Here is a 115,343-nt window from a genome sequence, read left to right on the forward strand (position 1 = left end):
CGCGCGGCGGCGGGGGTGGTGTTTGTGTTGTTTCTTCTGTTCTTCCGTCTGTGTTTTTTTGTTGTGGTCGTGGGGGGCCCCCCGCCCCCCGGGGGGGGCCGGGGGGGGGGGGGGCGCCCCCCCCCCCCCCCCCCCCCCCCGCCCCCTATCCATTCCCCCGCTCCCCCCTACTTGTCGGCGGTCAGCTTCCCCGCGCTTCCCCAACTGTCCGCCGGCACCTCGTGGATCCACACCTGCACGGTGTCGGCCGGGATCTTGTACGCGTCGACGAAGGCGTCGGTGACCCGCTTGACGAGATCCCGCTTGAGCTCGACGTCGCGCGGACCCTGCTGAACGGTGACGATGGGCATGGCTGAACTCCCTTGTGTACGGCGGCCCTTGCCGCTCGGTGAGTACGGGAACAGTCCATCGCGCGGGGCGTCACCGACCAAGAAGCAGCCCAAGACGGCAGCGATCAGTTCTCGTGATCACCACAGGCCGCGAGCAGACCGTCCAGATACGGCGTCGGCTCCGAGCCGTGCACGGCAAGCCCTGTTCCGAGCGCCAGCCCCGGCGCCCGGAACGGCACATAGGCGACCCGGGGCGTGTGCAGAACGCGCGCGTGGGACGCGTAGACCACGGTCCACAGCGGCCGGGCACCGATGGTCGCGAGGGTGTCCTGCAAGGAGCCGCTCGTCGGCCCGGGCAGCGGTTCGAACCCGGCGTCGTGACAGGCCCCGACGACCAGGTCGACCAGCGCGGGATTGATACGGCGGGCAGTGATGCTCAGCGGAAGCCCGGCCAGCTCGTCCAGGGCCACCTCGTCCCGCGCCGCCAGGGGGTGCCCGGCGGGGAGCGCGGCCACCAGGGGGTCGGGCCACAGCGGCAGCACCCGCACGCCCGGTGGGTGCTCCCGTGGTGCGGCGCCCCGTACGAACGCCGCGTCGAGCCGCCCGTCCGCGACCCGGGCGAGCCGCTCCTCCGCCGGTAGCGCGACCAGCTCGACCTGGACGCCCGGCTCCCGCTCGGCGAAGGCCGCGAGCACCCGGTCGAGATGCTCGCCGAGGCCGGTACTGGTACCGAGCCGCAGCGCCGCGACGGGGGCGACGGCCGCCCGGGCCCGGTCCGCCGCCACCAGCACCGCCCGCGCCTCGGGCAGCAGTCGTTCCCCCGCGCCGGTGAGCCGCACATGCCGAGGTGAACGGTCGAAGAGCTCCGCGCCCAACTCCCGCTCCAGCCGCCGGATCTGCTGGCTGACGGCCGACTGCACGATGTGCAGCCGTGCGGCCGCCCGGCCGAAGTGCAGCTCCTCGGCGACCGTCACGAAGTAGCTGAGCTGCCGCAATTCCATGGCATGGACTGTAGAGCGCCTTGCGGACCTGCTGTTTCAATGGGCCCTTGTGGGAGGTGATGGACATGGTGTCCACCGACCGTTTCCTCGCCTTCGCGGCGATGTCGTTGCTCGTGATCGTGATCCCGGGCCCGAGCGTGCTGTTCGTCATCGGGCGGGCGCTCGCGCATGGCCGCCGCACCGCCGTGGCGACCGCGCTCGGCAATGTCGTGGGCTCGTACCTGCTGGTCGTTGCGGTCGCCTTCGGGATCGGTTCGCTGGTCGAGCGGTCGGTGACGGTCTACCTGGCGGTGAAGCTGGCCGGTGCGGCGTATCTCGTCTTCCTCGGTGTGCAGGCCTTCCGGCACCGCAAGGAGATGAAGGCCGCCTCGATCCGGGCGGACTCCGCGGCGCCGGCCCGCGGCGATCTCCGTACCGTCCTGGACGGCGCCCTCGTCGGCGTCACCAATCCCAAGGGCGTCGTCTTCTTCGCCGCGGTGCTCCCCCAGTTCGTCGACCACTCCGCCGGTCGACTCCCGCTCCAGATGCTGCTGTTGGGCCTGGTCCCGATCTCCATCGGCCTGGTCACGGACACCCTGTGGGGTCTGACCGCGTCCGCGGCCCGCGCCTGGTTCGCGCGCTCCGACCGACGTCTGTCGCTGATCGGCGGCGCCGGCGGCTTCACGATGATCGGGCTGGGGCTGACGGTGGCGGTGACAGGGCGGGCGGAATGAGGTCTACCTGGAGAGGGCGCCGAAGCGGATGTCGTACGACGACGAGCCCGCCATCACCGTGAGCATCCGTTCGGCCTCCTGAACGACCTCGTCGCGCTGGGCCTTGGCGAGCTTGCCGAACGGCCCGATGGTGAGGACCTCGCCCTCCTGCCGCCATATGCCCGCGAGGAAGCCGTCCACGAGCAGCGTGCAGTACGCGTGGTTGCCCTGCCAGGTGTGCCCCTTGAGGTCGGCCGGAACCACCCGGGAGCGGTCGGCATGGGACAGCAGCAGGTTGTCGAACTCGGGCAGGAAGCGTGGCGGGGCCGGGGTGTCCGCGTCCGGACGGGGCGCGTCTGGGAGGTCGAAGAGCTCGACACCGTTCTCGTCACGGAATGTGATCAGCCGGGGCCGAAGGCGCTCGAAGACCTCACGCAGCCGGGTCAGCCCCGCCCAGGTCTGCATGTCCTTGACGGAGGCGGGCCCGAAGGCGGCGAGGTAACGCAGGACGGTCGCGTCGGGCGCGGGAGCCGGCTCGGCGGGGCGGCCCAGCCAGTGCTCGGCAGTGGTGAGCGCGACCTGGCCGCTGCGCCCCCACAGGCCGCGCGGGGTGACCTGGACGAGCGGCAGCTTGCAGCGGGCCGCGACGGAGAGGGCGAACGGGTCGGCGTCGGGCCACTCGGCGAGCAGCGCCTCGCGCAGCTGCTTCATGGTGCGCGGCTCGGCCTCCACCAGCTCACGGCTGAGCGCGGCGAGCCGGTCCAGGTCGACGCCGGTCAGCCCGTTGCGGAAATTGCCCAGCTCCCGGTCGCGGGCGGCCTGTACGAGCGGGCGCAGGATGAGGGCGTCGTCGGCGGTGTGCGTGTGGATGGTGGAGCGCATGGTGACGATGCGGACGACCTCCCGGTCGGCCATGAGCTGCGACAACGCCTGAGGCGTGAAGCCGTCGAGGCGGGCGGCGAGGGCGTAGTACGGCGGCTTCACGTTCTGCGCCTGCAGACCGAGGAGATGCTCGACGGCGGCCTTCGCGGACAGCGGCGAGCGGCGCAGCAGGAGCTGTCGGGCGAGGGTCGCGCGGTTGAGGGCACTGGTGCCGAGTACGGGGCCGGCGGTCGTGGTCCTCGCGGTCGTCCTGGCGGTCGCGGGCGTCCTGGTCGTCTTTGTCATGCTCCGCACGCTAGCGCCGCTTGCGGACACGTTCTGTCCGCGACTCTCACCGGATCCCGAGGTGACTGGGCACGCTCAGGTCGTTTGCCCCGTATATCCTGCTCCGTGATCAGACAGACGTACGTTCGACATGGGAGGCAGCTGCGATGTCCGAGCGACGCGCCCGCTCAGCCTCGAAGAACACGGGAAACGCGAAGAACACGGGAAACGCGAAGGACGTCAGGAAGCCCGTCTGGCGGCGCGCCCTGAATCCTCCGGCCGCGCCGCCCGCGCAGCCCCCCTCGCCCCGCCCCGACGCACAGGCACCGGAATCCACCGACGTCGCCAGCGTCGTACAGGCGGCCCTGTACCGCGACGGGGTACGCGTCGCGACGCCTTCCTCCCTCTCCGAGACCTTCCGTGAACTGCGCGAGCAGCCGGCCGGTATGGCATGGATCGGTCTGGCCCGTCCGACGGAGGCCGAACTCCTTTCCCTGGCCGCCGAGTTCGACCTGCACCCGCTCGCCGTCGAGGACGCGATGGAGGCGCACCAGCGCCCGAAGCTGGAGCGCTACGGCGACACGCTCTTCGTCGTCCTGAGCGCCGCCCGCTATCTGGACGCGGCCGAGGAGGTCGACTTCGGCGAGCTGCACGTGTTCGTGGGGCCCGACTTCGTGATCACGGTCCGCCACGGGGCGGCACCGGATCTCTCGGCGGTGCGCCGTCGCATGGAGGACACCCCGGAGCTGCTGAAGCTCGGTCCGGAGGCCGTTCTCTACGCGATCCTCGACTCCGTCGTCGACGGCTACGTCCCCGTCGTCTCCGGCGTCCAGAACGACATCGACGAGATCGAGACCGAGGTCTTCCGCGGCGATCCCAAGGTCTCCCGCCGCATCTACGAACTCTCCCGGGAGATGGTCGAGTTCCAGCGGGCCACCCGCCCCCTGGTCGGCATGCTGCACGGCCTGATGGCCGGTTTCGCCAAGTACGGCACCGACGAGGAACTCCAGCGCTATCTCCGCGACGTCGCCGACCACGTCACCCACACCAGCGAACGCGTGGACGGCTTCCGCCAGGCCCTCACCGACATCCTCACCGTCAACGCGACCCTGGTGACCCAGCAACAGAACGCCGAGATGCGCGCGTTGGCGGAGGCGGGCTTCGAACAGAACGAGGAGATCAAGAAGATTTCGAGCTGGGCGGCAATCCTCTTTGCTCCCACACTCGTGGGAACTATTTATGGCATGAACTTTGAGAACATGCCGGAGCTGGGCTGGAGCTTCGGATACCCCTTCGCGATCGGCTTGATGGGGGTAGTTTGTGCCAGTTTGTACGTGATTTTTAAGCGGCGGGACTGGCTCTGAAGGCAAGCGATCGCACTTCCGGTCACTCACCCTGCTCGCTTTCGCATCTTCCGAAAACGGAGCCATGACGCGCTCTGGGGAGTCCCTGGGGAGAAGTGATGCGAGTAATCTCGTCTACCGACCCTCGCCAAGGCTCTGACCAGGCATTTCTCCCTTCAGTGACCGCTGGGGAGAATCCGGGGAGAAATGACTGGCGTTCCCGGGCGCGAACCCGGGGGCAGCCCCTCTCTGCTCCACCTGTTCACCCAGTCCGACTTGGGCGTGGTCACCGCCGCCGCCGTCCGCCTGCTGCCCGTCCCGAGACCCAGCGGATGATTCGCCCCCAGCTTCACCTGGGACCGGCTCCCCGACACCGTCGAGGTGCTGCGGCGCTTTGCGGCGTAGGGCCCGGTCGACGGGGTGATCAAGGTGTAGGACTTGGTGCCCGCGGCCTTCCACGGCGGACTCGCCGGCGAGTTCCTGGCTCACGTGCGCGTGAGCGGCGCCGCCGCGACCAGGCGCCTACGCACAGGGGCCGTGGTCGATCCGGCCTTCGCGGTGCTCTGACTGGCGGATAGAAGCACACGGCAGCGCATATCGAAGCGTCGCCCCAGCCGCACCGTTGCCCCGGCTGAGTCCTGTCGCGTCTCCGATGCGGTGATGCGAGGCACCGGCCGCCCCACACCTGCGGACGGTGGCGGCAGCGGGCGGGCGCCCCCGACTGGCCCGATCACCCAAGGTGGCCTGGATATACGGCACTTCCACGACCCCTCGACTCGTCGGTCCCTCACTGTGGAAGCCGACCGGTCGCTCGTCGGGACACGCCGCCCAACCGGGGCTGAATCCCGTCGGTACCCGGGCAAACATTGCGCGGGCGCGATCATCGCATCGAGTTAATGTCGCGCACTTTCCTTGGTCCACGGGGCGAAGCGGCCATTAGTGTTCACCTGGATCTGGACTGATTTCCCTTCATATACCCCGTTTCCCCCTGTTGTCCGATGACACCCGCATACGTGCCATCACCGCCCTGAACAAGGAGAGCTCGCCCGATGACTGTTGACTCGAGCCCGGAGACGCGACTGGAGCCGCCCCGGCAATCCAGCCTCGGCACGGCGGCCGCCCGCAACCTCGCCACCACCACCAAGTCCGCCCCGCAGATGCAGGAGATCACCTCTCGCTGGCTGCTGCGGATGCTCCCCTGGGTGGAGACCAAGGGCGGGGTCTACCGGGTGAACCGTCGTCTGACCTACACCGTCGGCGACGGGCGCGTGGAGTTCGTCCAGGACGGCGCCGACGTCCGGGTGATCCCCCGTGAGCTCGGTGAACTGGCCCTGCTGCGCGGCTTCGACGACGTGGAGGTACTTACGGCCCTCGCCGATCGGTGCGTCCAACGCGACTTCCGGGCCGGCGAGACGCTGGTGGAACGCGGTGCGCCCGCGGATCGGCTCCACCTGATCGCCCACGGCCGCATCAGCCGGGCCTCCGTCGGCGAGTACGGCGACGAGGTCGCGCTGGACGTACTTGCCGATGGCGACCGGTTCGGGGACAACGCCCTGCTGGACGGGAACGCCCCTTGGGAGCACACCGCCACCGCCGAGACCTCGGGCACCCTGCTCACCCTGTCTCGCGCCGACTTCGAGGCCGTGCTGTCCACGGCGCCGGGCCTGCGGGACCACATCGAACGGTTCACGTCGCTTCCCCGCCAACGGCAGAACCACCGCGGCGAGGCGGAGATCGCGATGTCGGCCGGCCACACCGGCGAGCATGAGCTGCCCGGCGCGTTCGTCGACTACGAACTGAATCCGCGCGAGTACGAACTCTCGGTCGCGCAGACCATTCTGCGGATCCATACAAGGGTCGCGGACCTCTACAACGTGCCGATGAACCAGACCAAGGAGCAACTCAGGCTCACCATCGAGGCGTTGCGCGAGCGCCAGGAGCACGAGCTGGTCAACAACAGGGAGTTCGGCCTGCTCCACAACGCCGACTTCAAGCAGCGCTTCCAGACGCATTCCGGCCCGCCGACCCCGGACGACATGGACGAGCTGCTCTGCCGCCGTCGCGGGTCCAAGTTCTTCCTCGCGCACCCGAAGACCATCGCGGCGATCGGGCGTGGGTTCAACGCCCGCGGGCTCTATCCGGACCACGTCGACCTGGGTGGTCAGCAGGTCCCGGCCTGGCGCGGGGTTCCGATCCTTCCCTGCAACAAGATCCCCATCACGAAGGAGAAGACCAGCTCGATCCTCTGCATGCGTACCGGCGAGGACAACCAGGGTGTCATCGGTCTTCATCAGACAGGCCTGCCGGACGAGTACGAACCGGGCCTGTCGGTTCGCTTCATGGGCGTCAACGAGCAGGCCATCACCTCTTACCTCGTCAGCACCTATTACTCCGCCGCCATCCTCGTGCCGGACGCGGTCGGCGTGCTGGAGAACGTACAGATCGCCCGATGGCCCAGGTAGCGGGCTCGGCCTGCGCGGCATGGTGCGACACCCCGGACCATCCGGGTCGGTCGCGCACACCTGAAAGGCCCCGGGACGGCCGCCCACCCCACGAAGGAGCCATCGATGCCCGCGCCTGACCCGACACCTCCGCAGTCGAGCCTGCCGGCGGCCGCTGCCCACTTCGGGGCGCACGTCCTCGCTGGAGCCGCGGCCCGTGCCTGCGATATCAAAGCCGTCACCGGCGGCCCACCCGGTGCGCCGTCCGTGCCCGCACAGCCTGCGGTTTCCGTGCCCGCACAGCGGTCCCCCGATGCCCCGACAGGCGTGCTGCCCACACCGATCCCCGACCTGGAGCGGATCCTGCGCGGCCCCAGCGGCCTGGGCACGGCGGGCCTGCGCCTGTTCCCGCGGGAGGAGCCGCCGACGCCTTCGGAACCGTCGGCAGCCACGGCGGAAGGCAGAACGATCCCGGGCCTCTACTACCACCAGGTGGCAGAGCCCGACCCGGTGCGGGTCGAAGAGGTCAGCCGGAGGATCAAGTCCTGGGCGCTGGACGAGGTCTCCCTGTATCCCGAGGACTGGGAGGAGCAGTTCGACGGCTTCTCCGTGGGCCGCTACATGGTCGGCTGCCATCCGGACGCACCCACCGTCGACCACCTGATGATCGCCACCCGTCTGATGGTGGCCGAGAACGCGGTGGACGACTGCTACTGCGAGGACCACGGGGGCTCGCCCGACGGCCTCGGCGAACGCCTTCTGCTGGCGCACACCGCACTCGACCCCGTGTACACGACAGACGAGTACCAGGCGCCATGGGCGAAGTCGCTCCATGCGGACGCGCCTCGGCGCGCCTACCGCTCCGCCATGGGCTACTTCAACCAAGCAGCCAGCCCCTCCCAGACCGATCGATTCCGGCACGACATGGCCCGGCTTCACCTGGGGTACCTCGCCGAAGCCGCCTGGGCCCAGATGGACCACGTACCCGAGGTGTGGGAGTACCTGGCGATGCGCCAGTTCAACAACTTCCGCCCCTGTCCGACCATCACCGACACCGTCGGCGGCTACGAGCTGCCGTCGGACCTGCATGCCCAGACCGCCATGCAGAAGGTCATCGCGCTCGCGGGGAACGCGACGACCATCGTGAACGACCTGTACTCGTACACCAAGGAGCTCGACGCTCCCGGGCGGCACCTGAACCTGCCCGTCGTGATCGCCGAACGTGAGGGCCTCTCCGACCGGGACGCCTATCTGAAGTCGGTCGAGGTCCACAACGACCTCATGCACGACTTCGAGAGCAACGCGGCGGCCCTGGCCGTCGATTGCCCCGTCCCGACCGTGCAGCGCTTCCTGCGAGGCGTGGCCGCCTGGGTCGACGGAAACCACCACTGGCACCAGACCAACACCTATCGCTACGGCCTGCCCGACTTCTGGTAGGAAGAATGGACTCATCTGTGACCAGCACGACCAGCACCGAACTCACCGCCACCGGCCACCCTCTGCGCATCCCCGGCCCGTCGACCCCCTACCAGGGAGACATCGCCCGCTACTGGGACGCGGAGGCCAGGCCCGTGAACCTGCGTCTCGGCGATGTCGACGGTCTCTACCACCACCACTACGGCATCGGTGAAGTCGACCACTCCGCACTCGGCGACGCCGAGGACAGCGAGTGCGAGAAGAAGCTGATCGCCGAGCTCCACCGACTGGAGTCGGCGCAGGCCGATTTCCTCCTGGGGCACCTCGGCGACATCGGGCGTGACGACACCCTGGTGGACGCCGGCTGCGGGCGCGGCGGGTCGATGGTGATGGCGCACCAACGCTTCGGATGCAAGGTCGAAGGTGTAACGCTCTCGGCCAAACAGGCCGACTTCGCCAACCGGCGGGCCCACGAACTCCGCATCCAGGACCACGTACACGCCCGCGTCTGCAACATGCTCTCCACGCCCTTCGAGACCGGGCAGGCCGCGGCCTCGTGGAACAACGAGTCGAGCATGTACGTCGACCTGCAGGACCTCTTCGCGGAACACTCCCGCATCCTCGAGGTCGGCGGTCGCTACGTGACCATCACCGGCTGCTGGAACCCGCGGTACGGCCAGCCTTCGAAGTGGGTCTCCCAGATCAACGCGCACTTCGAGTGCAACATCCACTCGCGCCGGGAGTACCTGCGTGCCATGGCCGACAATCGCCTCGTGCCACAGGCCGTCGTCGACCTCACCCCCGCCACTCTGCCCTACTGGGAGCTGCGGGCAACGTCTTCGCTGGTCACGGGAATTGAGGACGCGTTCATCAACTCGTACAAGGATGGGTCCTTCCAGTACCTCCTCATCGCCGCCGACCGAGTCTGACCCTCTGCTGCCGGGGAGGGCCCGTCCCTGACGGAACGGGCCCTCCCCGGTCAGTAACCACATAGATCGTGCACCACCAGCAGACGAGGAACGTTCTTTGTTCGTACAGTCCGAAGCAAACAGGGTGTGGCGGGCAGTGGGCCACATGCGCCAGGCGAGGTCGGCCAGGGTGTCGCCGATCCGCTCGGCGAGCACGCCGTCGTCAGGGGCCAAGTGGCGCGGGGTGACCCAGTACACCGGCTCCGGCGAATCGGGACGGGAAGGATCGCTGGGATGGTGCGAGTACCGAGGCGCCTCTGTGCGCTCGGGATCGGTTACTGACCGTCGTTGACCTGGGGTTTCGGGAGGTCGTCCACCGCCTGGGACGGCGCCTCTTCTCCCGGCTCAAGGAAGGGCGGACAGCCTTCGAATCAGGCCATCCCTGAGTGCTGCGGCCGGTCCGCTCTTCGTCGCTCCGTCCCGGCGGCGTAAGGCCAACTTCCGTACGCCTGGCACGTTTCGGCAAGTTCCTCGCTTCACGGCACAGCCGCGGGCAAGCTCTGACACAGCAGGGCCGGCCGGACGCGGACAGCACGGCGCTGAACTCCTTCCGGTGCCTGGGCCGGCGCCGGACCGTGTTGCCTGCGCCCGGTACGCGGCCCGGGCCGGTCGTCTTCCTCGCCGAGTGGCATCCGGCCCTCGTCGACGTGCGCGTACTGTCGTAGTACGTGACCTGCGCGGACTTCAAGGCCGAACGAGGGCCAGGTCACATCCTCGGAGAGGGCAAGGTCACAGCCCTGCCCTCTGCTGCTCCTTTGCGCCTCTGGCCTAGCATCTGAGCATGACGGTCCTGCCTGACGACGGGCTTGAACTGGCCGGCGAGTTCCCTGATGTGACCCACGAGCAGTGGCAGCGCCTTGTTGCGGGCGTGCTGCGCAAGTCGGGCAAGGACGTCGAGGGTGCTCAGGCCGAGGAAGCCCTGTCCACCGCGCTGGAGGACGGGCTGCGCACCCGCCCCCTGTACACCGCGCACGACAGCGCGCCCGAGCCGGGCTTCCCGGGGCTCGCGCCCTTCGTGCGCGGCAGCCGAGCCGAGGGGAACACTGTCGGCGGCTGGGACGTGCGCCAACGGCACACGACGGCCGATGGCGCCGGGGTGCTCGCGGACCTGGAGAACGGGGTCACCTCCCTGTGGCTCGTCGTCGGCGAGGCGGGCATTCCTGTGTCGTCGCTCGGCCAGGCCCTCGACGGCGTCCATCTCGACCTGGCCCCCGTCGTCCTCGACGCCGGGCATGAAGTGGAGCCTTCGGCTCGCGAGCTGCTGCGGCTGTACGAGGAGCGGGGCGTCGCCCAGGACGCGGCGCGCGGCAACCTGGGCGCGGATCCGCTCGGTCACGAGGCCCGTACCGGACAGGCCCTCGACTTCGCGTCGGCGGCCGGCCTCGCGCGGCTGTGCGCCGAGGAGTACCCCGGACTGCGGGCGCTGACGGTGGACGCGCTGTCGTACCACGAGGCCGGCGGCTCGGCCGCCCAGGAACTGGGCTGCTCGCTGGCGACCGGGGTCGCGTATCTGCGGGAGCTGACCGAGGCCGGGCTGAGCGTCGGACAGGCGTGTGCGCAGCTGGAGTTCCGGTATGCGGCGACCGCCGACCAGTTCTTGACGATCGCCAAGCTGCGGGCCGCGCGCCGGCTGTGGGCCCGGGTGGCCGAGGTCTGCGGAGCGCCGGGCGCGGGGGCACAGCTCCAGCACGTCGTGACCTCGCCGGTGATGATGTCGCGGCGCGACCCGTGGGTGAACATGCTGCGCACGACCATCGCCGCACTGGCCGCCGGGGCGGGCGGAGCCGACTCGGTCACCGTGCTGCCCTTCGACCACACGCTCGGGCTGCCGGACGCGTTCGCGCGGCGCATCGCCCGCAACACCTCGACGATCCTCATCGAGGAGTCGCACCTGTCCCGGGTGATCGACCCGGCGGGCGGTGCCTGGTACGTGGAACGGCTGACGGACGAACTCGCCCACTCGGGCTGGGAGTTCTTCCAGCGGATCGAGCGGCTCGGCGGGCAGGCGGCCGCTCTGCGCTCGGGACAGCTCGGGGAGGACCTGGCCGGCACCTGGCAGGCACGCAGCAGCAAGCTCGCCAAGCGGCGCGAACCCGTCACCGGCGTCAGCGAGTTCCCGCACCTGGCGGAGAAGCCGGTGGTCCGCGAGAGCGCGCCCGAGCCGCCGTCCGGCGGGCTGCCGCGTGTGCGGCGCGACGAGGCGTTCGAGGCGCTGCGCGCCCGCTCCGACGCCCACCTCGCGGCGACCGGCTCCCGGCCGCGCGTCCTGCTTGCCACGATCGGTCCGGCCGCCGCCCACACCGCGCGGGCGACCTTCGCCTCGAACCTCTTCCAGGCGGGCGGCATCGAGCCGGTCACCGCGGGCACGTTCGAGGAGAGCGGTGCCACGGAGGTCTGCCTGTGCTCCAGCGACGCGCTGTACGAGGAGCAGGCGGAGACCGTGGCCGCCGATCTGAGGTCGGCGGGTGCCTCGCATGTGTTCCTCGCGGGTCGTCCCGGTCAGTACGCCGGTGTCGACTCGTACGTCTTCGCGGGCTGCGACGCCGTGGCCGTGTTGTCCGCCGCCCTTGACCGCATGGGAGTGTCCTGATGAAAATCCCCGACTTCTCCGGGATCGAGCTGGGGACCCCGAGCGTCGGCGGCGGCGCCGACGAGTGGCGGACGGCCGTGAAGAAGGCGGCGGGCGGGGACGACCTGCTCTGGGAGACCCCGGAGGGCATCCCGGTCAAGCCGCTCTACACCGGGCAGGACCTGGAGGGCCTGGACTTCCTGGGCACCTACCCGGGCGTCGCCCCGTATCTGCGCGGTCCCTACCCGACGATGTACGTCAACCAGCCCTGGACGATCCGCCAGTACGCGGGCTTCTCGACCGCCGAGGAGTCCAACGCGTTCTACCGACGCAATCTCGCGGCCGGCCAGAAGGGCCTGTCGGTCGCCTTCGACCTGCCCACCCACCGTGGCTACGACAGCGACCACCCGCGCGTGACCGGTGACGTCGGCATGGCGGGCGTGGCGATCGACTCGATTCTGGACATGCGGCAGCTGTTCGACGGCATCCCGCTGGACAGGATGACCGTGTCGATGACGATGAACGGCGCCGTGCTGCCGGTGCTCGCGCTCTACATCGTCGCCGCCGAGGAACAGGGCGTACCGCCCGAGAAGTTGGCCGGGACCATCCAGAACGACATCCTCAAGGAGTTCATGGTCCGCAACACCTATATCTATCCGCCGAAGCCGTCGATGCGGATCATCTCCGACATCTTCGCCTTCACCTCGCAGCGGATGCCCCGCTACAACTCCATCTCCATCTCCGGCTACCACATCCAGGAGGCGGGCGCGACCGCCGACCTGGAGCTGGCCTACACCCTCGCGGACGGGGTGGAGTACATCCGGGCGGGCCGTGAAGCCGGTCTGGACGTGGACGCGTTCGCACCCCGGCTCTCCTTCTTCTGGGCGATCGGCATGAACTTCTTCATGGAGATCGCCAAGCTGCGGGCGGCCCGGCTGCTGTGGGCGAAGCTCGTGAAGCAGTTCGACCCCAAGAACGCCAAGTCCCTCTCCCTGCGCACCCATTCGCAGACCTCCGGCTGGTCGCTGACGGCGCAGGACGTGTTCAACAACGTGACCCGTACGTGCGTGGAGGCCATGGCGGCCACCCAGGGCCACACCCAGTCGCTGCACACCAACGCGCTGGACGAGGCGCTCGCCCTGCCCACCGACTTCTCGGCGCGCATCGCCCGCAACACGCAGCTGCTGATCCAGCAGGAGTCCGGCACCACCCGGGTCATCGACCCGTGGGGCGGCAGCGCCTACGTCGAGAAGCTGACCTACGACCTCGCCCGCCGGGCCTGGCAGCACATCCAGGAGGTCGAGGCTGCGGGCGGCATGGCCAAGGCCATCGACGCGGGCATCCCCAAGCTGCGCATCGAGGAGGCCGCGGCCCGTACCCAGGCGCGCATCGACTCCGGGCGCCAGCCGGTCATCGGCGTCAACAAGTACCGCGTCGACAGCGACGAGCAGATCGAGGTCCTCAAGGTCGACAACTCCTCCGTACGCGCCCAGCAGATCGAGAAGCTGCGGCGGCTGCGCGAGGAACGGGACGAGCGGGCGTGCCAGGACTCGCTCGACGCGCTCACCCGGGCGGCCGGAGGCGACGGCAACCTGCTGGAACTGGCGGTGAACGCCGCTCGCGCCAAGGCCACCGTCGGCGAGATCTCCGACGCCCTGGAGAAGGTCTACGGCCGGCACGCGAGCCAGATCCGTACGATCTCCGGCGTGTACCGCAACGAAGCAGGCGAGTCCCCGTCCGTGGCGCGCACCCGCACCCTGGTGTCCGCTTTCGCGGAGGCCGAGGGCCGCCGCCCCCGCATCCTGGTCGCCAAGATGGGCCAGGACGGCCACGACCGCGGCCAGAAGGTCATCGCCACCGCCTTCGCGGACCTCGGCTTCGACGTGGACGTCGGCCCGCTGTTCCAGACCCCGGCCGAGGTGGCACGTCAGGCCGTCGAGGCGGATGTGCACATCGTCGGGGTCTCCTCGCTGGCCGCCGGGCATCTCACCCTCGTACCGGCGCTGCGCGAGCAGCTCGCGGAGGAGGGACGCGAGGACATCATGATCGTGGTCGGTGGGGTGATTCCGCCGCAGGACGTGCCCACGCTCCTGGACATGGGTGCGGCGGCCGTCTTCCCGCCCGGGACGGTGATCCCGGACGCCGCCCACGATCTGGTGGCACGGCTGTCGGCCGGCCTCGGGCACGACCTGTGATCGATGTCGACGTCTATGTGAAGGGCGTCCTTGACGGGAAGCGGGCCCTCATCGCCCGCGCCATCACCCTCGTCGAGTCCACCCGTCCCCAACACCGGGCGCTCGCACAGGAGTTGCTGACCGAGCTGCTTCCGCACAGCGGCCGGGCGCGGCGGATCGGTGTCAGCGGGGTGCCCGGCGTGGGCAAGTCGACGTTCATCGACGCGTTCGGCACCCTGCTGACCGAGCTCGGACACCGGGTCGCGGTGCTCGCCGTCGACCCCTCCTCCAGCCGCACAGGCGGATCGATCCTCGGTGACAAGACCCGCATGGAACGCCTGGCCGTCGACCCGGCGGCCTTCGTCCGCCCCTCTCCCACCGCGGGCACGCTGGGCGGGGTCGCCAAGGCGACCCGCGAGTCGATCGTGGTGATGGAGGCGGCCGGCTACGACGTCGTCCTCGTGGAGACCGTCGGCGTCGGCCAGTCCGAGACCGCGGTCGCGAACATGGTCGACTCCTTTCTGCTCCTCACCCTCGCCCGCACCGGCGACCAGTTGCAGGGCATCAAGAAGGGTGTCCTGGAGCTGGCGGACGTGATCGCCGTCAACAAGGCGGACGGCCCGCACGAGCGCGACGCCCGCGCGGCGGCACGGGAGTTGGCGGGCGCGCTGCGGCTGATGCACGGCAGGGACGCGGTCTGGACCCCGCCCGTGCTGAGCTGCAGTGCGCGAGAGTCGACCGGCCTGGACACCGTCTGGGAACGTCTGGAACAGCACCGTACGCTGCTGGATTCGACCGGGCGCCTTGCTGCCAAGCGCCGTGACCAGCAGGTCGACTGGACCTGGAGCATGGTCCGTGACGAACTCCTGGGGCGCCTGCACGCCGACCCGGCGGTGCGGGCCCTCGCGCCCGCCCTCGAACAGCAGGTCAGGGACGGCGGCTTGACGGCCACACTGGCCGCCGAGCGCATTCTGGGGGTGCTCGGAAGCCGCGACGCGGACCCTTCCTGAGCAGACCGCCACGCACCTGGTCACGGGGCGGGTTCCGCTGGTCACGGGGCGGGTTCCGCCGTCGGCATCCCCACCGGCACCGTCGGCCTGGTCTCCACCCAACTCGGCCTGGAGTGGGGTCCGCGACATAAGCCGCAGCGCCACCGCCATCGCCGACCTCACGGCACCCCGGTCCCCCCACCACCTACGGCCGCGGGATCTCCTCCGCGAGGGACACCCGTCGACGGGCCCACAGCAGCCCGGCTGCCGTCAGGGCCGAGGCGAGGCCCAGCAGACCGACGGCGCCGGACAGGCTCCCGACCGCCGACTCGGCGGCGATCAGCACGAGCGGGCAGACGAACTCGCCCGCGAAGAACGCCGCCGTCCACAGACCGGTGCCGCGCCCGCGGTCGGCGTACTCCAGCCGGGACAGCGCGACGGTGAGCAGGGAGGGCAACAGGACGCCGCAGCCCAGGCAGTTGAGCACCGCGCCGACGACCAGGAGTACGGGGTCGCCGGACAGGCCCATCACCACGAATCCGGCCCCGCACAGAGCGAAGACCGCGGGCAGTCGGCCCCCGGATTCGCCGCGCAGCCTGGTGAAGGTGACCGAGCCGGCCACGGTGGCAGCGCTGGCGAGGGCCGTAGCCAGGCCGATGACACCGGTCGACGTGACGCCCAAGTCGTCCAGCAGGTAGGACATTTCAACCGGTACGGCGTAGAAGACGGTGCCGCCGAACATGGTCAGCGCGCACAGCCCTGCCAGGCGTCGCACGGGGAACGGCCGTGCCTCGGCGGCGGATACGGAGTCCACAGGTGCGCCACCGGACCGGGGCTTGGGCAGCGCGGCGGCCATCGCCGGGGCCAGCAGCAGGCCGACGGCGTAGATCCAGAAGGGCGCGCGCCAGCCCGCCGAGCCGAGCGCGCCGCCGAGCACGAAGAACGCGGTGGCGGCGGCGGAGGCGCACATCGTCTGCAGGGCGAGATAGCGATCCCGTACCCGGCCCGTGTAGTAGTCGCCGATCAGCGTGGTGCAGCAGGTCATGATGGCGGCCTCGCTGATGCCGACCAGCACCCGGCTGGCCACGATCGCGCCGAGCGAGTCGAGCCAGAGCGGCGCGGTGCCGAACACCGCGTACAGCACGGTCGCGACGATCAACAGGCGTGTGCGTCCCAGGCGGTCGACTATGACGCCGGCGAACGGGGCCAGCAGGGCGAGTGCGAGCGCGGGGATGGTCAGGACGACGGGGACGAGGGTCTTGGCACCGGGGACCGAGTCGAAGTGGTCCTGCATCTTGGGCAGTACGGGGGCGATGAGGACGGCACCGAGGACGGGCAGACAACTGCCGGCCATGAGGAGCGTGGCAGGCAGGCGGCCCCCGTCGGGAACGGTGTCGGGGTCGAGCGCGGGCAGGGGAACGGATCCGGGCATACGGAGCTCCACGAGCGGTGGCAGAGGGTGCCGAGCCGTACCTGCCGTGGCCGTGCCACGCCGTGGGGACCCGCACACCCGAGGGGACTGCGCCCGGAACAGCGGGCGTCAGGAACTGACCCGACTATGAGCGAGCCCGCACCCGGCGCCTAGCCCTCACGCGATCGATCTCCCGGATCACCTTCATCCGCCCCGTGGATGACCTGCCCGTTCACCGAAGCGGCGACTCGCGCGGCCGTCTCCCGCAACCAGATGTGCGCGGCGTCGTGGGTGTGGACCGGATGCCACCACAGCGCCTCCCGGAGCGGTACGGCGTCGTAGGGGGCCTTCATGATCCGTACGGGGGCGAGGCCGCGCAGCCGCTCGGCGAGCAGTTCCTGGATGAGAGCGATGCGCCGCGTGCCGGCCACCATGAACGGCAGCACCTGGAAGCTGTCGACGGATACCTCGACCCTCGGCTCGATGCCGAGCATGCCCAGTTGGCGCACGGCCGGGGAATCGTACGTGCGCAGGTAGGTCACCCACGGCAGCCGTGCCAGGTCGTCCCGGGTGAGGTGGTCGCCCACCTCGGGGTTGTCGTCGGCCACCAGGAAGACCCACTGGTCCTGATAGAGCTCGGTGGCGGGGAAGTCGCTGATGATGCCGTGCGGCATGAGCAGGCCGTCGCTCGTGCTGAGCACTGTGCCGGTCGCCTCGATGATGCCGGTCGGGGTCTGGGTGAAGCGCAGCCGGATGCCCGGTGCCTCCCGGTGGAGGGTGCGGGCGAGTTGGGCGCCGAAGACGGCGACCGCGTAGTCGGAGGCCATGATCGTGAACTCGCGGGACTCCGTGGCGGGGTCGAAGTCGGCCTGGCTGGTGAAGAGGCGTTCCAGCAGGTCGCAGGCGGTCGAGGTGCGGTCGAGGAGGACCTGGCCGAGGGCGGTCAGCTCGTAGTGGCCGCCGATGCGGGAGAGCAGGTCGTCATCGAAGTGGCGCCGGAGCCGGGCGAGGGCGGCGCTCATCGCCGGCTGGCTGAGGCCGATCCGCCTGCCCGCGCGGGTGACGTTGCGCTCCTCCAGGAGCGCGCGCAGGGCGACGACGAGGTTGAGGTCGAGGCTGGCCAGGTTCACGGCGTGCTCCCAGGGCACAGAGGCGGGCATCAACGGGCTGGATGATCCGCATCCACAGAATCGATTTCCCGGATTACGAGGTGCGGGGCCAGATTAGTCACACCGCAATCAGGAGGACATCCCCCGTGAAACCCGCAGCCCCTTCCGCGTCCTTCTCCGGACCCTTCGCCCTCGGCACCGTCTCCGTCCCCGGCCAGGAGCCCTTCCCTGGTCTCGTGGTCCCGGAGGGCAGCGTGCTGAACCTTCGTACGGCTATCGGCGAGCCCGCTCTGACCGCGCGTGCGATCTTCGAGCGCTGGGAGGAACTGCTTCCCCGCCTGCACGCACTGGCAACCGTCACGACCGGCGACCGGCTCCCGCTCGACGGCCTGCACATCCACGCACCCGTCGAGCCCCGCCAGGTCTTCCAGTCCGGCGCCAACTACCGGCAGCACGTGATCGACCTGGAGGTCGCCCACCGCTCCCCCGACGACCCTCGCACGGTCGAAGAGGCGCGCGCGGAGATCGCCGAGATCATGGACCGGCGGGCGGCCGAGGACCTGCCCTACGTCTTCATCGGTCTGCCGAGCGCGATCGCGGGCCCGTACGACGACGTCGTACTCCCCGACTGGGCCGAAAAGCCCGATTGGGAACTGGAGTTGGCGGCTGTCATCGCGGCACCCGCCTACCGGGTCTCTGTGGCGGAAGCGCTGAACTACGTGGCCGGCTACACGATCGCCAACGACCTCACCGACCGCGCCACCGTCTTCCGCCGGGACATGCCGGCCATCGGCACCGACTGGCTGCGCAGCAAGAACGCACCCGGCTTCACCCCGCTCGGCCCGTGGATCGTTCCGGCGGAGTCGATCGCGGACCCGGGCGACCTGCGGGTCACGCTGAAGCTGAACGGCGAGACCATGCAGGACGAGTCCACCAAGGACATGATCTTCAGCGTCGCGCGAATGGTGTCGTACGCCTCACAGACCGCGCAACTCCTGCCCGGCGACCTGGTGTTGACGGGCTCCCCGGCCGGCAACGGCATGCACTGGGGGCGGCTGCTGCGCGACGGTGACGTGATGGACGGCTCGATCACGGGACTGGGCGCACAGCGCACGCGATGTGTCGGGGAGGACGCGTGAACCGCGAGGACCCCGAGGCCGCGATCGCCGATGCCGCCAAGTCCTTTTCCAACTGGGGGCGTTGGGGAGCCGACGACGTGCTCGGCACACTCAACTTCCTCGACGAGGGCAAGCGCCGCGAGGGCGCGGCCCTCGTCCGGCGGGGCGTGAGCTTCTCGCTCTCCCAGCGGTTCGACATGAACGGACCGCAGAAGGGCTGGCGGCGCCGCACCAACCCCGTGCACACCATGCTCGACACCGGCACCGACGCGGCCCTCGGAAACCAGGGCTTCCCGCACGGCATCGGCGGCGCCGACGACGTGATCAGCATGCCGCTGCAGTGCTCCACCCAGTGGGACGGGCTCGGGCACATCTTCGACCACGGCAAGGCCTGGAACGGACGTGACGCCGCGAGGACCGTCACCTCCGACGGCGACCTGGTCACGGGCATCGAACACATGGCGTCGTACGTCGCCGGGCGGGGCGTACTCCTCGACGTAGGCCAAGTCATCGGCGATGAAGGTGAGTTGCCCGACGGATTCGCCGTCAGCGAGGAGCACCTGACCACGACCGCCGAAGCCCACGGGGTGGCCGTGGGCCGGGGCGACATCGTCGTCGTACGCACCGGGCGGCTGGCCCGGGCCCGTCGCGAGGGCTGGGGCGACTACGCGGGCGGCGACTCGCCCGGACTGTCCTTCACCACGGCCGGCTGGCTGCACCGCACCGAGATCGCCGCGATCGCCACCGACACCTGGGGCTTCGAGGTACGGCCGAACGAGTTCGAGCACGCCTTCCAGCCGCTGCACCAGGTCGCCATCCCCCACATCGGCCTCCTCATCGGCGAGATGTGGGACCTGGACGCGCTCGCCGCCGACTGCGCGCGGGACGGCGTGTACGAGTTCTGGCTCACCGCCGCACCTCTGCCCATCACCGGAGCCGTCGGCTCCCCGGTCAATCCGATTGCCGTCAAGTGACCGGCGGAACAAGGGAGTTCCCCATGACCAACCCCCGTACCGTCCTCGTCGTCGGCGGCGGCGCCTCGGGCAACGCCATGACCATCCTGCTGCGCCGTGCCGGCCTCGCCGTGGACCTGATCGAGGCCAGGGCCGACTGGAACGCCACCACCGGCTCCGGTATCACCCTGCAGGGCAACGCCCTGCGTGTGCTGCGCGAACTCGGCGTGTGGGACCAGGTGAGCACCTACGGGTTCGCCTTCGGTTCGCTGGGCGTGACCGCCCCCGACGGAACCCTGCTCCACGTGGCCGAGGACCTGCAGACGGGCGGCGAGGACCTGCCCGCCACCCTCGGCATGCAGCGGCCCCGGCTGCAGCAGATCCTCATGAACGCCGTCCGCGCGTCCGGTGCCACCGTACGCCTCGGCACCACCGCCGAGAGCCTGGAGCAGGACGCCGAGGGCGTCTCGGTGCGCTTCAGCGACGGCGTGGCCGGCCGCTACGACCTGGTGATCGGCGCCGACGGCCTCGGCTCCGCCACCCGCGCCGCGATCGGCATCACCACGAAACCCGAGCCGACCGGCATGGCCATCTGGCGCGCCCCCGCCCCGCGCCCTCAGGGCGTCACGCGCACGGACCTGACGTACGGCGGCCCGGCCTACATCGCGGGCTACTGCCCCACCAGTGAGGACACGATCTACGCGTACGTCGTCGAGGCGTGCCGCGACCGCGCCTCGATCCCTCCGCAGGCGTACGCGGACGAGATGCGCCGGCTCGCGCAGAGTTACGGCGGTGTCTGGTCGGAGATCGTCCAGCACCTCGACGACCCAGCACAGGTCAACTACACCTGGTTCGACCGGCTGTTGGTCGAGGGCTCCTGGCACCGCGGCCGGGTCGTCCTCGTCGGTGACGCCGCCCACTGCTGCCCGCCCACCCTCGCCCAGGGCGCCGCCATGTCCCTGGAGGACGCCGCCGTCCTGGCCGAGCTGCTCACCAGCGGGCGGGCCTGGGACGACGAGCTGTTCCGCGCGTACTACGAGCGCCGCATCCCGCGCGTGCGGACCGTCGTCGAGGCGTCCGTGCAGCTCGGACAGTGGCAACTGGACGGCGTGCGCGGCGACGCGCCCGGCCTGATCGGCCGCACGATGGCCTTCCTGAAGGAGCTGCCGTGACGGCGCCCACCATCGACGTGCACGCCCACGTCCTGCTGCCCGAGGTCGAGGCGCTGGTGGCCGGCCTGCCCGGTTCGGCCGAGGCGAAGGCACTGGACGCCCGGCGCAACGGCCCCGCGGCCCTGGCCGTCAGCGGCGCCATGGTCCGCGAGAGCGTTCCCAAGGCGACCGAGGTCGCTCTGCGGCTGGCCGCGATGGACGCCCAGGGCGTGGACGTGCAGCTGGTCAGTCCGTCCCCGTCGCACTACCACTACTGGGCGGACGAGGAGACGGCCGAGAAGGCGTACCGGCTGGCCAACGAGGCCACCGCAGCCCACTGCGCCCAGGCGCCGCACCGGCTCAAGGGGCTCGGGCTCGCCCCCCTCCAGCACCCGGACCAGGCGGTGCGCGCCCTGGAACACGCCCTGGACCAAGGCCTGTCGGGAGTCGAGATCTCCAGTCACGCGCCGGGCCGGGAGCTGTCCGATCCGGCGTACGAACCCTTCTGGTCGCGGGCCGAGGAGGCCGGAGCGCTCCTCTTCCTGCATCCCTTCGGGTGCACGCTCGACGAGCGACTGGACCGGTGGTACCTGTCCAACGTCGTCGGGCAGCCCACCGAGAACGCCGTCGCGCTGTCCCATCTCATCTTCTCCGGAGTCCTGGACCGGCATCCGGATCTGAAGCTGATCGTGGCGCACGGCGGCGGCTACCTGCCCACCCACATCGGCCGCTCCGACCACGCCTGGTCCGCCCGCTCGGACGCGGGCGCGGGCTGCGCCCACCTGCCCAGCAGCTATCTGCGGCGCCTGTACTTCGACTCCCTGGTCCACGACCCGTACGTCCTGCGGGAGTTGATCCGCGCCGTCGGCGCCGACCGGGTCCTGCTCGGCTCCGACTTCCCCTTCGACATGGGCACCGAGGACCCGGTCGGCGCCCTGCGCGCCGCGCGGCTGCCCGACGCCGAGTTCCACGCCGTACGGGGCGGCAACGCCGCCGCCCTCCTCCGGAAGGACTGACCACCATGCGCCTGCTCACCCACCTCCGCCACGTCGACCTCGCCGTGCCCGACTACGACAAGCAGCTCGACTTCTACGCCGGCGTCTGGGGCCTGACCAAGGTGGCCGAGGACTCCGGGATCTCCTTCCTGGCGGCCGAGGGCTCGCCCGAGCAGTACGTCGTACGGCTGCGCAAGGCCGACGAGAAGCGGCTGGACCTCGTCTCGTACGGGGCCGTATCGGCGGCCGGCGTCGACACGCTCGCGGAGCAACTGTCCTCGTCCGGCGTACAGTTGATCTCCCAGCCGGGCAAGGTCGACACCCCCGGCGGCGGCTACGGCTTCCGCTTCTTCGACGTCGACGGGCGCACCATCGAGGTGTCGGCCGACGTGGACGTCCGGCGGCACCGCAGGATCGAGGAGAAGGAGTCGATCCCGGTCAAGCTGTCGCACGTGGTCCTCAACTCCCCCGACCTGAACCGGACTCGGGAGTGGTACGAGCGCCACCTGGGCTTCCGCCTCTCCGACACCCTCATGCACCCGAGGATGGGCGAGGCGATGCACTTCATGCGCATCAGCAGCCGGCACCACTCCATGGCCATCGCCCAGGGTCCGCACACCGCCCTGCACCACGTCTCCTTCGAGATGCGCGGCCTCGACGAGTACATGCGCGGCTCCGGGCGCGTCATCCGGGCCGGCCACCGGAAGATCTGGGGCCCGGGGCGGCATCTTGCGGGCGACAACACCTTCACGTACTTCCTCGACCCGCACGGCAACACCATCGAGTACACGACGGAGTTGGAGGTCCTCGACGAGGACACCTGGCACCCGCACGTCTACGACTTCTCCCAGCCCGAAGTCGCCGACCAGTGGGGCACCGCCAACCCCATGAACGAGCTGGTCGCGAAGGAGTCGTTCAACGACGTCGACCGCGGCGTGTTCGTCGCCCCGCCGGTATGAGGGACACATGCGCATAGCCACTTACGTCCACGAGGGCCGTCGTCTGCGTGGCGTCGTCGAGGACGGCGTCGTACGCGCGCTGCCGGACGGCACCTCACCGGTCGAGGCCGTCGGGGTGCGCCCGGTGGGCCCCGCGGTCCCCCTCGCCGAGGTGCGCCTGCTGCCGCCGCTGGAGCCCCGGACCGTCCGCGACTTCGTCACCTTCGAGGAGCACATCGAAGGTGTACGCCGGTCCGTGGACGGCGCCGCCGGGGTGCCCGACGCCTGGTACGACGCCCCGACCTTCTACTTCACCAATCCGTACGCGGTTCTCGGGCCGTACGACGACGTGCCCGTGCCGCCCGGGGCGCAGGTCCTCGACTTCGAACTCGAAGTCGCGGCCGTCATCGGCCGCGAGGGCCGCGACCTCACCCCGGAACAGGCCCGTGACCACATCGTCGGTTACACGGTCTTCAACGACTGGTCCGCGCGTGATCTCCAGTCCCGTGAGATGCGGGTGGGCCTCGGCCCGTGCAAGGGCAAGGACACGGCGGCCACCCTCGGCCCGTATCTGGTCACCGCCGAGGAGTTGGACGCGTACCGCGACGCCGAGGGCTTCCTGCGTCTGGCTCTCACCGCCGAGGTCAATGGCGAGGTCGTCGGCGAGGATCTGTTGTCCAACATGAGCTGGACCTTCGAGGAGATGGTCGCCTATGCCTCCCGGGGCACCGCCGTCCGCCCCGGCGACGTCCTCGGCTCGGGCACCTGCGGCAACGGCGGCTGCCTGGCGGAGCTGTGGGGCGTACGGGGGCGGCAGGAACCGCCTCCGCTGAAGCCCGGTGACACGGTCACGCTCACCGTCGAGGGCATCGGCACCACGTCCAACACGGTGGTGCCCGGCACCGATCCGGTGCCGATCCCCGCGGCCCGCCGACGTACTCGGGAGCGGCCGTGAACGATCTGCACCCCAAGCGGCTGCTCGGCAAGGTCGTGGTCGTCACCGGGGCCGCCCGCGGTCAGGGCGCCGCCGAGGCCTTGGCCCTTGCCCGCGAGGGCGCCCGGGTCATCGCCACCGACGCCGAGCAGGCGGACGGATGCCGCCGGCTCGACGTCACCGACGAGCAGGATTGGGCCCGACTGACCGCTGAACTACGGGAGTCGTACGGCGCGGTGCACGGTCTGGTCAACAACGCGGGCATCACCTGGCGGGCCCGACTCGGCGACGTACGGCCCGAGGACTTCGCCCGCGTCCACGCCGTCAACGTCAGCGGACCGCTCCTGGGCCTCCAGCACCTCGTCCCGCTGATGCCTCCCGGCTCGTCCGTCGTCAACGTGGGCTCGTCCGCCGCGCTCACCGGCCACTACCCGGTCGCGTACACGTCCAGCAAGTGGGCCCTGCGCGGCCTGTCGAAGACCGCCGCCACGGAGCTGGGCCCGCGCGGTATCCGGGTGAACACCATCCACCCCGGCTTCATCGAAACGGAGATGACCGCCTCCGCCCACCCCGCCTTCCGCGCGGCGAACCTCCATGAGACCCCGCTCGGCCGCACCGGCACGGTCGACGAGGTCACCCCGCTCGTGATCTTCCTGCTGTCCGACGAGGCGTCGTTCATCACGGGCGCCGAGATCCCGGTCGACGGTGGGCTCACCGCGCACGGCGGCGTCAAGTCCGTCTCCGACGCGCTGCGCGGGGAGGCGCCATGAAGCGCCTCGAAGGCAAGGTGGCCCTCGGCCTGCCCACCCTCGTCCCCGGCCACCTCCCCCTCGGTGTGCACGTCGTCCTGCACTCCGAGAACGGCATCCTCGGCACCGGCCCCTATCCGTACGAGGGCGAGGTGTACCCCGACCTGATCAACGCGGGCAAGGAGACGGTCACCGTCCTGCCCGGTGCCTCCTTCTTCGACTCCGCGCTCTCCTTCGGCATGATCCGGGGCGGCCACATCGACACCGCGGTCCTCGGCGCCATGCAGGTGTCGGAGAACGGCGACCTCGCCAACTGGATGATCCCCGGCAAGATGGTCAAGGGCATGGGCGGCGCCATGGACCTCGTCCACGGCGCCCGCCGCGTCTGGGCGAGGCTTCGCCTGGGGCGGGCGGCAGGGCTGCTGGGTATGTCAGGCCCGGCAAGGACGCCGCCCGCCCGAGGCGACGACGACCGCTCCGCGCCTGGTGCCGTAGCCGCAACGCGGGCCTGACATCACGTCAGCGGCAGTGCTCCCCAAGCGCCCTCACGCGTCCCGCGAGCTCAGTAGCCATCCGCCCGCTGCCATCGCCCCCGCCGCCCACGCGGTCATCACGCCGAGGCCCTGCCAGGGGCCGATGGGAAGGTCGTCGACACCGACCGTCGTCTGGACGGCGAGGCCCGCCGTCATCGGCGATATCTGCCGGAGGTGGCGCTGCCAGTCGGGGTCGGCGACCACCTGGGCGAGGATCGGGAAGACGAACAGCAGGGCGAGGACGATTCCGATGGCGGTCGCCGAGTTCCGTACGGCCAGCGCGATGCCGAGACTGAGCAGCCCGATCATTACGAGATAGAGGACCGAGCCCACGGCGGCCCGCAGCGTCGGCTCGTCGGCCAACGACAGGGCCGCGAAGCCGTGTTGCTCGGTGAAGCCGCGGCCCGGCTGCACGACGCGGCCGATCAGCAGGGACCCGAGTACGGAGACGGTCCCGGCCACCAGCGTCACCGCGCTGAGCACGGCCGACTTCGAGCACAGGACCGTCAGTCGTCGCGGCATCGCCGTGAGCGTGGTGTGCATCATGCCGGTGCTGTATTCGTTGCCGACCATCAGAACCGCCACGACGGCGACGACGACCTGTCCGACCATGACCCCGGTGAGACTGAGCCGCGGCGGGTCCCCGCCGCAGCCGGCCGCGTCGCATCTGGACGTCATGGCCACCGCCGCGCCGACGGCCACGGTCAGCACGATCACGCCGAGCGTCAGCCAGCCGTTGCTCGCGTCCGTCCGCAGCTTCGTCCACTCGGCGCGTCCCGCGCGCGTCATACGTCCCTGCGACGCAAGGGGAACTTTCATACGTCCCTCCTGCGCAGCAGGACCACGGCGGCGCCGAACGAGGCCGCGGTATAGGCGCACAGGACGGCGAAGCCCGCCCATGGGGCCAGCGGGAAGTAGCCGGACGACGGCGCGTAGACGGTGACGACCTGGTCGTAGCGCTCGACGCTCTGCTGGATGGCGAACCCGGCGGCCGGAGTGACCCGCAGCAGCCACTGCGAGGCCCCGTCGGGCAGCACGGACCCGGCCGCGAGCAGGTAGGGCAGGACCATGCCGACGACGACCAGGGTGATCGCCACGGCGCTGCGCCGCAGGAGGGTGCCGAGCGCGAGGGCGAACACGCTCGCAACGGCCAGAAGCAGGCCCGTGCCGACGATGACGCGCAGCTCTGTCGCGGAGGGCACCGTCAGCACCGGGAAGCCGTTCGCCTTCGACCTCGATCCCCCGAAGGGGACCATGACGGCGGCGGCGAGCAGCCCGACCGCGAAGGCGACCGACCCCATCACCAGTGCCTTCGCCACCAGGACGCGGCCCCTGCGTGGACTCGCCGCCAGGGTGACGCCGATCATCCCGCGCCGGTACTCGACGGTGATGTACCCCGCGCCGACTACGGCCATGATGATCAGCCCGGCGAACGCGCCGACGAGGAAGTTCTCGATGGGTCGTACGCCGCTCGTGGCGGGCCCGCCGACGACGGGGGCGATGTCGCCCGCCCCGGTCACCCGGAAGCCGCTGCCGGAGACGGTGGCCCCGCCCTTGATGTCCTGGAGGTAGCTGCCGGAGGTGCCGGCGTCCCCGCCCACCCGGCCGCTCTGCCAGGAGCCGTCGGTCCACCGGCCGCCGAGGGCGACCTCGTCGAAGGTGCCAGTGACGACGGCCGGGGCGAAGCCCGTGCCGGTTCCGGTCCCGTCCTGGATCGACGGGGAGGTCGCGAACAGCCCGACCTGCGGTGTCGCCGACAGTCCGGGTAGGTCCGCGCGACCCACCTCGGTCCACTGGGAGCCGTCCGTCGACTGGTAACCGGTGAGCGTGTCACCGGAGCGCCGCAGCCTCAGCCAGCGGGGCGAGTCCTGGGAGGCCGTGCCGGTCCTCCCGGCCCTGTCGTGCGTGTAGTTGTACTGCATCCGCACGCCATGGGCGCCTGTGACCATCATCGCCGCGTATGCCGATCCCTGGTCGAGGCTGTCCTTCACGATGATGCCGGCCTTCGCCCAGGGCGCGACCCCGGCCCTGTTGTCCGCCGGACCGGTCGAGACGACACCGGTCAACGAGGACACGGAGACGGTGAGGCTGCCGTCGCCCCGCACCTGCTGGTGCAGGAAGAAGAAGTCGTCGTTGACCGCTTCGCCGTCCGGGCCGGTGGGAAGCGCGGAGCTGCCGTTCGGATGGGACTCGCCGGCCGGGGCCGTGGCCAGCAGGCTCACCAGACAGATGATCAGGACCGCGCCGACCGTGCTCAGCGTCCAGCCGCGCACCGTGCGGAACTTGGTCCATTCCGCGTGCAGCAGCCGACCGAAGCCGGCCCGCCCCGGCCGGGCCGCGGCACGCGGCGGCATCGTCGTGGAGGTCATCGACCGACCTCCTCGGGAACGATGCCGCGGTACTGCACGGCATCCCGAGTGAGCTCCATGTAGGCCTCCTCCAGCGACGCGCGGTGCTCGGAGATCTCCGAGAAGGGCACCGAGTCCGCACCGAGCAGCGCCACCACGTCCTCGGCCGGCAGCCCGGTCACGCTGATCGTCTCGGCTTCCGCGGAGCTCACCGTGGCGCCCGCGCGCGCCAGGACCGTCATCGCCTGCGCGAGGGCCGTTGTCCGCAGGGTCACCCGCCCCCGGGACACCGACGCCAGCAGGTCCCGCACGCTCATGTCCGCGATGACCCTGCCGCGCCCGACGACCACCACGTGGTCCGCGCTGTCCTGCAGTTCGCTCATCAGGTGGCTGGAGACCAGCACGGCCCGGCCCTGTTCGGCCAGCGACGCCAGGAAGCCGCGTATCCACCGGAACCCTTCGGGGTCCAGGCCGTTGAAGGGTTCGTCGAGCATGATCACCGGCGGGTCGCCGAGCAGCGCCGCCGCGATACCCAGGCGCTGCCTCATGCCCAGGGAGAAGCCGCCCGCCTTGCGCCCGGCCACGCCCTGAAGGCCGACCTGCCGGATCACCTCGTCGACCCGCCCCGCGCTCAGCCCCTGGGAGTGGGCGAGCCACAGCAGATGGTGGCGGGCGGTACGGCTCGGCTGCACGGCCGCAGCATCGAGCAGGGCCCCGATGTGTGTCAGCGGGGTGCGCACCTCCTGGTAGGGGCGGCCGCCGACCAGCGCGGCCCCTTCGTCCGGCCGGTCCAGGCCGAGGATCACGCGCATCGTGGTGGACTTGCCCGCGCCGTTGGGACCCACGAAGCCGGTGACCTGCCCGGGGTTGACGTCGAACGTCATCCCGTCCAGCGCCAGGGTGCTCCCGAAGCGCTTGCGCACGTTCCTGACCTCGATCGTGGCACGCGAACCGTCGATCGTCTTCTCCATGCCGGCAGACTAGGAAGAAGGCGGTGCCCGGGTCGTCACGACGAAGAGCCAAGTCCGAGGACCCTCACAGGAGCCACGACGCGGACCGGCCGTCCCCCACGCGAGGGACGCGGGTTGCCCTACCTGAGGGTGACGGCGAGCCGCGTGACGGCTATGCGGACTTGCGGGAGCGGGGGACGACAAGTCCCGTCTCGTACGCCGCGATGACGGCCTGGGTACGGTCGCGCAGCGCCAACTTGCCGAGAATGCGGCTGACATGGGTCTTCACCGTCTCCTCGCTGACGACCAGCCGGGCGGCGATCTCCGGGTTGGACAGACCCTCGGCGACCAGCAGCAGGACTTCCGTCTCGCGCGCGGTGAGCGACTTCATCGCGGACGGCGGCGCGACATCGGGCTTGGCGGGCATCAGGGCGAACTCTGTGATGAGCCGTCGGGTGATCCCGGGCGCGAGCAGCGCGTCCCCGGCCGCGACGACGCGCACGGCGTCGAAGAGCCGTTCGGCGGTGGCCTCCTTGAGGAGGAAGCCGCTGGCTCCGGCGCGCAGCGCGTCGTAGACGTACTCGTCGAGGTCGAACGTCGTCAGGATGAGGATGCGTGGTGCGTCCGCGCCGTCGGGCGAGGAGCCGACGAGCTGTCGGGTGGCCTCGATGCCGTCCATCTCGGGCATGCGGATGTCCATGAGGACGACGTCGGGCAACACGTCGCGGCAGACGTGGACCGCTTCCAGTCCGGAAGAGGCGGTCCGCACGACGGTGAAGTCCGGCTGGCTGTCCAGCAGCGCGGAGAACCCGGTGCGGACGACCACGTGGTCGTCGGCGACGACGACCCGGATGGGCGAGGACGAGGCGCTCATGAGGTCCCTTCCGTCTTGGCGGGCAGGCGTGCCTCGACGACGAACCCGCCGCCGGTGAACGCCGAACCGGTCCGTACGTCTCCGCCGACCGCGGCCGCCCGTTCGCACATGCCGAGCAGGCCGTGTCCGTCCAGGGGGCGGTCGGGGGGCGGCCCCGGTCCGTTGTCGCGGACGCGTATGCGCAGCGCGTCGTCGGTGTAGGTGAGCTCCACGTCGACGGCGGCGCCGGTGGCGTGCTTGCGGGCGTTGGTGAGGGATTCCTGGACGATGCGGTAGGCGGCGAGTTCGATGCCGGGCTCCAGTTCGCGCGGGGGTCCGCTGAGGATGAGGCGGATGGTCGTGGCGGAGGCCTTGCGGGACTCGTCGAGCAGTGCGTGGAGCTGACGCAGGTCGGGCTGCGGCCGGCGGTCGCCGCCGGTGACGGACTCGGTGTCCTCGCGGAGCACGCCGAGCAGGCGGCGCATCTCGGCGAGGGCGGCGCGGGCGGTGTCCCCGATGCCGAGCAGCCGTTCGGCGCCCTCGGCGGGCATGCCAGCGGTGGCCACGCGGGCCGTCTCGGCCTGTACGGCGATCATGGAGATGTGGTGGCCGACGACATCGTGGAGCTCACGGACGATGCGTACGCGTTCTCCGCGTACGGCGAACTCCCACTGGGCGCCGTCCATGTCCTCGCGGATGGCGCTGTGTTGCCGGTGCTGTTCCTTCGACCGGCCGGCCAGTCCGGTGAAGGCCGCCAGCGGGGCCAGCGCCGAGATAAGGACGAGTCGTACGTGGTGGTCGGTGTCGTCAGACCCATCGAGCACCGTCAGGGCCAGGACGAGGAAGGGCGCGGCGAGCAGCGCGGCCGGCAGAACGGAGCCGCTGCGGCCGAGCCGGTACTGGGCGATGAGCTGCGCGGCCAGGCCCGCCAGCGTGAGCGTCTGGAAGATCACGAGCGAGCCGACGCTCGCCGCGGTGACGGCGATCCCTGCTGTCAGGGGGCGCAGAAAGGCCAGGGGCAAGGCGGTGGACAGGCACAACAGGCCGACCACCATGGCGAATTGCACACCGGCGGCGCTGCCGTGTGGACCGGTGTGCGTGGTGGCGTCGGCGAACATACGGGGAATCGACCCATGGACGGCGACGAATTCGCCGAGCGATTCCAGGACGGCGAGCAGCCCGAGCAGTGCCCCGAACACGGCACCCGTGTGCGGGAGTTCCGCCGCCCACCGCTGCGTTCCCCTCCAGGTGTCACGCCAAGCCGTCGCACGGTGCACACCGGTCATTATGGCAGTGGGTGCCGTTCGAGATCGTCCCTCCCGCGAGCCATGACGCCGTCCCCCGTGCGAGGGACGGCGCCGTCCTCGGCGCGGGGAAGCCTGATCGTGAAGGCCGTCGAGCCCGGGCTGCTGGTCACGTCGACGGTGCCGCCGTGCGCCCGGACCAGTGCGCGCGCGACCGCGAGACCGAGGCCGCTGCCTCCGCGGTCGCGGCTGCGGGCCTTGTCGACGCGGTAGAAGCGGTCGAAGACGCGTTCCCGCTCGGCGGCCGGGATGCCGGGTCCCGAGTCGGCGACCCGTACGACCGCCGCGCCGGGCGGGACGGACAGCTCCACGCTCACCTTCGTACCGGCCGGGGTGTGCACGGCGGCGTTGGTGAGCAGGTTGTCCAGCACCTGCCGGATGCGCAGGGAGTCCAGTGCGAGCCGCACGGGGTGCGGGCCGATGGTCGCCGTCAGCTCGCGGTCCGGGTGTCCCGCGCGGAAGGCGTCCGCCGCCTCCCGCGTCAGCTCCGCCAGATCCGCGTCCTCCAGCCGCAGCGGTGTCTCCACCTCGGCGGCATCCAGACGGGCGAGCAGCAGCAGGTCGTCGAGGAGTACGCCCATCCTGGCCGCCTCGGCGCGCAGCCGGGCCAGGTGCTTGTCCCGCTCCTCGGTTGCGTGGGCGGCAGCGTACTGGAAGAGGTCCGCATAGCCCCGGACGGACATCAGGGGCGTGCGGAGTTCGTGCGAGGCGTCCGCGACGAACCGCCGCAGCCGCTGCTCGGCCTCCGCGCGGACCGCGAGGGAGTCGTCGATGTGCTCCAGCATCATGTTGAAGGCGGTGCGCAGTTCCTCGACCTCCGGGCCGCCGCCCCGCTTGTCGGCGCGCAGCGGCAGCCGGGCCGCCGACTCGGTCAGATCGTGCGAGGTGATGCCGTGGGCGGTGTGCGCCATGTCGCTCAGCGGCTTGAGACCACGGCGCAGCAGTCTGCGGCCGAACACCACCAGCGCCAGGAGCGCGAGTCCGAAGGTGACCACCTGAATCGTGATCAACTGCCTTACCGTGTCGTCGATGTCGTCCATCGGCGCGCCACTGACCAGGAGCACACCGGGCTCGACCTCGCAGCCGCGCAGCCGGTACTCGCCCTCGCCCGTGAGGTGCTCGGTGCGCAGCACCTCGGTGCCCGCGGAGATCTGCGCCCTGGCCACGGAGGTGAGGTCGGCGATGTCCTCGGGCAGGTCGCCGGCCTCCTCGGGCTTGCGGAGCACGGGGGTGCCGTCCGACACGTCGTACACGGCGTAGTACCAGCGGTAGTACTTCTTGCCCTGGAGTGTGCCGTTCGCCGCGATGCTCTTGGACTGGGCGATCTGGGCGAGTCCCAGCTGGTCGTCGAGCTGGGCCGACAGATAGTCCTGCATGTAGGTCGTCAGGGCTGTGCCGACGACGGCGAACGCCACCAGGGCCAGCGCCCCGAGCCCCAGCGCCAGCCGGGTGCCGAGCCGCAGCCGCCGGTACGCCCGCCGCAGCCGCCCGATCACTCGGCCGCCTGCCGGATGACGTACCCGAAGCCTCGCACGGTGTGGATCAGCGGATCGCCCGTGTCGTCGAGCTTGCGGCGCAGGCGGCTGACGACCAGCTCGACGACGTTCGAGCGGCCCCCGAAGCCGTACGCCCACACATGGTCGAGGATCTGCGCCTTGGTCAGCACGGTCGGCAATTTGCGCATCAGGTAGCGCAGCACCTCGTATTCGGTGGGAGTGAGGGTGAGCAGCTTGTCGCCGCGGCGCACCTCACGGGTGTCCTCGTCCATCGTCAGGTCCGCGACCCGCAGCACCGAGCGCTGGAAGGTCGGCCCGGCGCTGCGCCGCAGCACCGTCCGCAGCCGGGCCATCAGCTCCTCGACCGCGAACGGCTTGACCAGGTAGTCGTCACCGCCCCGAGTGAGCCCGGCCACCCGGTCGGCGACCCCGTCGCGCGCCGTGAGGAACACCACGGGCACCATCGTCCTGGACTGACGCAGCCGGTCCAGGACGGCGAACCCGTCGAGGCCGGGCAGCATCAGGTCGAGCACCACGATGTCGGGATGGAATTCGACGGCCCGGCGCAGCGCATCCTCGCCGGAGTACGCGGTGACGGCCTCCCAGCCCTCGTAACGGGCGACCGTCGCCACGAGGTCCGCGATGGGAGGGTCGTCGTCCACGACCAGGAGGCGCACTTTTTCCACCCGCTCATACTGCTTCACGTGTCTCCGGACGCCATACCCGCGGTCGCTCCTGATCGACATCGATAAAAACTTGAAAGTTGACCGACAGGAAAACGACAGCTCCCACCGGGCAGGCTCGGTGTCCCCACACCCGAACGAGGAGCTGCCCTCCGTGACCACTGTCGAACGTGTCCAGCCGCCTCCCACGGCGGTACGTCCCAAGGTGGTGGCCCGCGCCGGCCTGTACGCCGTGCTGGCGGCGAACGCGGGCGTGGTGACCGCGTTCTTCTTCCAGGCCGGACTCGGCTCGAGCACCCTGATCGCGATCGGCCGACTGGCCGGGCTGTACGGCGCGTTGCTGATGGCCTTCCAGTTGCTGCTGGTCGCCCGGCTGCCGTGGCTCGACCACCGGATCGGCATGGACCGGCTGACGTCCTGGCACCGCTGGGTCGGCTTCGGCCTGCTGTGGACACTGCTGTCGCACGCGGTGTTCATCATTCTCGGCTATGCGCGGCCGGCGTCCATGTCCTTCATGGAGGAGTTGGTCGAACTGGCCACGACGGTCGAGGGAGTGCTGCGAGCCGTCGTCGCACTGGCCCTGATCATCGTGATCGGCGCGGTGTCGGCGCGCTTCGCCCGACGCCGACTGGCGTACGAGACCTGGCACTTCATCCACCTCTACACGTACGTGGCGGTGGTGCTGGCGTTCACGCACCAGGTCGCGGTGGGAACGACCTTCACCACGTCGTCCGCCGCCACCGCCTATTGGTGGGTTCTGTGGGGAGCGGCGCTGGGCTCGGTGTTCCTGGGGCGGCTGGTGCTCCCGGTGTGGCGGAATCTGCGCCACCAGCTACGGGTCTCGGCCGTGGTGCCGGAGTCCGACGACGTGGTGTCGATCCACATCACGGGACGGGACCTGGACCGGCTGCCCGCGCGGGCGGGCCAGTTCTTCCTGTGGCGGTTTCTCACCAAGGACCGCTGGTGGCAGGCCAATCCGTTCTCCCTGTCGGCCGCGCCGGACGGCCACACGCTGCGGCTGACCGCGAAGACCGCCGGGGACGGCACCGCGGCGTTGCGCCATCTCCGGGTGGGCACACGGGTGTTCGCCGAGGGACCGTACGGCGCGTTCACCACCTTGCACCGGACGCGCCCCGACACCCTGCTCGTCGCCGGCGGTGTGGGCATCACCCCGATCCGAGCCCTGCTGGAGGAGCTGTACGGCCATGGGGTCCTCATCTACCGGGTGGCGACGGACCGCGACGCCGTACTCCTGGACGAACTGCGGAAACTCGCCGCCGCCAAGGGCGCCGAGCTGCATGTCATCACCGGTCCCGCCACACCCGACAAGCTGGCGCCCCGGGAGCTCGCCCGGCTCGTACCCGACGTGGCGGACCGGGACGTCTTCGTCTGCGGGCCGCCCGGCATGACCGGAGCCGTCCTGCGCACCCTGCGCGACCTGGGCGTACCCAAGCAGCAGATACACGCCGAGCGCTTCAGCCTGGCGGGATGAGGGGGACGTCATGAAGCGTGCCATGACTGTTGTGGTGCTGACCGCGGCCGGGCTGATCCCGCTCTGGCGGTACGAGCCGTCGAGCGGTACGACGACGACCACCGAGGTCGCAGCGCCGACCCCGGCTCCCTCCTCGACGGCATCGTCCTCGTCCTCGCCGTCCGCGTCGGCCGCCTCACAGGTCGTCCAGGGCTCCACCGTCGACACCTCGAAGGGCGCCGTGCAGGTGGAGGTGACGTTCGCGGGCGACAGGATCAGCTCCGTGCGCATGCTCCAGCAGCCGAACCACCCGCAGACCACGGCCGCCGTGCCGGTGCTGATCAAGGAGACGCTGCGGGCGCAGAGCGCCGACATCGACACGGTGTCCGGCGCCACGGTCACCAGCGAGGGCTACGCCCAGTCGCTCCAGGCCGCCCTCGACGCGAAGGGTTCCTGAAGTGCGCCGCGTCGAACACGTCATGGGGTTCCCGGTCTCCCTGCGGATCGACGACGCGTGCGCCGACGAGGAGACCGCGGACCCGGTGTTCGCGTTGCTGCGCGAGGTCGACGCCCGGTTCAGCCCCTTCCTCGCGGACAGCGAGGTGTCCCGCCTCGACCGGGGCGAGCTGCGGCCCGACGAGCTCAGCCGCGATCTGGTCGAAGTCCTCGGCCTCTGCGAGGAGTACCGGGTCGCGAGCCGCGGCGCCTTCGACGTCCGGCTGCCCGGCCGCGGCCTCGACCCGTGCGCGGTGGTGAAGGGCTGGTCGGTGCAGCGGGCCGCGGAGTTGCCGGCGGCGCACGGGATGCGCAGGTTCTGCCTCAACGCCGGTGGTGATGTGGTGACGTACGGCGGTCCCTGGCGGGTGGGCGTACGCCACCCCGAGCTGGCGGACCGGCTGTGCGCGATGCTGGAGATCACCGACGGCGCGGTGGCGACCTCCGCGCGGTACGAGCGGGGCGACCACATCCTCGACGGGCGCACCGGCCGGCCCGCGACCGGGCTGCTCGGTGTCAAGGTCGTGGCGCCGTCACTGACCGAGGCGGACGCCATGGCGACGGCGGCGTTCGCCATGGGTACGGAGGGCGTCGCGCGGGAGGGCTGCGAGGTGTTCGCCGTCGACGCCGAGCGCGGGGTGCTGCGCACCGCGGGGTTCCCTGTCGCCGACTGACCTGCCGGCTGAACCCGCGGTTCTCAAGTGCCGTGCGTCGAAGCGGAATCGAAACCTGTCGGAAGCGTTGACGTGCGCCTGCCGGAAACCTATCTTCTGGTCGAAGTTCCGCACAGCATACGAGATTTCGAACATTCCGGGCCGTCAAAGAGGACTCGCCGTGTTCCGCACCCGCCATTGGTTCGTCCTGGGGGCAGCGCTGCTCGCCCTGCTCACGTCGCTCGTCAGCGGGCCCGCCTCGGCTGCCGATGGCCGGCCGTACACCAACCCCATCAAGTCCCAGAAGGGCGCCGACCCCTGGCTGGAGTACTACAACGGCAACTACTACCTGGTGACGACCTCGTTCACGAACGAGCTGACCATGCGCAAGTCGCCGACGCTCGCGGGACTTTCGACGGCCCCGAGCGTGCAGATCTGGACGGACACCACCTCCGGCCGCAACGCGAACTTCTGGGCCCCGGAGATCCACTTCTTCAACGGCCATTGGTACCTGTACTACTCCGGGGCGCAGAGCGGAGCCGCCTGCTGCGACACCCAGCGCACGCACGTCCTGGAGAGCGCGGGCTCCGACCCGATGGGGCCGTACACCTACAAGAACGGCCTGACCGGCTCCAACCTCGATCTCGGCGGCTGGCTCATCGACGCCACCGTGCTGCAGTACAACAGCAAGCTGTACCTGGTGGGCAGCGGCTCCGTGGGCGGCAGCAAGCAGAGCCTGGTCATCGCGCCGATGAGCAACCCGTACACGCTGAGCAGTTCCACCTTCACCGTCATCTCCAGCCCCACACTGAGCTGGGAGACCTCCGGCGCCCCGGTCAACGAGGGACCCGAGCCGCTGTATCACAACGGCAGGACGTTCCTGACGTTCTCCGCCAGCTACTGCCAGACCGCGGACTACAAGCTCGGCCAGCTGGAGTTGACCGGCAGCGACCCGCTTTCCGCCGCGTCCTGGACGAAGAAGCAGACCCCGGTCTTCCAGCGCAATGACGCCGCAGGGGTCTACGGACCCGGCCACAACGGCTTCTTCACCTCGCCGGACGGCACCGAGAACTGGATCGTCTACCACGCCAACAGCTCCTCGAGCGGCGGCTGCGGCAACGGTCGTACGACACGGGCCCAGAAGTTCACGTGGAACGCGGACGGCACACCGAACTTCGGCAGCCCGGTCGCGACCGGGACCACTCTCGCGGGCCCGTCCGGAGAGACCGCGGCGACCCCCACGGCGTACACCGTGGTGAACCGCAGCAGCGGCAAGTGCCTGGACGTGGAGGGCGGCAACACCGCGGACGGCACCAACATCTTCCAGTGGACCTGCACCGGCGGGGCCAACCAGAAGTGGCGGATCGAGGACCAGGGCAACGACACCAGCCGCCTGGTCAATATGGCCACCGGCAAGGTCATGGACACCGCGGACTGCTCCACGTCCGACGGGGCGGACCTACGACAGTGGTCGTGGCTGAACAACAACTGCCAGAAGTTCCGGTTCATTTACACCGGAAGCGACTACGTCCGGATCGTGAACGCCAACAGCGGCAAGGTCGCCGACGTGGCCAACTGCGCGACGGCCGACGGCACCGACATACGCCAGTGGACCTGGCTCAACAACACCTGCCAGCAGTGGCAGCTCAAGCCCACCGTCTGACACCCGGAGACCCAGGATCATGAGACGTCTCATCGGCCGCCTGCTGACCGCGGTCCTGGCCACGCTGGCCGTGCTGACCGCCGGTACGCCCGCCCAAGCCGTCGCCCCGGCCTCGCCGGCCGTGACCTTCACCAATCCGGTCGCCGAGAAGCGCGCCGACCCGCACATCTTCAAGCACACCGACGGCTACTACTACTTCACCGCGACCGTGCCGGAGTACGACCGGATCGTGCTGCGCCGGTCCACCACGCTCCAAGGCCTGGCCACGGCCCCGGAGACCACCATCTGGACCAAGCACGCCGACGGTGTGATGGGTGCTCACATCTGGGCGCCGGAGATCCACTTCATCGACGGCAAGTGGTACGTGTACTTCGCGGCGGGGTCGACCAGTGATGTATGGGCGATCCGGATGTACGTCCTGGAGAGCAGCGCCGCGAACCCGTTGACCGGCGCCTGGACCGAGAAGGGCCAGATCGCCACCCCGGTGTCCTCCTTCTCGCTCGACGCCACCACGTTCGTCGTGAACGGCGTCCGCTATCTCGCCTGGGCCCAGCGCAATCCCGCCGAGGACAACAACACCAGCCTGTTCCTCGCGAAGTTGGCCAACCCCTGGACCATCAGCGGCACGCCGGTCGAGATCTCCCAGCCCACGCTGTCCTGGGAGACCGTCGGTTACAAGGTCAACGAGGGCCCGGCGGTCATCCAGCACGGCGGCAAGGTCTTCCTCACCTATTCGGCCAGCGCCACCGACGCCAACTACTGCCTGGGCATGCTGACCGCGTCCGCCTCCGCCGACCTGCTGAACGCCGCCTCCTGGACCAAGAGTCAGCAGCCGGTCTTCAAGACCAACGCCGCGACCTCCCAGTACGGGCCCGGCCACAATTCGTTCACCGTGTCCGAGGACGGCAAGTCGGACATCCTCGTCTATCACGACCGCAGCTACAAGGACATCACCGGCGACCCGCTCAACGACCCGAACCGCCGCACCCGCCTGCAGAAGATCTACTGGAAGGCCGACGGCACCCCCGACTTCGGCATCCCGGTCGCCGACGGCGTCTCCCCGGTCCGCTTGTCCTCGTACAACTACCCGGACCGCTACATCCGCCACTGGGACTTCCGGGCCAAGATCGAACCGAACGTCTCCTCTCTCGCCGACTCGCAGTTCCGGGTGGTGATCGGTCTCGCGGGCACGGGCACCGTCTCCCTGGAGTCGACCAACTACCCCGGCTACTACCTCCACCAGAAGAACTACGAGGTGTGGGTGGAAAAGGACGACGGGACGGCCGCGTTCAAGAGCGACGCCAGTTTCTACCGGCGGGCGGGGCTCGCCGACACGGCGTCCGGCGTCTCCTTCGAGTCGTACAGCTCCCCCGGCCGCTACCTCCGGCACTACAACTACCTGCTCTACACACAGCCCGCCGACACGACGACCGCCAAGGCGGACGCGACGTTCTACGCCGAGTAGTTCGCCGTCGAGCAGCTCTCCCCTCCCGCACGAACACGAGACGAGGAACGCTCACCATGACACCGCCCCTGTCCAGACGTGCCGTGCTGCAGACCGCGATACTCGCCGCGGCGGCCCCGGGAGTCGCCTGCGCCGCCGCCGGCAGGGCCGGAGCGGCCACGCTCCCGGCGCCGTCCGCCTGGACGCTCCGGCCGTTCCAGCTCAAGGAAGTGGCGCTCAGTGAGGGCCTGTTCGCCGCGAAGCGTGCGCTGATGCTCGACCACGGCCGCGGCTACGACGTGAACCGGCTGCTCCAGGTCTTCCGCGCCAACGCCGGGCTCTCCACGCTCGGCGCGGTCGCCCCCGGCGGCTGGGAGGGGCTCGACGGCGAGGCGAACGGCAACCTCCGCGGGCATTACACCGGTCACTTCCTGACGATGCTCGCGCAGGCGTACGGCAGCACGGGCGAGCAGGCGTACGCCGACAAGATCGGCTCCATGGTCGGGGCGCTCACCGAGGTGCGCGAGGCGCTGCGGCACGATCCGGCGGTGCTGAGCGTGGCGGGCCGGTTCGGGACGGGCGCGGAGCAGGTCCGGGGCTCCTACCAGTACCTCGACCTGCCGACCGACGTGCTCGGCGGTGCCTCGGCGATCACCCTGTCGGCCTGGGTGAAGCCGGCCCATGACGCCAACTGGGGCCGGGTCTTCGACTTCGGCAACGACACCACGCGCTATCTCTACCTCGCCGCCCGCAACGCGAGCGGGGCCCCGCGCTTCGCCATCACGACCGGTGGGCCGGGCGGCGAGCAGGGTCTCGACGGCGCCGCCGCGCTGCCGCTGAACGCGTGGAGCCATCTGGCGGTGACGATCGCGGGCGGCACCGGCACCCTCTACGTCAACGGCACCGCCGTGGCGCGCAACACGGCGATGACCCTGACCCCGGCGGCCCTGGGCGCCCTGAAGAACAACTGGCTCGGTCGCTCCAACTACGCCACCGACCCGGTGTTCGCCGGGGCGTTCGACGAGTTCAACGTCTGGTCGCGGGCGCTGACCGCCGACGAGATCACGGCATTGCAGAGCGGCCGGGCCGCCGACGCGTCGACCGGCCGCGGCGACCTGGCCTCGTACGCATTCGACGAGACGACCGGTGACACCTTCGCGGACGCCTCCGGGCGCGGCCTGGACGCCGTCCTGCGCCGCACCTGGGGCGGGCCGAGCCACCCGGGGTTCCTCGCGGCGTACCCGGAGACGCAGTTCATCCTGCTGGAGTCCATGACGAGCGGTGACTACACCAAGGTGTGGGCGCCGTACTACACCGCTCACAAGATCCTGCGCGGACTGCTGGACGCCTACCTCTGCACCGACGACGCGCGGGCACTCGACCTCGCGTCGGGGATGTGCGACTGGATGTACTCGCGGCTGTCCCGGCTGCCCGGCACCACCCTGCAGCGGATGTGGGGCATCTTCTCCAGCGGCGAGTTCGGCGGCATCGTCGAGGCGATCTGCGATCTGCACGCCCTCACCGGCAAGGCCGAACACCTCGCGCTGGCCCGGCTGTTCGACCTGGACAAGCTCATCGACGCGTGCGCCGCGGGCGACGACACCCTCGACGGGCTGCACGCCAACCAGCACATCCCCATCTTCACCGGGCTGCTGCGGCTGTACGACTCGACGGGCGAACAGCGGTATCTGAGCGCCGCGCGCAACTTCTGGGACATGGTCGTGCCGGTGCGGATGTACGGGATCGGCGGGACCAGCACCGGCGAGTTCTGGAAGGCCCGCGGTGTCATCGCCGGGACGATCGGCGCCACCGACGCCGAGACCTGCTGCGCGTACAACATGCTCAAGCTCAGCCGGATGCTCTTCTTCCACACGCGGGACCCGAAGTACATGGGCTACTACGAGCGGGCGCTCTACAACCAGGTGCTCGGCTCGAAGCAGGACAAGGCCGACGCGGAGAAACCGCTCGTCACCTACTTCATCGGCCTGACGCCCGGTCATGTCCGTGACTACACACCCAAGCAGGGGACCACCTGCTGCGAGGGCACGGGCATGGAGAGCGCCACCAAGTACCAGGACTCGGTGTACTTCAAGGCGGCGGACGGCAGCGCGCTGTACGTCAATCTGTACAGCCCGACCACGCTGACCTGGGCCGAGAAAGGCGTCACCGTCACACAGACCACGGACTACCCCAGGCAGCAGGGGGCCACGCTCACCATCGGGGGTGGCAGCGCGGCCTTCGAGCTGCGGCTGCGGGTCCCGTCCTGGGCGACCGACGGCTTCCGGGTGACGGTCAACGGCCGAGCGGTGAGCGGGACTCCGGTCGCCGGCCGCTACTTCACCGTCTCCCGGACCTGGCGTCGCGGTGACGTCGTGCGGGTCGCCGTGCCGTTCCGGCTGCGGGTCGAGAAGGCCCTCGACGACCCGTCGCTACAGACCCTGTTCTACGGGCCGGTCAACCTGGTCGCCAGGAACACGAGCGCGAGTTTCCTGCCGTTCGGGCTCTACCGCAACGCGGCTCTCTCCGGCGACCTGCTGCCCACGCTCACCCCCGTGACGGGCAAGCCGCTCCACTACGTGCTCGACGGCACCGAGTTCGCCCCCTTCTTCGAGGGGACCGCGGACCCCACTCACGCCTACTTCCGGCGTGCCGAGCCGCTGGTGGTCTTCGGCGGCCACGACTCCGGTGTCGCCAACCCGGCCGGGGAGGACGGCACCACCCTCCTGGACGAGATCTGGGCAGGGGCCCCTTTCAGCGGCAAGGGCGCGCTGCTCTCCCGGGTGCGGGCCACGGTGGACGCCTGGGTGGCCGCGGGCCTGCTCGGTGAGGCCGACGGCGAGAAGGTGGTGGAGACGGCGCGGAACGCCTCGTACGCGTCCTGACACCGGCGGGCGGATCACCAGGCCCGCAGGGGCTCCCCCGTCACCTGCCGGGAGGTGAAGCCGTCGGGGCCCACGGGGGTGTCACCGAGGAGGGTGACACGGTGCATGACGCGGTCCGCCCGCAGCTGGGCGAAGTCCGTCGGGGCGAGGTGGCACGTGGTGCGGTTGTCCCAGAAGGCGATGGAGCCCGGCTCCCAGCGGAAGCGGACCGTGTACTCGGCACTGGTCAGGTGCTCGAAGAGGAGGTCGAGGAGACGGCGGCTCTCCAATTCGGTGAAGCCGACGATCCGGGTGGTGGAGCCGGGGCTCACGAACAGGGCCTTCTCCCCCGTCTCGGGGTGGACACGGACGACGGGGTGGACGGCGACCTGCGGATCCTCGCAGTAGAGCTTCAGGATCTCGCGGTCGCGTTCGTCGGAGTGGCGCAGATGGACACCGGTGAAGAAGGCGTGCTCGGCCCGGAGCGAGTCGAGCAGGTCGCGCAGGGGCCGTGACAGGCCCTCGTACGCGGCCACGGTGTTCGTCCACTGGGTGTCCCCGCCGAACAGGGGCGTCGTCTCCGCCCGCAGGATCGACGCGTCGGGCGGGTTGACGGCCTGCGTGAGGTCGCTGTGCCAACCGGCGAGGGGGGAGACCCATTTGCGGCGGTAGTGCTCCTCGAAGTCGGCGCCGTAACGCTCGACGTCCGCCTTCGGGTCCACCGTGAGGATCTCCGGGAAGCCGTCCGGAGCGACCCCGTGCTTCTTGCCGGGTCGCCGGGTCGGCTCGCCGAAACGCCGCCCGAACGCGACGTGCCGCGCATGGCCGATGTCCGGGCCCCGGAAGAAGACGACCCGGTGGGTGAGGACGGCCTGCCGGATCTCGGCCACCGTGGCGTCGTCGAGGTCCTTGCCGAGGTCGACTCCCGATATCTCGGCGCCGATGTGCCCGGCGACCCGCCGGACGGCGATGCCGGCACCGCGCGTGCTCGCTTCCATGGTCGTGGTCATGTTTTCGCCTCCATTGGAGATTTCGGGTCCGCTCAGCCGACGTGCACCGCCCACTGCATCCACAGCGGGAGCAGGAACAGGGCCGCGACCGAGCTCTTGATGACGAGCGACGCCGACATGTCGACGCCGACGTCGTAGCGCTGGGCGAAGATGAACAGGTTCTGCGGGGCCGGCATCGCGGCGATGAGCACGAGGTACTTCAGCCAGTCGCCGTCGACGCCGAAGACGGCGGCGCAGACCGCCCAGGTCATCAGCGGGAAGACCAGGCACTTGAAGGCGATGAGCCCGAGCTCCTCCCGGGTGGTGCCCCGCACGGTGAGTCCGCTGCCGCCCAGGTGCAGTCCGAGGGCGAACAGCGCCACCGGGGACGCGCTGTCGCCCACGAACGAGAAGCCGTCCAGGACCGCCTTCGGGACGTGCAGCGACAGCAGATTGAGCAGAATGCCGGCGTTGCAGGCGAGGACGACCGGGGTGACGAGGGAAGCCCCCACGGCGCGCAGCAGCAGCCGGGGCCCCGTCCCCGCGCCGGCGTCGCGCTCCGGACGCCCCAGCTCCATGATCGAGATGATGACGAGGGTCAGGACGCAGACCTGGAAGAGGAGCACCGGGAAGATCGGGGCCGCGTTCCCGAAGAGCGTGATGAACACCGGTACGGCGAAGTAGGCCGTGTTCACCTGGACCCCGGCCATGATGCGCAGCGCGATGCCCCGGGGATCGCGTACGCCGCCCAGAGTCGCGAGAACGCCGACCGTCAGCACCGCGAGGGCCGCCGTGGTCGCGTACGCCAGGATGGCGCGCCAGTCGAACAGGGCGCCCAGATCGCTGCGGTAGATGTTGCCGAAGAGATAGCAGGGGACCGCGAAGAGGAACGCGTAGTCGGCGAAGGCCCGCGAGCTGTCCGCGGGCACGACCTTGCGGCGCGCGAGCAGGACGCCGCAGCCGAAGGCCAGCACGACCGGTACGAGTTTCTCCAGCGCGTTCAGTGCCCCCATGGACGTATGGCCTCCCCGGCGTCGGTGAGGGCACGGTAACCGGTGATCAGCCTGCGGATCACGGCGTTCTCGCCCGGTGCGTACGCGTGGTCGTCGATCCGGGAGACCGGCAGCAGCTCGCACGCCGTACCGCAGATGAACGCGCCGTCCGCCTCGCGGACGAAGGCGGGGCTCAGATACTCCACCGAACAGGGGATGTTCTCGCGGCGCGCCAGTTCCAGCACCTGGGCGCGAGTGATGCCGTCGATCGTGCAGCGGGTGGTGGGCGTGTGCAGGACGCCCGCACGGGTGAAGAAGACATGGGCGCCGGTGGCCTCGGCGATCAGGCCCGCGTCGTCCAGCAGCAGCGCGTCGTCGTAGCCGGCCCGCAGCGCCTGGTTCTTGCTGACCGTGCCGATCATATAGTTGCCCGCCGCCTTGCTCTTGACCGGCGCGAACTGCGGCGAGGGCCTGCGGTACTCGGCGGTCCGCAGGCTGATGCCCTGGTCGAGGACGTCGGCCGCCGCGTAGTAGCCGGCCGGGATCTCCCAGGCGGCGACCGAGGTGTGCACGGAGGTGTGCAGCGCCGCCGTCTGGATGACCTCCGAGCCGCGCCAGGCGTTCATGCGTATGTACCCGTCGCGGATGCCCGCCGCGGCGACCACGTCGAGGGTCGCGGCGTGCAGTACCTCGTCGCCGTACTCCAGGTCGAAGTCGAGGAGGCGTGCGGAGGAGCGCAGCCGGGCGATGTGCTCCCGCAGCAGGAACGGGGCGCCGCCGTAGACGCGTACGCCCTCGAACACGCTGCTGGCGTAGTGCAGTCCGTGGCTGAGGACGTGCAGGCGCGCCTCGGCCCACCGGACGAGGGAGCCGTCGAGCCAGATCTCACCGGTGCGCTGATCGAAGGGAAGCACCTGGGTCACCTCAGAGCGCGAGATCGAAGAGCGGGTGCTGGAGGTCGCCGACGAGGGCGACGAAACGGCGCTCGTGCGGGGTGACGCTGCGCACCGAAACGCCGTGCAGGGCCAGGGGGTTGATCGGATACATCACCAGGACGTTGCTGTCGTAGGTGATGGTGCCGACCTCCTCGACGTACTTCGGGTCGATGTCGAAACGGTTGTCGCCGTACTCGGAGGCGCTCGTGGTGAACCGGTGTGCGCTGTCGCGGTATTTGTAGAGCTCCAGGTGGCCGCCGGTGGCGTCGTCCTCGGGTAGCTTCATGTAGAAGAGACCGCCGAAGAGCTTGTACGGCTTGTCGACGTGCGGGCCGCGGTAGGACGAAGGGCGGCCGGTGACCGCCGAGTTGATGACGGCCGTGCAGTCCATGAGGATGTCGTGGGTCGCGAAGGTGTCGTGGTTGCGGCGGCCGACGCGCAGCGAGCGCAGGGGGCCGCACTGCGCCTCGGCGTCCGGGAGAGCGGCGATCAGGTCGTCGTGGAAGAGGTCGAGGAACTCGCGGTAGAACGCGGGCGAGGCGTGGTAGGTCACGAAGTCCTTCCACACCTGGGCCATCTCCGCGTCGGCCAGGATGTGCTGGGACATGTAGTTGTAGCGCTCGTTCGAGGTGATCGGCTTGCCGATGCGGGTGCCGATGTACTCGGCGGTCGGCATGCTGGTGGCGAGGGCCTGGTAGAGGTCCGGGCTCAGCGGGTTGTGCAGCACGATGTGCGGGAACGGGTCGCGGCGGATGTCGGCCCGGGTCGCCTTGGCGAGGATGGACTCGACGGCGATGGTGGTCGGTCGGGCATCGGGCATGTCGGCTCCTTCGAACACTTCGGTTGTGCCGCGTCGGGCTACGGTCGGAGATTCCTGGTGGCGAACCAGGTTTCGAGGATCAGCAGCGACCACAGGACCTCGGCCGCGTGCGTGTCGGGCCGCTCGGTCTGCATCCGGAACAGTTCGCGTACGGTGTCGCGGCGGATGTAGGCCCCGCAACGGGTGCGGGAGCCCAGCAGGGTGTCGCCGATTAGGTCGTACAGCGCCTCGCCCGGCTTGATCATCGCCGTGACGGGCAGGGTGAACGGCTGCTTGGGCCGGTCGAGGACGCTGCGGGGAAGCCGGCGGCGGGCGGCCTCGGCGACCGGAGCCTTGACAGTCTCGCCGACGACCTTGAGCGCGGGCGGCACGGCGTGCGCGAGACGCATCACGGACGGCTGCAGGAACGGGATCCGCGCCTCCACCGCGTGCGCCATGCTGAGGTGGTCGACGCGGCGCAGGATGTAGTAGGGGAACCGCTCCGTCTGGTCGTAGCGCAGCAGCGTCTCCAGCTTCCCGTGTCGGCCGCCGCGCACCCGCCGCTGGAGGTCGTCGCCGTTGGCATCTCCGAAGTGGCCACCACTGGAGCGGAGTTGGGCCAGATACTCGGGGGTGTAGAGCCGGGCCAGGGTCGCGGGGCCCGCCGCCGCCATCGTGTCCTGATAGGCGCGATGCCAGTTCGCCCCGTCGTCGCGGGCCGCCTTGACGTAACGGGCGTAGCCGCCGAACAGTTCGTCGGCGCCGTCACCGGTGAGGGCGACCTTGAAGCCGGCGTCGTGCACTGCCTCGAACAGCGCGAAGGTGCTCAGGCCGTGGGGGGCGTTGTTCGGCTGGTCGAGATGGCGGACGAACCGGTCGATCAGATCGGGGAAGTCGGCCGGGTCGACGACCACTTCGTGGTGGCGGGTACCGCAGTGCGCGGCGACCTCGCGGGCGAAGCGCCGCTCGTCGCCGGGCCAGTCGCCGCGGTAGGCGATGGTGAAGGAGTGCGGTCGGGGCACGGTGGCTGCCGCCAGGGCGGTGAGATAGCTGGAGTCGAGGCCGCCGCTGGTGACGACACAGACCGGTACGTCGGCGTCGAGCATGCGGGTGAGTTCATGGCGCAGGGTGCGGTCGAGCAGGTCGGCGACCGAAACGCTCTCCTCGACGGCCAGTGCGTCCAACTGATGTTGCTCGAAGTCGAGCTGGGATCCGTCGAAGCGCAGGACGCTTCCCGGCGGCAAGGTCCGTACCCCGGTGTACACCGTGCCCGGCCCCCAGATCGCCCTGCCGCCGAAGTACCGGTCGACTGCCGACGGGTCGATGGCGTCCGGGAAGTCGGGGAAGCGCGCCAGAGCCGCCGGCTCGGAGGCGAAGCAGAGTCTGCGTCCGTCGGCGGAGACGTAGTAGTAGAGGGACTTCATCCCGGCGTGGTCGGTGAACAGCTTCAGACAGGGCTCGTCCCGCCGGTCCACGATCGCGAGGGCGAACATGCCCTCCAGCCGCCGGACGAAGTCGTCGCCGTATCGCTCGTACAGCGGCAGCAGGACATCGCCGTCGCAGTCACCCTTGAACCGATGGCCCTGGGCGGCGAGTTCGGTGCGCAGTTCCCGGTGGTTGTAGATCTCGCCGTTGAAGACGCAGGTCATGTCGCCGAGGACGTAGGGCTGTCGGCCATGGGCGATCCCTTGGACGGCGAGGCGGTTGTTGCCGAGCGCCCAGCCGTCGCCGGTCCGCAGAGTCCGGGCGTCGGGGCCACCGTGGCGCTGGGCCTCCCCTACCGTGTGCAGGACGTCGGGGGCGATGGGCTCCCCGCCGAAGCTGCCGTAGATGCGGCACATGCGTGAACCCCCCGGTCACCCGACGACGGGCGCGTGACGGCGCCCGGCCGGTGTCTGACGGATGGCAGGTGCCTGGCGGACGGCCGGAGTCGGGCACGTCGCCGGTGACTGGCGGGCCGTCGGCAGGTGGCGGTCCAGGAACTCGGTGACGATCTCGACCTGGCGCAGGATGTCCTCCAGCTGACACGGCGTCGGGCTCACGCCGTGGCCCTCCAGCGCACTGTTGCCGGTCTTGAGGTGGACGGGGGCGGCCGCGCGGACGAACTCGGGTGCCTCGTAGGTGCGCACGAAACCGCCCGACAGCCGCGGATTGTCGACGTGGCAGTCCAGCGGGATCGACACCGCCTCGCGGATGGCCGCGATCATCGGCAGCGGCAGATCGCGCACCGGATTGAAACTGTTGGCGCCGAGCATCTCCAGCATCTGCGCGGAGCTGGGGTTGCCGTGACCGCAGTGGGCGGAGACCTTCAGATGGATGTCGGCCGGCAGTTCGCCCGCGGTGCGCAGCCGGTGCAGGACCCACAGCAGGCCCTCGTCGTAGACGACGAAGCCGCGCACCCCGGCCTCGATACCCCGCTTCACGTCCTCGATCGCGCGAACGATCTGCTCCTGGCCGCGCAGCCGGTAGCCGATGCGCGCGCCCTCGGGGGTCTGGACGCCCGCCCCGATGTCGTACGCGGCCCGCGGTCCGACCGACATCAGGATCTGCGCGCCGTACTCCTCCCCCAGTTCGGCGTAGGCGCGCAGCTCCCGGGCCGTGTGGCGGTACATGCCGCGGGTCTCGGTGACGCGGTTGATGGTGAAGCCCCGCCGGCGGCTCTCCGACAGGAGCGTCTCGGCGGCCTGCGCGGAGTTGACGGTGGGGACCTCGATCCGGAAGTGGCAGCCGTCGTCGAAGGTGCGCGGCGACTCCTCGACGAGCGCGGTGTCCTGCACGGGCAGCCCGAGCCGGCCGAGCTGGGCCCGGGTCTCGTCGAACAGGGGACTCGCAGAACTCACCGCGCTCACCGCGTCACCTCGATACCGAGTTGTTCGGCCGCTCTGGCGACGATCTCCTCGGCGACGCCGATGGACGTGGCGTGGTCGGGGTGCACGACCTGCACCTCGCCGAAGTTGCCGAGGTTGCCCCGGCAGGGCGCGAGCACATCGCCGTCGGGGAGGTTCAGGGTCAGCGCGTGCAGGGCGTCGCCGTACTCGTCGGCCCAGTCGAGGCTCGGCGGTCCGGCGGGCCTGCGCACGCGGTCCGCCGCTCCGAACCAGCGGACCGTCGCGTAGCGGTTGAACGCGATCGCTCCCAGCTCCACCGCCTCCTCGAGGTGGATGCGCACGAGCAGCTCGAACGGGTCGCCGCCGCCGGCGAGCTGGAAGAGGTTGGGCAGGCAGGAGCCCATCAGGCGCGGGTTGAGCTCGATGAGGCGGGGACGGCCGTCGTCGCCCAGCATGATCTCGACATGGAAGATGCCCAGACGCAGCCCGACGGCGGACACGGCCGCCTCCGCGAACGCCATGACCCGCTCGTAGGAGTCGGCGTCGATGGCCGCCGGGATCGTCGTACCGACCTCCAGCGCCTCGTGCCGGTCCCATGTCTTGCGCTCACTGACGGCGAGCCGCAGGAAGCGCCCGTGGGACAGCCCCAGCTCGGCCGACAGGAACCGGCCGGTCAGGTACTGCTCGACCAGGACGCCGTCCTGATAGGGGGCGCGGCCGGGCTTCACCTGCCGCCACAGGTCCCACAGCCGGGCCCGGTCGGGGACGATGTGCGCGCCTTCGCTCGCCGAACCCCTGGCCGGCTTGAGGACGACGGGGTAGCCGACCTCCGCGGCGAACGCGGCGGCCTCGACGTAGCCGCCGACGACGGCATACCGCGTGTCGTCGACGCCGGCGGCCGCCAGGACCTCACGGCAGCGGTGCTTGAGCTTGGCCGTCGCAGCGCCGTGCGCGCTGGTGAACGGGATGCCGAGCTCCTCCGCGACACGGGCCACCGGGACGACGAGGGCGTCGACGGTCGCCACGAATCCGTCGATCGGCCGCTCCCGGTGGACGGCGAGGACGCGGGCGCGCAGCGCCTCGGCGTCGGTCGCGTCGTCGAGGACGTGCACCGTGTCGACGTACTCCTGGTAGGACGAAGTGGTGAAGTCGATGTGCTGGGCGCGCTCCATGCGCAGCGAGCGGATGAGCGTCACCTCGTGGCCGAGCCGCTTGGCCGCCCGGAACGCCGGGGCGTTGCCGGTCTTCCAGGTCACGAACACCACGTGTCGGCGTCCACTCGGCACGGGTGGGCGCCCACTGACTGGGTCTGTCATCGGACCTTCCTTGTGAATCGCTGGCCTATGCGGACGAAGCCCGGGGTGTTCGTTCCGGGCGTGGGGATGAAGGAGATGGATCCGGCGAGGATGTTGCGCTCCGACATGGAGGTGAAGCCGCCGGCTCCGGAGGAGACGAGATCGCCCTCGTCGAGGAGCAGCCAGTCGCCGTCGCGTTGTCGCTCGGCGTAGGCGTACCGGAGCCGTTCGGGCCCCGGCAGGACGTCCAGCCGGTAGCCGTCGGATTCGTAGCGGCCCACGCAGTCGTCGAGCGCCATGCCGAAGGCGCGCCCGGTGCGGATGAGGCCTTCGCCGGTGAAGGCGCGCAGCAGGTCCTCGTAGAGGCCGAAGGCGGGGTAGGCGTTGGTGAGCAGAAGGAGGAAGGCGCGCTGCTCGGGGAAGATCTGGATGAAGTTGTGATGGCCGCTGCCGTTGGAGTTGAAGCCGAAGGCGGTGGGCCCGAACATCAGCCAGCCAAGTCCCCACGCGTGCATGAAGTGGTGGCCCGGCACGTCGATCTGCGGGGTGCGCATCTGTGCAGCGAGTTCGGCGGACAGCAGGCGCTCACCGCTCGCGGTGACACCGTCGTCGAGGGCGAGCTGGGCGATGCGCGCGAGTTCGGGGAGGGTGAGGCAGATCGAGAAGGATCCGGCGGCGTCGTCGGCGATGGTCTGCGGCCCGGGTTCGTGCCGTATGTATCCCCGGCCCGCCTCGCTCCACAGATATCCGGTGGCCACGGCGCCGTAGTGGTCCTCCGCCGTCCCGCTCTCCGGGACGGGCGTTATGCCCAGTGGTGTCAGCAGCAGCTCGTTGAGGGCGCGCCGCCAGGGCATGCCGAGGAGCTTTTCGATGAGACCGGCGACGATCGAGGTGCCGCACGCGGAGTACGCGAAGACCTCGCCGGGTTCGAAGAGCTGCCCGTAGTCCCGGAACGAGTCGAGGTAGTGGTCGAGGTCCGGGTGATCGGTGTCGTGCCAGACCTCGTAGGAGTCGTCGATTCCGCTGGTATGGCAGAGGAGTTGACGCAGCGTCACAGCTCGGGTCCGCCCGTCCCGTCGTACGACGGCGTGCGGCAGAAGACCGTCGAGGGGCTCGTCGAGCCCGACGAGTCTCCGGTCGACCAGACGCAGCGCAACGAAGGCGAGGAGCGCCTTGGTGATGCAGGTGACGCGCTGCCGGGAGTCGGCGGTGCGTGCGGGACCAGTCTCCATGTCGTCCATGCCGTGGTACGTGAACTGCAGTGCGCCGTCGGCGTACACGGCGGCCGCGGCGGCGGGAACGCCGTGCCCGCGCGCGGATTCGTGCAGGGTCCTGGCGACCGCGCGCAGCCGCTCGACGGTGCCGATGGCAGTCGGCGCGGCGGGAGCGCGTCCGCGGGCCCGGCGCAGCAGCGCGGCCTGGGCGCCGAGGGTGCGGTTCTCGTGGATGTCGGCGACGCGAAGGGGGGCCGCGCTCTCCTCGCTCAGGCGGGCGGCGAGCAGCGTGGCGAGCAGGGAGTGCCCGCCGACGGAGAAGAAGTCGAGATCCGGGGAGAGCCGGGAGAGACCCAGCAGGTCGCTCCACACCCGGGCGACGGCGGCCTCGTCCGGGTCGTCGCCGAGGTGCTCCGCACCTCCCCCGGCCGGTCCCCAGTCGACCGTACGGGCGGCCAGGGCCTTGCGGTCGACCTTGCCGTTGGGCAGCCGGGGCAGCCGGTCCTCGACCACGATCTTCGCGGGCTGCATGTAGTGCGGCAGCTTCCGGCGCAGCCGCTCGCTCATCGCGTCCACGGCGACGGGGTCGCCCTCCAGACCGACGTAGCAGACCAGCAGGGTGTCGTCCGCGCGCTGGACCGCGAGAGCGGCCACATCGCGCAGGCCGACAGTCTCCCGCAGCACGGCCTCGATCTCGCCGAGTTCGATACGGAAGCCACGGACCTTGACCTGGGTGTCCTTGCGGCCCATGAAGCGCAGTTCGCCGGTCTCGGTCCACTGAACCAAGTCGCCCGTGCGGTAAAGGGTGTCGACCGGTGCGCCGGTCAGATGGGCCGGGGCCGGCACGAAGGCCGCGGCCGTGCGTTCCGGGTCGTTGAGGTATCCGCGGGACAATCCCGCACCACCCAGGTGCAGTTCGCCGATCGCTCCCCGGGGTACCAGCCGCCCCGACGGGTCCAGCACGTACGCGACGGTGTTGGGCAGGGGCACTCCGATGGTGGGCTGCTGGGCGAGCGGGCCGGTGAAGTCCTTCCACGTCGAGTACGTGGTGTCCTCCGAGGGCCCGTAGAGGTTGAGGACGCGTCGCACGGAGGTCTTCTCGAAGGCGGCGTTGACGAGCTCCTTGGCGAGCGGTTCGCCCGCGACGTTCAGGACGACGGTGGACGGCGGCACGGCGTCGCGCTGGAGGAGCACATTCAGTGCGCTGGGCACCGTGTTGACGAGGGAGGGTCGCAGCCCCGGTCCGGATGCGTCGTGCCTCGGCGCCTGCTCCGTCAGCGCGAGGACGTTGTCGACGACCACGACGCAGCCGCCCATCGTCAGAGGGCACCACAGCTCGAACACCGACAGATCGAAGTTGAGCGAGGTGGCGAACAGGACGCGGGAGACCTCCTGGCGGGAGTACGTGTCCCACGCCCAGGCCAGCAGGGCCACCACATTGCGATGGCTGATCACCACGCCCTTGGGCAGGCCGGTCGACCCGGAGGTGTAGATCAGATGGGTGGCGTCCGAAGAGCTCACCGCGACGTCCACGGGGTCGGGCCGCTCGCCCTGGGCCCTCTCCCACAGCTCGGCCCACGGCAGCGCGGTCACGCCGGCCGGGCCGAGCCGGTCCCTGACGCCCGGATCGTCGAAGACCACGGCGGCCATCTCTGCCGTGGCGGCGATGGCGGTCAGCCGGTCGGCGGGATACGCCGGGTCCAACGGCACATACGCGCAGCCCGCCTTGTGCAGGGCCAGCAGCAGGCAGACGGTGTGGTGGCTGCGGGCCGTCGAGACCCCGACCCGCGCTCCGGGGGCGACCCCGTGGGCGAGGAGCGCGCGGGCGATCCGGTTGGCCCGCGCGTCGAGTTCTCGGTACGTGAGCACGGTGCCCCGCCACTCCGCGGCGGGCGCGTCGGGTGTGCGGGCGGCCTGGGCCTCGACGAGGGCGTGCAACGGGGTGCCGTCCGGGAAGGGGCGCGCGGTGGCGTTGACCTCGTCCAGCAGGAAACGCGTCTCCCGCTCGGAGAGCTTGAGCTCGTGCAGCGGCGCGTGGGGGCGGCGGGCGCCGTCCAGGAGGAGGGCCTCGTGGTTGGCGGCCATGCGGGAGACGACCTCGCGCGGGAAGAGCCCGGTGTCGTAGTGCAGGGTACGGCGGGCGCCCGTCCCGACTTCGAGCAGCAAGTCGAAGTCGCCCGAGAATACGGGGGGGTGCCCGGCCTCCTCCGAGCCGGCCTCCTCCGATCCGGCCCCCGACCCGGCCTCCGAGCCGAAGAGGACACCGACACGCAGTCCGGTCCCGAGGCCGGCGGCGGCACCCGGCCCAGGGGCCCGGTGCTGCTCCGCGAGCGAGGCGCCCAGCCCGGCGAAGGTGGTGTCCGCTTCGGCCCGGGAACGGAGCGCCATCACCCCGCCCGGCCCGCAGACCCGGCCCAGCGCGATGTCGCCCTGCCCGCTGTAGCGGTGGATCAGTACGGCGAATGCGGCCAGGGACTGCTCGGCGGCCTCCTGACCGGCCTCCGAGGACCAGGAGTACGCGGCGTGGGGGTCACCGGTGCCGAGGTCGCCCCGGGCGACGGGCAGCCTGAGCGCGGGGGCGGCAGGGCCGGCGGGAGGCTCCTGCCGCCGAGCCGCGCGCACCTCGACCGGCGGCCGCGGTCCCGCGACGGCGAGTGTGTCATCCACGGACTGAACTCCCTTTCCTCATCAGGAACTTGTGCAGCGACTTGTTGCACCGCGCGGTGGACGTGTGGCGCGCACGAAGGCGGCTTGTTGCACCGCCGGCTGGACGTGTGACACGCACGGAACGCATGGCGTGTGCGCGGCTGCGCACGAGGGCCGGCCGACGGCTCTCCTCCAGGACCCCCGCCGCTCCCGGCGGCGCGCCGCGCAACCGGGACCGCCGACATCCAGGTACGGGGGCACGCACGTACGGAGGGCCCTGCGCACACGGAGGTCCCGGCCCTCACACCGTCACCGGCACCGGACTCTCCTTGCCGCGCCGCCGGGCCAGAGCCACCACCGCGGGCATGGCGGAGCCGAGCGCCGCGAACCCCGCGGCCATCACCACCCAGCCCACCGTGCCGTGCTCGACAGCCAGCCAGGTGAGCAGGGCGGGCGCGGCCATCTTGCCGATGTCGGCGCCCATCGCGTACGTGCCCTGGTACTGCCCCTGGGCGTCTTCCGGGGCGAGCCCGAAGGAGATGCCCCAGCTCCCCGCCGACTGCCTGACCTCGCCCAGGACATGGGCGAGCGCGCCCAGGACGAGCAGGGCCGAGGCCACCGGCGCGGCGGCACCCTCGCTCAGCGCGAAGATCAGGCAGGCGGCGCCCAGGCACCAGGATCCGGCACGGGAGGCGCGCGCGGCGCCCGCCGGTTCGTCCGTGCCGCGGGCGGCCCTGACCTGGAGCAGCACCACCGACACCGTGTTGGTCAGCAGAATGACGGCGATCATCCAGCGCGGGGCGTGGGTGTGGTGCAGGACCCACAGCGGGAGGACGACGTCCAGGAGGAGGTTGTGCATGGACAGCAGTCCGTCGAGGACCACGAACGTGAGGAAGGGGCCATCGCGCAGGACGGCGAGCGCGGGTCCCGGCCGGGCGGGCTGCGGCGGCACGGACGGCAGCAGCAGGGTGAGCAGGCCGGTGGCCAGATAGGTGAGCGCGTTGAGGACCACGGCCGCGCGGTATGCCGCCGGGGTGCCCACGGCGAGCACGGCTCCCGCGATGCCCGCACCGACCGAGACACTGATGTTGGCGGCGGCGCGCAGCTGGGCGCGGAGGGTCACCCGCTCGGCGGCGGGGACGAGTCCGGCGATCATGGCCATCCGTGCACTGCGGCTGGCGCTGTAGGCCACCGCCTGCACGGACATCACGGCCACGTACGTACCGAACCCGTCGACGAACAGGAGCGCGGCGGTCAGCGGACCGAGCGCCACGAAGGACCAGATCTGTACGGTGCGGGGGCCGACCCGGTCGGCGAGGTGCCCGGAGGGGGTGCTCAGCGCCAGGGCGACCGCGGCGGCGGCCCCGGCGCCGAGCCCGAACCGGCCGGGCGACAGCCCGAGTACGGCTGTCGCGTAGACGGCGTTGAGCGCCATCCACAGACCCTGGCCCATGGTGTGCACCAGGGTGATTCCGGTGAGCGTGCGGGCGGGACCGCGTGGCGGAAGGATCCGGCTCAGCACGGCCGCACCGCCTCGCACCGTCCGCGCCACGTCAGGGTCTCCGACATCACCGCGCACCTCTCGTTCATCGCCATTGCCAACGATGGGTTCCGGAACCCGTTCCCGGTGGGGAAGCGCAATTCCGTACGCATTGAATTCTACACACGTTGACTTCGACGGTAAACCCTCGCGACGCGGCGGCACTTGAGAAGCGGCGACACCGCTTGACGCTTCATCGGAACAACTCGCTTCACTGCTTGACGCTCCGTCAGAACAGCTTGCTGCCCTTCAGCCTCGCCTTGATGGCCTCGCGCCCATTTCCGAGCACGAGTCGGCGCACGACCGGATCGGCCTCGGTGGCGGCCCAACGCAGCATCTTCAGCAGGGTCTTGGGCTGCGGGTTCAGGAAGCGCACCTCGCGTTCGGCGTATCCGAAGTGCTTGGGCACGAAGTCGGCCGCCAGCAGCCGCTCGTACAGGAGGTCCGCCGCGTCCCGGGCGCGTACGGCGCCGGCCTCGACCGCCTCGCACTGCTTCACCATCGTCTCGTAGAGCTCGGCGAAGCCGTCGTGGTCGGGCCAGTACAGACCGGGGTACGGAACGTCCTCCAGGTCCACGAAGTGGCGATCGCGGCCGTCCTTGCGGAACTTGGTGAGCGCGGTCTGCATCCGGTACACGCCGGCGTTGGCTCCCCACGCCCAGATCCTGAAGACCGCGCTCCACAGGTCGTAGTCGCACCAGGAGATGAAGGCCGAGTTGACCAGCGAGTCGTTGTAGTCGAACAGCGACTGCTGGAGGCGGTCCACGGGGGCGAACCGCTCTCCCGAGAGGTCGTCGTCCTGGACCGCTTGGAGCAACCGCCAGGCCAGCACGTTCAGCGCCTCGGTCGTGTTGGAAAGCCCGCGCGAGAAGAGCGGGTCCAGGAAGCCGGCCGCGTGCGAGAGCAGGAACCAGCGGTCACCCGCGGTCTGCTTCGAGGAGTACTGGAGGCGTCCGGTCGAGGTCCACTCCCGCACCGCCTTCATGCCCTCGAACTGCCGGACGATGTCCGGGAAGGGCGCGGCGAGCCGGGCGAAATCCTCCTCGGCGCTCACCCCCTCCGGCTTGGGGAAGCGTCGCGGGTCGACGGTCATGCCGACGCTGCACAGCGGGTTCTTCGACCACTTGTTGTTGTTGAAGCCGATCACCCAGGCCCAGCCACGGTCGAACATGTGGTGGACGGTGCCCTCGTACCAGGGCACGGGCGGCCGCTGGCTGTCCGGGAGGTGGTCGAAGAGCCGGTCGGTCGGCGTCAGGTCGACGACGTGGTTCCAGATCGACCGGGAGTGGTGCTTGAACCGGCAGGGATCCTCGCGCAGCCCGAACTTGTCCGCGACCGGGGAACGGAATCCGCTGGCGTCCACCAGATAGCGCGCCCGGTACTCGCCGTCGCGCCCGGCCAGGGTGACACCCGAACCGTCGAAGTCGATGTCGGTGACGAAGAAGTTCTGGCGGGCCTTGCAGCCGTACTTGACGGCCACCTGGAAGAGGTACGAGTCGGTGTCCTGGCGGAACAAGTGGGCTGCCTCGTGCAGCAGTTGGGGCGGCGTGTTGAACTCGTTGACCTCGCGGGGGTTCTGCGGCGCACCTTCGTGGTGCAGCAGGAATCCGAAGTGGCGTTTGACGCCGAAGCGCGGGCCGATGGTGCGAGTGGTGTCGGTGAACGAGGCGAGCGCGGCGATCTCCGGAACGTCGTATCGCTCCGCGAGGGTGCGCAGCGACACCAGGGTGAAGGGAATCGTCGACTCGCCGATCGCGAACCGCGGATGCGAACCGGCGTCCAGCAGCAGGACCTTGGTCCCGTGCCGGGCCAGGATCGCGCCGAGAAGTGATCCGGCGACGCCCGATCCGAGGATCGCGACGTCGTACGTCTCCTTCTCCAGCTCAGAGGTGCCCGGTGAGTTCACGTGCTCTCTCCTTGTCGTCGGGTGGGACAGGACGGGGTCGGCACACGGCGACCGGGCGGCTCGGGGTCCGGTCCGCCCGTCAGGCCCGGGAGGTGCCCGGGACAGGCCCGTGACAGGCCCGTGACGTGCCGGGACAGACCTGGTAGGTGCCTTCCGGTCGTGACCCGGAAGGCACCCGCCGGGTCACCCGGGACGGCGCACGCCGCGCAGCCGCTCCCGGATGAGCCCGCCCATGGCGCCCTTGAGCAACGCGCCCACCTCGTCGGGGGCGTCGGTACGGACCCAGCGGGCGGCGCGCGCGATGCGCGCCGGGGTGTTGTGGAAGAACCGGTCGGCCGGGTCCCCCAGACCGAGGGACGGCGGGAGGTAGTCCGCCTCCCGGATGGCGCCGAAGATACGGTCGGCGGCCGACCTGGGCGTGCGCGTGCCGGCCTCGACCTCCTCGCACAGGGTGCGCGTCAGCGGCCCGAGGGCGTTGTAGTGCGCGCTGCCGGGGAACGGCGAGCCCGGGTGCCGGGTCTGCTCCAGGTCACGGAAGACGGAGTCGTCGCCGCTTCTGCCGTACGCGGCACACGCGTTCTCCACGGCGAGCGCGCCCAGCACGGTGCTCACCGTCCAGGTCCGTACGACGGCGTTGAAGAGCTCGAAGTCGCGGAAGGACACGAACGACGCGTACGCCAGATCGTCGTGCGTGTCGAACAGGGCCTGCTGAAGGTCCTCTACGTACTGGAACCGCCCTGTGGACCAGTCGCCGTCGCGCGCCGCGTCGATCAGACGCCGGCCGAGCGCGTTGACGATCTCCAGGCTGTGGGCGAGACCGCGCGAGTAGAGCGGGTCGACGCAGCCGGCGGCGTGGGAGGCCAGGCAGTAGCGGTCACCGACGACGCGTTTCGAGGAGTACTGCAGTCGTCCGGTCGCGGTCCAGGGCCGGGCGGGCTCGGCCTGCGCGAACTGTCGTGCCAGATCGGGGAATTGGTCCAGGACCTGATCGAACTCCTGTTGCGGCGAGAGGTCGTGGGAGGGGTGCTTGCGGGGGTCCAGGGTGAGGCCGACACTGCACAGGCTGTTGGTGGAGCGGGGCTGGTTGTCGAAGGGGATCACCCACAGCCAGCCGCCGTCGAAGACATGGTGCAGCGTCCCCTGATGCCAGGGGCTGGGCCGGTCGTGCAGTCGCCCGGCCGGTGTCTCGTCGTACGGCGTCACGCCCGTCATGTGCGTGAAGAGAGTGCGGGAGTGGTGCCGCGCCCGGGTCGGCTCCTCGCGCAGCGCCAACTCCCGTGGTAACAGGGCGTCGTGGCTTCCCGCGTCGACCACGTACTGCGCGGCGAACTCCTCACCGTCCGCGGTGCGCAGCGCCACCCCGGTGCCCGTGTCGATCCGGAGCCCGTCGACGCGTGCGCCGGGTCCGGTGCGCACATCGGCTCCGTACCGCCGTGCGACGCCCAGCAGATGGGCGTCGACGTCCTCCCGGAAGAGATGCGGCACGGGCGGTACGACGGAGGGGTTGACGACCTGGTAGATCTCGCCGGGGTGCTGACGCAGGTGCGCGCGGTGGTGGACGAACCCCATGTTGCGCATCACGCCGCAGCGGGCGGAGACCTCCCGCTGAACCGCCTTGAGACTGGTGAGGTGTTCGACCTCGGGCACGCCGTAACGCCGGGCGACCACACGGGCGAGTGCCGCCGTGTAGGGCACCATCGACTCCCCGACCGCGAAGCGCGGGGGCTGCTCGCCGTCGACGAGGAGCGTTCGCACCCCGTTCCGCGCCAGGACGGCCGCGAGCAGCGACCCCGCGAAGCCACCGCCGATCACGGCGACCTCGTACATCGTGCGCGGACTGTCCTTGCCGGTCACGTTCACGTGCCTCACCGCCGCTCGGCGCACAGGAATTCTCGGTGCGCAGAATTCTACAGGCGATGACTTATTCAGTAAAGGCCGTCCCCACAGGACGCGTTCACCACGGAGGCGGGCGGCATGCGAAGAGGGGCGTGATCGTCGGCACGCGTGTGACGCGACCCGCGGCCATGGCGCACGGCCGTCCGGCGCGGGCATTTCACGCAGCACAAGGGACTATGCACGCAATGTATACACCACATGTATAGTCTCGGCATGCCTTCACTGACCAGGAAGATGAAAAGACCGGGGACCAGGTTCCGTGCGGCGGCGGCGGTCTCCGCCCTCGTCGCGCTGGCCCTGCCGCTCACGGGGTGCACGACGCTTCACACCACCGCACCGAGCGCCGCCCGTGCGCAGGCCACGGCCGATGTGCAGGCGCGGTTCGGGACCGTGGACTGCAGGGAGGTGAAGTGCATCGCGCTGACCTTCGACGCCGGCCCGAGTGAGCACTCGGCCCGGCTGCTCGACATCCTCAAGGAGAAGCAGGTCCCGGCGACCTTCTTCCTGCTCGGCAAGCGGCACATCGAGAAGTACCCCGAGCTGGTGAAGCGCATGGCCGACGAGGGACACGAGGTGGCCAGCCACACCTGGGACCACAAGATCCTCACGCGGATCTCGCCGGAGCAGATACGGGAGGAGCTGCAGAAGCCGAACGACGCGATAGAGCGGCTCACCGGGCACAAGCCGACGCTGATGCGGCCGCCGCAGGGCCGCACGAACGACACGGTGAACAGGATCAGCCGCGAACTGGGGCTCGCCGAGGTCCTGTGGAGCGTGACCGCCAAGGACTACAGGACGAGCGACCCGAAGCTGATACAGAAGCGCGTTCTGCAGCAGTCGTCCCGGGACGGGATCATCCTGCTGCACGACCTCTACCCGGGCACCGTGCCCGCGGTGCCCGGGATCATCGACGCGCTGAAGAAGCGGGGGTACGTGTTCGTGACGGTGCCGCAGCTGCTGGCGCCGGGGAAGGCAAAGCCCGGTACGGTGTACCGGCCTTGACGTGACATCAGGGAACGCGAGGCTGGATCAGGAGGCTCCGCCGAGGCGTACCGGCAGTGTCCGGTAGCCGTGGCCGATGAACGACTCGGCGAGCCGCGCCCGTCCCGCCGACCCGTCGAGGCTCAGGCCGGGGAATCGCGCGAACAGGGCCGGGAGCGCGACGGACGCCTCCAGCCGGGCCAGTGGGGCGCCGATGCAGTAGTGGACGCCGTGACCGAAGGCGAGGTGCTCCTTGTCGGCGCGGGCGACGTCGAAGCGGGCCGCGCTGTCGCCGTGGCGCAGGGGGTCGCGGCCGGCCGCCGCGTATGTCGCGAGGATCGCGTCGCCCTGCGGGATCAGCGTGCCGTCGGGGAGCTTGATGTCCTCGACGGCGTACCGCAGCGGGAGGTTGGCGATCGAGGGGGCCCAGCGCAGGGTCTCCTCGATGACGTCGCTCCAGGGGACCTCGCCGCCGAGGACGCGCGCGAGCTGGTCGGGGTGGCTCAGCAGGGCGTGCACCGCGTTGCCGATCAGGTTCACGGTCGTCTCGTGGCCCGCGCCGATGACGAGGAGAAGGGTGTCGATCAGCTCGGCCTCGCTGAGCCGGGAGCCCTCCTCGTCGCGAGCCGCGATCAGAGCGGTCGTCATGTCGTCGCCCGGCTGCTCGCGCTTGGACGCGACCAGACCGGCGAGCAGTTCATGGATCTCCTGCCAGGTCGCCATGGCCTGTTCCGGAGTGATGGTGGTGTCCATGTTGGCCTCGATGAGACGGGCGGTGTCGGCCCGCTTCTCCTCGGGCAGGCCGAACAGCTCGCAGATCACCTGCATCGGGAGCGGGTGGGCGTACGCGGACCGCAGGTCGGCCCGTCCGTCGGGCGCCTCGGCCATGCGGTCGAGGAGAGTGACAGCGAGCTCTTCGATCCGGGGCTTGAGGGCGTCCGTACGCCGCTTCGTGAATGCCGGTGACACGAGCTTGCGCAGCCTGCGGTGGTTGGCGCCGTACGCCGTGAACATGTTGGTCACGCCGACCCAGAGAGTGATCCAGCTGTCCCGGTACGCGCCGTCGATCCACGCGGGCCAGTGCTGGTTGGGATCCTTGGAGACCCGGTCGTCGGCGAGGAGTTGCTTGAGGATCTCGTACTGGGTGGGGGCCCAGGCCCGTATCCCGCCCGGAAGTTCGATGAGGGCCACGGGGCCGCGCTCGCGCAGCCGGTCCGCCTCCCCGTGGAGGTCGGCGCCTGCGGGATCGATGACGAAGGGCTGGTCCGGCACGTGGGCTCCTGTCGCGGGTGGGTCACCAGTCGAGGTGCAGTGTTTCGGGCGAGCGGTGGATCATGGTCGGTCGCATGGTAACTGGCTGGTTCGCGGCGAGCCGAAGGTCTGGTAGTCGGCGTGTCAACAGCTCCAGGGTGATGCGGAGTTGCTCGCGCGCGAGTTGTGCGCCGGGGCAGGCGTGCACCCCGAAACCGAAGGCCAGATGGCGGCCGGGCTCGCGGGTGATGTCGAACTCGTCGGGCCGCGAGTGGCGCGCTCCGTCCCGGTTCGCCGCGCCGAAGGCGACGAACACGCTTGATCCTTCGGGCAGTTCGGTGCCGGCCAGAGTGACCGCGCGGGTGGTGACGCGCCGGAATCCCTGCAGTGCGGTGTCATAGCGCGCGGCCTCTTCGAGGGCGGCGGGGATGCGGTCGCGTTCCGCGCGAAGAAGCGCCCACTGGCGTGGGTGCCGCAGCAGATGCAGCACGGTGCTGCCGATGAGGGCGGTGGTGGTCAGATGGCCTGCGAGGAGCAAGTTCTGCAGATGCGCCACGAGTTCGTGTCGCTGATCGAGCGTCAGCTCGCCGTCCCCGGGCGCGAGGGAGGCGATGAGTTCGGTGGCGAGGTCCTCCCGCGGACGGGCACGGCGCTCCCGTATGAGCCCGTCGAGGATGTGTTGCATCGTCACGACATCCTGGGCGGCGGCCACTTGCTCGTCCTCGTCCAGGGGGCGGAACAGCAGCTCCTCGGCCCGATGACCGCCGTGGACGACAGCGGCAACGTCCCCGGGGTTCAATCCGACGATCCGCCCGATGACCTCGCCCGGCAGCCGCCGCGCGTACCCGGACATCAGCTCGACACGACCGTCCTTGGCGAAGGCGTCGACGAGCGCGGCGGCGCGCTCGGCGGCGTACGGGAGGACGGCCGCGACCCGTGCCGACGACAGACCCCGGACGATCGGGGCCCGCAGTTCCTGATGCCGGGCCCCGTCGGCGGTGACGACAACGGGGCGGCCGCCGAATCCGCCGCCCAGCACGGCGAGCGCGGCAGGCGACGGCAGTACGTCCGGCCTGAGCGCATTGGCCGACGAGAAGTCCTCCGACCGCCGCAGCACCTCCCGAACGTCCGCGTCACGAGTCACCAGCCACGCGTCCAGCTCGGGCACATGCACCAGTTGGTCGGTGCGCCGCGCTCGTGCGTAGTGCGGGTAGGGATCGCGCTGCAACGCATCGAGTCTGCCGTGCAGTTCAGGATCCATGGGGCGCCCTCCGAACACGGTGCGGGGTCGCGCTCATGGTGTCGCAGGGTGGGCCGGGGGCGGTAGGGCGCCCTGGCCCGGCGAGCAGGATTCGGTCAGAGCGGTGGCGGAAAGTCCTGCCTGTGGCGCAGCGTGCCGCTCTCCTTCGGGACGAAGACGGCAGTGAGCCAGCGGTCCACCGTGGACCGGATCTCGATCCGCGCCACGACCGAGTACACGATCTGGCCACGGAAGCCGCGGTCAGCGACGACGAAGGCCTGGAGGTCGGTTGCGTTCAACGGGATCTCGCGGGCGTTGGTGAGGCGGAAGCGCCAACCCGCTTCGGCTGTGCCCGCCCCGAAGCCGGACAGGTACACCAGCGTGCGATTCGTTTCCGTGCGGCGCGTCCGGCCGGCATTGGCTCCTCCGCCGACAACATTCACCACGGGCGCCGACGCCGACACCTCCAGGCCCACGGTCCGTTCCTGGACGTGGAGTTCTTGTTCGCGGAGTTCGGCCGGACGGAGCCGACGCACCAGCGGGAGGGCACCGTCGGATGCCTCGCCACCGGCGAAGCCGAGGGACAGCTGGGCCGATACGAAGCGACATCCTTCGTCGGGAAGGAGCGTCAGGTCGAGGCCGAGCGCCCACAACTGCTCGTCGCCCCTCGTCGCGCTCCGCAGGGCGTCCCGCAACTCCTCTGGCACCAAGGAGAGTTCAGGGTCGTCCGGACTCGTCGCCGTGTGCCAGGACGGCCGCCCGAGGGCGATGCGATTCGTCTTGTTCCGTGCGGTCCGCCAGACCTCCTCCGCACGCCAGGAACGCTTCTCTCCGAGGTCCAACGGCTCCAGCTCGAACGTGGTGAAAGGTACCTCGTCGCCGTGCCCCGGCTCGCTCATCGGCCGCTCCATTCGATGCGTGGCCAGCCGATCAGCTTGAAGGCCGCCCAGTCGTACGGCGGTCGGGTCCGGCTCGCCTCGCGCTGGGCCACGGCCAGGGCTGCGGCGACATCGATCAGTCCCGTCTCGTCGCGTTGCCGCGTCATGTCCCGGTAGAGGTCGAGCATCAGGGACTGGGTGGCCTCGTCTCGGACGGGCCACAACGTGACCAGCACGGCACGGGCGCCCGCGGCGAGAATGCCCCGCGCGAGCCCCAGGAAGTCCGACGGTACGGCCCGGCCCTGGCCGGTCTCGCATGCGCTGAGCACAACCAGGTCGGCGTGCAGATGCCAGTCGGAGAGATCGCGCAGCGAGAGGATCTCCTCGCGGAGAGGGGCCTCGGTCACGCGCAGCAACAGGCCCGAGTCGAGGAAGTCGTGGGCGTCGAAGTAGCCGTGGCACGAGAAATGCACGAGGGAGGCTCCCCGAACCGTTTGCCGCACATCTTCCTTGCCCAGGTTCCGGCCCGACAGACAGGGGCCGCCGAAGGCCAACGAGATCGCTCTCGCCTCGTCCGGGAAGGACACTCCGACCGTGACCAGGTGGGCGAGCGGGTCGGCTGTCGGCCGCGGTGCGCCGATCGCGAGGTCGAGCGTCGCGAAGCTCGGTGCGTACAGGACCGGCGAACGTTCGATGAGCGAGCGCCCGTCTGCATACCGCACGGCGTGCAGGGGCAGCTGCTGCAGATCTCCCTCCGGGACGAGGACGACGAGTTCTCCCTCGCCGATCGTCTCGAGCGCGGGTTCGAGCAGGCGCTGCAGGCCCCGGTGCCAGGTCTGGGGCCCGCTCCCGGCGTAGTCGAGCATCTCCAACCGGAAGGAGTCCAACAGCGCGGCCGCTTCGTCCTCCGTCAGGTCCGCGAGACAGAACTCGGGGTGTGCGGCGCCGGGCCGCAGTACGCCGAGTACTGGCCCTCCGACGACCATGTCCAGGGTCACCGCCACGGCCGGGACACCCAGAGCGCGTAGGAGTGCCCGGGCCGTGTCCGTGGCAGAGGTCGCGACCGGCGGACCCGGCTGTGCGGCAGGATCCTGGTCCACGGGCAGGTACCTCTCGGCCAGGAGGTCGGCCAGTCCCAGAGCACGTGCCTGGTCAAGGGCGTCGAAGGCGCGGACGGGATCTCCGCACCGCAGGAAGTGCGCGGCACAGCCCTTGATCAGCGGGACCGCCTCGTTCGCGAGCGCGATCCGGTCACGGTCCTGGCGCAGGCCACGGCGATGCGTGGCCCACCCCGGGGTGAGGGTGCCCAGCAACCGGTCGATGTCGGCGGTGTCGCCTTTGGCGAGGGCCAGCCACAGGCACTCGGTCAGCGCCTTGACCGCGAGCCGGTCCTGGCCCGCGGTGACCGCGATGCGGTACGCCTGCTCGGCGTCAGACCGGGCGGTCTCGGGGCGTACCTCGTGCAGCAGCCCTGCCCGGTTGAGCAAAGCCAGCGCCTCGTTGAAACTGTCGTCGCGTGCCCGATGCACCTCGACGACGCGTTCCAGCTCGCGTCCGGCCCCGTCGATGTCGCCCCGGACCAGCAGCTGTTCCGCGTGGTCGGTCCAACTCCATGCACGCAGAATGGGATCGGTGGAGCGGGCCGCGCCCTCGCGCAAGCGCTGGGACATCTCCTCAGGAAGTTCGTCCGCCGAGACGTACTCACTCGCCAGCAGCACGAGCGTGCGCAGCACGAAGTCCTCGTTGCCCTGCGCGATCAGGTCGTCGAGGTTCTGTACGGCCAGTTCCACCGCGCGCTCACGTCGGCCGAGCAGGAAGAGGGCCGCCGCGAGGTTCGTTCGGTTGGCCGCGACTTCCTGCTCCCGGCCGAATCGCCGCAGCATCGCGATGGACTTCTCGTACGCCTCCACGGCCGCGTCGAGCTGATCGTCGTAGCGCAGCGCGATGGCCAGATAGCCGTGCAGCGCGGCCGCTCTGCCCTCGTCCCGCAGTGTCTCGGTCAGACGCAGGGCCGCGCGGTACTGGTCGATGGCCTCGGCGTGGCGCCCGGTACGGCGGTACGCCATCCCCAGCGCGGACCGGGCGTCGAGTTCCGACTCGGGATCGCGCCACTGCGGCGAGGTGGCCAGGGCGAGGGCGTCGAGCAAGGGCTCCTCGGCCGAGTCCGGCAGACCGAGGTCCAGCAGGGTGCCGCCGGTGATCAGGGCGGCTGTGCGCCGGTCCGGCCCGGAGTCGAGAGCGGCAAGCTCCCGCGCCATCAGATCCAGGGTCGCGAGGAGCTCGTCGCGGTCGGCACGCACGGCGCGTGCCTGTTCGGAGAGCCCGGCGAAACGGGCTCGCACACCTGGCTCCGCCCGTCTGTCGGAGTCCGGCGTTCGGAGCCTCAACGCCAGCCCGTAGTGATAGATCGCCGCGTCGGGCTCGCGATCCAGCAGAACGCCGCTCAAGGCCTCGTGCACTTCGGCCATGATCCCTTGGTCAGCCAGCCGGTAGGCGGCGGCCTGTGCCTGCGTCAGGGCGTCGAGGGCCTGACCAGCGCGGCCTTGCTGTGCGTGGACGGCCGCCAGATTGAGGTGGGCCACGGCCCGTACACCGGCGCGGGACTCGGGCACGAGTCGCAGATTCGATTCCAGGACGTCGCGGGCCGGTCCGAGTCGGCCGAGGGTGACGAGGACCGCTCCCTGTTCCAACCGGATCTCAGCCGCTTCCCTGCGCCGGCCAGCGTCCAGAGCCGCCTCGCCGGCCCGATCGAGCAGGGGTAACGCCTCCTGGGCACGGCCTTGTTCGTGCAGGTCGAGCGCCCGGTTCCGAAGCCCTTCGAAGGAGGCGTCGGCCGACGGGTCGGGGGAAACCGCTTCCCGTGGTGGTCGATCGGCGCCGGTGAGCGAAGCCGTCCAGCTCAGCAGCCGGTCTAGGTCCGCGCCGAGCCCGTCGTCCGCGGCATCGGCGGGGGCCGCGCGGACGAGCTCGGCGACGTGACGCGCCGCCGCGTCGGCCTCGTCGGCCCGGCCACTGTTGCCCAGCGCCACGGCCAGGTTGTACCGACTGCGGATGCGATGGTCCCAGCTGTCACTCCGGTCGGCGGCATCGATGTATCGCCGCATCGTCGCCGTCGCGCGGGCATCGTGCCCACGCTCGCCCTGCACCTGCCCGAGCAGGTTCAGGGCGTCCAGCAGCACGTCCTCGTGCGCTCCTGCTGCCTCCCGCGCCGTGTCGACGGCGGTCTGCAATGCGAACTCGGCCGCCGCCAGATCACCCGTCTGCTGCCAGGTACTGCCGAGGAGCACCTGCACTTCCAGGCTCTGCGCCTCGCTGCCGCGGGCAGCCAGTGCCGAGGCCGCCACTCGGGCGAGCGGCAGTGCGGTGGCCGTGTCGACGTGGACGAAGCGCCTCAGCAGCGCCACGAGGAGGTCCGGCGCCGGCAGCGGTTCGTCGTCACTGACGGCGGACGCCAGGGCTTCCTCGGCGGTGCGGCTCCCGGCGTGCAGCAGTTCGGCGATCTCCAGGAGCCGTTGCCAGGGAGCGGAACGCACAGCGGCGAACAGGTCCCGTCCGCAACCCTCGTCCAGTTCGTCCCCGGCCGCGCGCAGCGCGGCGGACAGTCGGAAATCGCCACTGAGCTGGGTGGCGTGGATGAGATCCACGACGACGGGCAGTAGCGGCTCACGCTCCTGGGCGTCCAGAACCTCGGCGCCGCGGACGAGCGCGTCGGCATCGGGAGAGTGGGTCAACCGCAGCAAGGTCCTGACCGCTTCCTGCCGGTCTCCGAAGCCGGACAGGTCGAGGTCCTCGAACCGGCTCGCCTCCCGGGCCCGGTCGATCGAATGGTCCTCGAGATCCTCCTTGCCCATGATCTCCAGGTAGCCCGGATCGAGCTCGACGGTCGGATCGATGCGCTTCGCGAGGTGGTAGTGCAGCCGCGCGTCCTCGTCGGAGCCACGGCGCCGCAGCACCCGGGCCAGGTGGGCGTGGATATCGGCCCAGAACGGGCCATGGTCGTACCACGCGAAGGCCAGGTGCCGTGTGAGGTACGCCGGGTCGCGTTCCAGCACCGCTCGGAGCTCGCTCTCGGCCGTCTCCAGCTCCCCGAGCCCTTCGTGGCACAGAGCGATGTGGACCTCGGTGCCAGGGTCCTCGGCGTGCCGCGCGCCGACGAAGAAGTCGAGTGCCTCGGCGTAACGCTCCATCCCCAGCAGTGCGTTGCCCGCCAGCAGCCGGGCTCCCCGGTGCCCGCTGTCTGCGGTGAGCGCTCGCCTCGCCCAGTCCAGACTCGTCGGGAAGTCCCGTCGATGGGAGGCGACGCAGCCGACGCTGTAGAGCGCTTCCGCGGACTCCCGAGTCAGGGCGACGGCCTCCTGATAGCAAGCCTCGGCAGCATCCAACTCCCCCTGGGCGAGCAGCGCGTCACCCTCCTCGATGGCCTGTTTCGTACGCTTCTTGCGGAATCGCCGTGACGGACCGTCAGCGGACATGTCGCCCCCAACAAGTTGGTCAGAACACCACGGTCCAGCCCTCGCGTCGGGCCTGCTGGGCGGTGTACGAGACGCCGTGCACCTTCAGGCCGTCGGCACCCAGCAGGGTGATCCGGCCGCCGCTGTTGCCCAGTTGGACTCCGTCCGTGAGGGGGGCCACCAGGGCGGCTCCGGCCGCGAGTTGCCCTGTGGGCACGGCGCAGGTGTGGCCGAGTCTGTCTGCGACGCGCCAGCCGGTGAGGTCGACCGGGTCGGGCGAGGCGTTGATGAGCGTGACGTTCTCGGATTCGGGCGCCGGGCCGCGGGGGTTGACGAGGGCCGCCACGATGCGCACCGGTTGACCGCCCGGGTCGGGGCGGGAGTCGTCGGGCGGGACGACTGCGTGGCCGGTGATGTCGTCCGTGTGCCAGGCCTGGCTCTGAAAGGCGAGGAAGACACCCACCCAGCGCGACTGGGCCGGGAAGTGGATGAGCAGTCCACCGTCCTGCCAGACCCCGTCGTCGTCCTGGAAGCGGGCGCTGTTGCCCTGGTTCATATGGATGTCGTGCACGCCGTTTCCGGGCAGGAAGCCGAAGATCTTGTCCCGGACGGTCGGCTCGGGACCGAAGCGCTCGCCGAAGACGTACATCCGGGCGGCCGGGTCGTCCACCGCGCGTCCTACGTAGTGGTCGAGCAGGTCGGCCAGGTCGTTGTCGGCACCCTCCACGTCCGGTGGCAGCGGACGCATCTTCGCGGGGTCGAAAAGGTTGCCCCGTACGAAGTCGAGGTTCGGGCCACCGGGGCCCGGCGGCAATGCGTTCCAGCCGGAGGCCAGGCCTTCCAGGTGCGCGGTGCCCGGGTGCTGGAAGTCGTCGTCGACGAGATAGAGCAACTCGGAGGGCCGCTCCTGGGACATCACGTTCACCGCAGCACGGTAGTGAGTCCCTTGATCATCCGTCAGATGGATCTGGTAGTGCGGGGTGTCGACGGATCCCTCTCGGCGGGTGTCGACCGCCCGTGTGATCAGTACGCCGTACGCCTTCAGCGGCATGGTGACCAACTCCCCCTGGGGGCGGCGGCATTGCTCACCCCATGAGGGAATGGTAGGGCGATGGCGCCCGATATCAGGCGGTTGCGTGAGAATTCACTTCCCGTTCGACTGCTTACGATCACCCGGTGGTCCTCTTTCTGCTGGAACGCCTGTCCCCGCACCCGGTCGACGAGAGCTGGCGGTGCCTCACCGACTGGCCCCGGCACGCGGACGTCGTCCCGCTGACGCGAGTCACCGTCCTCACGCCGCCGCCGACTCGGGAGGGCACGGTGATCGTGGCGCGGTCGGGGGCGGGTCCCCTGGCCTTCGACGACCCCATGGAGGTCGTGACGTGGCAGCCACCGCGGGACGGGGGCACGGGGACGTGCCGGCTGGTCAAGCGCGGCACCTTCGTCACCGGGTGGGCCGAGATCGAGGTGCGCCCGGCGGCCGACGGGGGCTCACAGGTGCTCTGGCGGGAGGAGCTGAGGGTGCGGTGGCTGCCCCGGGCTGCCGACCTGCCGCTGAGGTGGGCGGCGCGGTGGATGTTCGGGCGGGCGCTGGACGGGCTGCTGCGCCGGGATTGAGCGCCTGGGCGGGCCATGGTCTTCGGCAAGGACCGCCGCTAGAAGGCTCATGAAGATCTTGGGGTTCTGGTCCCGCCGCGTGAGCAGCGGGACCAGACTCGTTGGTGTGGCGATGGGTGAGTGGGCCGGGGAGACGGTCGGGCCGGATGTGTGGGAGACCTGCCGGGAGTTGATCCCAGCCGGGAGTGTTTTCGCGTTCTTTGCCGAGCATCGCGGTGTGCTGTTCCCGGCGGAGATGTTCGCGGACATGTACCCGTCGGCGAACGGGCGGCCCAGCATGCCGCCGCAGATCCTGGCCGCCGCGATCACACTGCAGGCCCTGCACGGCCTGTCGGACTTCGAAACGGTCCAGGAACTGCGGTGTGACCTGCGCTGGAAGGCCGCGTGCGGGCTGGGCCTGCACGACATGGCGTTCGACCCGTCGCTGCTGGCGTACTTCCGACGTCGGCTGGCCCGTTCGGCCCGGCCGAACCGGGTGTTCGAGGCGGTGCGGGAAGTGGTGAAGGCCACCGGTGTCCTCAAGGGCAAGCACCGGCGGGCTTTGGACTCCACCGTGCTGGACGACGCGGTCGCCACTCAGGACACCGTGACCCAGATCATCGCCGCCGTCCGGGCGGTGATCCGCGAGGTTCCCGGCGCCGGGCAGGTGGCGGCCGGGCAGTGCACCGCGCACGACTACACCGATCCGGGCAAGCCCCGCATCGCCTGGAACGACGAGCAGGCCCGGGCCGAGCTGGTCGATGCCCTGGCCGGCGACGCGGTGCGGCTGCTGGGTCACCTGCCCGAGCAGCAGCTCGGCGAGAAGGCCGCGAACGCGGTCGGCATCCTGGCCCTGGTCGCCGGGCAGGACGTCGAGCCGGCCGAGGACTCCGACGGCCGCGACGGGCGCTGGCGCATCACCCGGGGCACCGCTCCCGACCGGATGGTCTCCACCGTCGACCCCGAAGCCCGCCACGTGCACAAGACCCGCACCCACCAGCAGGACGGCTTCAAGGCCCACCTCGCCGTCGAGCCCGAGACCGGGTTATACACCGCCGTCGCCCTCACACCCGGCGCCGGAGCACAGCACCACGAGGCAGCCATCGGCATCGACCTGCTCGCCGACGAGGACACCCCGGTGGACGCCTTCGGCGACACCGCCTACTCCACCGGCGACGCCCGCCACACCCTCGAACAGCAAGGACACCGGCTGTTCCTCAAACCCGCCCCCCTACGAGCAGCCGTCCCCGGCGGCTTCACCCTCGACGACTTCGCCATCGACACCACCACCACCGCCACCGTGACCTGCCCCGCCGGGCACACCGTCTGCCTGTCAGACCCCGGCGGGCAGCACCACCAGCGCAAGGCAACCTTCGAGAACCTGTGCACCGGATGCCCGCTGCGTGAACGGTGCACCAAAGCCAAGGCCGGACGGACCGTGACCCTCCGCCCCAACCACGACCAGCTCGCAGCCGCCCGTCACCAGGCCGCCACCGATTCCGACTGGCAGGCCGACTACCGCCGCTGGAGACCACCGGTCGAACGCGCCGTCGCCTGGCTCGTCCAGCACGGCAACCGCCGCCTGCGCTACCGCGGAACCATCGCCAACAACACCTGGCTCCACACCCGGGCCGCCGCCCTCAACCTCCGCCGACTGATCAACCTCGGACTCACCCGAGCCAACAACACCTGGCACCTCAACCCGGCCACCGCATAGCCACAGAGGCCACCCGACCCACGACCCGGCGGACTCCCGCCAAGATCTTCATGAGCCTTCTAGGGCCTGTCGTTTGGATCAAGCCGGGCTCGCGGGGCTTGGCACGCACATCTGCCGCGTTGTCGTCACTCGCCGACTCCCTCCTCCGCCTTGCAGCTGCACGCACCAAGCCCCGCTCACCGGCAGTGGTAAGGCGCCGCAACCCGAAGTCGGCGGGATCCGACAGACAGGCCCTAGCCGATCACCAACCGCCGGCGCGACTCCGCCTGACGCGGCGCCGACCATGCCCTGTCCCGGAGCGACCCGCCCGGTCGCGGTCCGGCTCACCGCCGTGTACGGGGGCGGACGAAGCGCCGCCCCCGTACACGGCCGGGGCCCACGGCGCATCGGCGCCGTCACCCCGGTCGAGGCCGCCGTCCGACCGGCAGGCGCGGACGGCCCGGAGGAGCCGGCCCTGCCCGGCCTCAAGGCCCGCTGAAGATCGGCGGGTCGGCGAAACGGACGAGTTCCAGGGCCTGTTCGGGGAACCAGTCCCCCGCATCCGGGTCGACCATCCCCCGTTCCGGATCCTGGGGCCCCGCCGTACCGCGCAGACACAGCCCGTCCGACTCGCCGGGCGTCTTGATCCACAGCCGGGCGTCCTGCAACGGGTCGCCGGTACGCAGGGTCGGACGGGCGCCGAGGCCCCGGTTCGGCGGATTGCACCAGTCCTGCGGGTCCGTGTACTTACCCGTGGGCGGTGTCCAGGGCCCCTGCCCGTTGCGGCTGGAGTCGGTGACGAAGTGCTTCATCCGGGAGGGAGGTGTGTGCACATGCGTGTCGAGCCAGGCCTGTGCGTCGGCCCGCGGCCACCACTGGTGGGGACATGCGGCGACGTCGCCGTCTCCGTCGACGTACGCCAGACACGACGAGATCAGCTTGCCGTACCAGGCGTTGGTGTCGTCGGTGTTGTAGTTCGAGGCGTTGGTGTAGAAGCCGGAGGCGTGTGCGATGCCGCCCTTGATCAGGCGCGGCACGATGGAGTTGACGGTGTGCCAGCCCGGGTGCCCGGTGTCCAGATAGACCCGGGTGCCGGCCAATGGCTCCAGCTTGTCCACCGCGTAGTTGACCTCCACGTACCGCGCGGCGGTCTTGGTGCCCTGCGCGTCGTCCTGGCCGCAGTCGGCCGGCAGCAGCGCGAGGGCGTCGGGTTCGAGGGTGACGATCGCGTCGCGACCGCCTATCCCCCGGGCCACCGCGTCGATCCACTCCTTGTACTCGGCCGTGTCGGCGGCGCCGCCCGCGGAGTAGTTGGAGCAGTCGCGGCCGGGGATGTTGTAGAGCGCGAGCACGGGGATCGCGTCGGCGCGGTCCGCGTCCCGCACGACTGCGTGGATCAGCCGTTCCACCTGGGCCGGGGACTGATCGCCGTACCAGACGGCCTGCGGGGTGTTCGCCATGGCCAAGACGCCTGCCGCGTCGAGGAATTGGCCCGCTCGGGCGAGTTCGAGGGCCTGCCGGTATGCCGCTGGATTGGCGTCGGGAACGTACAGCGAAGGTCCGTGGTCCACCGGCTCCGCGGCTTGCGCCGATGGTCCCACGAAGACGGCGGCCAGCCCGACCGACAAGGCGGCGAGCCATGTTGAGGCACGTCTCATCCGGGTTCACTCCTGTTCGCAACGGTCACGGGGGACTTGCGGGAGCGCTCCCACAGGAGACTCGTCGAGGGTCATGCTCGCGTCAATACACCGGGCACGGGAAAGGGTCCGCCACGGCCTGTGGCGGACCCTTTCCCGTACGTCGGTCAGGCCACCGACCCGATGCGCGCCGCAGGCGCCGCAGCGCCCTCATGATGAATCGGCGTGTGCGCCCCCGTAAGCGAAACCCCACTCCCCCCACGCCGATTGGCCACGATCTCCGAGGCGATCGACAGCGCCGTCTCCTCGGGCGTACGTGCCCCCAGATCCAGGCCGATCGGCGACCTGAGCCGCGCCAGCTCCAGGTCGCTCACGCCCACGTCCCGCAAGCGCTCATTGCGGTCGAGATGCGTCCGGCGTGACCCCATCGCGCCCACGTACGCCACCGGCAGCCGCAGCGCGAGCCGGAGTAGCGGTACGTCGAACTTGGCGTCGTGGGTCAGGACGCACAGCACCGTGCGGGAGTCGACCTCGGTGCGCTCCAGGTACTTGTGGGGCCACTCGACGACGATCTCGTCGGCTTCGGGGAAACGGGTGGCGGTGGCGAAGACCGGGCGGGCGTCGCAGACGGTGACCCGATAGCCGAGGAACTTGCCGATGCGGACCAGCGCCGACGCGAAGTCGATCGCGCCGAAGACGATCATCCGGGCCGGCGGCACCGAGGACTCCACCAGTACCGTGAGCGGTGCGCCGCAACGAGAGCCCTGCTCCCCGATCTCCAGGGTGCCGGTGCGGCCCGCGTCCAGGAAGGCGGCCGCCTCGCCCACGACCGTGCGGTCCAGTTCGGGCTGGGCGCCGAAGCCGCCCTCGTGGGAGCCGTCGGAGCGGACGAGCACCGCACGGCCCAGCAGTTCGCCGGGGCCGCTCACGATCCGCGCGACCGCCGCCGCCTCCCCGGCCGCGGCGGCGGCCAGCGCGGTCGCGAGCACCGGCCTGGCGCGGTCGCCGGAACGGACCGGCGTCACCAGGATGTCGATGATGCCGCCGCACGTCAGACCGACCGCGAAGGCGTCCTCATCGCTGTAGCCGAAACGTTCGAGGACCGTCTCGCCGTCCTCCAGCGCCTGTTGGCACAGGTCGTAGACCGCGCCCTCCACACAACCGCCGGAGACCGAGCCGATCGCCGTGCCGTCGCGGTCGACGGCGAGTGCGGCGCCCGGCCGGCGGGGTGCGCTGCCGCCGACGGCCACCACGGTGGCCACGGCGAAGTCGCGTCCCTGCTCGACCCACCGGTGCAGCTCTTCGGCGATGTCCAGCATGTCTCGGTCTCCTTGGACGACGTAACAGCGGTGGTGTGCAGGGCGGGTCCTGTCGCCGCGCGGCAGGCGCCGGTTCGGCGACAGGACCCTGGGCGTCAGTGCACGCCCATCCAGCTCTCGATGGGGTTGAGGGCGAAGTAGACCAGGAAGATCGCCGTCAGGCCCCACATGAACGCCCCGATCTCCCGGGCCTTGCTCTGGGCGATCTTGATGGCAACGTAACTGATGACTCCGGCCGCGACACCCGCGGTGATGGAGTACGTGAACGGCATGATCACCACGGTCAGGAACACCGGGATCGCGGTGGCGCGGTCGGCCCAGTCCACATGGCGGGCGTTCATCATCATCATCGCGCCGATGACGACCAGCGCCGCCGCCGCCACCTCGCCGGGGACGATCGCCGTCAGCGGGGTGAAGAAGAGGCAGGCCGCGAAGAACAGGCCGGTGACGACCGAGGAGAGGCCCGTGCGGGCGCCCTCGCCGACGCCGGTCGCCGATTCGACGAAGACCGTCTGGCCGGACGCGCCGGCGACACCGCCGACCGCTCCGCCGGCGCCGTCGATGAACAGCGCCTTGGACAGGCCGGGCATCCGGCCCTTGTCGTCGGCCAGGTTGGCCTCGGTGCCGACGCCGATGATGGTGGCCATGGCGTCGAAGAACCCGGCGAGCACAAGGGTGAAGACGATCATGCCGACCGTCATCGCGCCGACCTGACCCCAGCCGCCGAACTCGACATGGCCGAAGAGCGAGAAGTCCGGCATCGAGACCGCGCTGCCGTGCAGTTCGGGAGCGCCGCTGGCCCACTGCTTGGGGTCGATGACGCCGAGGCCGTTGAGGACGACGGCCACGACCGTGCCGGAGACGATGCCGATGAGGATCGCGCCGGGAACGCCCCGTGCCTGCAGCATGAAGATCAGCAGCAGGGTCGCCGCGAAGAGCAGGACCGGCCAGCCGGCGAGTTCACCGGTCGGGCCGAGGGTGACCGGAGTCGACTTGCCCTGGTGGACGAAGCCCGCCTTCACCAGGCCGATCAGTGCGATGAACAGGCCGATGCCCATGGTGATCGCGTGCTTGAGTGCCAACGGAATCGCGTTCATGATCATCTCGCGCAGGCCGGTGACGACCAGGAGCATGATCACGGCGCCGTACATCACGCACATGCCCATGGCCTGCGGCCAGGTCATCTGCGGGGCCACCTGCGAGGAGAGCACACCCGAGACGGAAAGTCCGGCGGCGAGGGCGAGCGGCACCTTGCCGACGAAGCCCATGAGCAGCGTGGTGAAGGCCGCCGCGAACGCGGTCGCGGTGATCAGGGCCTTCTGGCCGAGCATGTCCCCCGCCACGTCCTTGCCGGACAGGATGAGGGGGTTGAGCAGCAGGATGTACGCCATCGCCATGAACGTCGTGACGCCACCGCGCACCTCACGCGCGATCGAGCTTCCCCGCTGGGATATGTGAAAGTACCGGTCGAGCCAAGACCGTCCGGCCGGGACACGGCTACCCGTGCCCGCGTCCTCCGCGGCGGTCTTCGGCTCCAGTGACTGCTGGGTCATGTGGGCCTACTCCCAAGGTTCAAAGGGGCACCCGCCACAGCCGCCCTGACGGCTGATCAACCGCGAGCGCGGCTACGGGATTTGGGAAGGTGCTTCGGCCGCACGACCCGGGGGACGGCCCGAGACGAACGATAGGGACTGCTGGTACCGCTGGTACTGACTGCGGCTGATGCTCACTGCTACTTGCCGATGTGCCAAGTTCCGCGAGCGGTGCGGTACTTGAGTACTCCGGGCGGCGCGGCGAAGTGTGACGTTCCCTCGCCGCCCGGAGAGTCCTGCCCGGTGCCTTACGCGGTGCCCGTGAGGTGCTCGGGGCGTACCGGCGTCCGGTTGAGCTCCAGACCCGTCGCGTTCCGGATCGCCGCGAGGACGGCCGGGGTGGACGACAGGGTCGGGGCCTCACCGATGCCACGGAGCCCGTACGGCGCGTGGTCGTCGGCGAGTTCGAGCACGTCGACGGGGATGGTCGGCGTGTCGAGGATGGTGGGGATCAGGTAATCCGTGAAGGAGGGGTTGCGCACCTTCGCGGTCCTGGGGTCGACGATGATCTCCTCCATGACCGCCACGCCCAGGCCCTGGGTGGTGCCACCCTGGATCTGGCCGACGACGGACAGCGGGTTGAGTGCCTTGCCGACATCCTGGGCGCAGGCCAGCTCGATGACCTTGACCAGACCCAGCTCGGTGTCCACCTCGACCACCGCGCGGTGCGCGGCAAAGGTGTACTGGACGTGGCCGAAGCCCTGCCCGGTACGCAGGTCGAAGGGCTCCGTCGGACGGTGCCGCCACTCGGCCTCGACCTCGACGGGCTCGCCTTCGAGCACGTCGACCAGGTCGGCGAGGACCTCGCCGCCGTCGGTGACGACCTTGCCGCCCTCCAGGAGGAGTTCGGCGGTGGCCCAAGCGGGGTGGTACGTACCGAACTTGCGGCGGCCGATCTCCAGGACCTTCTCGCGCACGAGCTCGCAGGAATTCTTGACGGCGCCACCGGTGACGTACGTCTGACGCGACGCGGACGTCGAACCGGCGCTGCCCACCTGCGTGTCCGCCGGGTGGATCGTCACCTGGGTGACGCCCAGTTCGGTGCGGGCGATCTGCGCGTGGACGGTGACGCCGCCCTGGCCGACTTCCGCCATGGCCGTGTGGACGGTCGCGACGGGCTCGCCGCCCACGACCTCCATCCGGACCTTGGCGGTCGAGTAGTCGTCGAAGCCCTCGGAGAAGCCGACGTTCTTGATGCCGACCGCGTAGCCCACACCGCGTACGACGCCTTCGCCGTGCGTGGTGTTGGAGAGGCCGCCCGGCAGCTGGCGTACGTCGGCGGCCTCGCCCGCCGCGAGCCACTGCTGCTCCGGCGGCAGCGGCATCGCCTTGACACGGCGCAGGAGTTCGGCGACCGGGGCCGGTGAGTCGACGGCCTGCCCGGTCGGCATGATTGTCCCCTGCTCCATCGCGTTGAGCTGACGGAAGGCGACCCGGTCCATGCCCACCGCGTCGGCGAGCTTGTCCATCTGGGCCTCGTAGGCGAAGCACGCCTGGACCGCGCCGAAGCCGCGCATGGCGCCGCAGGGCGGGTTGTTGGTGTAGAGGGCGATGGCCTCGATGTCGACGTTGTCGACGACGTACGGTCCGGCACCCAGCGAGGAGGCGTTGCCGACGACCGCCGGGGAGGCCGACGCGTAGGCGCCGCCGTCGAGCACGATCCGGGCCTTCAGGTGGGTGAGCTTGCCGTCCTTCGTCGCGCCGTGCTCGTAGTAGAGCTTCGCGGGGTGACGGTGGACGTGCCCGAAGAAGGACTCGAAACGGTTGTAGACGATCTTGACCGGCTTGCCGGTGCGCAACGCCAGCAGACAGGCGTGGATCTGCATCGACAGGTCCTCACGGCCGCCGAAGGCGCCACCGACGCCGGAGAGCGTCATGCGGACCTTGTCCTCGGGCAGGCCCAGGACCGGGGCGATCTGCTTGAGGTCCGAGTGCAGCCACTGGGTGGCGATGTAGAGCTCGACACCGCCGTCCTCGCAGGGCACGGCGAGACCGGACTCCGGGCCGAGGAAGGCCTGGTCCTGCATGCCGAAGGTGTACTCGCCCTTGACGACGAAGTCGGCCTTCTTGGCGGCCTCTTCGACGTTGCCGCGGAGGATCGGCTGGCGGTGCACGATGTTCGGGTGCGGGACGTGGCCGATGTGGTGGTCGTCGCGGCCCTCGTGGATCAGGATCGCGTCGGGCGCGGTCGCCGAAGCCTCGTCCGTGATGACCGGGAGTTCCCTGTACTCGACCTTGATCTTGGCGGCGGCGCGGCGCGCGGTCTCCGGGTGCTCGGCGGCGACGATGGCGACCGGCTCGCCGTGGTGGCGTACCTTGCCGTGCGCGAGGACCGGGGTGTCCTGGATCTCCAGGCCGTAGTTCTTCACCTCGGTGGGCAGGTCGTCGTACGTCATGACGGCGTACACGCCGGGCTGCGCGAGGGCCTCGGAGGTGTCGATCGACACGATCTCGGCGTGGGCGACGGTGGAGCGGAGGATCTGGCCCCAGAGCATGTCCTCGTGCCACATGTCGGAGGAGTACGCGAACTCGCCGGTGACTTTGAGGGTGCCGTCCGGGCGCAGCGTGGACTCGCCGATGCCGCCCTTGGTCTTGGAGCCCTGCGTGATGTTGGTGGGCGTACCAGTGGTACCCATGGTCAGACCGCCTCAGACTGCCGGGCGGCCGCGAGGCGGACCGCGTCCATGATCTTCTCGTAGCCGGTGCAGCGGCACAGGTTGCCCGAGAGCGCCTCGCGGATGTCCGCGTCGGTCGGGTTCGGGGTGCGCTCCAGCATCTCGTCCGCCGCGACCAGCAGACCCGGGGTGCAAAAGCCGCACTGGACGGCGCCGGCGTCGATGAACGCCTGCTGGATCGGGGAGAGTTCCCCGCCCTCGCCGGTCTGCGAGTCGTGGCCCTTGGCGGCCCACTGCTTGGCCTCGTCGAGCGAGGTGCCCGGCGTCCCGGAGGTGCCGCAGGCGCCGGTGGCGCAACCGCCGTGCTCCGCGCGCTGCTTGGCGAAGTCCGCGAGACCCTCGACCGTGACGACCTCGCGGCCCTCGACCTGACCGGCCGCGACCAGACACGAACACACCGGCACACCGTCGAGGCGGACCGTGCAGGAACCGCACTCGCCCTGCTCACAGGCGTTCTTCGAACCCGGCAGGCCCAGGCGCTCCCGCAGCACGTACAGCAGGGACTCGCCCTCCCACACGTCGTCGGCTTCCTGCTGACGGCCGTTGACCGTGAAATTGACGCGCATTACGCGACTCCCTCCGTGCCGGCGGCGGTGCCGCGGTACGACTCCCAGGTCCAGGTGAGCGTCCGGCGGGCCATGATGCCGACCGCGTGGCGGCGGTAGCTCGCCGTGCCCCGGACGTCGTCGATCGGGTTGCAGGCGGCGGAGCACAGGTCCGCGAACTGCTTGGCGACCGACGGGGTGATGATCTTTCCGTTGTCCCAGAAGCCGCCCTCTTCGAGCGCCGCGTTCAGGAACTCCTCGGCGGCCTTGGCGCGGACCGGGGTCGGCGCGGCCGAGCCGATGCCGGTGCGGACCGTGCGGGTCTCGGGGTGCAGAGCCAGGCCGAAGGCGCACACCGCGATCACCATCGCGTTGCGGGTGCCGACCTTCGAGTACTGCTGGGGGCCGTCCGCCTTCTTGACGTGTACGGCCCGGATCAGCTCGTCCGCGGCGAGCGCGTTGCGCTTCACGCCGGTGTAGAACTCGTCGATCGGGATCAGCCGCGAGCCGCGTACGGACTCGACCTCGACCTCGGCGCCCGCCGCCAGGAGCGCGGGGTGGGCGTCACCGGCCGGGGAGGCGGTGCCGAGGTTGCCGCCCACGCCGCCGCGGTTGCGGATCTGCGGGGAGGCCACGGTGTGCGAGGCCAGGGCCAGGCCGGGAAGCTCGCCGCGCAGATTCTCCATGATCTGGGTGTACGGAACGGAGGCGCCCAGGCGCACGCTCTCCTCGCCGACCTCCCACTCGCTCAGCTCGCCGATGCGGTTCAGGTCAAGGAGGTACTCGGGCCGACGGTGGTCGAAGTTGATCTCGACCATCACATCGGTGCCACCCGCAATCGGCACAGCGGTGGGGTGCTCAGCCTTGGCGGCGAGCGCCTCCTCCCAGCTGGCGGGGCGAAGGAAGTCCATGAGTGGCTCTCTTCTTCGTATCGTGGGTCGTTCTGTTTGAGCCAAAGATCGTGTGCGGCGGCCCGGCTCGTTCATGAGTTGTTCACGCGGATCGGGGTCAGTACACCGCGCCGTACAACGCCGGGGTCAGTCACCGAAACCATGAAGGAGTTGGCTGGCCAGGGCGCGCATCTTGTAGATTCGTATGAACGGAGGGCACCAGTAACCTCCTTGTTTTCCTCTGGAAACTTCAAGCACGGCCCGGGACAGAGAGAGCACAGCTCGCGAAAGCCCAGGACACAGCCTCGGAGGGGGCGGGACCGGCGTCCTGGGCACACGCGGGCCGACTCTCCGGAGTCCGAGAATCCGCTCGCCGGGTCCTCAGCACAGATCCATCGTAGATTTCGAGACAAAGAACGGCGGCGACGAGAATGCGGCTGCGCGCACTGCTGGACACCGACGCGCTGGGCCTGCGGCTGCTCGGCGGCGAGGACGAGCTGGACCGCACCGTCCGCGGTGTGATGACCACGGACCTCAAGGACCCCAGCCGCTATCTCTCCGGCGGCGAACTGGTCCTCACCGGCCTCGCCTGGCGGCACGACGCCGACGACTCGGAGCCCTTCGTACGCATCCTCGCGAGCGCCGGGGTCGCGGCGCTGGCCGCCGGTGAGGCGGAGCTGGGCGACATCCCCGACGACCTCGTCGTGGCCTGCGCCCGGCACCGGCTGCCGCTGTTCGCGGTGAACGAGTCGGTGGCCTTCGCGACGATCACCGAGCACGTCGTACGGCAGGTCTCGGGCGAGCGCGCCGGGGACCTGGCCGCGGTGGTGGACCGGCACCGGCGGATGATGACGTCGGGCCCGGCCGGCGGCGGTCCCGACGTGGTCCTGGACCTGCTCGGCACCGACTTGGATCTGCGGGCCTGGGTCCTCTCGCCCACCGGGCGGCCCATCGCGGGCTCGAAGCTCACGGGCCCCGGACTGCCCACGGGCATGTGCGCCAAGCTGGCCGCCGAGCATCTGGCGGCGGCGCGCACCGGACGCCGCGGCCCACACCGGGTGACGGTCGGCACGACGACGTACTCGCTCTTCCCGATCCGCTCGGCCGGGCGCTCCACGGGCGCCTCCCGCGACGTGCGCGAAACGGTGCTGTCCGACTGGCTGCTCGCCGTCGAGGCGGACGCCGGGGACTGGCCCGACGAGCGGCTCGACCTGCTCCAGGGCGTCACCCAGCTGATCGCGGTGGAGCGCGACCGGCGGGACGCCGCGCGCACGGTGCGCCGGCGGCTCGCGCAGGAGGTCCTGGAGCTGGTGCAGACGGGCGCCGCGCCGGCCGAGATCGCGGCCCGGCTGCGGGTGGCCGCGCCGGTGCTGCTGCCCGGACTCGGGGCGGCCCCGCACTGGCAGGTGGTCGTGGCCCGTGTCGAGTGGGACGGCGGCGAGATCGAGGGCGGTCCGGTCGCCCAGTCGCTCCTGGAGGAGATCCTCGTCGACCCGCTCTCGACGGGCCCCGAGCACTCCGACCGCATCGCCGTCGCCCACACGGGTGACGAGGCGATCGCGCTCGTCCCCCTGCCGGCGGTGTCGACGGAACACGACGGCTCCGAGTCGGGGTTGCTCGCCGACACGCTCCTGGAGGCCGTACGGGACCCGCTGTCGGCCGGCCTGAACGACGACGGGCGGCTCACCCTCGGCGTCAGCGCCGCCGTGCACTCGGCGGAGGGGCTGCGCGGCGCACTGGAGGAGGCCCGGCACGCCCGCCGGGTCGCCGCGGCGCGCCCGGGTCGGGTGTGCGCGGCCGGGCACCAGGAACTGGCGTCGCACGTGCTGCTGCTCCCCTTCGTGCCCGACGACGTGCGCCGCGCCTTCACCGCCCGACTGCTCGACCCGCTGCGCGACTACGACCGCCGCCACCGCGCCGAGCTGATCCCCACGCTGGAGGCGTTTCTCGACTGCGACGGCTCGTGGACGCGCTGCGCCACCCGTCTGCACCTGCACGTCAACACGCTGCGCTACCGGGTGGGCCGTATCGAGCAGTTGACGAGTCGGGACCTGTCGCGACTGGAGGACAAGCTCGATTTCTTCCTGGCGTTGCGCATGAGTTGAGGTCGCGGGCTCGTCGGCCCCACGGTCCCCAAGTGGCGCCGGTGTCCCACGACTTTGTGAAATCCTTCACCCACCCCCTTGGCCGGGCCCCGCGATCCGTGCTGAGATGCCACCACTCAACAGCTCAATGGTGTGCTCGGGGAGGGCAACGTGGCGCATACCGCCATGTCTGGTTCCGGAACGACTGCAGGGGACGATCCACTCCAGACCGCGGTATGGCGGCTGCGCTCACGCGCCTGCTGGGCCGACGCTGCCGCGCTGCTCAAGCCGCACACCGCGGAGGCGGCGCTGCAAAGAGCCTCGCTCCTCGTCGAGCGGTGCCTGTACACCGAGCAGGGCTGGGCCGAGGCCGAGGACGCGCTGCGCACGGCGGAGGCGGTGGCGCAGAGCGACGACGAGCGGGGCGCGGCGGCCTGCGAGCGCGGACAGCTCGCCTACGCGGCCACTCTGCTCGGCGTACGTGACCGCGCGGACGAGGCACGCGCCGCGCTCGGCCGGGCGGCGGCCCTGATCGCGCCGGGCGCCGCCGGGCGAGCCCTGCTGGACTTCCGGCGCGGGCTGCTGGCCGAGAACCTCGCGCGCTCGCCGCAGGCCGCGCGGGCCGCCTACCGGCGTGCTCACGCGGGGGCGGTCGCCCATGGCGACCCGCTGCTGCTCTCGTTCACCTGGCGGCATCTCGCCGGACTCGCCCTGCGGGACGGGGAGTTGGCGGAGGCGCGACACGGCTTCGCCGAGTCTTTGCGGATCCGTGAGGAGTTGGGGTATCTCGTGGGTACGGCTCCGGCGTTGGCGTCCCTGGCCGACGCGGAGGCCGAGCCCGAGGCTTCTCGGCTGCGCGCCGAGGCGGGGCGGTTGTTCCGGTTGCTCGGGGGCGTACCCACCTGGCTGGCACAGCAGCTGACCCCGCCCGCGGCGACAGCCTGAGAGCGCGAAGGGCATCCACGTCCGGCGGCTGCGGGTGGTTCGTGGCCGGTCGCCCAGTTCCTCGCGCCCCTTACCGCTGCCGCCCGTACCCGGAGTCCGCCGGAACCTTCCGAGGCCTGTCGCTTGGATCAGGCCGGATCAGGGAGCGGGGCTTGGCGCGTGCAGCCGCAAGGCGGAGGAGGGAGTCGACGCGATGGGGGTCCCCCCGCGCGAGCGAAGCCGAGCGTGGGGGGAGTCGGCGAACGACGACAACGCCGCAGATGTGCGCGCCAAGCCCCGCGAGCCCGGCCTGATCCACACGACCGGCCCTAGCTGCTCTGGACGTGCACCAAGAGGTTGCGGGCGAACGTCGCCACACTGGTGCGGAGTTCGGGGTCACGGGCCACGTAGACGACCACCGCCACGATCACGAGGAGCGTGAGGAAGCCGCGCAGTCCGCCACCGCGGCTGCCGCCGTAGGACATGGGGCGGTGCAGCTGGGGCGCGCCCGAGTGCGGGCCGTGGGCGCGGGCCATGTCGTGCATCTGACGGTGGTGGCGTACCTGGTTCTGATGGATCTGCTGGGCCTGCTGTGCGGCCTGCTGTGCCTGCTGCTGCGCCATCCAGGACGGGTCGGGCATCGGTCTCTCCCCCGGTTTCGGTCCGGCTCTCGCCGTGTACGCGAAGGCACGCGCGCGGGGCGGCCCGGGTTCCCGGCGAAGGGGTGTGTTGCGCGGACCGTACGGATCCGTGACACGGGTGAGCGGAAGGGCACCTATCCGCGGTGTCAGGACGCTCCGGCGAAGTGCTCCCGCACCAGGGACTGCACGACCGCCAGGTCCTCGGCGATCAACGCGTCCAGCAGGGAGGTGTGTTCGGCGGCGTCGGCTACGAGGTCCGCGCGGCCTCGGCCCACGGGGCCGCCGACCAGGGGCCACTGGGCGCGGCGGTGCAGGTCGTCGGCGATCTGCACCAGCTGGACATTGCCCGCCAGGGCGAGCACCCCGCGATGGAAGGCCCGGTCGGACTCGGCGTAGGTCGCGCGGCAGCCCGAGGAGGCGGCCCGTACCGTCGCCTCGGCAAGCGGGCGCAGGTCCGCCCAGCGGGCCGCGGGCACGGTGCGCGCGAGCCGCAGCAGCACCGGGACTTCGATCAGAGCCCGGATCTCGGCGAGTTCGGCCAGCTCCCGCGTGCCGCGCTCGACGACCCGGAAGCCCCTGTTGGGCACGACCTCGACGGCGCCCTCCAGCGCGAGCTGCTGCATGGCCTCCCGTACCGGCGTGGCGGACACCCCGAACCGCTCGCCGAGCGCGGGCGCCGAGTACACCTCTCCGGGGGCGAGCTCGCCGGCGACGAGCGCGGTGCGCAGGGCGTCGAGGATCTGTCCGCGTACGGAGGCGCGCTGGACGACAGGACGCGCGCCCTCGGCGCGCGGGCGCGGGATGGGCGTCTCGCTGTGCGTGTGCTCGCCGCGAGCGCCGGCGCCGGCGCCCTCGGCGGCGACACCCCGCTTGCGGTCCACATCCGCGGCCTGCGGCTGTGCGGGTACCCGAACGACCCCCGTACGGATGTCCGGGACTCCGGCCCCCCTACCGACGGAGCCGTGCGCATTGCGCGGGCCGGCCTGCTCCACGGGGTCCTCCTCCGGGGTTGGTGGCACTTGGGGGTCATTGCGGCGGTTGTTACTCGTCCGTCAAGCACCATAGGCGCACAGAGCCTCAGTTCAAACATCATGTACACGGGGTAAGGTAAGCCTTACCTGTAAACGATCGTGAAGCGGTGGTCCTCGCATGCCCGCTCCCGCCCTCCCCTCCGGCACCCCGGCCGCCACCGACGTACGCCCGGCCTCCTCGCCCGTCGCGGACGCGTACGCCCGGCTGACCGAGGCCTTCCCCGGGCTGAGCGTCACGGAGCTGCAACACGGGGAGGCGACCCCGCGGGACAGCGGCTGGGTCTCCGCCGCCCGGCTCGCGGAGGGCGGGGCCGGTCTCGACGCGTTCCTGGCGTGGGACGAAACACAGGTCATCCGGGACTACGGACAGCGGGCGCGGCCGGATGTGGTGGCGAGCTTCGGGCTGCACCGGTACGCCTGGCCCGCCTGTCTGCTGATCACGGTCCCGTGGTTCCTGCTGCGCCGCGTACCCCGCTTTCCTGTGGAGCACGTCACATACGACCGGGCGCTCGGCCGGATGGCCGTCCGGGTCACGACCTTCGCCTGTCTGCCCGACGATCCGGCGGCCGGCCTGCCCGGCGCCCGGGTCGTACCGGACGAGGAGACGCTGCGGGCGCAGGTGCGGGCCGCCGTCGCCGAGCATCTGGAACCGATCCTCGGCGGCTTCGGCCCGCGCATGCGGCGGCGCGGCCGTGCCCTGTGGGGCATGGCGACCGACGAGATCGTCGAGGGCCTCTGGTACGTCGCCCATCTACTCGGCGAGGAGCGGCGCGCGATGCGCGAGCTGGAGCTGCTGCTGCCGGGGGCGACGCAGCCGTACGCGGGCTCCGCCGCCTTCCGTGAACTGACCGGTCCGAACGGGGAGACGCTGCCCACCCGCGACCGGGCGAGCTGCTGCCTCTTCTACACACTGTGCCCCGAGGACACCTGTGCCACCTGCCCGCGCACCTGCGACGCGGATCGCGTGGCCAAGTTGACGGCTGCCGCCGCCAGTTGAGGCCTTCGCAGGACGGGGCACGGCCCCGGATCCCGTAAGATCATCCGCGACCGGGACACCCGTGCGGTTACAGGCGATTCACAAATTCCTCACTTGTCGCAGGAACTTTCCGTGGAACCATCCGTACGGGTAATCTTATTCGCACTCAACTCCCGTCCCTCGCGCGGCAGTTCGAGCAGAATGTCGCCCTGCGCATCCCCTTGCACATCCTTGGCGGCCTCTTGCCCCGAAACCCCCTGAGGGCCGACGGGATTGGGCCACTATGGCGGGCGTTACGCCCTATCCCAATGCAAGGGACCCCAGATGAGACTGACCGACATATCGCTGAACTGGCTGCTTCCGGGCGCCGTTTTGCTCCTGGGACTGCTGGCGGCGGTGGCGGTGCTCGCGCGCGGCAAGCGGTCCGGGGAGAACGCGAGCAGTGACGACTCGTGGGAGCGCAGCGAGGAGCGCCGCAGGCGTAAGGAAGCCATCTACGGCACGGCTTCCTACGTGCTGTTGTTCTGCTGCGCCGCGGTCGCCGCAGCACTCTCCTTCCACGGCCTGGTCGGCTTCGGCGAGCAGAACCTCGGCCTCTCCGACGGCTGGGAGTACCTCGTCCCGTTCGGCCTGGACGGCGCGGCCATGTTCTGCTCCGTCCTCGCGGTCCGCGAGGCCAGCCACGGTGACGCGGCGCTCGGCTCCCGGATACTCGTATGGACGTTCGCAGGCGCCGCGGCCTGGTTCAACTGGGTGCACGCGCCCCGGGGCATCGACCACGCGGGCGCCCCGCAGTTCTTCGCGGGCATGTCGCTGTCGGCCGCCGTGCTGTTCGACCGCGCGCTGAAGCAGACCCGCCGTGCCGCACTGCGTGAGCAGGGCCTGGTCCCGCGTCCGCTGCCGCAGATCCGCATCGTCCGCTGGCTGCGCGCGCCCCGTGAGACCTACAGCGCCTGGTCGCTGATGCTCCTGGAGAACGTCCGCTCGCTCGACGAGGCGGTCGACGAGGTGCGCGAGGACCGGCGCCAGAAGGAGCAGAACCGACTGCGCCGCCGCAATGAGGAGCGGGTCGAGCGGGCGCACCTCAAGGCGCTCAGCCGCGGCCACCGGGGCCTGCCCGGCCGCGGCGCCCGGCAGCAGCTGGAGACCACCGTGGAGCGAGCTCCCGCCCAGGCCTCCGCGGAGCCTGCCATATCGCCGGAGCAGCTGCCCGTACGCTCACGGCCCTCCCTTACGCCCGTCCGCAAGAGCACTGAGCCGATCACCGTCGACCTCACCGCCGAGGACGACACGATGGCCCTGCCGCGACTCGACTCGCTGGAGCGCAAGCTCAAGGACCTCGAGCAGCAGTTCGGCTGAGGCCTGGGCGCACATCCGATCCCGAGCGCCCGGACGGTCCGGCCGCCCAGCGGCCGGACCCCGGACAGGACGACAACGGCGGCGCGGTGTCCTACACCGCGCCGCCGTCCAGTTCGAACCAGACCGCCTTGCCCACGCCGTGCGCCCGTACGCCCCACGCGTCCGCGAGGGACTGGACGAGAACGAGGCCTCTGCCGTGCGTACCGTCGTCGGCGTTCGGTACCCGCAGTCTGGGCCTGCGTCCCACGAAGTCCCGGACTTCCACGCGGAGTCCGTGGGGTCCGACGGTGGCCGTCAGGACCGCGTCGTGGTCGGTGTGAATGAGTGCGTTGGTGACGAGCTCGCTGGTCAGCAGCTCGGCTATCTCGGACCTTCCCGGCTTCCCCCAGTGACGTAACAGCTCCCTCAGTGCCTTTCGGACCTCCGGCACGGCCCGCAGGTCCGCCCTCCCCAGCCTGCGCCTGAGCTGCGCGTCACCCGGCTGGTCGGTCGCCTTGTCGGCCGCTTCCTCCACTGCCTTCGCGGAGGAGGCCCCGATGGCCATCGGACCACCTCCTCGTGCCTGCCTCTTCATGACCCCCGCCTGCACGCCGATGTCGGTTCCCTCCCGCTCGAACACGTTCACGGGGATCCATGCCCCGTCGGCAACGCGACAGTCATGTCGAATCGTGAACCACCCGCCGGGCGCGCACGGATGCGCCGCATCTCGGCGGGGAAGTGACACTGTGCACAGAGCCGTCCGAGCGCCGAGGAGCCGCCGTGCACGACGACCGTTCGCTGGTGGAGGGGCGACTGGAGCGCGCGCTGCGACAGTTCCTGCGCCCCGCGCAGTACGCGGACCGGGTGCCCCTGGTGCTGTCCGTGTGGCATGTACCCGGTGAGCCGGTGCCCGTCGACCAGGCACTGCAGGCCGCGTACGAGCCGTTCATGACCGGCACGGTCTGGGGAAAGCCCTGGTCGACGAGTTGGTTCCGTATCGAGGGCCGGGTGCCCGAGGAGTGGGCGGGCCGCCCTGTGGAGGTGGTGATCGACCCGGGGTTCACAGGCGACGGCCCCGGTTTCCAGGCGGAGGGGCTCCTGTACGACGCTGCCGGCGTCCCCCTCAAGGGGATCCACCCGCGCAACCGGCATTTCACGGTCGCCGCGCCCGCGCAGGGAGGCGAGGCCGTGCATCTGCTGCTGGAGGCGGCGGCCAACCCGGCTGTGCTGCACGGCTTCGAACCGACGTCGCTCGGGGACGTGCTGACCGCGGGCGATCGGCCCATCTACCGATTCGCGGCTGCCGATCTCGCCGTACTCGACAAGGACGTGTGGCAGCTCGTCCTCGACATCGAAGTGCTGTCGGAGCTGATGCACGAGCTGCCCGTGGACCGGCCCCGACGGCACGAGATCCTGCGCGCGCTCGAGGACATGCTGGACGCACTCGACCTGCACGACGTGTCCGGTACGGCGGCCGCCGCCCGGGCCGAGCTGACGGACGCACTGTCCCGGCCAGCCTCGGCCAGCGCGCACCGGATCTCGGCCGCCGGGCACGCCCACATCGACTCGGCGTGGCTGTGGCCGCTGCGCGAAACGGTCCGTAAGGCCTCGCGCACCTTCGCCAACGTCACCGCGCTCGCCCAGGACTACCCGGAGCTGCTCTTCGCCTGTTCGCAGGCCCAGCAGTACGCCTGGGTCAAGGAGCACCAGCCGCACATCTGGGAACGCATCAAGAAGGCGGTGGAGGAAGGAAATTGGGCCCCGGTGGGCTCGATGTGGGTCGAGTCGGACGCCAACATGCCGGGCGGTGAGGCGCTGGCCCGCCAAATCATCCACGGCAAGCGCTTCTTCGCACAGGAACTGGGCGTCGAGACCGAGGAGATCTGGCTGCCCGACTCCTTCGGCTACACGGCCGCCTTCCCCCAACTGGCCAAGCTCGCGGGCGTCCGCTGGTTCCTCACCCAGAAGCTGAGCTGGAACCAGTCCAACAAAATGCCCCACCACACCTTCTGGTGGGAGGGCATCGACGGCACCCGCGTCTTCACCCATTTCCCGCCCGTGGACACCTACAACTCCCAGTTCCACGGCCGTGAACTCGCCCATGCGGAAAGGAACTTCGCCGAAAAGGGACGGGCCACCCGCTCACTCGTCCCGTTCGGCTGGGGCGACGGCGGGGGCGGCCCGACCCGCGAAATGCTGGAGAAGGCACGGCGGTTGCGGTCCCTGGAGGGCTCGCCGCGTGTCGCGATCGAGCGGCCTTCGGCCTTCTTCGCGGCCGCCGAGGAGGAGTACGGGGCCCACGCGCCGGTGTGGTCCGGCGAGCTGTATCTGGAGCTGCACCGGGCCACGTACACCACGCAGGCGAAGACGAAGCAGGGCAACCGCAGATCGGAACACGCCCTGCGCGAGGCCGAGTTGTGGTGCACCGCCGCGGCCGTACGCGACCCTGCGTACGCCTACCCGTACGACGCCCTCGACCGGCTCTGGAAGACGGTGCTGCTGCACCAGTTCCACGACATCCTGCCGGGCTCGTCGATCGCGTGGGTGCACCGCGAGGCACGGGAGACCTACGCACGGGTGCTCGCGGAGCTGGAGGAGATCACGGCCGAGGCGGTACGGGCGCTGGGGCCGGGCTCGCCCGCGGTGCTGAACGCCTCGCCGTACGAACGCACGGAGGTGGTCGGGGACGGGCTGGTGACGGTGCCGGGGCTCGGGAGTGTGGCCGTATCGGCCGCTGTCGGAGCGGGTGTGCGGGTCGAACAGGCCGGGGACACCATCCTGTTGGAGAACCAGTGGATGCGGGTGACGGTCGACCGCGACGGGCTGCTCGCCTCCGTCCGGGACCGCGTGGCCGACCGCGAAGTGCTCAGCGGCCCCGGCAACCTCCTCCAGCTGCACCCCGACCACCCGAATGCGTGGGACGCCTGGGACATCGACCGGCACTACCGACGCAGGCACACGGATCTGACGGCCGCCGAGTCGGTGGAGCTCGTCGAGAGCGGGCCGCTGCGCGCGACCGTCCGCGTCGTCCGCGCCTTCGGCACGTCCCGCGTCACCCAGGAGATCCGGCTGACGGGGGCGAGCCGCCGGCTGGACATCGTCACGGACATCGACTGGCAGGAGTCGGAGAAGGTGCTCAAGGCCGCCTTCCCGCTCGACGTGCACGCCGAACGCTCCGCCGCCGAGATCCAGTTCGGCCATGTGCACCGTCCCACCCACACCAACACCGGCTGGGACGCGGCCCGCTTCGAGATCTGCGCGCACCGCTGGCTGCGGGTCGCGGAGGACGGATACGGCGTGGCCGTCCTCAACGACTCGGCGTACGGCCATGACGTGACCCGCACGCCGCATGAACACGGGCTGGGCACGACCGTACGGCTCACGCTGCTGCGCGCCCCGCACAGCCCTGACCCGGAGACGGATCTGGGCACGCACCGGTTCACCTACGCGCTGTTGCCGGGCGCTGGTGTGGGGGACGCCGTCGCGGAGGGGCTCGCCCTGAACCTCCCGCTGCGATCGGCCGCGGCGCCGTCGCTCGAACCGCTGGTGAGCGTCGACAACCCGGCCGTCACCGTCGAGTCGGTCAAGCTCGCCGAGGACCGCGGTGGCGATGTGGTGGTCCGGCTGTACGAGTCCCGGGGCGGGCGCGCACGGGCCACGTTGACCACGGGCTTCCCGGTGGCCCGGGCCCAGGTGGCCGACCTGCTGGAACGGCCGCTGCACGAAGCCCCGCCGGAATTCGAGCTGCGGCCGTTCCAGATCCTCACGCTGCGGCTGCGACCGGCGTAGGCCGCGGGCGCGCTAGTGCCGCTGACGCGGCACTAGTTGCCGCCGATGCCCTTGGCGCCGATGTGGATGATCTTGTGGCCCCTCCGGGTCATGTCGACGACGAGCTTGGTGGTCGTGCGGTCGCCCCAGGTCAGGGTGATGGCGGCCTCCGTGTGGTCGGCCGTGCCGTTGTCGGTGACCGTCCACTTCACCGGGACGTTCTGGGCACGCAGGATGCCGTCCGCGTGGTTCCGGTCCTCCCACGCCGTCACTTCCCTGAGGTAGTCGGCCTGGACGTAGAACTTCCGGAGCTCGGTGGCGAGCTTGCCGCCGTGGTCCGGGTCGCTCTGTGCGTCGATGTACGCGCCGTAGAAGTCGGCGATCCGGGTGATGTTGTCCGACGGCTTGCCGCTGATGGTGCGCTGTGCGGCGGCTCCCGTGGTCGCCTCCGCGGATGCGGTGAGTGCGAGCGGGAGGGCGAGGGCGGCGGCGAGGCCGACGGCCAGGGCGGCGCGGCGGAGCGGCTTGCGTGCGGTGGTGTTGCGGTTCATCAGTGTGCTTCCCCGATTTCGGTGGTCCGATGGTCTGGTCGTCGCGACACCAAGAGCATCGGCGGCCGCCTGGGGCAGGCACAACGGACCGCGCCCGATCCGCAACGGTGGAACAGTCCCAGGCCTTCTGACCTCCCCCTACATGGAGTGCCTGGGATGCCGTCCTGGGACGGGAGACGGGGGAACGGTGTCGACACAGGACGACGTCGAGGAGTTCGCGGCGCTGCTGAGGCGTCTGAAGGCAGGCACGGACCGCAGTTACGGTGCTCTCGCGCGCCGCCTGAACATGAACACATCGACGCTGCACCGCTACTGCGCAGGGGACGCGGTGCCGCTGGACTTCGCTCCCGTGGAGCGGTTCGCCGCGATGTGCGGGGCGACGCCGGCCGAGCGGATCGAACTGCATCGGCTGTGGATCCTGGCGGTGGCGGCACGACAGCGGTCGCGTGCGTCGGCCGCACCCCAGGCCCCGAAACGGGTGGAGGACAGCGGCCCACCGCCGCACCCGGCGGGCGACTCCGGCGCGAGCGCGACCCCCGCCTCAGATCCGGGCCACGCCTTGGACCCGACGCCCGCCCCGGACCCGACCCACACGTCAACCTCAAAGCCCACCTCAGACCCAAGCCCCTCCTCGGACCCAAGCCCCTCCTCGGACCCGACGCCCGCAGCGGGCCCGACCCACTCGTCCGCCGCCGACCCGACCCATGTCACCCGTCCGACGGTCTCCGCCGGCCGGACGGGCATCGCCCACCCCACGGACGGCCTCAGCCCGACGGATGCCCCCGGCCGACTGCCGACGGGCGAGCCCACCCCGGGCCCGCCGTCCCGGCGGCCCTGGTACCGGCGGCGCGTCACCGTCACCGCCGCCGTGACCTCCGCGCTGCTCGCCACGCTGGGCAGCCTGTCGGCGCTGTCGGCCGACCGCTCCTCGACCGACGGCGGCAAGGTGTCCGGCGCGTCCTCGTCGAAGGCGCCCGGCGCGACTTCCCCGAGGGCGTCCGGCGGTCGTCACGGCTCCCCATCCCCGAGTTCCTCCAACGGCGGTGAACAGCCGTCCGACACCCCCTCGCCGAAGGCGCCCGGCTCGGGGCACGACTCCCCGGGAGCGTCCGCGAGTTCCTCCCCCGACTCCCCCAGCGTCGCCCCGGTCACCTGGACCGCGAACTCGCAGCTCTGGCAGCTCGGATGCAGCCACGACTACGTCATCCGCAAGTCCCCCCAGCAGGTCCCGCCGCCCCCGGCCCCGCAGGACGCCGAGACCTGGGTGAAGACGCAGGGCGCGGTGCACGGGCACGAGACGCTGGTGGAGGTCTCGGTGCAGGGGCGGACGGACACGGCCGTCGTCCTGGAGGCGCTCCGGGTGCGTGTCGTGGGGCGCGACGCCCCCGTGAAGGGCACCGCCTACGCCATGGACCAGGGCTGCGGCGGAGACATGAGCCCCCGCTCCTTCGCCGTTGATCTGGACGTCGACCGGCCCATCGCCCGCGCGGTTCCGGGCAGCGACACGGGCGAACCGCTTCCCGCGCGGCGCATGCCGTACAGGGTGTCGGCCCACGACCCGGAAGTGCTCCTGGTCGACGCCCGCACCGAGGACTGCGACTGCCGCTGGTACCTCGAACTCGACTGGTCCTCCCAGGGACGCAGCGGCACCGTCCGGATCGACGACCACGGTCGCCCGTTCCGCACCAGCGGCATCAAGGGCCTGCCCCACTACTGGTACGCGGGCCGCCGCTGGACCCCCCTCACCGGCTAGGGCCGCGGCACGTTGCGCAGGTTCGAGCGGGCCAGCTGCACCATGCGGCCGACCCCGCCGTCCAGGACGATCTTCGAAGCGGACAGCGCGAACCCCGTCACCATCTCCGCGCTGATCTTCGGCGGGATGGACAGTGCGTTGGGGTCGGTGACGATGTCGACGAGGGCCGGGCCCTTGTGCTTGAAGGCATCCTTCAGTGCGCCTTCAAGCTGTTTGGGCTTCTCGACCCGGACACCGTACGCACCGCAGGCGCGGGCGACGGCCGCGAAGTCGGGGTTCTTGTTCGTGGTGCCGTACGAGGGCAGGCCGGCCACCAGCATCTCCAACTCGACCATGCTCAGGGAGGAGTTGTTGAAGAGGACGACCTTCACCGGCAGGTCGTACTGGACGAGGGTGAGGAAGTCGCCCATCAGCATGGAGAATCCACCGTCGCCGGACATCGAGACGACCTGCCGGTTCTGGTCGGTGAACTGTGCGCCGATCGCCATCGGCAGCGCGTTCGCCATCGAGCCGTGCGAGAACGAACCGATGACGCGGCGGCGGCCGTTGGGCGAGATGTAACGGGCCGCCCAGACATTGCACATCCCGGTGTCGACCGTGAACACCGCGTCCTCGGCGGCGAGTTCGTCGAGCACGGAGGCCACGTATTCGGGGTGGATCGGGATGTGCTTCTCGACCTTCCTCGTGTACGCCTTGACGACGCCTTCGAGCGCGTCGGCGTGCTTCTTCAGCATCTTGTCGAGGAAGCGCCGGTTCTCCTTCGGCTTCACGCGCGGGATGAGGCAGAGCAGGGTCTCCTTCACATCACCCCAGACCGCCAGGTCCAGCTTCGAACGGCGGCCCAAGTGCTCGGGCCGGACGTCGACTTGGGCGATCTTCACATCGCTGGGGAGGAAAGCGTTGTACGGGAAGTCGGTGCCGAGCAGGATCAGCAGATCGCACTCGTGGGTGGCCTCGTAGGCGGCGCCGTAGCCGAGCAGTCCGCTCATGCCGACGTCGAAGGGGTTGTCGTACTGGATCCACTCCTTGCCCCGCAGCGCGTGCCCGACCGGGGACTTGATCTTCCCGGCGAACTCCATGACCTCGGCGTGCGCGCCCGCCGTGCCGCTGCCGCAGAAGAGTGTGACCTTCTCGGCCTCGTCGATCATCGCCACGAGCTTGTCGATCTCGGTGTCGCCGGGGCGGACCGTGGGCCGGGAGGTGACGAGGGCGGTCTCCAGGGGCTTGTCCGGGGCGGGCTCGGCGGCGATGTCGCCGGGAAGGGAGACCACGCTGACGCCGGACTGGCCCACCGCGTGCTGGATGGCGGTCTGCAGCAGCCTCGGCATCTGCTTCGGGCTGGAGATCAGCTCGCTGTAGTGGCTGCACTCGCGGAAGAGCTGGTCGGGGTGGGTCTCCTGGAAGTAGCCGAGACCGATCTCGCTGGACGGGATCTGTGAGGCGAGGGCGAGGACCGGAGCCATGGAGCGGTGGGCGTCGTACAGGCCGTTGATGAGGTGGAGGTTGCCGGGGCCGCAGGAGCCGGCGCAGGCGGTGAGCTTGCCGGTGATCTGCGCCTCCGCGCCGGCGGCGAAGGCGGCGGTCTCCTCGTGCCGGACATGGATCCAGTCGATGGCCGAGTTGCGCCGAATGGCGTCGACGACAGGGTTGAGGCTGTCGCCGACGACTCCGTACAGCCGCTTGACGCCCGCGCGGGCGAGGATGTCGACGAACTGTTCGGCGACGTTCTGCTTGGCCATGCTTCACGCACCTCTTCGCGATCCTGGGATCCCTGGGATCCCTCGGGTCTTGCGGGTCCCCCGGGGCCCGTGGTCCATCCCCTGGATCCATGAATTCACAAGGCGCGCGGTTACGCCTCCCAAACGGCCGCGGCCGTGCGGTCGTCGGCGTATCCCTTGACCCGCACCAAGGTGTCCGCGAGGAAGGCGGCGAGGCCGGGCGGTTCCGCCGCCGACCACCGCTCCGTCAGGTGTTCGGCGAGTTCGGGTTCGCCGCGCAGCGGCTCCGCCAGGCCGCCGGTGCAGAGCAGAAGCGTGTCACCCGGCTGGGCGACGGAGGCGCGGAACCGGAAGGGGTCGCGCGGCGGTGCGGGGGCGGGTTCGTACGGGCTCGGGGGCGTGGTGATGCCCAGGTCCATGGTGAGCCGGTCGCCCTCGGGGGTCTCGTGGGGCAGCGATCCGAAGCCGACGACGGCCTCGCCGGTGGCCTCCGCGACCCGAGGCTCGATGTCCTGCCACTCGCCGTCCCGCAACCGGAACAGGCCGCCCGCGCCGACGCCGAAGAAGACGCGCGTGCGGCACCCCGGGTCGGCCGGCAGCAGCAGGCAGCGCAGGCCGGCGGTGTACTCCTCCGGTTCGATGCCCTGCTCGGCCGCGCTCGCCCGCAGTTTGCCCAGGCTGCGGTCGGTGAGCCGGTGCAGTCCCGACTTCAGATCGCCGCGCCGGGCGGCCCGGATGTCCTCGGCCAGCCGTGCGTGGCTGCGGCCCACGGCGCGCCCGATCCACTGGCACGCCTCGGCCGCCGCCCGGTGCGCGCCCGGGGTGGCCCGCGCGCCGGTGGCCATCGCGACGAGCACCAGCGCCTGCTCCCCCGTCCCGAACCGGGCGGTGAGCAGCGAGTCCCTGCGTGGCTCGCCCCGGTAGCGAGCGGAGTCCCCGCGCACGGACGCGGCCCGCAGCGTGCTCGTCCCGTAACGCGCGCCGTCCAGCACGGTGTCGGCGACCAGGTCGTCGAGGTCGTCCGGGTCGGCGGGCGGGAGCGCGGTCGGTTCGGCGTCGTAGGTGGGCGGGCCCGAGCCCACGTAGTCGACGGCGGGCGGCTGATGGGGGACGGAGAGGGCAGGTTCGCCGGGCGGGGCGTCCTCGGGGGCGGAAGTGGGCCGCGGGGGCCGGGCGTCGGACGGAGTGATCGGCAAGGTGTCGCCCACAGGCACGGCAGGCGGTGAGGTGGGGGCCGGTGGCGCGTCCACGGGTGCCCTCGACGCGGGCACCGCGCTGCCGGGCGACTCCGTGGACGTTCGGCTCCCGCGCTCCTGCGGGGGAAACCCGGGTGGTGGCGGCCCGGGAGGGAAGGTCGCGGGAGCCGGTGGTTCGGGGGGCGGGGGCTCCCAGGGCGCGGGTTGCGGGGCGAGGCCACTGCGCTGGAGCGGGCCGGGGTCAGGGCTCGGACCGGGGATGTCACCGCGCTCCCGCCGGCCGGGCCGCGGCGCAGACCTCTCAGGCGCACCCCCTGCGGGTGCACGTCCCTCGGGTGTCCGCGGCGTCGCCCCCGGCCAGGCCCCGGACGCGGACGCGGCGTCGCGCTGCTCCGGTACCGCGGGGGGCTGTTCCGGTTCGGCGGGGGACGCGCCCGGCACCGTGGGAGGTCGCTCCGGCTGCCGCGGGATGTCGGGCGCGGGCGTGTCCGGTCGCCGTGCGGCGGCGGCCGGCCCCCCGGCGGTCTCCAGTCCCACCGTCCCCGCGGCCGACGCGAACCGATCGTCCAGAGAATCGGCCGCGGCCGCGGGCCCCGTGTCCTCGGTGGAGTCGTCGTACAACTGCCCCCACCAGTCGTCCTCATGACCGGTTGGCTTCTCCCCCTGCTGGCTCATGCCCCCAATTGTCCACCGCCGGAGCCGGATGAAAACGGGGCATCCGGAAAAACCGGCCCGCGGGTTGGATGCCGCACGGCGATACGAAGCCGCCGGACGGTCCCACCCCCCACGGGAGAACCGCCCGGCGGCGCCTGGGTGACCGGACTTGGCCCTGTCGTCGAACTCCCGCCTGCCCCGCGACGCCTGGCACACTCCCCCACTGCCGACAGGACCTAGTGCCCCAGCAGGCAACGTTCGCCCCGTCGCGGCGATGGCCGCGACGGCGCCCTCCGGATACACGTACAGGTCCGAGCCGGACTGCCGGGTCTGCGTGAAGGGAGTGTTGCCGTCCTACGCGATATCGCTCCGCCCAAAGTCCCACTCCCCAAGGTCGTTCCACGCGCGTCCGCGCAGGCCGAACAGGTTCAAGCAGGGTATTGCGGGCGGTGGTTGGTGCTGCGGTGGCGTGAGCTTGGCAGAGAGGCAGGTGGTGCGGGGATGATGTGCCGAGGCGGGTTTGCGCCGTGGCTGCTTCCCGCCACGGACACCCGCCGACCGGCCGGAACGGATCCTTGGGGAGGGACATCGCCGCATGCTGGGAGCGATAGGTCTGGACGAGACGCACGAGTCGGCCTACCGGGCGCTGGTGTCGGTGGGCGCCGCCGACGTGCCCGATCTCGCGCGGCGGCTCACGCTCGGCGAGTACGACACCGAACTCGCCCTGCGCCGGCTGGAGCGGCACGGTCTCGCCGCCCAGTCGTCGGCACGGCCCGGACGCTGGGTCGCGGCGCCGCCCGGGGTCGCCCTCGGCGCGCTGCTCACCCAGCAGCGGCACGAGCTGGAGAAGGCGGAGCTCGCGGCAGCGCTGCTCGCGGAGGAGTACCGGGCGGCGGCCGCCGAACCTGCAGTGCACGACCTGGTCGAGGTGGTGATCGGCGCGGCGGCGGTCTCGCAGCGGTTCCTGCAGCTCCAGCTCGGCGCCGCCGAGGAGGTGTGCGCGCTGGTCACCGGGAATCCGGTCGCGGTCTCGGGGATGGACAACGACGCGGAGGAACAGGCCGCGGGCCGGGGCGTCGGCTATCGCGTGGTGCTCGAACGGGCCGTCCTCAACCAGCCCACCGGCATCACCGAGCTGTCCGCCGCGCTCAGCCGCGACGAGCAGGTGCGGGTCGTGGACAAGGTGCCGACCAAGCTGGTGATCGCCGACCGGACGCTCGCGATGGTCCCGCTCACCTCGCACACCGCGGAGCCCGCGGCGCTCGTGGTGCACGCGAGCGGCCTCCTCGAGCTGTTGTCGGGCCTCTTCGAGTCGGTGTGGCGGGACGCGCTGCCGCTGCGGCTCGGCAGCAGAGGTGTCAGCGAGCAGGAGCCCGACGGCCCCGACAGCACCGACCTGGAAATCCTGTCGCTGCTGCTGGCCGGGCTGACCGACGCAAGCGTCGCCAAACAGCTGGATCTGGGCCTGCGGACCGTCCAGCGCCGAGTGAAGCGGCTGATGGAGCTGACGGGCGTGACGACACGACTCCAGCTGGGCTGGCACGCGTACGAGCGGGGCTGGGTGGCGCGGGACTGACACCGGCGGGACGACTGCTGTCAGCGGGACGGCTGCTGTCGGCGGAGCCGGCCGGCGCGGGACTGACAGCAGCCCGGCTGGAGGACGCGGTACTGCCGGCGCGGCCACTCGGCGCGGTACTGACCTGCGGTCGGGGGCCCGCTCAGTCACTCTGGGCAGATGGGAGTGTGGGAACTCCTGCTGGTCGGCGTGGTGATTCTGCTCGGCCTTGCCGGAGTACTGGTGCCCGGTGTGCCGGGGTCGTGGCTCGTCTGGGCCGCGGTCCTGTGGTGGGCATTGACCGACCCGCGAGCGCTCTCCTGGGCCGTGCTCGTGGGCGCGACCGTGGTCCTGCTGCTGGCCCAGGCGGTCCGCTGGGTACTGCCGCCGCGGCGGCTGCGCGCGAGCGGGGCCACCACCCGGATGGCGGTGTACGCCGGGACAGGGGCGCTGCTCGGCTTCTTTCTGCTGCCGGTGGTGGGCGCGATACCCGGCTTCATCGGCGGGATCTATCTCTCCGAGCGGCTGCGGCTGGGCGGACACGGACAGGCGCGGGCGGCGGTGCGGACCGCGATGCGGTCGGGCGGGTGGAGTGTGCTGACGGAGCTGTTCGCCTGCCTGCTGATCATGGGGGCGTGGTTGGCGGCGGTGATCCGGGGCTGAGTGCCATCGTCCAGGCACACGGCTGCCATTCATGTACACACCTACACATCGGATCTCTCTCCAGCCATTGACGGTTCGCCGCACCATCTCTACGTTTCGGTCTGGGATAGCTCCGATGAATCATCCTGCGTACGTTGCCGCATGAGCCGCCAGTCGAAGAGCCGTCAGGAGACGCGATGCCCAGCCCGTCCAGACGTACCGTGCTCGCCACCGGACCCGCCCTCGGCGGGACGCTGCTCGCCGGAGGCCTGCCCGCGCAGGCGAGGGCAGCCGTCCCCGAGGGCGCCGCCGATCCCTGGCGCACCGTCCTCGACGACGCCGACCTCGTCTGGCAGCGGATGCCGAAGACCTGGTACGAGGGGCCGTACCTCGGCAACGGCTTCCTCGGCTCCGGGATCTACGCCGAGCCGGGCGCCGATGCCGAATCCTTTTCGGCCGTACGCTTCAACGTGCAGCACTCCGAGGTGCAGGACCACCGCCCGGAGTTCGGCTCGCTCTTCGGGCTCGCCCGGCTGCCCCTCGGCTACTTCACGCTGGAGCCGGTCGGCACCATCACGGGACTTGACTGGCGGCTCCGGCTGCGCGACGCCGAGCTGACCGGGACGCTCACCACGGACCGGGGCACGCTGACACTCCGCGCACTGGTGCACAACTCCCGCTCGGTCCTCGCCGTCGAGGTGACACCGAGCGAGGGCGAGCGCGACTTCCGGTGGGTGTTCCATCCGGCGGACGCGATCAGCCCGCGCGCCGCCTTCAAACCGCTGCCGGACGGCTACCAGGGCAACCCGGCCGCCGAGGTCGCCGAGCACGACGGCGTCCTGGCCGCCGTACAGCCGCTGCTGTCGGGCGGACAGCACGCGACCGCCTGGCGCGAGCGCACGCGCGGTGCCACCCGCACGCTGTACGTCCATGTCGCGCACTCGTACCCGACGTCCACGGCGCTGGACCGGGCGCTCGCCACCGTGCGCGGGGCTTCGGCGTTGCCGTACGACCGGCTGGCGCAAGCACATCGCGCCTGGTGGAACGCCTACTACCGCAAGAGCTTCCTCTCGCTCCCCGACGCGCGCATCCAGCGTTTCTACTGGATCCAGCTGTACAAGACGGCGTCCGCCGCCCGCCGGGACGCGCCCGTGATGGCCACCAGCGGGCCCTGGCTGGAGTCCACGCCCTGGCCCAACACCTGGTGGAACCTGAACGTGCAGCTGGAGTACTGGCTGATCCAGGGCTCGAACCATCTCGAACTCGACGCGGTGACAAGGGCGTTGAGCGAGTACCGGGACAACCTGTTCAAGGAGGTCGCGGAACGGTACCGCGGTGACTCGCTGGGCATCCCGCGCACCACGGACCCCCACCTCGTCAACGGCGCGGCGGGCACCCTCACCGGCTACGGCGTCGGCATCCCCGGCCAGGATCCGCCCACTCCCGAGGTCGGCAACCTCACCTGGGCCCTGCACAACGTCTGGCTCAGCTACCGCCACACCATGGACGAGTCGATTCTCCGCGACGTCCTGTTCCCCCTGCTGCGGAAGGCGATCAACTACTACCTGCACTTCCTGGAGCCGGGCGCGGACGGCAAGTTGCATCTTCCGGCCACCTTCTCCCCCGAGTACGGCGGCAACACGCGCGACTGCAACTACGACCTGATGCTGCTGACCTGGGGCTGCCGGACCCTGCTGGAGTCGGCCGAACTCCTCGGCATCGACGACGAGCTGGCGCCGCGCTGGCGCGAGGTGCTGGCCAAGCGGGTGGCGTATCCCACCGACGCCAACGGGTTCATGATCGGCGCGGACATTCCCTTCGCGAAGTCGCACCGCCACTACTCGCATCTGCTCGCGGTGTACCCGCTGTACGAGCTGACCGGCCGCACACCCGACGAACGGGCCCTGATCGAGAAGTCGTTGGCACACTGGGTCGGCTTCGAGGGCGCCCTTCAGGGCTACACCTTCACCGGCGCGGCCTCGATGTCCGCGCTGCTCGGCAAGGGCGAGGACGCGCTCGGGTACCTGGGTGAGCTGATGACCCGCTTCATCCAGGCCAACACCATGTACAAGGAGTCGGGCCCGGTCATCGAGACCCCCCTCTCGGCCGCCCAGTCCCTGCACGACATGGTCTGCCAGTCGTGGGGCGGCGTCGTCCGCGTCTTCCCCGCACTGCCCGCCGCCTGGTCGGACCTGACGGTCCACAACTTCCGTACGCAGGGTGCCTTTCTGCTCTCGGCGGTACGCGAAAGCGGGGCCACCCGCTGGGTCCGACTGGTCAGCGAGGCGGGTGCCCCCTGCGTCGTACGGCATGGCATCACGGGCCCCGTCGAGGTGCGGGACGCACGCGGGCGAGCCCTGCGGTACTCCGACGCGGGCGACGGCGCGATCCGCATCGCCCTGCGCAAGGGCGAGACGGCGCTCATCACGGCGAAGGGGGACCGGCCGGACCTGACGATCGCGCCGGTCGAGCCGAACGAAGCGGCACCCAGGTGGGGACTGCCCGTTTGAGGATTTCTGGAGATGCCTGGGCTCGGTCGTCACACTCCCGTCCGCTCTCCGGGAGGACGAAGTGAGTGTGACGACAGGCCCTATGGGGCGAGCGTCGTCAGGTCGATCGTGTCGGCCATTGCCTTCATGCCCGCGTCGTTGAAGTGGAGGTGGTCGCCGGGGTCGTAGGCGGGGCGGATGCGGTTCGGGTGGGACGGGTCTCGGACGGTGGCGTCGAAGTCCGCGACCGCGTCGAAGAGGCCGCGCGGGCGGATGACGGCGTTGACCGACTGCCGCACGGCCTCACGGGCCCGGGTGTACGCGGCGTGACCGCCGTACGGGGGGAGCGTTGCGCCGATGACGCGGATGCCGCGGGCATGTGCGTGGCGCACGATGCGGCGGTACGCGTCCTCGATGGCGCCGGGATCCGTCTGCTCGGGGGTGCCCTTGATGTCGTTGATGCCCTCCATCACGATCACCGCGCGTACGCCGGTGCGGGAGAACACATCGGCGTCCAGGCGGGACAGGGCGCTGGGGCCGCGGCCGTCGAGCAGGACGCGGTTTCCGGCGATCCCAGCGTTCAGGACGCCGAGGCGGCGGTGGGGCGGGAGGCGGCGCAGACGGTCGGCGAGCCGGTCGGGCCAGCGGTGGTTGGCGCTGAACGTCGAGCCGGTGCCGTCGGTGATGGAGTCGCCGAGCGTGACCACGCTGCCCACGACGGCCGAGCCGAGCACGTCGACGCCGGTCACGTAGTACCAGTTCCCCAGGGTGCCGGTGTACGCGCTGCCGCTTTCCTCGGCGGTGCGATTGCCCTTGCGGGCCAGGAAGTTGGTCTGGAGGGCGGAGCGGTGATAGGTCGCCGGGCCCGAGTCGGCGGGGGTGTGGAGCGAGATCAGGAGGTTGGCGTCGGCAGGGACCTGGAGGGCGACGGGGTCGCTGACCAGGTCTCTGCCCGCGGGGATCGTCACCGATCCGGCGCCGGCGAAGGTGACCGTACGCATCGAACCGGGGACGGCCCGCGGGCTTCTGGGCGCGTCCGACTGCTGCAACGCCACCGTCACGGCGTCGAGTTGCAGCGGTGCCGTGCCGAGCCGATTGGAGAGCCGGACGCGAGCGGCGCGGCCGCCGACGCTGGTGTGCACCACATTGCGGATCGAGGCGCCGGGCAGCGCGGGGGCGGTGCCGGAGGCGGCGGCTTCCCAGGTGCCGGTCCAGATCCGGCTCGGCGTGGGGACGGCCCGGCCGGGCTCGGACTCGGCGAGCGCGGTCGGCGGGGTGAGCACCAGGGAGGTCACCAGGGCTGCCAGGAGATGCCGGACCTTGATCGCGCGCGTCATGGGAGCATGGCTTCCCTGCCCGTCGGCCCCCTCAACGCACCGTCACCCCAATGGACGCGCCCGTACGACGTCCCCGTACTCCCCTGGACCTAGGACCAGCATCCGATGCAATCGCGGCGCGGGAGTGTTTGGCTGCTGTCATGACCGAATTCAGCGCGGCCGAGCGCGCCTACCTCAAGACGCAGCGGCTGGGACGGCTGGCCACCGTCGACCCCCACGGGCAGCCGCAGGCGAACCCCGTCGGCTTCTTCCCGCAGGAGGACGGGACGATCCTGATCGGCGGCTACTCGATGGGCGCCACGAAGAAGTGGCGCAACCTGCAGAAGAACCCGAAGGTCGCCCTCGTCGTCGACGACATCGTCAGCCTCGCGCCGTGGAAGGTCAGAGGCGTCGACATTCGAGGAGAGGCCGAACTCCTCACCGGTCCGCACGAGTTGGGTCCGCACTTCAGCGAGGAGCTGATCCGCATCCACCCGAAGCGGATCCACAGCTGGGGGCTCGAGGACTGAGCGGCCTGGTGGATGCGGATGAGGTCGTTGAAGATCGCGGCGGGCCGCGCTCGTTGGAGATCGTGGTGGACCGGGTCCGTCGGAGATCGGGCGGATCGGCCCCGTCGAAGATCGCACTGGATCGGGCCCGTCCAAGATCGGTTCGGAACAGCCCCGTTGAAGATCACGTGGCGTCGCGGCCTTGGTAAGGTCGCGATCCATGACCGCCACCGAGCCCACCATCCTTGCCACTTCGGGTGGTCACCGCGTCGGAGACCGCACCAGGGTGACCTTCGACGCCCTCGTCCACCATGCCGTGGACCTGGCGGGGGTTCAGGGGCGCCGTCCGCGCGTCATGTACATCGGGACAGCGATCGGCGACGCCGAGCACTTCACCACGCGCATGAGCGAGGCGGCCCGCGTGGCGGGCTTCGACCTGACCCCGCTCCACCTCTTTCCCATGCCGAACCTCAAGGACATCGAGGGATCGGTGCTCGAACAGGACGTCGTGTGGGTCATGGGCGGCTCGGCGGCGAACCTGCTCGCCGTATGGCGCGTCCACGGACTCGACGCGATCTTCCGGCGCGCGTGGGAAGCCGGGGTCGTGCTCAGCGGGGTGAGCGCCGGGTCGATCTGCTGGTTCCGGGGTGGCACCACGGACTCCTTCGGCCCCGAACTGCGCCCGCTCACCAACGGCCTCGGATACCTGCCCTACGGCAACGGCGTCCACTACGACAGCGACCAGGGCCGCCGCCCGCTGGTCCACCGGCTGGTCGCCGACGGCACACTGCCCGTCACCCACTGCACGGACGACGGCGTGGGGCTGGTGTACCGGGGCACCCAACTCGTCGAGGCGGTCACGGAGATACCGGGCAAGGGCGCATACGTGGTCAGGCGCGAGGGAGGCTCGGCGGTCGAGGAACGGCTGGAGCCACGTCTGCTGCCATCGCCGCAGAGCTAGTGCCCCAGCAGGCGACGTTCGCCCCGTCGCGACGCCCGGCACGCCCTTTCGCCGCACCGGCCGAAAGCCCAAGTACGTCCAGTACGAGGACTTCCGGCCGGCACTCCCCCAACCTTCGGCCGGGGGGACCCCCAGAGCACACACCGGACGCCGCTCCTCGACGGGCAAACGTTGCCCGCCGGGGCACTGGTCAGTTCACCCGGTGCCGCGCCAACTCGCCTTCGACCCTGAGGTGTTGCACGGCGTAGGAACGCCAGGGGCGCCAGGCATCCGGAACATCCTCGCCGGGCGGGGCCACGTCGGGGTCGCCGAGGGCACGGGCACGGATGACGGCGACGGTGGATTCGTCCAGACCCGGCAGCGCGAGCAGCGTCCCCTGCGCGTCGTCACGGTCGGCGCCCGCGTCCAGCCGCAGGGTGCCGTCGGCGAGGGCGGTGGCCAGGGCACCGAGGGTTCCGTCCGGCCCGGCCTCCGCGAGGACGGCCGGTTCCGGGAACACATGGGTGAGCGTGCCGCACGGAGCGTCCAGCGCCTTCCCGTACCGCCCGACCAGCCGCTCGGCCTTCGCCGTCCCCACCAGCGCGCGCACCGCCAGTTCGTCGGGGTCGGCGGCGCCCGGCGAACGCAGGCCCGGACGCGCGGCGACCAACGGTCCGAGCCGCGCGTCGGCTGCCAGCCGCTCGTCGACGGCATACGGATCGGCATCGAGGTCGAACAGCCTGCGCAACCGCTGGACGGCGGTGGTGAGATCACGGAGATCGGTGAGGTGGAGACGGGCGTCGAGCCAGCCGCCGGGGTGGGCGCCGTCGCTGGGAGCACTGCGGCCCCGGCTTCCGCCCGGCCGCTCGTCGACCGCGACGATTCCCGTGCCGTACGGGAGCCGGAGTGTGCGCCGGTACGTGCGTCGGCCACGGGTGCCGCTGACGTCCTCGATCCCGGCGATCGCCTCGCCGGCGAGGAGGTCGAAGACGGCGGTGGACTGGTACGGCCCCCGGTGGGCGAGGCGGATGGGGATCCCGGCGGTGGGCGTGGCCGCACGCCGGGCGGCGGAGGCGGTGCGCGGGGCGGCGGCACGCAGCTCGCTCGGTGTCGAGGCGTACACCGCGCGGATCGTGTCGTTGAACTGGCGCACACTGGCGAACCCGGCGGCGAACGCGATCTGCGTGACCGGGAGGTCGGTGGTCTGGAGCAGTACCCGCGCGGTGTGGGCGCGCTGGGCGCGGGCCAGTGCGACGGGGCCCGCGCCGACCTCCGCGGTGAGCTGCCGCTGCACCTGGCGGGCGCTGTATCCCAGGCGGACCGCGAGGCCTCCGACACCCTCGCGGTCAACCACCCCGTCGCCGATCAGGCGCATGGCCCGCCCGACCACGTCGGCCCGTACATTCCATTCCGCGGACCCCGGCACGGCGTCCGGCCGGCACCTGCGGCACGCCCGGAACCCCGAGCTCTGCGCCGCGGCGGCCGTCGCGTAGAACCGCACATTCCGCCGCTTCGGCGTCACCGCGGGGCAGCTGGGCCGGCAATAGATCCCGGTGGTCTCGACAGCGAAGAAGAACTCCCCGTCGAACCGGGCATCCCGACTCCGCACCGCCTCGTACCTGGTGTCCTCATACCTGGCGTCTTCGTCGATCACCCTTCCAGTGTGGGGGCTCGCGAGCGACGGGGCTGGCGGAAATCGGACATGGCGTTGGGTTTCCTCGGCCCCCGCCGTCCTTACCCGTCCCGTACCTGGGGGGCTTCGCCCCCGGACCCCCAGGGTTGTTCTTTCGGTGCGGGCCGGTGGGGGCGTGTCGCGCAGTTCCCCGCGCCCTTGAAGGGGCGCGGGGAACTGCGCGCGAACCAAATCCGCCTCGGCCCCGGGCTACTGCCAACGCCCCCGCTTGGCCTCCATGGCAGCCCGTCCCTCCGCCCCCTTCCGCTTCCAGTCCCGTCGGATCTCGGCCCGCAGCCGCGCGTCCGTCTTGGCGACGATCCGCTGGTTCTCGCGCAGCAGCTTGCGATAGCTGTCGATACGGCGTACGGGAAGGGCGCCGGAGTCCACGGCGGCGAGCACGGCGCAGCCGGGCTCGGCACCATGCGCACAGTCCTGGAAGCGACACTGCGCGGCCAGTTCCTCGATCTCGGCGAAGACCTGACCGACACCGCTCTCGGCGTCCCAGAGGCCGACGCCCCGTAGTCCCGGCGTGTCGATGAGGATGCCCCCGCCCGGCAGGACGAGGAGGTTGCGGGTCGTCGTGGTGTGCCGGCCCTTGCCGTCCATGTCACGCGTGGCCTGCACATCCATGGCGTCCTCGCCGAGCAGCGTGTTCGCGAGGGTCGACTTCCCCGCTCCGGACTGGCCGAGGAGGACCGAGGTACCGCCGGCGAGGACGGCCTCCAGGACATCGAGGCCCGCACTCGTCGTGGAGCTGACCGCCAGCACCGGCACACCCGGCGCCGTCGACTCGACGTCCTGGACGAGATGCCCCAGCGTCGCCGCGTCCGGCACGAGGTCGGCCTTGGTGAGGACGACCACGGGGTGTGCGCCGGACTCCCGGGAGACTGCCGACTCATGCAGCAGGGCCTCACCACTCGAACAGGACATGGCCAGCGCCAGGAACCGCTCGATCCGCCCGAGGTCCAGTTCGGCCGCGAGCGACACACAGATGACGACGTGATCGATGTTGGTGGCCAGCACCTGGCCCTCGGACCGCTTGGACGACGTCGAGCGCACGAAGGCGGTACGGCGTGGCAGCAGTGTCCGCACGTACCGCGGGTCGCTGCCTTCGGGGTCGACGGCGACCCAGTCCCCCGTGCACACCACCTTCATCGGGTCACGCGGGACAACGAACTCGGTGTCGGCACGGACGGTGCCGACGGGGGTGACAACGTCGCACTGGCCGCGGTCGACACGTACGACACGGCCGGGCAGGAGACCCTGCTCGGCGTATGGAGCGAACTCCGCTTCCCATCCCTCGTCCCAGCCGTACGGGGCCAGAGGGTGCGACGAAGCGGAAGAAGCCGAAAGAGAAGAGAGATTCAAGGGGAACCCTTCACAGGGGGCCCCGGCCGCGCGCACTCAAAGGCGCGAAGAAGCAGGAAGGATCAGCCGGAGACCACGGAGGTGGAGTGGATGAACTTCTGGTTGCGGGCAGCGCCCATCACAGAGACAGCCATCGGTCACACCTCCCGTTTCTCATTCGGCAGCCGGCAGCGGCCAACAGCCACTGCGTGAAGCGGACGTCAGCCTAGAGGCGTCCGCATTCCGGCGCCATCGGTTTTAACCGTCGATCCGCGCGATGCCGCTCGGACAGCCGGTGCCCCCGCGAACGAGCGTGGCCGAGCACGCTCACTCCACGCTCGTACAACTCCCGCCGTTCAGCGTGAAGCCCCCAGGCACCGAGTTCCCGTCCCGCCAGGAGGCGAGGAAACCGACCGCGAAAGTGCCCCCCGCGGCGACCGACTTGTTGTAGTCGGCGGCGGTGGCGGTCACGTGGGAGTCGTGTTGGGTGAAGGTGCCGTCCCACATCTGGGTGACGCGTTGGCCGTCATGGAAGGTCCATGCGATCTGCCAGGTGCCGAGGGCCTTGGCGGAGGTGACGGTGACGGTGGCCTGGAAGCCGTCCGGCCATTGATTGACGATCTCGTACTTCACCTTGCAGGACGACGATGCGCTCTTTGTGGGGTGCGTGGGCGTGTGGGGCGTCTCGGCGGGAGACGTGGACGTGCCCTGGGGTTCTGGGTCGGGATTCGTCTCGGTGTCGGTCGTCGAGTCCGACGGTTGGGGGGAGACCAGGGAGCCCGCGGGACGCGTGGTGGCCGCGGGCGACGAGACGCCCGGGTCCGCCACGGGCTGCCGGTCCGCCGAGTCGCCGCGCGCGGCGGCGCCCCCGTCCTTGGAACCGTCGAACGGCATCAGCGAGACCGTGAGCGCCAGCGCCGACACGATGACGGCCGCGACCAGGAGCCCGGTCCGGCCGATCCGGGGTGCCGCCACCTTGCCCTCGGCAAGACCCGTGTCCACGGCCGCGTCCGTACGCCCGCCCGCAAGACCCGCCTCGGCGGCCCGGTGCCGTCGCTCCAGATAGGCGAGGCCGCCCCAGCCGATCACCCCGCCCGCGAGCGCCGCGGGCAGCCCGCCGCCGTGCAGCCGCAGACAGGCAGCCGCTTCCGCGCAGTCGACGCACCGGGCGAGATGCCGGGAGAGATCCTCGGGCGTCTCGGCGCCGGGCGAGCGGGTGACCGCGTCGAGGAGCCGAGCGTAGCTGCGGCAGTTGGCGTCCATCGGCGTGTCGAGGTGGTTGCGATGGCATCGGTCCCTGAACAGCGCCCGCACCTGGGCGAGTTCTTCGGCCGCGGCCGCAGGGTCGAGGCCGAGCCGCCGGGCCACCGCGGGCAGCGGCAGCGACTCGACCTCGGCGAGCCACAGCAGTGCCGCGTCCGGTTCCTGCAGGTCCCTCAGGCCGCGCAGCGCGAGCGGGCGGTGCAGCGGCGGGCCGGTGTAGCGGCCGGCCTTCTCGGAGTTGAGCCACAGCCTCAGGTCGGGGTCGAGCCGGTGGCCCTGCCCATGCGCCTCCCAGACGGCGGCCGTGGTCCGAACCGACGTCAGCAGCAAGGGAATCCGGGGCAGCCGCAGCGCCCGGCGGCCGGTACTCTTCGGTCCCGAACCGACGGCGCGCGCCTCGCGGATGCCGTGGGTGAACGCCTCGGTGGCCAGCTGGGTGGCCGCGTCGGAACCGGACGTGCACAGATCGGCGTACGACAGAACCGCGTCCCAGCACTCCGAGAACCGCGCGGCCTCGGCGGCGTCCTGAGGGGTCGGCAGGTCAGGCATGGGGGGCTCCTGCATCCGCTGCTTCCATGTGCAAACTCATGCAACGCCCAACTCGGTTATGGGACGCGGGAGTTGGGCTCCGTTCTCACGACGGGGCCCGAGCCTTTCACGGTTTCCGCACAACTGACAAGCGACGTATTCAAATGATGGGGCAAGCGGTTGCATCGCACCCGGTGGTGCGCTGCAACCGAATCCGTCCCGCCCTCTGGCGGTCTCTACCGGCCCTTCCGCTCGGCGGCCACGACCCGGCAGCCCGGGCCCCGGGCATCCCGAGTGTTATACGGAAGGAAGGCCAGAACGTATCGATCCCCGTCCACCGTGGCGAGCGTCCTCTGCTCGCCCGCGGACGGGGACCGGGGGCCGGGGTGGCGAGCGTCCCCTGCCCGCCCGCGGACCTGGACCTGGACCTGGGGCCGGGATGCGGGCCTCGCGGACGCGGCACCGCCGTCCACCCCGAGGGCGGCGGGGCAGGCGGGAATCGCTCGAGCGGGGAGGTACCCCCCATCGTCCTGCGCCGCCTGAGGCGGCGAGGAACGGATCACACCTGGGACGGCTCCTGTGCGGGAAGACTGTCCATGAAGGAGCTGACGGAGAAGACCGCGTTCCCCGGTCCGGGCGGGCCGTATCCGGGCGGGGAGGAGAGGCCGAAGTCCTCCATCGTGGAGCGGTACGCCTCCAGGAGACGGATGTGGTACTCCAGCGGCGCGCCCTGCGGGTTGGCCTTGCCGAGCGGAGTCGTCGGCTCCGGGCACCACGTGGTGAAGCGGGGCGTGATGCCGTGCGACATGAAGAAGCGCAGCCCCTCGGTCGTCGAGGCGATGGCCTCGTCGACGGTGGTGAAGCCGAACGGCTCGGCCATCTCCACGCCCGCCACGAAGTTGGGGATCACATTGCGCGCGCCGAAGATCTCCGCCGAGTCGAGGATGCGCTTGTGCCACTCGTCGCGGCCCACGTAGCGCTCCTTGCCCGGGCAGTACAGCTCGAAGAGACGCCGGTCCCACACTTCGTAGTTGGGGTGGTAGATCTGCACCCCGTAGTCCTTGAAGCGCTGGACGTCGTCGCGTGGCAGCGCCTGGGCGACGACCTTGCCGATCCACCGCCCGGGGAAGCGCTCCTCGATGGCCTTGGCGTAGTGCCCGTAGAAGTCGGCCTCGTCGCGTCCGGCAACCGTCTTGGTGATCGCGCCGCCGGTGAGCGTGTAGGCGGTGGACGCCTTGGCGGTGTCGTACCGATCGATGATCTCGAGCGCTTCCAGGACCTCTTCGACGTCCTTCACACCGGTGTACGGGCGGCCCGCCGCCTTGTGCTGGCGCCAGTTGTGGTTGATGTCGCAGTACTGGCACTCCTCCTTGGCGCCGAAGTACTGGCAGACCCGGAAGACGGTGAGGTAGATGAGGTACCCCCACTGGATCGTCGGGGCCACCTCCATCACGGACTTCCCGTTGGACAGGGTGTGCCGGTAGTACTCGGGCATCGGGGGCACCCCGACGTCCGAGATCCGCTTCCCGTCGAGGTAGAGCCCGAGCACGCCGTCCTCGTCGGCGGCCACGCGATACGGCGAGGACGGGTTGACGCGTACGGACACCACGGTCCGCCGCAGGTCGTACGGGCCGCCCGTGAGGATGATCTCCTCGGGCGGGCGCCGCAGCGCGGCCTCGCCCAGCTCGGGCAGGGTGCCGTGGTCGAAGGAGAAGATGAAGTACGACTTCGGCTTGACCTCACCGCTCTCGTTGTCACTGAGGGCGGAGGCGTCGAAGGCCACACCCCCGCGGAGCAGGTCCTCTTTGAAGACGGCTTCCCGCGGCACGTGCGGGAACCGCTCCATCAGATCCTCGACCAGCGCGGTGCGGCTGCCCATCCCGTTCTCCTCGCTCCCGACCTGCTTCGTCTGCCGTGCTCGACTCCTCACGTTATGCCCCTGCTCGGACATCAGCCCTGCCGGGTCCCCTCGCGCCGCACGATGTGCGCCGGCGGGGCCATGTCCGGCGGCAGCAGCGGGTCTGCCTCGGGCGCGCCCCAGGTCGAGGTCAGCGGCAGGGTTCCGGCCCACAGACCGAGCTCGCCGTCCGGCCCGTCGCCATCGTCCGGGGCGCCGGTGCGGATCTTCACCGAGGCCTCTTCGAGGGACAGCGCGAGCAGGGTCGTCGCGGCCAGCTCCTTGCGGCTGGGCGCCCGTGCGTAGTCCCACTGGCCGGGCGTGGCGTGCTCGGTGAGCCGCCGCAGGCCGTCGGTCTTCTCGTCCGGGTCGGTCACCTTGCGGGGTACGCCGTGGATCATCGCGCTGCGGTAGTTCACTCCGTGCTCGAACACCGAGCGGGCCAGCACGAGCCCGTCGACATGCGTGACGGTGACACACACCGGAGCACCGGCCGCGAGACTCCGGCTGGCCACCGACCCGTGCACGTACAGCTGCTGCTCGTCCCGCCCGTACACGGTCGGCACCACCAACGGCCGCCCTGCGACGATCACGCCGAGGTGGCAGATGAATCCCGCGTCGAGGATCGCGTCCAGGTCGGCACGATCCAGGCTGCCCTGCTCGCGGAGACGACGGTGGCGGGTGAGGTCGGTTTCGGGAAGAGGTCCGTACGTCATGGACCGGACGCTATCGATATCACAAGCCAATGATCTATGAATTTGCTGAATCAGTGACATCAAATCGCTCGAACGACGAAATCCGCAATCCGGTCGGCGCTTCTTCCACCATGCCCGCCACCGTGCTCCTGGGATGGGGAGGGCGCTGGAGAACTCTGTTGCTCCGCCCGAACGCCCCTGACAAAGTCGTGGCCATGCCCACCTTCTCCGCGCACGACGGGACCGAGCTGGCGTACCACGTGTGCGGCGACGGTCCTCCGGTGATCTGCCTTCCCGGCGGACCGATGCAGGACTCCGCGTACCTCGGCGACCTCGGTGGCCTCTCAGCGCACCGGCAGCTGATCATGCTGGACCTTCGGGGAACCGGCGGGTCGGCGACACCGGAGGACCCCGCCTCCTACCGCTGCGACCGGCTCGTCGACGACGTGGATGCTCTGCGCGAGCACCTGGGCCTCGACCGGATGGACCTGCTCGCACATTCCGGCGGTACGAATCTGGCCGTGCTGTATGCGGCACGCCGTCCCGAACGAATCGGCAGACTCGCGCTGATCACGCCGAGCGTGTACGCCGTCGGCATCACGATCACACCTGAGGTCCGGCGCGAGACGGCACTGCTCCGCCGGGATCAGCCGTGGTTCCCGGCGGCCTTCGCAGCCCTGGAAGCGATCGTCGCCGGCAAGGCGACGGCCGACTCCTTCGAGGCCATCGCCCCCTTCTGGTACGGCCGCTGGGACGAGACGGCTCGCACGCATCGGGCCGCCGAGGACGGGCACAAGAACATGGAGGCCGCGGCCGTCTACGGCTCCGAGGGCGCGTTCACTCCGGACACCACCCGTGCCGCGCTCGCCCGGTTCGCGTCACCGGTCCTCGTACTGGCCGGCGAGGTCGACCTGAATTCCCCTCCGCGCGCCGTGGCCGAACTCGCCGAGCTGTTCCCGCGCTCCGAACTGGTCATCCAGCCCGGGGCGGGACACTTCCCGTGGCTGGACGACGCGGACGGTTTCGTGACGACCATCACGGCATCGTCTTTCAGCCCGTCCGGTACTTGAGGACAAGGCCGTCAAGACCGATCGGGAGCTTGGGGGCTCGGCCCCCCCAAGGTGGGCGCACCCCCCGAGGTCGGCGCAGCCCCCGAGGCCGGCGCAGCCCCCGAGGTCGGGAACGGGCAGGGGCGGCGGGGGCGAATTCCCTCCTCACGCAGCCCGCTCCAACCCGTCCCCGTCAACCCGAAACTCCAACTCTCGCCCCACCACCAGCCGTTCGACCTCTTCCACCACCGTCAGACCCAGCCGAGCGACCTCATTACGCGCTCGGGCAAGGAGATGACCTTCCGACTTGGTGACGTCGGCGACAGTAACCGCTCTCCACCGTGGGAGTGGCCATGTGAGAGGGTCAATGGACGGGCCGGCGGGGTGGACCTCCCGGCGAGGTACCGTCCCCCGGTGGCCGTCGAAAACCGGCCGCGGACGGCGACTTCCCGGGGAGGGACGACAGGGATGACAGAGACCCTGACCAACTGGGCCGGCAACATCACGTACACGGCCAAGGAACTGCACCGGCCGCACTCGCTCGAAGCGCTCCGAGCACTGGTCGCGGACAGCGCCCGGGTGCGGGTGCTGGGCAGCGGCCACTCCTTCAACGAGATCGCCGAGCCGGGCGCCGACGGTGTACTGCTCTCCCTGACCGGTCTGCCACCCGCCGTGGACGTCGACACGGCGGCCCGTACGGTACGGGTCTCCGGCGGCGTCCGGTACGCCGAACTCGCCCGCCGGGTGCACGAGCACGGGTTCGCGCTCCACAACATGGCGTCCCTCCCGCACATCTCCGTGGCCGGCTCGGTGGCGACCGGCACGCATGGCTCGGGGGTGACGAACGGTTCACTCGCCTCCGCCGTACGGGAGGTGGAGCTCGTCACCGCGGACGGCTCGATCGTGACGATCGGCCGGGGCGAGAAGCGCTTCGACGGAGCCGTGACCTCGCTGGGCGCGCTCGGTGTCGTCACCGCGCTCACCCTGGACCTGGAGCCGGAGTTCGAGGTGAGCCAGCACGTCTTCACCGAACTCCCCCTGGCGGGACTGGACTTCGAGACGGTCGCGGCGACGGCGTACAGTGTGAGTCTGTTCACCGACTGGGGACGGCCGGGCTTTCGTCAGGTGTGGCTCAAGCGGCGCACCGACCAGCCGCTGCCGGACTTCCCGTGGGCCGCGCCGGCGACCGAGGCGATGCACCCGGTGCCGGGGATGCCCGCGCGGAACTGCACCGAGCAGTGCGGCGTCCCGGGCCCCTGGCACGAGCGGCTCCCGCATTTCCGGGCCGAGTTCACCCCGAGCAGCGGGGCCGAGCTGCAGTCCGAGTATCTGCTGCCGCTCTCGGACGCCACGGCCGCGCTGCATGCCCTCGACGCGATCCGCGGGACCATCGCGCCCGTGTTGCAGATCTGCGAGGTGCGGACCGTGGCCGCCGATGGCCAGTGGCTGAGCCCTGCGTACGGGCGGGATACGGTGGCGCTGCACTTCACGTGGGTGGCGGACACCGAGGCCGTACTGCCGGTGGTGCGGCAGGTCGAGGAGGCGCTGGAGCCGTTCGATCCCCGGCCGCACTGGGGCAAGGTGTTCACGGTGCCGCCGACGGTGCTGCGCGGGCGGTATCCGCGGGTCGGCGAGTTCAGGGCGCTGGTGGAGTCGCTCGACCCGGCCGGCACGTTCACCAACGCCTTCGTGGGGGACTTTCTCCACCCCCTTTCCTAACCCCTTGTCGAAATTCCCTCACAGGCCATAGCCTTTTCCGGCGCCGGGGCCGAGGGGTCCCGGGCATGACCTGGAGGGGCCGGGGGAGTCCAATGAGGCGCGGCACATCACGCGACATCCGCACCGCGAACCGCTACGAGGTGCTGCGCCAGATCATCGCCGAATCGCCCACCTCCCGGCAGGAGTTGGCGGCAGCGACCGGGCTCAGTCTGGCCACGGTCGCCACGCTCGTCGGTGAGCTGCTCGACCTGAGGATGCTGACCGAGGTCGGCTTCGAGGACTCCGCGGGTGGCCGCCCGCGGGGCCTCGTCGCCGTCAACGCGGCGGGGGGCGCGTTGATCGGCGTCGACATCGCGGAGACCTATGTACGCGTCGAGCTGTTCGACCTGGCGCTGAACGTGCTTGCCCGCGCCGACGAGGACATGCGCCCCGGCGAGAGCCGACCGGAGCAGGTCGTCGGGCATGTCGCGGCGGCTGTCGGTTCGGTGGTCGCGCAGGCCGGCGTCGAAGGCGCGCGCGTCCTCGGCGTAGGCGTCAGCGTGCCCGGCCAGGTGGACCGCGAGGGCGGGGTCTGCGAGTACGCCCCGAACTGGGACTGGCACGACGTGCCGCTGCTCGACCTGCTCGCCGAGCACATCGCCTACCCCCTTTATCTCGACAATCCGCTGCGCGCCTGCGCCGTGGCCGAGCTCTGGTTCGGCGCGGCCCGCGGGCGCGGGGACGCCGTGGTCGTCAATCTGGGCACGGGCGTCGGCGCCGGGCTCGCGCTCGGCGGCGGTCTGCACCGCGGAGTCAGCAACAGCGCCGGCGAGTGGGGCCATACGACGCTGGTCCTGGACGGGCGGCTGTGCCACTGCGGCAACCACGGCTGTGTGGAGACGTATGTGGGGGCGCCCGGAATCATGCTGAATCTGCGGGAGTTGAGCCCCCGCAGCACGCTGCTGCACCCCGAGGACCAGACCGCCACGATCGACGCGCTCGCCCAGGGCGTCGCCGCGCAGGATCCGGTGGCGCTCAAGGTCGTGCGGGACACCGCCCGTTACCTCGGTGCCGGCATCTCCGACCTGGTCAACCTTCTCAACCCCGAGGTGGTCGTGCTCAGCAGCTGGGTCGCGGCCACGCTCGGCGAACCGCTGCTGAACGAGGTGCGCGAGGCCGTCGCCCGACACGCGCTGAAACGACCGTACGCGGCCACCGAGATCGTCCTGTCCCCCATTCCCACCGATCCGGTCTGCCTCGGGGCCGCGACGTTCGCCCTGGAAGGGGCACTTCAGTCGGTCGGCCAGCGACCCGCCAAGCGCACCACCTGGTCCAAGCAGTAACGCATCAAGGTGAGTCAGCGGTGCGGGCCGCTGATACGGCGGCCCGCGGCTCCCTCATGTCCGGCATCCCGAACAACGCGCAACGCTTCGGACAGACTTCGTCCAACCCCTTGCCGAAGCCTTAGGCGAAGGTTAACGTCCCGCACCGCACAGCGAATTCGAGCCGCAGCCGTACTCGAGACAAGGACGTCACCATGTCGGCAATGAGCAGCAACTGGGACCGCCGATCAGTACTCCGGGCCGCCGCGGGCCTGTCCGCCGCCGGCGCGCTGGCCGCGTGCGGCAGCAACAACGGGCGCTCCGGTGGCGGGAGTTCGGGCAAGAGCCTGGTGCAGTACTTCCACGCCTACGGCGAGTCCGGCACGGAGCAGGCCATCAAGAAGTACGCGAAGGCCTACGACAAGGCCGCCGTGACCACGCAGTGGATCACCGGCTCCGACTTCGAGAGCAAGCTGTTCGCGACGCTGCTCACCAAGAACGCGCCCGACCTCTTCGAGTTCCACCCGCAGATCCAGCTCGTCAAGAGCGGCCAGGTGGCGGACCTGACGGACATCATCGACCCGGTGAAGGACGACTTCAATCCGGCCGACATCAAGTCACACACGGTCGACGGCAAGATATACGGCGTCCGGATGATCGACGACCCGCAGTTCTTCTTCTACCGCCCCTCGCTGCTGGAGAAGGCCGGCGTGAAGGTGCCGACCACGCTCGACGAACTGATCGAAGCGGCCGCCAAGCTCACCACGGGCAAGGTCAAGGGCCTGTTCCTCGGCAACGACCTGCACGCAGTGA

88 protein-coding genes and 1 pseudogene (1 of these 89 running past the window's edge) are annotated in these 115,343 nt (G+C 70.6%); 43 read left to right on the forward strand and 46 right to left on the reverse strand.

Annotated features, from left to right (window positions below; translation table 11 throughout):
* Positions 1-167: 167 nt before the first annotated feature.
* The gene (gene dmpI / locus ACIBK0_RS31855) at positions 168-350 is read right to left on the reverse strand and encodes a 4-oxalocrotonate tautomerase DmpI (RefSeq protein WP_399087511.1); all 183 of its coding nucleotides are present in this window, start codon (positions 348-350) and stop codon (positions 168-170) included.
* A 104-nt stretch (positions 351-454) separates the two neighbouring features.
* Positions 455-1,330 carry a LysR substrate-binding domain-containing protein gene (locus tag ACIBK0_RS31860; protein WP_399087513.1) on the reverse strand — a complete coding sequence of 292 codons (876 nt, stop codon included), beginning with the start codon at positions 1,328-1,330 and terminating at the stop codon, positions 455-457.
* 65 nt (positions 1,331-1,395) lie between these two features.
* On the opposite strand from ACIBK0_RS31860, the gene ACIBK0_RS31865 reads away from it, so the two are divergent.
* Entirely contained in the window at positions 1,396-2,043 is a 648-nt protein-coding gene (locus ACIBK0_RS31865; protein ID WP_399087515.1) for a LysE family translocator, read from the forward strand.
* 3 nt (positions 2,044-2,046) lie between these two features.
* Here the strand turns inward: ACIBK0_RS31865 and ACIBK0_RS31870 are convergent, their stop codons facing one another.
* Positions 2,047-3,189: a winged helix DNA-binding domain-containing protein gene (locus tag ACIBK0_RS31870; RefSeq protein ID WP_399087517.1), complete on the reverse strand. Its 1,143-nt coding sequence runs from the start codon at positions 3,187-3,189 to the stop codon at positions 2,047-2,049.
* Positions 3,190-3,335: 146 nt separating this feature from the next.
* Between ACIBK0_RS31870 and ACIBK0_RS31875 the strand changes: the two genes are divergently transcribed.
* From ACIBK0_RS31875 to meaB, 9 genes are all read left to right on the forward strand, one after another.
* Positions 3,336-4,532, forward strand: coding sequence for a magnesium and cobalt transport protein CorA (locus ACIBK0_RS31875; protein WP_399087519.1), 1,197 nt, complete (start codon positions 3,336-3,338; stop codon positions 4,530-4,532).
* A gap of 186 nt (positions 4,533-4,718) precedes the next feature.
* Positions 4,719-4,847 (forward strand): hypothetical protein, encoded by a 129-nt coding sequence (locus tag ACIBK0_RS31880; RefSeq protein WP_399087521.1) that lies wholly within the window; start codon positions 4,719-4,721, stop codon positions 4,845-4,847.
* Between the two features lie 102 nt (positions 4,848-4,949).
* Entirely contained in the window at positions 4,950-5,078 is a 129-nt protein-coding gene (locus ACIBK0_RS31885; RefSeq protein WP_399087523.1) for a hypothetical protein, read from the forward strand.
* A 482-nt stretch (positions 5,079-5,560) separates the two neighbouring features.
* Positions 5,561-6,973, forward strand: coding sequence for a family 2B encapsulin nanocompartment shell protein (locus tag ACIBK0_RS31890; protein WP_399087525.1), 1,413 nt, complete (start codon positions 5,561-5,563; stop codon positions 6,971-6,973).
* Between the two features lie 105 nt (positions 6,974-7,078).
* Positions 7,079-8,389 carry a family 2 encapsulin nanocompartment cargo protein terpene cyclase gene (locus tag ACIBK0_RS31895; protein WP_399087527.1) on the forward strand — a complete coding sequence of 437 codons (1,311 nt, stop codon included), beginning with the start codon at positions 7,079-7,081 and terminating at the stop codon, positions 8,387-8,389.
* Positions 8,390-8,394: 5 nt separating this feature from the next.
* Positions 8,395-9,297: a geranyl diphosphate 2-C-methyltransferase gene (locus ACIBK0_RS31900; RefSeq protein WP_399087529.1), complete on the forward strand. Its 903-nt coding sequence runs from the start codon at positions 8,395-8,397 to the stop codon at positions 9,295-9,297.
* A gap of 820 nt (positions 9,298-10,117) precedes the next feature.
* Positions 10,118-11,926 carry a methylmalonyl-CoA mutase family protein gene (locus ACIBK0_RS31905; RefSeq protein WP_399087531.1) on the forward strand — a complete coding sequence of 603 codons (1,809 nt, stop codon included), beginning with the start codon at positions 10,118-10,120 and terminating at the stop codon, positions 11,924-11,926.
* Positions 11,926-14,100, forward strand: coding sequence for a methylmalonyl-CoA mutase (scpA, locus tag ACIBK0_RS31910; protein ID WP_399087533.1), 2,175 nt, complete (start codon positions 11,926-11,928; stop codon positions 14,098-14,100). The genes ACIBK0_RS31905 and scpA overlap by 1 nt, the downstream gene beginning before the upstream one ends.
* Positions 14,097-15,089, forward strand: coding sequence for a methylmalonyl Co-A mutase-associated GTPase MeaB (meaB, locus tag ACIBK0_RS31915; protein WP_399087535.1), 993 nt, complete (start codon positions 14,097-14,099; stop codon positions 15,087-15,089). Before scpA ends, meaB begins: the two co-directional genes overlap by 4 nt.
* Before the next feature lie 184 nt (positions 15,090-15,273).
* On the opposite strand, the gene ACIBK0_RS31920 is transcribed toward meaB, so the two are convergent.
* Together ACIBK0_RS31920 and ACIBK0_RS31925 are read right to left on the reverse strand one after the other, a co-directional pair.
* Complete coding sequence (locus ACIBK0_RS31920; RefSeq protein WP_399087537.1) at positions 15,274-16,500, reverse strand: MFS transporter; 1,227 nt, start codon at positions 16,498-16,500, stop codon at positions 15,274-15,276.
* Positions 16,501-16,649: 149 nt separating this feature from the next.
* A complete protein-coding gene (locus ACIBK0_RS31925; protein WP_399087539.1) occupies positions 16,650-17,609 on the reverse strand; it encodes a LysR family transcriptional regulator in 960 nt (319 codons plus the stop codon).
* Positions 17,610-17,734: 125 nt separating this feature from the next.
* Between ACIBK0_RS31925 and ACIBK0_RS31930 the strand changes: the two genes are divergently transcribed.
* The 8 genes and pseudogenes from ACIBK0_RS31930 to ACIBK0_RS31965 all read left to right on the forward strand — a co-directional run.
* Complete coding sequence (locus ACIBK0_RS31930) at positions 17,735-18,727, forward strand: fumarylacetoacetate hydrolase family protein (RefSeq protein WP_399087544.1); 993 nt, start codon at positions 17,735-17,737, stop codon at positions 18,725-18,727.
* Positions 18,706-19,680 carry a cyclase family protein gene (locus tag ACIBK0_RS31935; protein ID WP_399087546.1) on the forward strand — a complete coding sequence of 325 codons (975 nt, stop codon included), beginning with the start codon at positions 18,706-18,708 and terminating at the stop codon, positions 19,678-19,680. The genes ACIBK0_RS31930 and ACIBK0_RS31935 overlap by 22 nt, the downstream gene beginning before the upstream one ends.
* A gap of 23 nt (positions 19,681-19,703) precedes the next feature.
* Positions 19,704-20,831 (forward strand): FAD-dependent oxidoreductase, encoded by a 1,128-nt coding sequence (locus ACIBK0_RS31940; protein ID WP_399087548.1) that lies wholly within the window; start codon positions 19,704-19,706, stop codon positions 20,829-20,831.
* Positions 20,828-21,826: an amidohydrolase family protein gene (locus ACIBK0_RS31945; protein ID WP_399087550.1), complete on the forward strand. Its 999-nt coding sequence runs from the start codon at positions 20,828-20,830 to the stop codon at positions 21,824-21,826. Before ACIBK0_RS31940 ends, ACIBK0_RS31945 begins: the two co-directional genes overlap by 4 nt.
* Positions 21,827-21,831: 5 nt before the next feature.
* Positions 21,832-22,764 carry a VOC family protein gene (locus ACIBK0_RS31950; protein WP_399087552.1) on the forward strand — a complete coding sequence of 311 codons (933 nt, stop codon included), beginning with the start codon at positions 21,832-21,834 and terminating at the stop codon, positions 22,762-22,764.
* A 7-nt stretch (positions 22,765-22,771) separates the two neighbouring features.
* Positions 22,772-23,698 carry a fumarylacetoacetate hydrolase family protein gene (locus tag ACIBK0_RS31955; RefSeq protein ID WP_399087554.1) on the forward strand — a complete coding sequence of 309 codons (927 nt, stop codon included), beginning with the start codon at positions 22,772-22,774 and terminating at the stop codon, positions 23,696-23,698.
* Entirely contained in the window at positions 23,695-24,447 is a 753-nt protein-coding gene (locus ACIBK0_RS31960) for an SDR family NAD(P)-dependent oxidoreductase (RefSeq protein ID WP_399087556.1), read from the forward strand. Before ACIBK0_RS31955 ends, ACIBK0_RS31960 begins: the two co-directional genes overlap by 4 nt.
* A pseudogene (locus ACIBK0_RS31965) lies at positions 24,444-24,812 on the forward strand (CoA-transferase); the annotation flags it as partial. The gene ACIBK0_RS31960 and the pseudogene ACIBK0_RS31965, both read left to right, overlap by 4 nt.
* 159 nt (positions 24,813-24,971) lie before the next feature.
* Here the strand turns inward: ACIBK0_RS31965 and ACIBK0_RS31970 are convergent.
* From ACIBK0_RS31970 to ACIBK0_RS32000, 7 genes are all read right to left on the reverse strand, one after another.
* The gene (locus tag ACIBK0_RS31970) at positions 24,972-25,778 is read right to left on the reverse strand and encodes an ABC transporter permease subunit (protein ID WP_399087558.1); all 807 of its coding nucleotides are present in this window, start codon (positions 25,776-25,778) and stop codon (positions 24,972-24,974) included.
* Positions 25,775-27,328, reverse strand: a complete 1,554-nt coding sequence (locus ACIBK0_RS31975; RefSeq protein ID WP_399087560.1) for an ABC transporter permease subunit — start codon at positions 27,326-27,328, stop codon at positions 25,775-25,777. Before ACIBK0_RS31975 ends, ACIBK0_RS31970 begins: the two co-directional genes overlap by 4 nt.
* Positions 27,325-28,278, reverse strand: a complete 954-nt coding sequence (locus ACIBK0_RS31980; protein ID WP_399087562.1) for an ATP-binding cassette domain-containing protein — start codon at positions 28,276-28,278, stop codon at positions 27,325-27,327. Before ACIBK0_RS31980 ends, ACIBK0_RS31975 begins: the two co-directional genes overlap by 4 nt.
* Positions 28,279-28,429: 151 nt before the next feature.
* Positions 28,430-29,131 carry a response regulator gene (locus ACIBK0_RS31985; RefSeq protein ID WP_399087564.1) on the reverse strand — a complete coding sequence of 234 codons (702 nt, stop codon included), beginning with the start codon at positions 29,129-29,131 and terminating at the stop codon, positions 28,430-28,432.
* Positions 29,128-30,387, reverse strand: a complete 1,260-nt coding sequence (locus ACIBK0_RS31990) for a sensor histidine kinase (protein WP_399087566.1) — start codon at positions 30,385-30,387, stop codon at positions 29,128-29,130. Before ACIBK0_RS31990 ends, ACIBK0_RS31985 begins: the two co-directional genes overlap by 4 nt.
* Positions 30,388-30,395: 8 nt before the next feature.
* On the reverse strand, positions 30,396-31,910 hold the full coding sequence (locus tag ACIBK0_RS31995) for a sensor histidine kinase (protein WP_399087568.1): 1,515 nt from the start codon (positions 31,908-31,910) through the stop codon (positions 30,396-30,398).
* On the reverse strand, positions 31,907-32,596 hold the full coding sequence (locus tag ACIBK0_RS32000; RefSeq protein WP_399087801.1) for a response regulator transcription factor: 690 nt from the start codon (positions 32,594-32,596) through the stop codon (positions 31,907-31,909). Before ACIBK0_RS32000 ends, ACIBK0_RS31995 begins: the two co-directional genes overlap by 4 nt.
* A 151-nt stretch (positions 32,597-32,747) precedes the next feature.
* Between ACIBK0_RS32000 and ACIBK0_RS32005 the strand changes: the two genes are divergently transcribed.
* The 6 genes from ACIBK0_RS32005 (at position 32,748) to ACIBK0_RS32030 (ending at position 41,201) form a co-directional block, all read left to right on the forward strand.
* Positions 32,748-34,085: a ferric reductase-like transmembrane domain-containing protein gene (locus ACIBK0_RS32005; protein WP_399087570.1), complete on the forward strand. Its 1,338-nt coding sequence runs from the start codon at positions 32,748-32,750 to the stop codon at positions 34,083-34,085.
* A gap of 10 nt (positions 34,086-34,095) precedes the next feature.
* Positions 34,096-34,521: an FMN-binding protein gene (locus ACIBK0_RS32010; protein ID WP_399087572.1), complete on the forward strand. Its 426-nt coding sequence runs from the start codon at positions 34,096-34,098 to the stop codon at positions 34,519-34,521.
* Position 34,522: 1 nt separating this feature from the next.
* The gene (locus ACIBK0_RS32015; RefSeq protein WP_399087574.1) at positions 34,523-35,233 is read left to right on the forward strand and encodes an FAD:protein FMN transferase; all 711 of its coding nucleotides are present in this window, start codon (positions 34,523-34,525) and stop codon (positions 35,231-35,233) included.
* Between the two features lie 160 nt (positions 35,234-35,393).
* A complete protein-coding gene (locus tag ACIBK0_RS32020) occupies positions 35,394-36,875 on the forward strand; it encodes a family 43 glycosylhydrolase (protein ID WP_399087576.1) in 1,482 nt (493 codons plus the stop codon).
* 19 nt (positions 36,876-36,894) lie between these two features.
* Positions 36,895-38,340 (forward strand): family 43 glycosylhydrolase, encoded by a 1,446-nt coding sequence (locus tag ACIBK0_RS32025; RefSeq protein ID WP_399087578.1) that lies wholly within the window; start codon positions 36,895-36,897, stop codon positions 38,338-38,340.
* A gap of 56 nt (positions 38,341-38,396) precedes the next feature.
* Positions 38,397-41,201 carry a beta-L-arabinofuranosidase domain-containing protein gene (locus ACIBK0_RS32030; RefSeq protein WP_399087581.1) on the forward strand — a complete coding sequence of 935 codons (2,805 nt, stop codon included), beginning with the start codon at positions 38,397-38,399 and terminating at the stop codon, positions 41,199-41,201.
* 14 nt (positions 41,202-41,215) lie between these two features.
* On the opposite strand, the gene ACIBK0_RS32035 is transcribed toward ACIBK0_RS32030, so the two are convergent.
* The 11 genes from ACIBK0_RS32035 to ACIBK0_RS32085 all read right to left on the reverse strand — a co-directional run bounded on the left by ACIBK0_RS32035 (position 41,216) and on the right by ACIBK0_RS32085 (position 58,184).
* Positions 41,216-42,190, reverse strand: coding sequence for a TauD/TfdA dioxygenase family protein (locus ACIBK0_RS32035; RefSeq protein ID WP_399087583.1), 975 nt, complete (start codon positions 42,188-42,190; stop codon positions 41,216-41,218).
* A gap of 32 nt (positions 42,191-42,222) precedes the next feature.
* On the reverse strand, positions 42,223-43,182 hold the full coding sequence (locus tag ACIBK0_RS32040) for an AEC family transporter (protein ID WP_399087585.1): 960 nt from the start codon (positions 43,180-43,182) through the stop codon (positions 42,223-42,225).
* Positions 43,170-44,075 (reverse strand): aminotransferase class IV, encoded by a 906-nt coding sequence (locus ACIBK0_RS32045; RefSeq protein WP_399087587.1) that lies wholly within the window; start codon positions 44,073-44,075, stop codon positions 43,170-43,172. The genes ACIBK0_RS32040 and ACIBK0_RS32045 overlap by 13 nt, the downstream gene beginning before the upstream one ends.
* 10 nt (positions 44,076-44,085) lie before the next feature.
* The gene (locus ACIBK0_RS32050; RefSeq protein ID WP_399087589.1) at positions 44,086-44,916 is read right to left on the reverse strand and encodes a hypothetical protein; all 831 of its coding nucleotides are present in this window, start codon (positions 44,914-44,916) and stop codon (positions 44,086-44,088) included.
* 38 nt (positions 44,917-44,954) lie between these two features.
* On the reverse strand, positions 44,955-46,736 hold the full coding sequence (gene asnB / locus ACIBK0_RS32055) for an asparagine synthase (glutamine-hydrolyzing) (protein ID WP_399087591.1): 1,782 nt from the start codon (positions 46,734-46,736) through the stop codon (positions 44,955-44,957).
* A 15-nt stretch (positions 46,737-46,751) separates the two neighbouring features.
* Positions 46,752-47,735: a peptidase gene (locus tag ACIBK0_RS32060; RefSeq protein ID WP_399087593.1), complete on the reverse strand. Its 984-nt coding sequence runs from the start codon at positions 47,733-47,735 to the stop codon at positions 46,752-46,754.
* Between the two features lie 5 nt (positions 47,736-47,740).
* Positions 47,741-49,039 (reverse strand): ATP-grasp domain-containing protein, encoded by a 1,299-nt coding sequence (locus ACIBK0_RS32065; RefSeq protein ID WP_399087595.1) that lies wholly within the window; start codon positions 49,037-49,039, stop codon positions 47,741-47,743.
* The gene (locus tag ACIBK0_RS32070; protein WP_399087598.1) at positions 49,036-52,899 is read right to left on the reverse strand and encodes an amino acid adenylation domain-containing protein; all 3,864 of its coding nucleotides are present in this window, start codon (positions 52,897-52,899) and stop codon (positions 49,036-49,038) included. Before ACIBK0_RS32070 ends, ACIBK0_RS32065 begins: the two co-directional genes overlap by 4 nt.
* 280 nt (positions 52,900-53,179) lie before the next feature.
* On the reverse strand, positions 53,180-54,430 hold the full coding sequence (locus ACIBK0_RS32075) for an MFS transporter (RefSeq protein ID WP_399087600.1): 1,251 nt from the start codon (positions 54,428-54,430) through the stop codon (positions 53,180-53,182).
* A gap of 217 nt (positions 54,431-54,647) precedes the next feature.
* Positions 54,648-56,324 (reverse strand): NAD(P)/FAD-dependent oxidoreductase, encoded by a 1,677-nt coding sequence (locus tag ACIBK0_RS32080; protein WP_399087602.1) that lies wholly within the window; start codon positions 56,322-56,324, stop codon positions 54,648-54,650.
* Positions 56,325-56,507: 183 nt separating this feature from the next.
* Positions 56,508-58,184, reverse strand: a complete 1,677-nt coding sequence (locus tag ACIBK0_RS32085; protein ID WP_399087604.1) for an NAD(P)/FAD-dependent oxidoreductase — start codon at positions 58,182-58,184, stop codon at positions 56,508-56,510.
* Between the two features lie 270 nt (positions 58,185-58,454).
* Between ACIBK0_RS32085 and ACIBK0_RS32090 the strand changes: the two genes are divergently transcribed.
* Complete coding sequence (locus ACIBK0_RS32090; RefSeq protein WP_399087803.1) at positions 58,455-59,222, forward strand: polysaccharide deacetylase family protein; 768 nt, start codon at positions 58,455-58,457, stop codon at positions 59,220-59,222.
* Between the two features lie 27 nt (positions 59,223-59,249).
* Here ACIBK0_RS32090 and ACIBK0_RS32095 read toward each other — a convergent pair whose 3' ends face one another.
* The 5 genes from ACIBK0_RS32095 to ACIBK0_RS32115 form a co-directional block, all read right to left on the reverse strand.
* Positions 59,250-60,473 carry a cytochrome P450 gene (locus ACIBK0_RS32095; protein WP_399087606.1) on the reverse strand — a complete coding sequence of 408 codons (1,224 nt, stop codon included), beginning with the start codon at positions 60,471-60,473 and terminating at the stop codon, positions 59,250-59,252.
* 22 nt (positions 60,474-60,495) lie between these two features.
* The gene (locus tag ACIBK0_RS32100; RefSeq protein ID WP_399087608.1) at positions 60,496-61,713 is read right to left on the reverse strand and encodes a cytochrome P450; all 1,218 of its coding nucleotides are present in this window, start codon (positions 61,711-61,713) and stop codon (positions 60,496-60,498) included.
* A 95-nt stretch (positions 61,714-61,808) separates the two neighbouring features.
* Positions 61,809-62,591, reverse strand: a complete 783-nt coding sequence (locus ACIBK0_RS32105; RefSeq protein ID WP_399087610.1) for a hypothetical protein — start codon at positions 62,589-62,591, stop codon at positions 61,809-61,811.
* Complete coding sequence (locus ACIBK0_RS32110; RefSeq protein ID WP_399087612.1) at positions 62,588-67,042, reverse strand: CHAT domain-containing protein; 4,455 nt, start codon at positions 67,040-67,042, stop codon at positions 62,588-62,590. The genes ACIBK0_RS32105 and ACIBK0_RS32110 overlap by 4 nt, the downstream gene beginning before the upstream one ends.
* 19 nt (positions 67,043-67,061) lie before the next feature.
* A complete protein-coding gene (locus ACIBK0_RS32115) occupies positions 67,062-68,072 on the reverse strand; it encodes a DUF2278 family protein (RefSeq protein WP_399087614.1) in 1,011 nt (336 codons plus the stop codon).
* Between the two features lie 125 nt (positions 68,073-68,197).
* On the opposite strand from ACIBK0_RS32115, the gene ACIBK0_RS32120 reads away from it, so the two are divergent.
* The 3 genes from ACIBK0_RS32120 (at position 68,198) to ACIBK0_RS32130 (ending at position 70,812) form a co-directional block, all read left to right on the forward strand.
* On the forward strand, positions 68,198-68,638 hold the full coding sequence (locus tag ACIBK0_RS32120; RefSeq protein WP_399087616.1) for an SRPBCC family protein: 441 nt from the start codon (positions 68,198-68,200) through the stop codon (positions 68,636-68,638).
* 112 nt (positions 68,639-68,750) lie between these two features.
* Entirely contained in the window at positions 68,751-70,334 is a 1,584-nt protein-coding gene (locus ACIBK0_RS32125; RefSeq protein WP_399087805.1) for an IS1182 family transposase, read from the forward strand.
* A gap of 283 nt (positions 70,335-70,617) precedes the next feature.
* The gene (locus ACIBK0_RS32130) at positions 70,618-70,812 is read left to right on the forward strand and encodes a hypothetical protein (RefSeq protein ID WP_399087618.1); all 195 of its coding nucleotides are present in this window, start codon (positions 70,618-70,620) and stop codon (positions 70,810-70,812) included.
* Here the strand turns inward: ACIBK0_RS32130 and ACIBK0_RS32135 are convergent.
* The 6 genes from ACIBK0_RS32135 to ACIBK0_RS32160 all read right to left on the reverse strand — a co-directional run bounded on the left by ACIBK0_RS32135 (position 70,799) and on the right by ACIBK0_RS32160 (position 78,992).
* The gene (locus ACIBK0_RS32135; RefSeq protein ID WP_399087620.1) at positions 70,799-71,971 is read right to left on the reverse strand and encodes a glycoside hydrolase family 6 protein; all 1,173 of its coding nucleotides are present in this window, start codon (positions 71,969-71,971) and stop codon (positions 70,799-70,801) included. The two genes, ACIBK0_RS32130 and ACIBK0_RS32135, sit on opposite strands and share 14 nt — an antisense overlap.
* Positions 71,972-72,117: 146 nt before the next feature.
* On the reverse strand, positions 72,118-73,269 hold the full coding sequence (locus ACIBK0_RS32140; protein WP_399087622.1) for an XdhC family protein: 1,152 nt from the start codon (positions 73,267-73,269) through the stop codon (positions 72,118-72,120).
* A gap of 95 nt (positions 73,270-73,364) precedes the next feature.
* The gene (locus ACIBK0_RS32145; RefSeq protein WP_399087624.1) at positions 73,365-74,822 is read right to left on the reverse strand and encodes an NCS2 family permease; all 1,458 of its coding nucleotides are present in this window, start codon (positions 74,820-74,822) and stop codon (positions 73,365-73,367) included.
* Between the two features lie 287 nt (positions 74,823-75,109).
* The gene (locus ACIBK0_RS32150; RefSeq protein WP_399087626.1) at positions 75,110-77,497 is read right to left on the reverse strand and encodes a xanthine dehydrogenase family protein molybdopterin-binding subunit; all 2,388 of its coding nucleotides are present in this window, start codon (positions 77,495-77,497) and stop codon (positions 75,110-75,112) included.
* A gap of 2 nt (positions 77,498-77,499) precedes the next feature.
* Positions 77,500-78,102, reverse strand: coding sequence for a (2Fe-2S)-binding protein (locus ACIBK0_RS32155; RefSeq protein WP_399087628.1), 603 nt, complete (start codon positions 78,100-78,102; stop codon positions 77,500-77,502).
* Positions 78,102-78,992: an FAD binding domain-containing protein gene (locus ACIBK0_RS32160; RefSeq protein ID WP_399087630.1), complete on the reverse strand. Its 891-nt coding sequence runs from the start codon at positions 78,990-78,992 to the stop codon at positions 78,102-78,104. The genes ACIBK0_RS32155 and ACIBK0_RS32160 overlap by 1 nt, the downstream gene beginning before the upstream one ends.
* Before the next feature lie 410 nt (positions 78,993-79,402).
* Between ACIBK0_RS32160 and ACIBK0_RS32165 the strand changes: the two genes are divergently transcribed.
* Positions 79,403-81,076 (forward strand): PucR family transcriptional regulator, encoded by a 1,674-nt coding sequence (locus ACIBK0_RS32165; protein ID WP_399087632.1) that lies wholly within the window; start codon positions 79,403-79,405, stop codon positions 81,074-81,076.
* A gap of 150 nt (positions 81,077-81,226) precedes the next feature.
* Complete coding sequence (locus tag ACIBK0_RS32170; RefSeq protein WP_399087634.1) at positions 81,227-82,000, forward strand: hypothetical protein; 774 nt, start codon at positions 81,227-81,229, stop codon at positions 81,998-82,000.
* 308 nt (positions 82,001-82,308) lie between these two features.
* Here the strand turns inward: ACIBK0_RS32170 and ACIBK0_RS32175 are convergent, their stop codons facing one another.
* Together ACIBK0_RS32175 and ACIBK0_RS32180 are read right to left on the reverse strand one after the other, a co-directional pair.
* Positions 82,309-82,620: a hypothetical protein gene (locus ACIBK0_RS32175; protein WP_399087636.1), complete on the reverse strand. Its 312-nt coding sequence runs from the start codon at positions 82,618-82,620 to the stop codon at positions 82,309-82,311.
* 146 nt (positions 82,621-82,766) lie between these two features.
* A complete protein-coding gene (locus tag ACIBK0_RS32180; RefSeq protein ID WP_399087638.1) occupies positions 82,767-83,612 on the reverse strand; it encodes a GntR family transcriptional regulator in 846 nt (281 codons plus the stop codon).
* A 157-nt stretch (positions 83,613-83,769) separates the two neighbouring features.
* On the opposite strand from ACIBK0_RS32180, the gene ACIBK0_RS32185 reads away from it, so the two are divergent.
* On the forward strand, positions 83,770-84,648 hold the full coding sequence (locus ACIBK0_RS32185) for a (2Fe-2S)-binding protein (RefSeq protein ID WP_399087640.1): 879 nt from the start codon (positions 83,770-83,772) through the stop codon (positions 84,646-84,648).
* Positions 84,649-84,951: 303 nt separating this feature from the next.
* The gene (locus ACIBK0_RS32190; RefSeq protein ID WP_399087642.1) at positions 84,952-85,986 is read left to right on the forward strand and encodes a DUF2637 domain-containing protein; all 1,035 of its coding nucleotides are present in this window, start codon (positions 84,952-84,954) and stop codon (positions 85,984-85,986) included.
* Positions 85,987-86,077: 91 nt separating this feature from the next.
* On the opposite strand, the gene ACIBK0_RS32195 is transcribed toward ACIBK0_RS32190, so the two are convergent.
* Complete coding sequence (locus ACIBK0_RS32195; protein ID WP_399087644.1) at positions 86,078-86,530, reverse strand: ATP-binding protein; 453 nt, start codon at positions 86,528-86,530, stop codon at positions 86,078-86,080.
* Positions 86,531-86,745: 215 nt separating this feature from the next.
* Between ACIBK0_RS32195 and ACIBK0_RS32200 the strand changes: the two genes are divergently transcribed.
* Positions 86,746-89,754: an alpha-mannosidase gene (locus ACIBK0_RS32200; protein ID WP_399087646.1), complete on the forward strand. Its 3,009-nt coding sequence runs from the start codon at positions 86,746-86,748 to the stop codon at positions 89,752-89,754.
* 32 nt (positions 89,755-89,786) lie between these two features.
* Here ACIBK0_RS32200 and ACIBK0_RS32205 read toward each other — a convergent pair whose 3' ends face one another.
* Positions 89,787-90,284 (reverse strand): hypothetical protein, encoded by a 498-nt coding sequence (locus tag ACIBK0_RS32205; protein WP_399087648.1) that lies wholly within the window; start codon positions 90,282-90,284, stop codon positions 89,787-89,789.
* Between the two features lie 142 nt (positions 90,285-90,426).
* Between ACIBK0_RS32205 and ACIBK0_RS32210 the strand changes: the two genes are divergently transcribed.
* Entirely contained in the window at positions 90,427-92,037 is a 1,611-nt protein-coding gene (locus ACIBK0_RS32210; RefSeq protein ID WP_399087650.1) for a helix-turn-helix domain-containing protein, read from the forward strand.
* Here the strand turns inward: ACIBK0_RS32210 and ACIBK0_RS32215 are convergent.
* Together ACIBK0_RS32215 and ACIBK0_RS32220 are read right to left on the reverse strand one after the other, a co-directional pair.
* On the reverse strand, positions 92,034-93,776 hold the full coding sequence (locus tag ACIBK0_RS32215; protein ID WP_399087652.1) for a pyruvate dehydrogenase: 1,743 nt from the start codon (positions 93,774-93,776) through the stop codon (positions 92,034-92,036). The genes ACIBK0_RS32210 and ACIBK0_RS32215 overlap by 4 nt on opposite strands.
* 110 nt (positions 93,777-93,886) lie before the next feature.
* Positions 93,887-95,626 carry a protein phosphatase 2C domain-containing protein gene (locus ACIBK0_RS32220; protein WP_399087654.1) on the reverse strand — a complete coding sequence of 580 codons (1,740 nt, stop codon included), beginning with the start codon at positions 95,624-95,626 and terminating at the stop codon, positions 93,887-93,889.
* A 574-nt stretch (positions 95,627-96,200) separates the two neighbouring features.
* On the opposite strand from ACIBK0_RS32220, the gene ACIBK0_RS32225 reads away from it, so the two are divergent.
* From ACIBK0_RS32225 to ACIBK0_RS32235, 3 genes are all read left to right on the forward strand, one after another.
* Positions 96,201-97,181: a winged helix-turn-helix transcriptional regulator gene (locus ACIBK0_RS32225; RefSeq protein ID WP_399087656.1), complete on the forward strand. Its 981-nt coding sequence runs from the start codon at positions 96,201-96,203 to the stop codon at positions 97,179-97,181.
* 159 nt (positions 97,182-97,340) lie between these two features.
* Positions 97,341-97,823, forward strand: a complete 483-nt coding sequence (locus ACIBK0_RS32230) for a DUF456 domain-containing protein (protein ID WP_399087658.1) — start codon at positions 97,341-97,343, stop codon at positions 97,821-97,823.
* A gap of 176 nt (positions 97,824-97,999) precedes the next feature.
* Positions 98,000-100,312, forward strand: coding sequence for a glycosyl hydrolase family 95 catalytic domain-containing protein (locus ACIBK0_RS32235; protein WP_399087660.1), 2,313 nt, complete (start codon positions 98,000-98,002; stop codon positions 100,310-100,312).
* Positions 100,313-100,392: 80 nt separating this feature from the next.
* On the opposite strand, the gene ACIBK0_RS32240 is transcribed toward ACIBK0_RS32235, so the two are convergent.
* Positions 100,393-101,628 carry an SGNH/GDSL hydrolase family protein gene (locus ACIBK0_RS32240; RefSeq protein WP_399087662.1) on the reverse strand — a complete coding sequence of 412 codons (1,236 nt, stop codon included), beginning with the start codon at positions 101,626-101,628 and terminating at the stop codon, positions 100,393-100,395.
* A gap of 140 nt (positions 101,629-101,768) precedes the next feature.
* Between ACIBK0_RS32240 and ACIBK0_RS32245 the strand changes: the two genes are divergently transcribed.
* Together ACIBK0_RS32245 and ACIBK0_RS32250 are read left to right on the forward strand one after the other, a co-directional pair.
* A complete protein-coding gene (locus ACIBK0_RS32245) occupies positions 101,769-102,137 on the forward strand; it encodes a PPOX class F420-dependent oxidoreductase (RefSeq protein WP_399087664.1) in 369 nt (122 codons plus the stop codon).
* A 199-nt stretch (positions 102,138-102,336) separates the two neighbouring features.
* Positions 102,337-103,077: a Type 1 glutamine amidotransferase-like domain-containing protein gene (locus tag ACIBK0_RS32250; RefSeq protein ID WP_399087666.1), complete on the forward strand. Its 741-nt coding sequence runs from the start codon at positions 102,337-102,339 to the stop codon at positions 103,075-103,077.
* Positions 103,078-103,267: 190 nt separating this feature from the next.
* Here ACIBK0_RS32250 and ACIBK0_RS32255 read toward each other — a convergent pair whose 3' ends face one another.
* From ACIBK0_RS32255 to ACIBK0_RS32275, 5 genes are all read right to left on the reverse strand, one after another.
* The gene (locus tag ACIBK0_RS32255) at positions 103,268-104,710 is read right to left on the reverse strand and encodes a DNA-3-methyladenine glycosylase 2 family protein (protein WP_399087669.1); all 1,443 of its coding nucleotides are present in this window, start codon (positions 104,708-104,710) and stop codon (positions 103,268-103,270) included.
* A 228-nt stretch (positions 104,711-104,938) separates the two neighbouring features.
* Positions 104,939-106,099 (reverse strand): ribosome small subunit-dependent GTPase A, encoded by a 1,161-nt coding sequence (gene rsgA / locus ACIBK0_RS32260; protein ID WP_399087671.1) that lies wholly within the window; start codon positions 106,097-106,099, stop codon positions 104,939-104,941.
* Positions 106,100-106,405: 306 nt separating this feature from the next.
* On the reverse strand, positions 106,406-107,890 hold the full coding sequence (locus ACIBK0_RS32265; RefSeq protein WP_399087673.1) for a cellulose binding domain-containing protein: 1,485 nt from the start codon (positions 107,888-107,890) through the stop codon (positions 106,406-106,408).
* Between the two features lie 538 nt (positions 107,891-108,428).
* A complete protein-coding gene (locus ACIBK0_RS32270) occupies positions 108,429-109,748 on the reverse strand; it encodes a radical SAM protein (RefSeq protein WP_399087675.1) in 1,320 nt (439 codons plus the stop codon).
* Between the two features lie 71 nt (positions 109,749-109,819).
* A complete protein-coding gene (locus ACIBK0_RS32275; RefSeq protein WP_399087677.1) occupies positions 109,820-110,482 on the reverse strand; it encodes a pyridoxamine 5'-phosphate oxidase family protein in 663 nt (220 codons plus the stop codon).
* A gap of 194 nt (positions 110,483-110,676) precedes the next feature.
* On the opposite strand from ACIBK0_RS32275, the gene ACIBK0_RS32280 reads away from it, so the two are divergent.
* The 4 genes from ACIBK0_RS32280 to ACIBK0_RS32295 all read left to right on the forward strand — a co-directional run.
* A complete protein-coding gene (locus ACIBK0_RS32280) occupies positions 110,677-111,531 on the forward strand; it encodes an alpha/beta fold hydrolase (RefSeq protein WP_399087679.1) in 855 nt (284 codons plus the stop codon).
* A gap of 447 nt (positions 111,532-111,978) precedes the next feature.
* Entirely contained in the window at positions 111,979-113,229 is a 1,251-nt protein-coding gene (locus ACIBK0_RS32285; protein WP_399087681.1) for an FAD-binding protein, read from the forward strand.
* Between the two features lie 92 nt (positions 113,230-113,321).
* The gene (locus ACIBK0_RS32290) at positions 113,322-114,551 is read left to right on the forward strand and encodes an ROK family transcriptional regulator (RefSeq protein WP_399087683.1); all 1,230 of its coding nucleotides are present in this window, start codon (positions 113,322-113,324) and stop codon (positions 114,549-114,551) included.
* Positions 114,552-114,745: 194 nt separating this feature from the next.
* Positions 114,746-115,343, forward strand: the beginning of a protein-coding gene (locus ACIBK0_RS32295) for an ABC transporter substrate-binding protein (protein WP_399087685.1). It continues 665 nt past the right edge of the window; the window shows 598 of its 1,263 coding nt (coding positions 1-598); its start codon is at positions 114,746-114,748; its stop codon lies off the right edge, out of view.

It is taken from the genome of Streptomyces sp. NPDC050564, assembly GCF_044457265.1.
In the GTDB taxonomy this organism is placed as follows: domain Bacteria; phylum Actinomycetota; class Actinomycetes; order Streptomycetales; family Streptomycetaceae; genus Streptomyces.

What these genes read in the sequence shown, in the direction of transcription:
- dmpI (WP_399087511.1), bottom strand. Translation starts at nt 350, where the DNA reads ATGCCCATCGTCACCGTTCAGCAGGGTCCGCGCGACGTCGAGCTCAAG.
- ACIBK0_RS31860 (WP_399087513.1), bottom strand. Translation starts at nt 1,330, where the DNA reads ATGGAATTGCGGCAGCTCAGCTACTTCGTGACGGTCGCCGAGGAGCTG.
- ACIBK0_RS31865 (WP_399087515.1), top strand. Translation starts at nt 1,396, where the DNA reads ATGGTGTCCACCGACCGTTTCCTCGCCTTCGCGGCGATGTCGTTGCTC.
- ACIBK0_RS31870 (WP_399087517.1), bottom strand. Translation starts at nt 3,189, where the DNA reads ATGACAAAGACGACCAGGACGCCCGCGACCGCCAGGACGACCGCGAGG.
- ACIBK0_RS31875 (WP_399087519.1), top strand. Translation starts at nt 3,336, where the DNA reads ATGTCCGAGCGACGCGCCCGCTCAGCCTCGAAGAACACGGGAAACGCG.
- ACIBK0_RS31880 (WP_399087521.1), top strand. Translation starts at nt 4,719, where the DNA reads ATGACTGGCGTTCCCGGGCGCGAACCCGGGGGCAGCCCCTCTCTGCTC.
- ACIBK0_RS31890 (WP_399087525.1), top strand. Translation starts at nt 5,561, where the DNA reads ATGACTGTTGACTCGAGCCCGGAGACGCGACTGGAGCCGCCCCGGCAA.
- ACIBK0_RS31895 (WP_399087527.1), top strand. Translation starts at nt 7,079, where the DNA reads ATGCCCGCGCCTGACCCGACACCTCCGCAGTCGAGCCTGCCGGCGGCC.
- ACIBK0_RS31900 (WP_399087529.1), top strand. Translation starts at nt 8,395, where the DNA reads ATGGACTCATCTGTGACCAGCACGACCAGCACCGAACTCACCGCCACC.
- ACIBK0_RS31905 (WP_399087531.1), top strand. Translation starts at nt 10,118, where the DNA reads ATGACGGTCCTGCCTGACGACGGGCTTGAACTGGCCGGCGAGTTCCCT.
- scpA (WP_399087533.1), top strand. Translation starts at nt 11,926, where the DNA reads ATGAAAATCCCCGACTTCTCCGGGATCGAGCTGGGGACCCCGAGCGTC.
- ACIBK0_RS31920 (WP_399087537.1), bottom strand. Translation starts at nt 16,500, where the DNA reads ATGCCCGGATCCGTTCCCCTGCCCGCGCTCGACCCCGACACCGTTCCC.
- ACIBK0_RS31935 (WP_399087546.1), top strand. Translation starts at nt 18,706, where the DNA reads ATGTGTCGGGGAGGACGCGTGAACCGCGAGGACCCCGAGGCCGCGATC.
- ACIBK0_RS31940 (WP_399087548.1), top strand. Translation starts at nt 19,704, where the DNA reads ATGACCAACCCCCGTACCGTCCTCGTCGTCGGCGGCGGCGCCTCGGGC.
- ACIBK0_RS31950 (WP_399087552.1), top strand. Translation starts at nt 21,832, where the DNA reads ATGCGCCTGCTCACCCACCTCCGCCACGTCGACCTCGCCGTGCCCGAC.
- ACIBK0_RS31955 (WP_399087554.1), top strand. Translation starts at nt 22,772, where the DNA reads ATGCGCATAGCCACTTACGTCCACGAGGGCCGTCGTCTGCGTGGCGTC.
- ACIBK0_RS31970 (WP_399087558.1), bottom strand. Translation starts at nt 25,778, where the DNA reads ATGAAAGTTCCCCTTGCGTCGCAGGGACGTATGACGCGCGCGGGACGC.
- ACIBK0_RS31975 (WP_399087560.1), bottom strand. Translation starts at nt 27,328, where the DNA reads ATGACCTCCACGACGATGCCGCCGCGTGCCGCGGCCCGGCCGGGGCGG.
- ACIBK0_RS31980 (WP_399087562.1), bottom strand. Translation starts at nt 28,278, where the DNA reads ATGGAGAAGACGATCGACGGTTCGCGTGCCACGATCGAGGTCAGGAAC.
- ACIBK0_RS31985 (WP_399087564.1), bottom strand. Translation starts at nt 29,131, where the DNA reads ATGAGCGCCTCGTCCTCGCCCATCCGGGTCGTCGTCGCCGACGACCAC.
- ACIBK0_RS32010 (WP_399087572.1), top strand. Translation starts at nt 34,096, where the DNA reads ATGAAGCGTGCCATGACTGTTGTGGTGCTGACCGCGGCCGGGCTGATC.
- ACIBK0_RS32025 (WP_399087578.1), top strand. Translation starts at nt 36,895, where the DNA reads ATGAGACGTCTCATCGGCCGCCTGCTGACCGCGGTCCTGGCCACGCTG.
- ACIBK0_RS32030 (WP_399087581.1), top strand. Translation starts at nt 38,397, where the DNA reads ATGACACCGCCCCTGTCCAGACGTGCCGTGCTGCAGACCGCGATACTC.
- ACIBK0_RS32035 (WP_399087583.1), bottom strand. Translation starts at nt 42,190, where the DNA reads ATGACCACGACCATGGAAGCGAGCACGCGCGGTGCCGGCATCGCCGTC.
- ACIBK0_RS32040 (WP_399087585.1), bottom strand. Translation starts at nt 43,182, where the DNA reads ATGGGGGCACTGAACGCGCTGGAGAAACTCGTACCGGTCGTGCTGGCC.
- ACIBK0_RS32050 (WP_399087589.1), bottom strand. Translation starts at nt 44,916, where the DNA reads ATGCCCGATGCCCGACCGACCACCATCGCCGTCGAGTCCATCCTCGCC.
- asnB (WP_399087591.1), bottom strand. Translation starts at nt 46,736, where the DNA reads ATGTGCCGCATCTACGGCAGCTTCGGCGGGGAGCCCATCGCCCCCGAC.
- ACIBK0_RS32065 (WP_399087595.1), bottom strand. Translation starts at nt 49,039, where the DNA reads ATGACAGACCCAGTCAGTGGGCGCCCACCCGTGCCGAGTGGACGCCGA.
- ACIBK0_RS32090 (WP_399087803.1), top strand. Translation starts at nt 58,455, where the DNA reads ATGAAAAGACCGGGGACCAGGTTCCGTGCGGCGGCGGCGGTCTCCGCC.
- ACIBK0_RS32100 (WP_399087608.1), bottom strand. Translation starts at nt 61,713, where the DNA reads ATGGATCCTGAACTGCACGGCAGACTCGATGCGTTGCAGCGCGATCCC.
- ACIBK0_RS32105 (WP_399087610.1), bottom strand. Translation starts at nt 62,591, where the DNA reads ATGAGCGAGCCGGGGCACGGCGACGAGGTACCTTTCACCACGTTCGAG.
- ACIBK0_RS32110 (WP_399087612.1), bottom strand. Translation starts at nt 67,042, where the DNA reads ATGTCCGCTGACGGTCCGTCACGGCGATTCCGCAAGAAGCGTACGAAA.
- ACIBK0_RS32115 (WP_399087614.1), bottom strand. Translation starts at nt 68,072, where the DNA reads ATGCCGCTGAAGGCGTACGGCGTACTGATCACACGGGCGGTCGACACC.
- ACIBK0_RS32125 (WP_399087805.1), top strand. Translation starts at nt 68,751, where the DNA reads ATGGGTGAGTGGGCCGGGGAGACGGTCGGGCCGGATGTGTGGGAGACC.
- ACIBK0_RS32130 (WP_399087618.1), top strand. Translation starts at nt 70,618, where the DNA reads ATGCCCTGTCCCGGAGCGACCCGCCCGGTCGCGGTCCGGCTCACCGCC.
- ACIBK0_RS32135 (WP_399087620.1), bottom strand. Translation starts at nt 71,971, where the DNA reads ATGAGACGTGCCTCAACATGGCTCGCCGCCTTGTCGGTCGGGCTGGCC.
- ACIBK0_RS32140 (WP_399087622.1), bottom strand. Translation starts at nt 73,269, where the DNA reads ATGCTGGACATCGCCGAAGAGCTGCACCGGTGGGTCGAGCAGGGACGC.
- ACIBK0_RS32145 (WP_399087624.1), bottom strand. Translation starts at nt 74,822, where the DNA reads ATGACCCAGCAGTCACTGGAGCCGAAGACCGCCGCGGAGGACGCGGGC.
- ACIBK0_RS32150 (WP_399087626.1), bottom strand. Translation starts at nt 77,497, where the DNA reads ATGGGTACCACTGGTACGCCCACCAACATCACGCAGGGCTCCAAGACC.
- ACIBK0_RS32155 (WP_399087628.1), bottom strand. Translation starts at nt 78,102, where the DNA reads ATGCGCGTCAATTTCACGGTCAACGGCCGTCAGCAGGAAGCCGACGAC.
- ACIBK0_RS32160 (WP_399087630.1), bottom strand. Translation starts at nt 78,992, where the DNA reads ATGGACTTCCTTCGCCCCGCCAGCTGGGAGGAGGCGCTCGCCGCCAAG.
- ACIBK0_RS32165 (WP_399087632.1), top strand. Translation starts at nt 79,403, where the DNA reads ATGCGGCTGCGCGCACTGCTGGACACCGACGCGCTGGGCCTGCGGCTG.
- ACIBK0_RS32175 (WP_399087636.1), bottom strand. Translation starts at nt 82,620, where the DNA reads ATGCCCGACCCGTCCTGGATGGCGCAGCAGCAGGCACAGCAGGCCGCA.
- ACIBK0_RS32185 (WP_399087640.1), top strand. Translation starts at nt 83,770, where the DNA reads ATGCCCGCTCCCGCCCTCCCCTCCGGCACCCCGGCCGCCACCGACGTA.
- ACIBK0_RS32190 (WP_399087642.1), top strand. Translation starts at nt 84,952, where the DNA reads ATGAGACTGACCGACATATCGCTGAACTGGCTGCTTCCGGGCGCCGTT.
- ACIBK0_RS32195 (WP_399087644.1), bottom strand. Translation starts at nt 86,530, where the DNA reads ATGGCCATCGGGGCCTCCTCCGCGAAGGCAGTGGAGGAAGCGGCCGAC.
- ACIBK0_RS32205 (WP_399087648.1), bottom strand. Translation starts at nt 90,284, where the DNA reads ATGAACCGCAACACCACCGCACGCAAGCCGCTCCGCCGCGCCGCCCTG.
- ACIBK0_RS32210 (WP_399087650.1), top strand. Translation starts at nt 90,427, where the DNA reads ATGGAGTGCCTGGGATGCCGTCCTGGGACGGGAGACGGGGGAACGGTG.
- ACIBK0_RS32215 (WP_399087652.1), bottom strand. Translation starts at nt 93,776, where the DNA reads ATGGCCAAGCAGAACGTCGCCGAACAGTTCGTCGACATCCTCGCCCGC.
- ACIBK0_RS32220 (WP_399087654.1), bottom strand. Translation starts at nt 95,626, where the DNA reads ATGAGCCAGCAGGGGGAGAAGCCAACCGGTCATGAGGACGACTGGTGG.
- ACIBK0_RS32225 (WP_399087656.1), top strand. Translation starts at nt 96,201, where the DNA reads ATGCTGGGAGCGATAGGTCTGGACGAGACGCACGAGTCGGCCTACCGG.
- ACIBK0_RS32230 (WP_399087658.1), top strand. Translation starts at nt 97,341, where the DNA reads ATGGGAGTGTGGGAACTCCTGCTGGTCGGCGTGGTGATTCTGCTCGGC.
- ACIBK0_RS32235 (WP_399087660.1), top strand. Translation starts at nt 98,000, where the DNA reads ATGCCCAGCCCGTCCAGACGTACCGTGCTCGCCACCGGACCCGCCCTC.
- ACIBK0_RS32240 (WP_399087662.1), bottom strand. Translation starts at nt 101,628, where the DNA reads ATGACGCGCGCGATCAAGGTCCGGCATCTCCTGGCAGCCCTGGTGACC.
- ACIBK0_RS32245 (WP_399087664.1), top strand. Translation starts at nt 101,769, where the DNA reads ATGACCGAATTCAGCGCGGCCGAGCGCGCCTACCTCAAGACGCAGCGG.
- ACIBK0_RS32250 (WP_399087666.1), top strand. Translation starts at nt 102,337, where the DNA reads ATGACCGCCACCGAGCCCACCATCCTTGCCACTTCGGGTGGTCACCGC.
- ACIBK0_RS32265 (WP_399087673.1), bottom strand. Translation starts at nt 107,890, where the DNA reads ATGCCTGACCTGCCGACCCCTCAGGACGCCGCCGAGGCCGCGCGGTTC.
- ACIBK0_RS32270 (WP_399087675.1), bottom strand. Translation starts at nt 109,748, where the DNA reads ATGGGCAGCCGCACCGCGCTGGTCGAGGATCTGATGGAGCGGTTCCCG.
- ACIBK0_RS32275 (WP_399087677.1), bottom strand. Translation starts at nt 110,482, where the DNA reads ATGACGTACGGACCTCTTCCCGAAACCGACCTCACCCGCCACCGTCGT.
- ACIBK0_RS32280 (WP_399087679.1), top strand. Translation starts at nt 110,677, where the DNA reads ATGCCCACCTTCTCCGCGCACGACGGGACCGAGCTGGCGTACCACGTG.
- ACIBK0_RS32285 (WP_399087681.1), top strand. Translation starts at nt 111,979, where the DNA reads ATGACAGAGACCCTGACCAACTGGGCCGGCAACATCACGTACACGGCC.
- ACIBK0_RS32290 (WP_399087683.1), top strand. Translation starts at nt 113,322, where the DNA reads ATGAGGCGCGGCACATCACGCGACATCCGCACCGCGAACCGCTACGAG.